Origin of the sequence: Helicobacter pylori Shi112, assembly GCF_000277405.1 — a bacterium.
GTDB lineage: Bacteria > Campylobacterota > Campylobacteria > Campylobacterales > Helicobacteraceae > Helicobacter > Helicobacter pylori_C.
On record NC_017741.1, the window covers coordinates 1,037,641 to 1,152,983 of the forward strand.

Below are 115,343 nucleotides of genomic sequence, written 5' to 3' on the forward strand. Positions count from 1 at the left end.
GTTCGCGCATGCGCATGCTAGGGCGTTTCCTGTGTAGCTGTGCGAATGCAAAAACGCTTTATTTTCTTCATAGGGAGCGTAAAATTGGTTATAGATTTCATTGCGGGTTAATAGCGCGCTTAAAGGCAAATACCCCCCACTAATCCCTTTAGACAAGCATAAAAAATCCGGCTCAATTTCGCATTGTTCAAAAGCGAACATGCTCCCTGTGCGCCCAAACCCGGTAGCGATTTCATCAAAAATAATGTGGATGTTTTTTTGCTTGCACAATAAAACGGCTTGTTTTAAATATTTTGCGCTATAAATATGCATATTCCCTGCGCATTGCAAAAGAGGCTCTGCAATGAAGGCGCAAATTTCTTCATGATGCTTGTCTAACAAACGCTTCAAAGCGTTCAAACTACTTTCTATTTCATTGTCGTTTTTAGGCACAGGCGTAGTGAGATTTTTGAGCAATAAAGGGGTGTAAGTGTCTTTATAAAGTTTCACATCGCCCGCGCTTAACGCTCCCAAAGTCTCGCCATGATAGGAATTAGAGAGCGATAAAAAAAGCTTTTTGCGGCTCGTTTGATTCTTTAAAAAATGGGCGTGATAGCTCATTTTCAAAGCGATTTCAATACAAGATGAGCCGTTATCCGCATAAAAGCATTTGTCCATATGAGTGAGCTGGCAAAGCCTTTGAGAGAGCGTGATGACGGGCTTATGGCTGAAAGAAGCCAAAAGGACATGTTCTAGATTATCAATTTGATTTTTAAGCTGCTGGCTGATATAGGCGTTATTATGCCCAAAAAGATTCACCCACCATGAGCTGATCAAATCCATGTAAGCGTTATCATTAAAATCATAGAGATAAATCCCTTGAGCCTTTTTAATGGGGATAATGGGGAAATTTTGATGCTCTTGCATTTGCGAGCAAGGGTGCCAAAGATACTCCAAATCCAAAGCGGCTAAATTTTCTTGAAAATTCATGTTAAAAACTCTCTATAATAAGGATAATTTTAATAACCTTTGGTTAAAATAAGGTTATTTGATTTTACTATAAGGTTGTTTAAACCTGAATTTCACATTTTTGATTTTTTAAAAGGGATTAGAGTTCTTATGATTGAATGGATGCAAAATCATAGAAAGTATTTAGTGGTTACAATATGGATAAGCACGATCGCTTTTATTGCCGCTGGGATGATAGGCTGGGGGCAATACAGCTTTTCTTTAGATAGCGATAGCGCTGCCAAAGTGGGACAGATTAAGATTTCTCAAGAAGAATTAGCCCAAGAATACCGCCGCCTTAAAGATGCATACGCTGAGTCTATCCCCAATTTTAAAGAACTCACTGAAGATCAAATCAAGGCCATGCATTTAGAAAAAAGCGCTTTAGATTCGCTCATCAATCAAGCCCTATTGAGAAATCTCGCTTTAGATTTAGGGCTTGGCGCTACAAAGCAAGAAGTGGCGAAAGAGATCCGAAAAACGAGCGTTTTTCAAAAAGATGGCGTTTTTGATGAAGAATTGTATAAAAATATCTTGAAGCAAAGCCATTACCGCCCCAAGCATTTTGAAGAAAGCGTTGAAAGGCTTTTAATCCTTCAAAAAATCAGCGCTCTATTCCCCAAAACCACTACTCCTTTGGAGCAATCCAGTTTATCGCTTTGGGCAAAATTGCAAGACAAATTAGACATTCTTATCCTAAACCCCAATGATGTTAAGATTTCTCTTAATGAAGAAGAGATGAAAAAATATTACGAGTCCCATAAAAAGGATTTCAAAAAGCCCACAAGCTTTAAAACACGCTCTTTATATTTTGACGCTAGTTTGGAAAAACCTAACTTGAAAGAGTTGGAGGAATACTACCATAAAAACAAGGTGTCCTATTTGGATAAAGAGGGGAAATTACAAGATTTTAAAAGCGTTCAAGAGCAAGTCAAGCATGATTTAAGCATGCAAAAAGCGAATGAAAAAGCTTTAAGGAGTTATATCGCTTTAAAAAAAGCGAACGCGCAAAACTACACCACGCAAGATTTTGAAGAAAACAACTCCCCCTATACTGCTGAAATCACGCAAAAACTCGCCGCTCTCAAGCCCCTTGAAATCCTAAAACCAGAGCCTTTTAAAGATGGTTTTATTGTGGTGCAGCTCATCTCTCAAGCCAAAGACGAATTGCAGAATTTTAATGAAGCTAAAAGCGCTCTTAAAACCCGCTTGACTCAAGAAAAAACCCTTACGGCGTTACAAACCTTAGCTAAAGAAAAGCTTAAGGATTTTAAAGGCAAAAGCGTGGGCTATGTGAGCCCTAATTTTGGAGGCACTATTAATGAGCTTAGCCAAGAAGAAAGCGCTAAGTTTATCAACGCCCTTTTTAACCGCCAGGAAAAAAAGGGGTTTATCGCTATTAATAATAAAATGGTGCTCTATCAAATCACAGAGCAAAATTTCAACCACTCATTTAGCGCAGAAGAAAGCCAGTATATGCAGCGTTTAGTCAATAACACTAAAACGGATTTTTTTGATAAAGCGTTGATAGAAGAATTGAAAAAACGCTATAAGATAGTCAAATACATTCAATAATGCAAGGGGAAATCATGGAACATAAAGAAATCGTTATAGGGGTTGATATAGGCTCTAGAAAGATTTGCGCGATAGTGGCTGAATTTAAAGAAGGGATTTTGCGCATCATTGGCACAGCCCATCAAGACTCCAAAGAAATCAATTCAAAAGCCATTAAAAGAGGGCGTATCAATAGCCTTGCTCACGCTTCTAACGCCATTAAAGAAGTGATTAATAGCGCTAAAAAAATGGCGGGTTTGAACGCTGATGAAGACAGGAATAACCCCATTTCCTCCTTTAGGGAATCGTATTACCCTAAAACTAAAGCGATTGTTTCTTTTTCGGGGGCTTATACTGAAAGCATTAGAGATGTTACCGGTGTAGCGAGCACCAAAGATAATGTGGTAACCATTGATGAAATCAATCGCGCTATCAATAACGCATGCGCTAAAGCAGGCTTGGATAACGACAAGCATATTTTGCATGCCCTCCCCTATCGCTTCACTTTAGACAAACAAGAAGTGAATGACCCTTTAGGGATGAGCGGGACTCGCTTGGAAGTCTTTATCCACATTGTCTATACAGAAAAAAACAACATTGAAAATTTAGAAAAAATCATGATCCAATCTGGGGTGGAGATTGAAAACATCGTGATCAATTCTTATGCCGCCTCCATTGCTACCTTGTCTAATGATGAAAGGGAATTGGGCGTGGCTTGCGTGGATATAGGCGGAGAGACATGCAACCTTACGATTTATAGCGGCAATTCCATACGCTATAACAAATACTTACCCATAGGCTCTCACCATTTAAGCACGGATTTGTCGTCCATGCTCAACACCCCATTCCCTTACGCTGAAGAAGTTAAGATCAAATATGGGGATCTTTCTTTTGAAAGCGGCGAAGAAACGCCCTCTCAAAGTGTCCAAATCCCTACCACCGGATCGGATGGCAATGAAAGCCATGTAGTGCCTCTTAGCAAAATCCAAAATATCATGAGAGACAGGGCTTTGGAAACTTTTCAAATCATCCACAGGAGCATTCAAGATAGCGGTTTAGAAGAGCATTTGGGTGGGGGCGTTGTTTTAACCGGCGGGATGGCTTTAATGAAAGGGATTAAAGAGCTGGCTAAAGCCCATTTCACTAATTACCCCGTGCGTTTGGCCGCCCCTATGGAAAAATACAATATCATGGGCATGTTTGAAGACTTGAAAGACCCTCGCTTTTCAGTCGTGGTCGGCTTGATTTTATACAAAGCAGGGGGGCATACCAACTATGAAAGAGACTCTAAAGGGATTATCCGCTACCATGAAATTGATGATTACACAAGAACAGCCCACCAATCAAGCCCTACCCCCCATATCCATTCATCGCCTACAGAAAGGAATTTGAGCGATTTAAAAGCCCCTAGCGCTCCTTCAAACACCGCTAAAAACGATGATTTTTTACCCGTAAAACCCACCGAGCAAAAAGGTTTTTTTAAAAGTTTTCTTGATAAGATTTCTAAAATCTTTTAAGATACAACAATTTCTTTATGCGATAAAGACGCCTTAATAAATAGTTATCAAAAGCTAGAAAACATGGTATAATCCTTTAACTATTTATCAAAGTTTAAGATTTGCAAAAATCGTATGTCAAGGGGAATGTGGCTATGGTTCATCAATCAGAGCAATCAGAGATGGAAAATTATAATATTGGTCAAGCAAGCATTGAAGAAGTAAGCGATCCAGCTTATAAAGGGGCTAAGATTGTCGTCATCGGTGTTGGAGGTGGGGGGTCTAACATGATTAAACACCTGGTTGAATACGGCGTGCATCAAGATGTTACCCCCATTGCTGTTAATACTGATGGCCAACACCTCAAAAACAATCCTGCTCCGGTTAAAATCCTTTTAGGCAAAGAATCTACTGGAGGTTTAGGCGCTGGGGGGATTCCTGATATTGGTAGAAAAGCCGCTGAAGAAAGCGCTAATGAAGTGAGAGAAGCGATTAAAGACGCTAAATTAGTCATTATCTCTACAGGACTTGGAGGAGGGACTGGGACTGGAGCCACCCCTACTATCGTTAAAATCGCAAAAGAAGTGGGAGCGCTCACGATTGCTGTCGTTACCAAGCCTTTCAAATACGAAGGGAATCAAAAAAGAAAGAGGGCTGAAGAGGGATTGAAAGAATTGGAGCAATCCAGCGATTCTATTTTGGTTATCCCTAATGACAAAATCCTTCTCACCATGAAGAAAAACGCTAGCATCACGGAATGTTATAGGGAAGTTGATGATGTTTTGGTTAGGGCTGTGAGCGGTATTTCTACCATCATCACTAAACCCGGTAATATCAATGTTGATTTTGCCGATTTAAAGAGCGCTCTTGGTTTTAAAGGCTTTGCGTTAATGGGTATTGGTGAAGCCACTGGCGAAGATTCTGCTAAAGCAGCGGTGGAAAATGCAATCCAATCGCCTCTTCTTGATGACGCTTCTATTGAAGGGGCTAAGAGCATTATTGTCTTTTTTGAGCACCACCCTGATTATCCTATGATGGCTTATTCCAACGCATGCGATTTTATTCAAGATCAAGCCCATCAAGATGTTGATGTTAAGTTTGGCCAACACACGAGCGAGAATATCCCCATTGATCATGTGCGCGTTACTATCATTGCAACCGGTGCTGAAAGAAACAGCGTTGGAGCGAGTTTGGAATCGATCGCCACGCCCTCTCAGCCTGTGATGAAACAAACAAGAAAAGTGGGTAATGGTGAGATCCCTACTGAAGAAGAGCTATCCATACCCACAACCATGAGAATCCAGCAAGATTAATTGTAAATCTCGCTTTTCTCCCCTATTTTTATAGGGCTGATAATAAAGCGGTTTGTTTGGGCTTTTTCTCATTCGTTTTTTAGAATAAAATTAAAAAGCTTTGATTTTAATGAGTGTGCTGACTTCTAGAGCGTTTGGGGGATTTTAAAGCGCTTAAAAAGGGGAAATTATCCCAAAAACACCCACTAGTTAATGAAGCGCTAGAAACTCATTTGGCAAAAACCAAGGGCTTTGTTTTTCATGCTTGCCACCCGTGAATTCATAAACTCCGTTATAGGTTTGAGAAGTCAATACATTTTTAATTTGATTGAGTTTTACATTCTTTAGGGCTGATTTAGGGACTTCAATGATTAGCTGGTTAATGCTTCATCGCTCAAAGGGTTATCAATGTCAAAGATCAATGTCAAAGATGAAATCATAGTGCTTATTTAAGCCGTTGCATGCAGTGTCTTTAACCAACGCATAAACTAGGCCCATGTTCTCTACCTGCCTTATCGCTAATGAGATGTCGTGAGATAATGCCGCTAACATTGATGAGCTGACTTAAAAGGTCTTGTTCGTTAATGAAGCAATGCCCAGCGTTAGTGTCAAATTGATTGGCTTTAATTGTTGGCTTCTTTTAATCCAAACTCTTTAAATGGCTTCATCGTTATATGTCCTACAACCAGAGATAACCGCTACTAGGTGCTTTAGCATTCGCTCGTTGGGTTACTCCTTTAAAATTCAAGTATTACTACAATGCGCCTCACACCAATCACTTAGAAGAGTCCTGATTTTTAATAGCAATATCTAGCTTGTTGAAAGGGATTTCAATGTGGTTAGCGTCTAGGGCGTTTTTGATGCGTTCAATGAGTTCGCTACGCACATTAAAGATCCCATCTTCAATTTTTGCCCAAACTCTAATGGTGAAATTCAATGAGCTGGATCCAAAATCCGTGATTCCAATAAAAGTGGGCATGTTTTTATCAATTTTTTCCATTGTATCAATAACATCTTTTATCGTCTTATGCACTAGTTCAATATCGCTCCCATACCCTACCCCACAAACCCATTCAATGCGCCGACATGCAGTGTTATTGCTATTGATAATATTAGAATTAGCGACACTTTTATTGGGCAAAACCGCCAAGCGCCCGTCATGCAAGCGTAAAGAGGTATTAAAAAAATTAAGCGCTTCTACTTTGCCCTCTAGGCCAGAGATTTCAATGATGTCTCCTTTTTTGAAAGGGTGTAAAATGATAAGGATTATCCCTCCAGCAATGCTTGAAAGATAATCTTTTAAAGCCAACGCCACAGCAATCCCCACTGTTCCTAAAACAGTGATAATAGAGGTGGTTTGCACGCCTAGCGTGCTGAGCGTAATGATTGTGGTGATGATAAGGGTTAAGATAAAAGTAACCTGCGCGACAAAATTCGCTAAAATCTCATCCTTTTTGGATAAAAGTTTCAAGGTTTTTTTTTGTAAGAAAAACGAAAAATAAAAACCTATACAAAAGACAATGACAGCCTTGATCAAGATTATCCCAAAATGCTTTGCTTGCGGGAAAAAATCCACTAACAGCGTTTTAATTTCATCCATAAATTTTTCCTTTTAAAATAAATTGATTAACTTTCCCATAAAGTTCCAATCTTTTCTGCGAATATTTAATAGTGAAGCTTTGAAACGCGCTATTGGATAGAATTTTGTCTTTTGAAATGGTTCCATTAAAAATGCACAGACAGGATTGATTAGAATCGTTGCGATCGGCAAGAATCCCTTTTAATGGTGGCATGAAGATCCTTTTTTAGAATAATTTTACAATAATTTTTGCCAAAAGTTTTTTGAGCGCTTCCTTGTTATAATAAAAACAACTCGTTTTCTTAAAACCCTAAAAACTTTGAATGAAGAATAAAACTCTATAAAAACCCAACCATCTAAACCAAACATTAAATATTAAAAATAAGATTAAAAAAAGATAAAAAAGCAAGATTAAAAAACATTTCCCTATCCCTGCACCGACCTACATTCCCACTCTTGAAAAGAGCAGTATTATCAGCGATGAAGAGCTTGACTTCCAGGTTCGGAATGGTTAACTGGGTAGTTCCTCTTCTCTAAAGGCACAAGGAAAAGGGAGCTAAAGATAAAACGCATTTACCCTTAACTCCCCTTTCTCTTTATAGGGAGCTTGTTTTTAGAAGATCGTTAATAGCCCTTAATTAAAACGAGTCAGATTTTATCCTAATTTCTCATTAAAGTTTATTATATAAAAGTCTTTATAAAACGCCAACTCTCTTACACTCAGTAAGGCAGTGGTAACTTATCCGCGCTTATTGCCGTTATACTTATACAAAAAGCAAAAAACAAGCCAAACGCTCTATTAGTAGTAGTCAGCTAAACGCATTACTGCGCTTACACATCTACCCTATCAAGCACATAGTCTTTGTGCGAGCTTCAGGGAAAGTTTATCTTGGAGTTGGCTTCCTGCTTAGATGCTTTCAGCAGTTATCACATCCGTGTGTAGCTACCCAGCGGTGCTCTTGGCAGAACAACTGGTGCACCAGTGACACGTCCATCCCGGTCCTCTCGTACTAGGGACAGCTCTCCTCAACTTTCCTACGCCCACGGCAGATAGGGACCGAACTGTCTCACGACGTTCTGAACCCAGCTCGCGTACCGCTTTAAATGGCGAACAGCCATACCCTTGGGACCTGCTCCAGCCCCAGGATGCGATGAGCCGACATCGAGGTGCCAAACCTCCCCGTCGATGTGAGCTCTTGGGGGAGATCAGCCTGTTATCCCCGGGGTACCTTTTATCCTTTGAGCGATGGCCCTTCCACACAGAACCACCGGATCACTATGACCGACTTTCGTCTCTGCTTGACTTGTATGTCTTACAGTCAGGCTGGCTTGTGCCATTACACTCAACTTGCGATTTCCAACCGCAATGAGCCAACCTTTGCAAGCCTCCGTTACTTTTTAGGAGGCGACCGCCCCAGTCAAACTACCCACCAAGCATTGTCCTGCCTGTGGATAACACAGACCAGTTAGCTAACAGAAACATCAAGGGTGGTATCTCAAGGATGGCTCCATAAGAGCCAAAGCCCTTACTTCAAAGCCTCCCACCTATCCTGCGCATGATATTCCCGTTAGCAGTACTAAGTTGTAGTAAAGGTCCACGGGGTCTTTCCGTCTTGCCGCGGGTAGGAGGAATTTTCACCTCCACTACAATTTCACTGAATCTCTGGTTGAGACAGCTCCCATCTCGTTACGCCATTCATGCAGGTCGGTATTTAACCGACAAGGAATTTCGCTACCTTAGGACCGTTATAGTTACGGCCGCCGTTTACTCGGGCTTCAATTCAACGCTTCATCTTGCGACTGACGCATCCTCTTAACCTTCGAGCACCGGGCAGGCGTCACACCTTATACTTCCTCTTACGAGTTGGCAAAGTGCTGTGTTTTTGGTAAACAGTCGGGAGGGACTCTTTGCTGAGACCGCATTGCTGCGGCACACCTTATCGCGAACTTACGGTGCTAGTTTGCAGAGTTCCTTAACCAGAGTTCTTTCACGCGCCTTAGAATACTCATCTCATCTACCTGTGTCGGTTTGCGGTACGGACGACTATGGATATGCTTAGAGGCTTTTCTTGGCACGACGGTATCAGCGATTCTCCCTTTGTCCTGAAAGGACTCAAAGAGCCTGTTTGGGTTTCAAATACAGAGGTGGATTTGCCTTCCCTCCAATCTACGCCCTTAGACTAGCTATTCCATCAGCTAGCTCGCTTAACCCTATGCGTCCCCCCATCACGCTCCACAGTCGGTATTGGAATATTAACCAATTTGCCATCACCTACCCCTTTCGGACTCGGCTTAGGACCCGACTAACCCTACGATGACGACCATCGCGTAGGAAACCTTAGATTTACGGCGGATACAATTCTCATATATCTTATCGTTACTCATTCCTGCATGCTCACTTCATACCGCTCCAGCACTCCTTACCGGTATACCTTCAACGCTGGTATGAACGCTCTTCTACCACTGTGTTTAACACAATCTACAAATTCGGTGTCTATCTTAGCCCCGTTATATTTTCAGCGCATGACCACTAGACCAGTGAGCTGTTACGCTTTCTTTAAAGGATGGCTGCTTCTAAGCCAACCTCCTGGTTGTTTGAGTAGCCACACATCTTTTTCCACTCAGAATAGAACTTAGGGACCTTATTTGGTAGTCTGGGTTGTTCCCCTTTTGACGATTGATTTTATCACCCACCGCCTGACTCCCAAGATACGATAAAAGGTATTCGAAGTTTGATAGGGTTTGGTACCGCGGCGAGCAGCCCTAGCCCAATCAGAGCTCTACCCCCTTTTATTATCACTTGAGGCTATACCTAAATATATTTCGAAGAGAACCAGCTATCACTAAGTTTGTTTGGCCTTTCACCCCTATCCACAGCTCATCCCAACCCGTTTCAATGGGTACGAGTTCAGTCCTCCACGCGCTATTACACGCGTTTCAACTTGGCCATGGATAGATCACTTAGCTTCGGGTCTGCAGCATCTGACTCAATCGCCCTATTAAGACTCGCTTTCGCTACGGCTTCGCATTCGCTTAACCTTGCCAGATACCACAACTCGCAGGATCATTATGCAAAAGGCAGTCCATCACCCTGATAAATCATAGGGCTCTGAATGATTGTAAGCAGATGGTTTCAGGTTCTATTTCACTCCGCTCACTGCGGTTCTTTTCACCTTTCCCTCACGGTACTTGTTCGCTATCGCTCAAAGAGTAGTATTTAGGGTTGGAGAGTGGTCTCCCCGGCTTCAACCTGGATTTCTCGTGTCCTGGCCTACTCTGGATCCTGCTACCTAAGAACGCCTTGTCGCATACAAGGCTATCACTTTCTATGGCTTACCTTTCCAGGTAACTCTGCTAAAGCGTTCTCTTGGATGTTGCAGTCCTCAACCCCGAATGCAAGCACTCGGTTTGCCCTTTTCCCCGTTCGCTCGCCACTACTTAGGGAATCTCGTTGATTTCTTTTCCTCTAGTTACTGAGATGTTTCACTTCACTAGGTTCGCTCTCTAAATTAGAGTAACTAATATCTCTATTAGTTGGGTTGCCCCATTCGGACATCTACGCATCAAAGCTCCTTGACAGCTCCGCATAGCTTATCGCAGTCTAGTACGTCCTTCATCGCCTCTCTTTGGCAAGGCATCCGCCATCTGCTCTTAAAAGCTTGTTTTAAATTTTAAAATATCCTTTAAAACCCGCCCTTTTATAATGAATAACGACAATTGCACGAATATTCTATTAGCGCTACCACTGCCTTAATGAATATAAGACAGAGTTATTGTAGTTTTACTTTACTTTTACATAGGCTATTAACAATGTTAAATCAAATAACTTCGTTTCTCTTTAAAAACTTGCTATAATCGCTCTTAATGTTAAACCCTTTAAAGAAGACTAAAAATGCTTGATCCCTAATCTTTTTTTAATCGCCAAGTTTTATCAGCTAATGAGCTTTTTATATTCAAAAGCTTTTTGACCTCTATAACTTAACTTGTTTAAAAGCTTTTTGGCTTTTATGACTTGTTTGAGTTGTTTCAAATTAAAGAACTTTTTAAAGCTTGTCTTTAAAAACGAAATGTAATTATAGACATGCAATGCTTAAAGTTTGCTTAAAGTTTTTAGAATTTGAAAGAAATGGATAAAAGCGGTTTGGAAATGATTGGAAGGGGGGTAGGAATAAAAAGCTTAAAATAAGATAAGCCTTAAATCAATAAAGCTTTGAATAAATAAATCCTTAACATTTAACATAAATAAAGCCTTAAATTTTAAATAAAGTCTTAAATTAAATAAAGATAAAACATTTCATAAGGTAAAACGAATAAAGCACATCGCAAGATAAAACGCATCATTAAAATAAAAAGATAAAAAGATAAAACATTACATAAGATAAAAAAATAAAAAGATAAAAAGATAAAACATTACATAAGATAAAAAGATAAAAAGATAAAAAGATAAAAAGATAATTAAATACCGCTAGATAGAATACTGCATGTCATCTTTAAAAAAGGGGTAGAAATGGCATCCAACCATCCAACCATCCAACCATCCAACCATCCAACCATCCAACCATCCAACCATCCAACCATCCAACCATCCAACCATCCAACCATCCAACCATCCAACCATCCAACCATCCAACCATCCAACCATCCAATCAAGCAATCAAGCAATCAAGCAATCAAGCAATCAAGCAATCAAGCAATCAAGCAATCAAGCAACGCTACCCTATTGTTATAACTTTTACCAAAACCTATTTAAAAATCCCCTACTCTTTATCATTCCCCCTTTCATTAACCCGCACAACATTTTTAAAAAATTTGATTCGATAAGCCCCATTTTTCAATCAGTGGGGCTTACAGAGTTAAATTTAAAGGAGAGATGATGGCTCAGTTAGAAAATTTGAAAGCGCATGAAAAATACAATTTGTTGTTGTGCATGGTTTCAGGTGCATACAAGGGAACCATTCCAGGAAATGAGGATTTTAAAGAGTGGTGCGATGAATGCACTTTGGGCTATTTTCGCTCACGACGAAACAAAGCGGCTCAGCACAAGCATTTTGAACTCATGCGTAAAGCGGATTATATCATTGGCATTGTGAATGAGGATTCAACGACTAGAGGGGCTGAAGTCCAACGGAGCGTTTTTGCCCTAAAGATTGACCATGACACTATCGGGATTGATGAAGAGGGAGCGCTAAAGGTTGAGGGCGTTTGCGCTCAAAAAGGGAGCCAGGAATACGAAGAATTGGTCAATAAAAACACTTGGCATTTCACGCACAGCACCCGACTTGGGCAACCAAAACTGATCGAGCGAAAAAATTAAGGGTTATGGATTTTTACCCATAAACCCATCATTTAAGAAAGGATTTTAATGGAATTGTTGGATTTAGACGGAGTGATTGAAAAAGGCGTATTTGAAATCCCCAGCTATCAAAGGGGGTATGCATGGCAAGAAAGGCAATTAAAGGATTTTTGGAACGATTTAGAGCATGTGTCCAAACTAGGAAACCAATTCCATTACATGCACAGCTTAACCTTAAGAGAGCTTGAAAATGATTTTGAAAATAGCGCTTTTGAAATCATAGACGGCCAGCAACGATTGGCTACAAGCCTGATCTTACTGGGCCTTTTAGCAAAAACCACCCAAAACAAAGACCCAAAGTATTCTTTAATCAACCTTGAACCCATTTTATCCTATAAGTATTATGGTTTGCGTGAAGCTTTTAGGGCGATCACTGAAGAGGAAAAAGATTTAAAAGCGTTCAAAACTTCTTTTTACGCTAAAAATCTTATTGAGGCTTATGCATTTTTTAAAGAAAAAATCAGCGATACGCCTATTGAAGCGCTTGAAAAAATGTTTGATGCCCTTATAAAGAAAATGCTTTTTAGCGTGGTGGGATTGAACGATAACAGGATCGATCCTTTCAGCTCTTTTGAAACGATTAACAATCGTGGTAAGGATCTATCCACTCTGGAATTGCTAAAAAACCGCTTGCATTTTGTGGCGCACAAGATTTGCGAGGGCAAAAAATTAGAAAAACTCCAACAAGAAATCAACGATACTTACACGCTCATTTATCACGATTTGAGGCAGTTTGAAGACGCTCATTTAGAGGGTTTTTTAAAGCATTTCGTGGCGTATTATTATGGCGAGAAAGGGGATTTTAAAAAGAGGTTATTGGAGATGGAGTTTAACGCTCATAAAAGATATACCGACAACACCAACTTTAATGAGAAATATGAAAAAATAGATGATTTGTTATTTTATCTTTCTTATTCGTCTAAAGTTTGGAATTTCTTGCACACGCTTGATGAAAAATCTATCACCCTTATTGTTGATGACAATAAAAAACTTGAGATTGAAATCACGCCTAAAATGCGCGATTTGCTAGAAAAGATGCGGCGCTTAAACGCTTTGAGCGATAGCGCTTTTTTGCCCTTATTGCTCTCTCTTTTAACCATACAGCGTGCTGGAAAAAGCGCTAATGAACAACCTTATACCACCAAAGAATTAGAGGGCTTATTAGAACATTTAGAGCGTTTCGGGTTTTTAATCTATAGGGTTGCTAGCAAGAACACGGCTAAAAACGAATGGATTGAATTAGCTTTTATGGCGTTCAAAGCGTATAGATATGGGGAAGAAAATATCGTCATTGAAAATCTTCCAACGCTAGAAAAGAATTTTTTCAACAGAAAGTATAGTGCTTTGGAATTGCTTGAAGAGTATATCCACTCTAAAAAGAATGCTGAGAAATGGTATAAATGGGGCAAGGCGCTGAATTACTTGCTTTATGAATACGAGTTGCACCATAACCCTGAAACGACTCTGAATTTTGATGGCAATACAGAAAGCATTGAGCATATCTTGCCCCAAAATCCCGATCAAGGCTATAGCGCTAAAGAAAAAAATTGGGCCAAAAACCCTAACATCGTGCATGCTCTAGGGAACTTGCTTTTAATCCCTAAAAACGCTAACAGCTCTTTAAGCAACAAACCTTTTGATGAAAAAAGAAAAGAATACATAAAAGGCTCTTATAGTGAAAAAGAAGTGGCCAAAAACGCTTCTTTTGGGGTCGATCAAATCAAAGAAAGGAGTGAAAAATTATTAAACTTTTTAATCGTGCATTATCGTATCGCTGCATTAGTGGGTGAAAGCGCCATTAAAGCTTTTAAAAACGCTCTTTTAAAAGACATTAAATGATGCGATCGCTCAAAAATAAAGGGTCTGTTTTTAGCGCTTCAAACCCCAACAAGGAGGAACAAGCCATGCTGAAAAGATAAAAAACATTGGATGGGTGATTATAGCGGATTTTTAAAATTTTTATCAAAGGAGTATTTTATGGGTTTTCAAAACGAAAATCAGTTAAAAGTAGGCGCGTTGGTCAAAGCCACAATCAACGACAAAGTGGTGGAGGCTAAAGCCATTAGTATTGGGTTTAATCGCGTAACCTTAAGGAGCCAAAAAGGCAACGAAGTTTCTTACGCTTTCAATAGCGAAAAATTCTTAAAATGGTTTAAGCACACTCCTTTGAGTGAAGTTGCGAAAAATCACGCCGAAAGCGGTAAGAAAGACATTTTAGAGGGTCTTAAAATCGTAACGAGTGGCGCTAGTGTTAAGGAAAGGACTTCTACTCCTAAAGAGAAAGAAAGCAAATATAAGTTGGACTTTGATTCCCTGATGTAGCAGAGGGTGGTTTTCTCACTATGGCAGACCTTTATGCTAACGAAAAAAGAAATATGCGACTTGGTGTGTTATTCGCTCCGATGAGTTATGGTGGGGCGTGGTTTTCAAGCGAGTTTAATCATTATCCATGCGCTCTCTTTTATGGCGGATTTAAAACACCATAGCGATGCGGAGTGGAATGCTATGATTGAAAACAGGGGAGAGGAAGAGGGTTTCTTTGACACCTTTGATGACATGCAAATGGGGGATGTTTGTTTATTCTGTAAGGCGATTGAAACTTACGCAAAAAATTTGGTAAGACCTGATGGTAAGAGATCTGGTGTAACTTTGGAAGAGTGGGCGAAACTTTTACCTAAAAATAAAGCGGATGCAAAATTCGTGGCGCAACTCTTATGCGATGGCGGTATCAATAAATACGGCTTAAGTTGTGCGGGTCTTACCGAAAATCTGTTAAAAGATATTTACAATAATTTTGGTTTGGCAAGCGTGGGCGAGGTTGATGAGTATCTTGCTAATTTAGAAAAAGAGGAGGGGGTTGAAAATTAAACCCCTTTGGGGAGGGGGCTCTCTTTTTCTCTCTTTTATTCTCTCTTATTTTTCTTTTATGGATTGATAGCGATTAAAGCCGTTTGAATCCATTTATAGCACTCTTTAAGAAATCGTGCGCAAATACCCGTTTTCGCTCAGCATGACATACAAGCGCCCCATGATTTCTTTCTTTTCTTCCATGTCTAGTTGGTTGTTGTCTTCAATTTTTTGTTTTAAAAGGCGCTCGATCTCTTTAGTGTCATAGTCTAAATCATCTAGCACATCTAAAATCGTTTGGGCTTCGCAAATATCTTCCACTTCATAATCGCCTTTTTCATCAAAAACCACGCTAAATTCCGTAGGGTGCGTGAATAAATTGTGTTTCATGCCTAAAACTTCTTGATACGCTCCCACTAAAAAGAACGCTAAAAAGTATTCTTCTTCATCCACATCTATATCGTGCAAAAACAAGGGCTTTGTGGAATCAAAAGCGATTTCTCCATCGCTATCGCAAGTAATATCCCACAAGCTCGCGCTCCTAGTGGGCTTTTCATCTAATTTATTCAAGGGCATGACCGGGAAATTCTGTCTTAAGCCCCAATAATCCGGCAAGCTTTGGAAAAACGAGCAATTCAATAAGTAGCGCTCTTGGACCTGCTCTTGAATGCGTAAAATATCGTTATGATCCTTAACATAAAGCAATTGCACCGCTTTTTTGACGATCAAATGGGCTAAAACTTCAGTATTGCTCCTGTCAATCAAATCAATATAACCCAAGTCAAAAAGCGTGAATAGCGACTCGGTGTGATCAAAACTATCATGCAAGTATTCAATGGCGTTTTTTTCATTGATATTAGCGAGCAAGTCTAGCATTTCATCAATCAATGGGGGGTTATTACTTTCTTTGATTTTTAGGGATTTTTCATTGTATTCATGCGAAAACAATTCTAACACTGGGGCCACTAAAACGGCATGGTTAGCGGAAATATAACGGCCTGATTCAATGAAAATATCCGGCTCTATTTCCTGCTTATTTTTCACAATTTCCCTCAATAAAAACACCACATCAGCGCTGAATTCCTCTAAAGTGTAGTTTTTGTCTTGGTGGTGCTTGTGTTGGGTGTATTCTACGGCTAACCCCCCTCCAATATTCACGCTGTTAAGATTTTTAGCGCCCATTTTACGCAATTCTGCATACAGGTTTCCCGCTTCTCTTAAAGCCTTTTTTAAGGGCGAAATATCGCTGATTTGAGAGCCTATATGGAAATGTATCATGTGGAAATGCTCTAACAAGTCGTTTTCTTCTAAAAGGCGCATCGCTTCTAAAACTTCAGTGCTGCTAAGGCCAAATTTAGAATTGATCCCCCCACTCTTTGCCCAAACGCCAGTTCCAGTGCTGTGCAAACGGATGCGGATACCAATTTTAGGGCAGGCTAAAAACTCGTTTTGTTTAGCCACGGCGATAATGGTTTTTAACTCGTTCAAACCCTCAATCGTTAAAGTGATTTCATGCTGCATGCTTTTAGCGATAAAGCCAAGCTCAATCATTTCTTTGTCTTTAAAGCCATTCACGGTGATAGGGGCTGTGGGGTTGGTGTAACTCATTGCGATGATGAGTTCAGACTTGCTCCCGGCTTCTAATCCGTAATTCAAACCTTTAGCCCCCTGCACTAAAGGTAAAACAAATGAGGGCATTTGATTGACTTTTAAAGGGAAAACCGCCTTAAAAGCCCCGCTGTATTGATACTCTTTAATCGCTGAAGAAAACGCATCAAACAGGCTTTTGATTTGTTTTTGCACCAAATGGGGGAATCGCACCAACAAAGGCCCTCTATAGCCCTTATCGCGCACGCTTTGAACGATTTCTAAAAGCGAGGGGTTTTTGCCATGGCAAACTTTAACCAAGCCTTTTTCTATCTTAAATTCGTTATTGCTCCAAAAATTAATCCCATAATCATGGACTTCTTGCATTTTTTATCCTTTTGTTACGATAAGGTTTTAAAGAGATGGGGGTTATTTTTAAAATCTTTGATCGCTTCTTCATAAACTTTTTCAATTTGAATGACTGAATTTTCTAAAGTGTAGTTTAAAGCGCTTTTAGCGTATTTATTTTGCATCCTTTCTCTTTCAAGCTTGTTTTCTAACCACCAGTCTATTTTAGCGCTCAAATCTTTAGCGTTATTAGGCTCAAATAGCGATCGTTCATCTAGCGCAAATTGCCTGGTCGCGCTTAAAGGGCTATTGGCGATAATAGGCACAATCCCCACGCTAATAGCCTCTAAACACGCAATCGCTTCGCTTTCCACATTGGCTGTGTGCGCATAAAGGGTGCAGGTTTTTAAAATCTCTAACAATTCATTGGAATTGACAAACCCAAACTCCGTTTTTACGCCTAGTTTTTGGGCTAAAAGTTTGATTTTTTTCTCATCAGGCCCTTTGCCTTTGAGCAATAATACAATATCTTGTTTGTATTTGCTTAAAGCAACCGCTTTGATTAAAACGCTTTGATTTTTTTCATTAGAATAGCGCCCTACCATAGCGATTTTAAAGGGTGTGGTGTCAAAAAGGCTTTTTTGCGGGTGTTCAAATCTAAACATGGGATCAAAGCCGTTAGAAATAGCGTATTTTTTCCCTCCATAGTTGTATTTTTCTAATTCTTCTACAATGAATTTTGACGGGCAATGGATATGGTGGATATAGCGGTAATGCGAAGATTTAAACCACGAAAAAAGCGTCATGTTAAACCAAGAAAACCACCCCAATTTCATGTTATAAGAAATATGTTCTGGCTGTAAATGGAAAGAGCCAACATAAGGCACTTGCATTTCTCGCGCGATTTTTACGGCTGTTTTTTCTAGCAAAAAAGGCAAATAAGTATGGATCATATCCGCTCCCTTAAAAGCCTTTCTTAAGATTTTTTCATCCGGTTTAGCAAAAAGAATGTGTTGTTTGTGTGAAATTTCTGTAACTAGGGGGATATAGCGCTCTTTAAGGTTGTAATACCCCTCTTCTTCACTCCCTAAATTATCCACATAAGGGGCAACCACCCTCATAACATGCCCTCTTTTTTTCAGCGTTTCAAAAAAACGAAACGCCGTCATAGAAGTACCATTACTAGTATCTTTAAAGCTATCCACGACTAAAACAATAACCATTTAACTACTCTTCTTTAAAATTGAATTTGAAAGGCTTTTTATCAAACACCACGATTTCTATCAGTCCCTCTAAAACCTGAATGTCTAACACAAACGCCTCTATTTTTATTTCAGCTTTTTTCACGCCATCTTGAACCACTTGCGCTTTAATGAGCGCTTCTTGATTCAATTCTAGGGGGGCATAAAAATTAATGTTATTAGAAACCACCACGCTGTGTCTTTTATTCAACGCGCACAAGGCCGCATAATTGCACGCAATAAGCACAAACCCGGCATGCACAAAATTTTCTTCATACACCATGCTTTCATTGCCCTTGAAACGCGCATGGGCTATATCTTTTTCTAAAACGACCAATTCAGTGCCAACGCTTGGTTTGAAATTCTTACAAGTTTCTAAAGAGTCATAATCCACACGAACGACTGATTCTTGCACTATTTTATCCTTATATTTAAAGCTTGCTTGGTTTAAGCATTTTAAAATACCCCCTTAAAGGAGCGTCATACCCCTCTAAAGTTTTAGAGGGATCTGTTTTATCCAAAAAATCTTCCAAACTCTGCCCCAAAATAAAATCCGTTTTACGCTGCTCTTTAGGCGTGGTCTTTAAAACGCTAAGAATTTCAAAATTTTCAAACCCTACCCTTTCGCACCACCCCTTTAGCGCGCTAACACTGGGGATAAAATAAACATTTTTCATTTTAGCATAAGTTTTTTTAGGGCAAAGGGCGATGTCTAGGGGCGAATCAATGATTAAAGTGTCCAACACCAACTCCCCATTTATCTTTAAAGCATGATACAAGGCTTTTAAAGCCTCTAGCGGGCTTTTTCTATGGTATAGCACCCCTAAGCAAAAAATGACATCAAAAGCGTTAGGGTATTTTTCATGCAAATCCTCTACCCCTAAAGACTCGTAAATGATTTTTTTTTCTTTATCAAAAAAAGGGGCTAAAAATTCAAATTGTTTTTTGACTAAAACGCCCGGATCAAACCCCACCAAACTTTTAGGCCCATGTTCTAGCATTTTAAACAAGTAATAGCCGTTATTGCACCCCACATCAGCCACAACCTTATCTTTTAAAGGAGTGGCGTTTTTGACTAGATCCCATTTAATAGAGCTATCCCATTCGCTGTCAATCTTGATTTGAGAAATTTCAAAAGGGCCTTTACGCCATGGCCTTAACGCCATGATTTCTTCTAAAAGGGTTTTTGGATTGGATTTATCGTTACAAATGAGCATGACTTACCATAGCGTGGGGGTTTTTTTAAAAAAGGGGGGGTTTAAAAGGGATTCTAAATGATGGGAGCTAATCCCATAAATAAAAGCGAAATTAAACGCTAAATTTTTTAATTGCTCTTTTAAGTTGTTTTGGGTGGTGTAAAAATAAGGGTTGGTTTTTTTAAAGAAAGCCGCGCTGTTTTTACGGCAAAACACGACAATTTTCCCCCACGATAGAGTCTCAAGGGCTTTTTGAAGCATCATTTCAAACAATTCTTTTGAAGTCTCAGCGACAATCACCCTCGCCGTTGCACCATAAGGGGATATTTCTAAATTCTTATTCACAAAAAAGGGTTTGCAATGATCTAAAGGGTATTCTTTTTTGCCCAAAAGATTCAAATCAAACTCAATTTGTAATTTCTCGCACAATTGAATGACCCTTTTTAAAGACTCTAAAAAGATGCATGGCATTTTTAATTCGTATTCTTGTTTTTCATAGACTAAAGCGCTGCAAAAAAACGATTGGTTGAGAACGATTAAACGGCTTTCTTTCAAATCTTCTTTCAAACGCTCTTGCTTATAAAACAAATGAAACCACTCCAATTTATCAAAAAAGGCTATTTTACACCCCTCTATAATGAATAAATCTTCAAGGCTCTCTTTCAAGCACCACACAAAATCGCTCACCATGATCTTAGAAGCGATCTCTAATTCTATAGGGCTTAACAGCGCTCCAACCACGCGCTCATTCAACAAGCAAAATTTAAACAAATGATTCAAAGAATGCTCTATATCTTTAAGCTTGATCCATGCCACATCCCTATCGCTTAAAGGGTATTCTCCTGCGTATAAAATCCCATAAGCCCCTAACTCTAAAGCTTTAGGAATGAGAGTGTGATCTTTAGCGACAAATAAAGAGCCTTTTTGGACTTTGTTTAAAGACAAAACAATAGAATTAAAATAGCTGATTGAGGGCGTGTTTTGCAATTCGCCCAAACTCAATTCTACGGCTTCATTCACCCCTAATCGCATTTAGCTAATCAAACTTCCTGCAATTTTTTCTCTGGTAGGGCTGATTAAGGCCAGATTATCGCTATCTCGCACCGCCAAAATCATGCCCTCACTCATTTCACCCATAAGCTTTGCGGGTTTTAAATTAGCCACCACGCACACCATTTGGTCCACCAAGCTTTCAGGCTCATAATCCAAAGCGATCCCTGAGATAATCTGCCTCAAACAACCTTCGCCTAAATCCACTTTCAAGCGCAGTAATTTATTGGATTTTTCAATCCTTTGAGCTTCTTTGATAAGCCCCACTTTAATCTCTACTTTTTTAAAATCCTCAATGCTGATATAATTTTCTTGTTTTAGTGGGGCTTTTTCTTTTTTTTCTTTTTTTTCTTTTTCTGGTGGGACTTCTCTCGCTTTTTCAGCCTTTTCAATTTTCTCAATTTTGGAAAATAAAGGCTCGGTGTCTTGTAAAATCATATCTTGTAATTTTTTAGCTTTAAAAAAGCGTTCGTAATTATGGGGCGTAATCTCTGCATGAAAAGCGCTCGCTAATTTAGCCGCGCTCTTTGGCATGAACGCATAGAGCAAAAAGCTTGATTGCAAAAGCGCGTTTGCGATCAAGCTCAATAAGGCTTCTAGTTTTTCTGATTCGTTGTTTTTGTGCAAAACCCATGGCTCTTCTTTAGCGATGAGTTTGTTTAAAAAATCATAAACATTAAACAATTCCTCTAAAGCTTTATGCAATTGCATTTTAGGCACAAAAGAATTAGCGTTATCTAAAATTTGATGCACTTTTTCTAGCTCTTTAGAATAATAAGCGGTGATTTTTGCGCTTTTTAGAGAATGATTGAAATATTTTTTAGCCATGCCTAGCAAGCGATTCAACAAATTCCCCAAATCGTTATTCAAATTCGCATTGATCCTTTCTATTAACGCTTTTTTAGAAAAATCCCCATCTTGCCCAAAAGGCACCTCACGCAATAAAAAATAACGCAATTCCTCAATCCCATACTCCATAGCGATTTTTTGAGCGTCTAAAACATTACCCAAGCTCTTACTCATTTTCACGCCCTCTATCGTCCACCACCCATGCACGCAAAGCTGCTTGAATAAAGGCAAATTCAAACTCATCAAAAAAGCTGGCCAATAAATGGCATGGAAGCGTAAAATATCCTTACCCACAATATGCCTAGCGCATGCAAAATGCGCCATTTTATTGTCTAAACCATTCAAATACCCTAACGCGCTCGCATAATTCAATAAAGCGTCCAGCCAAACATACACCACATGCTTAGGATCGTTCATTTTTTTAGGCAAAGGAATGCCCCATTCAAAGCTCGTGCGCGTGATAGACAGATCCAATAAACCCTGCTCAATGAAAGAAGTTACCTCATTTTTACGATAAACGGGCAAAATCGCTTCGGGGTTTTTAGCGTAAAAATCCAATAAAGGCTTCTCATACGCGCTCAATCTGAAAAAATAACTCTCTTCTTCTAAAAGCGTGGTTTCTCTCAAGCAATCAGGGCATAAGACTTTATCGTTCGTGTTGTCCGCTTTAGAGATCGCGCAATAACTCTCACAGCTCACGCAATAATACCCGCTATAAACGCCTTTATAAATATCCCCTTTTTCAAACATGATTTCAAAGGCGTTTTGCACGCATTTTTGATGCTCGCTGTCTGTGGTGCGGATAAAACCATCATAATCTAAATTGAAAAAATCCCACTGGTCTTTAAAAATCGCGCTAATGCTATCGGCGTAAGCTTTAGGGCTTTGATTCCTCAATCTCGCGCTTTGTTCGATCTTTTGCCCATGCTCATCGGTGCCGGTTAAAAAAAAGACTTCTTCGCCTTGAAGCGTGTAATACTTCTTTAGAGTATCCGCAATCAAAGTCGTATAAGCATGGCCAATATGGGGGACATCATTCACATAATAAATGGGGGTTGTGATCAGTGATTTTTGCATCTTTATAATCGTGTTACCTTAAAATTGTTTGAAATCTCTTAATTTTAACATGCTTTTAAAAATTTAGAGAATAGAGGTTGAATTTATGCGTATTCATGGGGCGTTTTTAGCTTAAAATTCATTATAATTAACGCTCAAAAAATTGAAAAATGAGTTAAGGAATAGACAGATGATTTCAAAATTTTTGCTCAAAAGCATGTTCAAGCAGTGGAAAAACGGCGATTATCAGGTCGTTTTTTGGGATGATAGCGTTTATAGGAATGGCGAACATTCGCCTAAATTCACCCTTAAGATCCACCGCCCCCTAAAATTTAGCGATATTAAAAAAGACATGTCTTTGACGATTGCTGAGGCTTATATGGACGGCGTGATTGATATTGAAGGCTCTATGGATGAGGTGATGCATTCTTTGTATTTGCAAACCAATTATGAGCATTTGCACAAACATGACAACGCTAAAGCTATCCAAAAACCAATCAGAGAAAGCTCCAACATTTCTAAACATTACGATCTAGGGAATGACTTTTATTCTATCTGGCTGGATGAAACCTTAAGCTATTCATGCGCTTATTTCAAAAAAGACGATGACACTCTCCACACCGCCCAACTCCAAAAATTAGATCACACTTTAAAAAAGCTCCATTTAAAGCCGGGCGAAAAACTGCTGGATATAGGCTGTGGCTGGGGCTATCTTTCTATAAAAGCCACGCAAGAATATGGGGCGCAAGTGATGGGGATCACCATTTCTAGCGAGCAATACAAACAGGCTAACAAACGAGTCCAAGAGCTAGGGTTAGAGGATAAAGTAACGATCAAGTTATTGAATTACCAGGATTTAGACGGGCGTTTGTATCGCTTTGATAAGGTGGTGAGCGTGGGCATGTTTGAGCATGTGGGTAAGGATAATTTGCCCTTTTATTTCAAAAAAGTTAAAGAAGTGTTAAAGAGAGGCGGGATGTTTTTGCTCCACTCCATTTTATGCTGTTTTGAAGGCAAGACTAACGCATGGGTGGATAAATACATCTTTCCGGGCGGCTACTTGCCCTCTTTAAGAGAAGTGATGAGCGTGATGAGCGAATGCGACTTCCACTTGCTCATGGCGGAAAGCTTACGCATCCATTACGCTAAGACTTTAGACATTTGGCGAGACAACTTCAACCACAATCTAGACCAAGTCAAAAGACTCGGCTATGACGAACGCTTTATCCGCATGTGGGATCTGTATTTAAGGACTTGCGCGTCCGCCTTTAGGGTGGGGAGCGCGGATTTATTCCAATTGCTTTTAACCAACAGCGTGGATAACACTTTCCCCTTAACCAAAGAATACATCTACCAATAATTTTAGATTTTAGCCCTTTCTTTTAGGCTAACTTCTGGCAAACTCTCCACATACAAGCTCTGTGATGGGAAAGCAAAACTCAAATGGTGCTTTTCTACAATCCCCATGATTTTTAACATCACATCTTCTTTGACTTCTAGCCACTCTTCCCAAACCACTGTTTTAGAAAAGCAATACACTAAAATATTGATAGAGCTGTCCGCAAACTGATCTAAAAAGACAAACAAATTGTTTTTATACCCTAAAAAATCATCAATAGAAACAATATCTTTTTTAAACATGTAGCGGTAATCGCTCGTATTTTGCAAAGCGCTATCGGCTCCATTAGCGATTTTAGGGTGGTTTTCTAACATTTCTCTAATGTCTTTGACGCAAAGCTGTAAAGCGCTTTGACTGGAGCTATAAGTTAAGCCTATTTCCATTTTAATACGCCTTCCCACTTTACGGCGGTTCCAATTCCTGATGGGTTTTCCGGCTAATTCTGAATTAGGCACGGACAAAAGAGCGTTATCAAAGGCTCTGATCGTGGTGCGTCTTAACCCCATTTCCACCACCGTGCCCTCCACTTCACCGCACACGATCCAATCCCCTTGAGAAAACGAATTGTCTAATAATAAAATGACAGAAGCAAAAAAATTCGCCAACACATCTTTAACCGCCAAAGCCACCGCTAACCCCCCAATCCCTAAAGAAGCGACGATGGCTGAAACATTAAACCCTAGTTGTTTCAAAACCCCTAAAAGCGCGACAATAAAAATCAAAAAATACACGACTTTTAAAATCAAGTTGATCACTTCTTTTCTAAAATTGTGCGTGCTTTTGGTAGCCATATTCGTAACTAACGCTTCCCCATAGCCTTTAAAAAGCGCTATCACTAACCATGCTAAAAGCATGATATACACCGCACCCACCCACATAGAAACTTTAGGGGGCGATGCGTTAGGGTAGTAGAAAATATCTAAAGCCACATCGCAACTAAACAGGGCTAAAAAGACAGAAACCGGCGAAACAATGCTTTTTTGCACATTGACATGCATTTTTTTATTGCGTTGCATGATTTCAAAAATCCAATCCAGCAATAAAGCTAAAAGCCAAGTGATCAACTTCCTTAAACCTAGCAATAGAGCTAAAATCATCAAAGCAAGCGCAATCTTACTCACTTGCAAGCTATGGGCTGTGAAAGGCAAGACCTTGCTGATTTTGTTTAACACAAAATCCATATTCACTTCCATGATCAAGTTTTTAGGAAGCACTTCTTTAGGGTGGTTTTTGATGTAACGCAAGACTTCGGTATAAGTGTTCAAACGCAATTCATAATCGCTAAACATACGCTCTAATTCATGCATTTTGACATTGTCTAAATTTTTAGGGAAAGTGTAGAGTTTGAATTGCCCTAAACGCAAAAGGAAAGCATCGGTGATGCTTTCTACATCTTTTTGTTCGCTAAAAATATCAATACTGCCCCTGATTTTATCTATAAAACGATACAAAATTTCATCTATCAACAAAATATCTAAAGACAATCTGTCTTTCATGAAAGTGTAGAAATCATCGCCCTTAATGCTTCTAGACAAACGCTTTTTGATTTTCTCTTGCTCTTTTAAATTTTGATTGATGTCAATGCCAATTTTATCCCTTTCATTCAACACTTTAGAAGTCAAACTTTTAATCAAGTCATTCTTTTGGGTGTTATACAGAGAGACTTCAGCACTTCTTTCAGGGTTTTTCTTGTAAGTTTCAATGACTTGATTGAGTTGGTTGATTTGATTGAAAATCAAAAACAAATCAATCGCATCTGTTTCATGCTCTTCAACCGCCCTCAAAGGATTTAAAAACAATAATAATACCAACACCCAATACAATAGCCAACGCATGCAAAACCCCACTAAAACAAGATAATCTTTCTCGTAATTTCTAGCGATTATACCAAAAATTAGAAACGCTTCACCCCATAAAGTTGCCTATGCAATTTGAAAGCGCTTTTTATTTATCCCTAAAAAGCGGGCTTTATCCCAATTGTGAGTCTCTTTTCAGATCGCTATATTGCTTGATGGCTTTGAGTATTTTTTAATTTTATGATTGAAGTTCAATTAAAAACAGAGCCTTAATTTTTAACAAATCTTGCTTTATTTAATATTTTTAATATTTTATTAATGTTTTCATGTAAGATCTGTGTTTTAGAGATTTCTACCTCTTGTCATTGGACTATTTTGATGATCAATCTTTAGAAGAAAAAACCATAAAGATGTAGTATCCTATGCCTATAAGAAAAACAAGAATTAAGAAAATGAGTAATCCCCACTCTAAAGAATCCATAACTCCTCTTTAAAGAATGTCAAAAGTGGTGCGCTTGGCAGGACTCGAACCTGCGACCTACGGCTTAGAAGGCTGTTGCTCTATCCAGCTGAGCTACAAGCGCATGATGCTGGCGTTAGGTGGTGCGCCCGAAGGGAGTCGAACCCCTAACCCCCAGATCCGAAGTCTGGTGCTCTATCCAATTGAGCTACGAACGCTTACAATTCAAATAAAGAAACGACTAATATAAACTTGGTAAAACGCTTATTTAATGAGATGGGGTGGAAGATGGGAATTGAACCCACGACCCTCAGGACCACAATCTGATGCTCTAACCGACTGAGCTACTCCCACCATTCAATGAAAGGAAGCGACATTCTACCAAAGAATTTTAAACAGAACAATAAATTATGCAAAAAAGTGGTCGGGGCGAAAGGATTCGAACCTTCGACCCCTTGGTCCCAAACCAAGTGCGCTAACCAGACTGCGCTACGCCCCGAAATTTTTCACATAAATTGTTATTATAACTGAATTTTTTGATTTTTGAGCGTAATTTTAAAAAATAACACTCAAAAAACTGCAACAGCAACAAAAACCACCCAAAATCAACCCCCCATTCTTTAAAAAACCATTTAAAGCGGCTCTAAAAACTACTTTCGTTTTTTCATTTCACTAGAAACTTTTTCATAACGTTCCATGTGTTTTTTGCTTAACTCTTTGGTGATACTCACCATCACTTTGTGATAGGCTTGATTCATGATTTTTTTAATGGCTTGGTCATGGTCGGTTTCTTTAATCTTATGCACAAAAGTTTTGGGGACAAAACCTCCAGAATTGGTGCGCCGCAATTCCACTCTTTCAATCACAGCCTTAATCTTTGAAACATCAATACCAAAACTATGGATAATATCTTCACTTTTTGGCTCAACAAAATTCAAGTTCAAATACCCTGAAGACATGTCTATAACTTTTTCTTCATTAAGCGCATCGCTCTCTTCTACAATATCTTCTAAGATAGCCACATTCCCATCCATGTGCAAAACGAGCAACGCTTTTTCTTTGATGTCTTGAGGGATTTCGCTAACATCTTTAAATTGCGAAACGCTGTAGCCTTTCCTCTCTAAAAAACTGCTCAATTGGAGGAATAAAGACTTCTCAAACTCTTTTTGATAATTTTCAGGGATAACTTTATTGGCCTCTATCTTAGGATCAATTAAGACAACTAAATGGTTATTTTTAGGCTCTTGTTTGCCTTTAATAGGATAGTGGAAATGCAACTCCACGGACTCGCCCGTATTATTGTGCTGTTGCTTTGCAGGCATTCCATCAGCTAGAGCCGTATAAAACGCCCCACTCACTAATAACGATCCTAAAACTACCGCTAAACTACCTTTTTTCATTAAATTCCTTTCTTTCTTTTTCTTTAAAATCAATTTCTAATCTTACCCAAAAAATCCCACTTTTTATCTCTATTTTTTGAGATAATCATTCCCATTCAATCGTTCCTGGTGGTTTAGAGGTAATATCATACACCACCCTATTGATACCGCTCACTTCATTAGTGATACGATTAGAAACCTTTTCTAAAAAAGAATGCTCCAAAAATGAAAAGCTCGCTGTCATGCCATCGCTCGCATTCACCGCTCTTAAACAAATAGCGTTTTCATAAGTGCGATTATCCCCCATAACCCCCACAGAATTGACATTCAACAGCACGCAAAAAGCCTGCCAAACCTTGTCATACAGATCCGCCTTTTTAAGCTCTTCTATAAAAATAAAATCCGCTTCTTGCAAGCATCTGATCTTACTCTCGCTGACTTCGCCTAAAATCCTTATCGCAAGTCCAGGCCCTGGAAAGGGGTGGCGCATTAAAAAATCCTGGCTCACACCCAATTCCTTACCCAACAAACGGACCTCATCTTTAAACAATTCCCTTAAAGGCTCTATGAGTTTAAAGTCCATCCATTCAGGCAATCCGCCCACATTATGGTGGGTTTTGATCACTTTTGAAGGCCCTTTAACGCTCACGGATTCAATCACATCAGGGTATAAAGTGCCTTGGGCTAAAAACTCAATTTTGCCTTTTAAATGGTGCTTCTTGGCTTCTTTTTCAAACACTTCAATAAAGGTTTCGCCGATGATTTTTCGCTTCCATTCAGGCTCGCTCACGCCCTTTAATTTAGACAAAAAGATTTCTTTAGCGTCTATCGTGTTTAAAGGGATTTGCAAGTCTTTAAACATCGCTTGCACTTTTTCTTTTTCATTTTTACGCAACAAGCCATGATCCACAAAAACAGCGATCAAATTATCCTTAATGGCTCTGTATAATAGCGTAGCGACCACCGTAGAATCCACGCCCCCACTCACCGCGCACAAAACCTTAGCGTTAGCAATTTTTTCTTTCAAGCGCGCCATTTCTCTTTGAGCGAAATGCTGCATCCCCCAAGTTTTTTCACAGCCGCAAACCAAAAGGGCAAAATTTTCTAAAATCTTACCCCCTTCTTCGCTTTGAATGACTTCTGGGTGGAATTGCAAACCAAAAATCTTAGCGCTTTCAATCGCGCAATGGGGGGAATTAGGGCTTTTTGCAAGGGTAGTGAAGCCTTTAGGCAATTCTATGACTTTATCCATATGGCTCATCCACACAAGGCTTTTAATTTTCACGCCTTCAAAAATCACAGAATCTTGAGTGATTTCTAAAACAGCCTTACCAAATTCTTGCTCGTTCGCGCAAGCCACTACCCCTCCAAAAAAATCCACCAAATACTGCATGCCGTAGCAAATCCCTAAAATCGGCAAATCCAAATCAAAGATTTTTTCACTAGGCTTGTAAGCGTCTTTAGCATACACGCTCGCTGGCCCCCCACTCAAAATCAAACCTTTAGGGGCTTTTTTTTGAATGTTTTCTATGCTTTCAAAAAAAGGGACTATTTCTGCATAAATCCCGCTCTCTCTCAATCTTCTAGCAATCAGCTGTGTGTATTGGCTCCCAAAATCTAATACTAAAATCATCGCTCATTCTTTATGTTTGTTTGTGTTTTATCATACTGGCTCTTATAATCCACTCTGTGGCTCTCAGCTAACTCAGGCACTTTTTGCACAAACCAGCACTCTAATCTTTCTAATTCGTGTCTGTAATTTCCACCTTTTGAGCAATATTGAGAATCAATCAGCGAAAACGCATAGAGCGTCTTACTTTCTTTAGACTGGAATAAAAACTCTTTATTGAATAGCGCTTTTTTAGGCATATCCCTCATCAAAGCCTCGGGCAATAAAAAAGCGTCAAAATCACAAAGCACTTTTTTACTCAATTTGTTGCTTTTGGTGATCACAAAAACGATCTCTTTTTTCATGTCTTGTTTAAAAGCCAATGAAAGCACATTCAAAAAGGGCGGGGTTAAACTTTTATCCACCCTAACCTTAAAGGCTTTAAAATCCCCTAATAAGACCCCCATAGACAAAACCAACCCCACGCAACATTTCAAACTCGTTTGAAAAATATTCATCTTTTATCATCCTTGACTTATCATCGGTTGCATCACTATAGGCTGCATGACGCAAAGTATTATAATATAAAAATTGAGAATTACGCTTTAGCTTGGCTAGCGCTCAAGTCTTTCTAAAACACTCTCATGTTAGTATTTTCACTCCTTTTAAGCCCCAATAATGCTTGGTGTTGAAATGGAATGATAGGGCTTGACTAATTCATACCTTCTGAGTTTTCTGATATTAACTAAGGCGGTATTGGCTGAAATGGCTTGTGTCATGCTGCTTGTGGGGCGTAAAGAAGTGAGCGTATTCACATGCCCTGCATTGCATCGTGGGTTTCTAACCCCCACATCTTCTGGGTCATACCACGCCCCTTTTTGGATACTCAAAACCCCTTGACGGATATTCTTAGTTACAAACGCCCCCGCTAACAACCTCCCCCTAGCGTTAAACACTTCTACAATTTCACCATGCCTAATGCCTAATTTATTAGCGTCTAGTTCGTTGATCATTACAGGCTCTCTGCCTTGAATTTTATACACATTCCTAACCCAAGTGTTATCAAGCTGTGAATTGACACGGTATTTTGGGTGCGGAGAGATTAAATGGAACGGGTAAATCTCAGCCATTTTAGAGCCTAGCCACTCAGCTGGCTCAAACCAAGTAGGATGCCCTTTAAAATCGGCCCGTTTAAAATCCGCGCATTTTTGAGAAAAAATTTGAATTTTCCCGCTCTCTGTGTCCAGCTTATTATTAATAGGGTCTTGCCTGAATTTCGCATGACGCACAAACTTTCTCGCATTTTCAGGGATTTCAAACTCCACAAAGCCATCCCTCCAAAACTGATCAAACGATTTCAAAGTAGGACCATCGCTTTTTTCATAAAGGCCCTTAATCCATTCCATGTAACTCTTAGATTCAGTGAATTTCTGCTCTGTTTCATTGCCCCCAATGCGTAAAGCAAGCTGTCTGAAAATCTCATAATCGTCTTTAGATTCATAAACAGGCTCTATCACCTTACGCATGGCATAAACCACATTTTTAGAATAACTCCCTCCAAAAGTAATATCATCTCTTTCCATAGTGCTAGTGGAAGCAAAGACAATATCAGCAAATTTTGCCGTAGGCGTCCACCAAGGCTCATGCACGATCACGCAATCTAAAGTCCTTAAAGCGCGAATCAGCTCGTTTGTATCAGCTTCATGCCCCAATAAATCCGCCCCACAATTATAAATCATTTTGATTTTAGGCAATTTGAGTTTTTTACCCATAAAATCAATTTCTTTATCCGGATTTAAAATCGCTTCAGAAATTCTAGATGCTGGAATAACGCTTTTTACAGAATTATGCCCTTGTGAAATCATCGGAACAATTCTTGCCCCTGAGCTTGCTTGAGCGTTTCCTCCATAATGCATAGAAAAGCCAAAGCCCCCACCAGATAAACCCACTTGACCAATCATGCAGGCTAAAACAATTAACGCCCAATCAGGTTGCTCGCCATACTGAGCTCTTTGCATGGCCCAATTACCCGCTAAAAAAGTGCGTTTAGAAACAAACAAATCCGCTAATTCTTTGATTTTTTCTGCGCTCACTCCAGTGATTTGAGACGCCCACTCTAAAGTCTTAGGCGCATTATCGCTCTCTCCTAGCAAATAGGGTAAGAATTTATCAAAGCCATCAGTGTATTTAGCGATAAACGCTTTATCGTATTGATCGCTCGTGTAAAGATAATGCATCATGCCTAGCATTAACGCTACATCAGTATTAGGGCGAATGGGTATCCATTCAGCGCTAAAGGCTTGAGCGGTTTCGGTATAAATGGGATCGATACTAATGAATTTGATACCAGCTCTTTTATACTTAGGGTAGTAGCTATCATTGACATGGTTTGGCACGAAATAATCAATGCGGTTGCACTTGAACAAATCCGCTCCCCACATGACATACACCTTGCAATTTTTAATCATCTCTTCATGCGTGGTTTGTTGCGAATAAACTTCCATATCCCCTACAATCATAGGGTTTATTCTTGCAGCCGCGCCATTGCCATATTCCCCATCAGTGCCAATAGCCCCCCCTAAAGTCGTGTTAAAAAAACGCCATGCCAAATGATGACAACGATGCAAACTACCCGCATGCCCCCAGCCACCATAACTGGCGTTATAGATGTTTTCTTTAGGGATTTCTTTAAGTTTTTTAGCCGCCAAATCCAACGCCACATCCCAACTCACGCGCACAAACTCTTCTCTCCCGCGCAATTCTTTGTGGTTTTTTTTGTTTTCTAAGAAGCTCTTACGCACGCAAGGATACTTCACCCTACTATCTGAATACACCCTATCAACCATCGCTTTTAACATCATGGTAGGGTTATAATCGCTCTTTTGGGGGATAATATCTTTAACCACTCCGTTTTGAACCTTTGCGATAAAGGGGCCAAAATGCGTTGCATGCGGAATGGATTCTACTTTTTCAAAAACACCAACAGCTTTTAAAACATTAGCGCTAGCGAGCGCGATTGGGATTTTTGTTAGGATACTTCTGCGTGAAATGGACATGGTTCTCCTTCAAGCTTGCATTCTGTTAAAATACCCCAAATTCTAACATATATTCACATAAATTACCGCTAATAAGCCCGCAAAGCCCGGGTGTTAATTTAAAACTACTTTTTATTCACGCTGCTCATGTCAGCGACTTTCCCCCACATCAAGCGGTATTTCCTCTTCATAAATTCAATTTCTTCTCTCGCCTGATGGAGTTCGTCTCGCAAAAGATCAATGGTTTTTTTATCTTCTTCATAAACTTCTTGCATAGAGATTAAAGCGTCTTTTAAAAACATGTTTTCATTTTTAAAGGCTGAAATCGTTTCATCTTTAGCGCCAATGACTTTATCATGCAAGTTTAAAATCGTGTTAATGGTCTTTTCCACAAACACAGGCTCTAAAGAACGCCCGTTCATATCCATAGAAATCAAATTATTTTCTACCTTTTTGATTAAAGCGTTTGTCCCGCTGCTCGCATCAATTAAAAGCTTGTTGTTGCTTATTTTGCTTTTAATTTTACCGATATTCACTAATTCTAAGATCCTTTCTTTAGGAAGCCCTGAAAGGCGGCTAAACTCTTCTAATTCAATCCATGCTAAAGCGCTCAAATCTTCTAAAACCACCGGCTCTTTAGACTCTCGCTCTTTATCCTCTACTTCTTGCTCATTTTGTTGCACCGCTTGCGCTTTGTTCAAATCTAAAATGTCCAAATTTTTCCTTAAAAATAGTTTTAGCTTAACGCAATTTTTTAACCGCTTTTTTCAAGCTGTCTAGCAAATAATCAATATCGTTTATGGAATGCGTGAAATGCAAGCTCACTCTAAGCCATCCGGGTTTAGCGTTAAAATCGCTTGACTTTTGAGCGTTAAGATTCAACAAATCATGCCCATAAGGCCCCGCGCAAGAGCAACCCGCCCGTGTTTCAATAGCGTATTCATAGCTCAAAACCCTCGCTAAATCATAGGGCGAAATCCCACCAATATTAAAAGCCACTACCCCCACACGACTCGCTGTTAAATTCCCATAGATATTGATAGCGGGCAAGTCTTTTAAGCCATGCATGAGCACTCTTAAAAGGTTGTTTTCTTTCTTGTGGATAAAATCCAAACCGCATTCATCTCTTAATTGATACGCTAGAGCGCTCCTGTAAAATTGCAACAACCCTGGCGTGCCAAACTCTTCCCTCAAAGGCAATTCATCAATAAATTCATGCCGTGTGCAATTAGCGTATTTAATCACGCCCCCTGCGCTAAAACTCGGGGCGATTTGCGTGTCAATCAAATCTTTAGAAATGCCTAAAAGACCGCACCCTCCAATGCCCCCTAAAAGCTTGTGAGGCGCATAAAAACCGGTTTGGTATTTGCAATCTTTAGGGTTAGCATGCGCACTAAAATTCGCCAAATCCAAAGCCAAAGCGGCCTTATATTTCTCACACAATGATGAAACTTCTTTTAAGGGCGTAAGCAGTCCGGTTACATTAGAAGCCGCGCTCATAGAAACCAAGCTGTTAGGAGATTTTTTTAAAGTTTGCTCTAAAATTTCTAAATCCAATAAGCCATGTTCATTTAAAGGGATACGCACCACTTCACACAAGCCTTCACGCCAGCTGATTTCATTAGAATGATGCTCATAAGGCCCTACAATCACACGCTTTAAAGCCATATCTTTCAAATACGGCTCTAAATTTTTCTTCGTTTTTGAAGGGATACACACCCCTAAAATTTCTTGAAATTTCTTAATCGCTGAGCTCGCCCCATACCCCGTGCTCAAGACGCAATGATCATCGCTCAAATTTAAAGAACGCTTTAACTTTTCTTGGCACTCTTTTAAAAGCATGCCCATTAAAATCGCATGCTTAGAAGCCACAGAATGAGCGTTCGCATAATAAGGCAGTAAAGATTTCACGCGCTTTTCCACTAAAGCACTCGCTAAACCTGAAGCCCCCCAGTCAAAATAAGACACCCCTTTTTTTAAAATAATACTGGATTTAACCTGCTCTAAAGGACTCTCATTAGGATTGAGCAAGGGAGCAAAACTCCTATTTAAAAACGCTTGCACGAAACACACCAACGCTTTTAATGTTTATCCCCGCTCAAAATATGAAAATGCAAATGCATCACCTCTTGCCCGGCGTTTTTACCCACATTGGTTAAAAGCTTGTAGCCCCTTTCTTTGATGCCTAATTTTTCCACCACTTCAAAAATAAAACTTGTCATTTGCGCCATAAGCTCTGGGGTGATGCCATTAAAATCCTGAATGCTTTGTTTGGGGATCACTAACGCATGCACCTTAGCTTTAGGGTTAATGTCATAAAAGGATAAAAAACGCTCGTTTTCTAAAATCTTAGAACAAGGGATTTCGCCTTGGATTATTTTTTCAAACACATTCATGCTTTTTTGCTCCCTTTTAAGGTTTTTCTTTTATTAAAGTTGTATTATAGCTTTTTAAAAATAAAATATAAGGATCGTTATTGCACACCTTAATAGAGCGATTAGAAAAGGTTACTAATAGCAAAGAGTTAGAAGAAGCGCGCTTGAGCGCTTTGGGTAAAAAAGGGGTTTTTGCGGATAAATTCAACCAGCTCAAAAATCTAAACGGCGAAGAAAAAAACGCCTTTGCTAAAGAAATCCACCATTATAAACAAGCGTTTGAAAAGGCCTTTGAGTTGAAAAAAAAGGCGATTTTAGAGCTTGAATTAGAAGAACGCTTGAAAAAAGAAAAAATTGATGTGAGTTTGTTTAACGCTATTAAAACAAGCTCTTCTCACCCTTTAAATCACACTAAAAATAAAATCATTGAATTTTTTACCCCATTAGGATACAAGCTTGAAATCGGCTCTTTGGTGGAAGATGATTTCCATAATTTCAGCGCTTTAAACTTGCCCCCTTACCATCCTGCAAGAGACATGCAAGACACTTTCTATTTTAAAGATCACAAGCTTTTAAGGACTCACACTTCGCCCGTTCAAATCCACACCATGCAAGAACAAACCCCACCCATTAAGATGATTTGTTTAGGCGAAACCTTTAGGCGCGATTATGACTTGACCCACACGCCCATGTTCCATCAAATTGAAGGGCTTGTCGTGGATCAAAAAGGGAATATCCGTTTCACGCACTTAAAGGGCGTGATTGAAGACTTTTTGCATTATTTCTTTGGCGGCGTGCAATTAAGGTGGCGCTCTAGCTTTTTCCCTTTCACAGAGCCAAGCGCTGAAGTGGATATTAGTTGCGTGTTTTGCAAGCAAGAAGGCTGTAGGGTTTGCTCGCACACAGGCTGGCTAGAAGTGTTAGGCTGTGGCATGGTCAATAATGCGGTGTTTGAAGCCGTAGGGTATGAGAATGTGAGCGGGTTTGCTTTTGGCATGGGGATTGAAAGGTTAGCCATGCTGACTTGCCAGATCAATGATTTGCGCAGTTTCTTTGAAACTGATTTGAGGGTGTTGGAGAGTTTTTAATGAAACTGAGCGTTAATGATTTGAGCGTTTTTGTAGATGCGCCTAAAGATATAGCCAAACTCTGTGAGGATTTGAGTCGCTTAGGTTTAGAAGTGGAGAGCTGTATCCCTTGTGTTGCTCCTAAAAATGTGGTTGTTGGTAAGGTTTTAGAAAAAGCCCCCCATAAAAACGCTGAAAAACTCAGCGTGTGTCAAGTGGGTGTGGGTAAGGAAGTGTTACAAATCGTGTGTGGGGCTAAAAATGTCGCGCCAAACCAATTCGTGCCAGTCGCTTTAAATGGGGCGCTAATCGGCTCAACAACCATCGCTAAAACTGAACTTAGGGGGGTTGAAAGCTGCGGCATGATTTGCTCTAGCAGCGAATTGGGATTCCCTAAAATCAATGATGGCATCTTGGAATTAGACGAGAGCGTTGGGGAGTTGGTTTTAGGGAAAGGATTAAACGAATACGCCCCTTTCAACACGCATGTTTTAGAAATTTCATTGACTCCTAATCGTGGGGATTGCTTGAGCGTTTTAGGGATTGCCAGAGAGATTAGCGCGTTTTATCACACGCCCCTAAAGCCCATTAAGGCTTTAAATTTTACACCAAAAAGCGATTTGATCACGCTTCATGCGGGCGAAAATATTGAATCGCATCTGGCTTATTATTTGATTTGCAATCATTCTTTAAAAACCCCTTTAAGCGTCAAACTTTCGCTCGCTCATAATAATGCCTTGAGCGAGAACGACCTAAACAATTTCATAGAATTTAGCACGCATTTTAGTGGGGTGGTGATGAACGCTTATAGCCTGGATGCAACCCCTATTGATTTGAGCGTGAAAAACGATGAAAACAACCTTGAAAGCGTTTATATCAACCATCAAAAACGCTCCACTATCGCTATCAAACATCAAGATCAAAAAGATTTGAGCGAGTGTTTGCTTTTAGAAGCGAGCTATACTGATCCTATAAGCCTGTCTTTAAAATTGCACGCCCTAAAAGATAAAACGCTTCAAAAAGACAACGCCCTTATTTATAGAAGCGCTAGGGGGAGCAACCCTAATTTATCAGACGGCTTGAATTTTTTAAGTGCCCATTTGAAAGCGGCAATTTTAGAAAGCAAACAAACTAAGCATGCCTTAAAAGATCGCACCCTTAAATTCAAACTTGAAGACATTACCGAAATTTTGGGGCTTGCCATAGAAGAAGAAAAAATTCAAGGCATTTTAAAAAATTTAGGCTTTAAAGTTGGCATAAAAGAGCCAAACTCAAAACCCCAAATTTTAGAGGTTGTTGCACCAAATTTCAGGCATGACATTAAAACGATCCAAGATATTGCTGAAGAAATCTTACGCTTTGTAGGGATTAATCATTTGATTTCAAAGCCCCTTGATAGCGTCAGTAACAAAAAATCAAACCCCCATTACGACACACACCGCTTTTTTGAAAACCTTAAACACAAGGCTCTCGCTTGCGGTTTTAAAGAAGTCATTCATTATGTGTTTTACTCTAAAGAAAAGCAGCAAAAACTAGGCTTTGAAGTTTTAGAAGATCCCCTAGAATTGCAAAACCCTATCACAACGGAGTTAAACACCCTAAGAACGAGCCTTGTTTGCGGGCTTTTAGACGCCAGTTTAAGGAATAAAAATTTAGGGTTTAAAAGCATAGCCCTTTATGAAAAAGGGAGCGTGTATAACTCTAAAAGAGAAGAAATCCAAAAACTGGGCTTTTTAGCGAGCGGCTTACAAAAAAAAGAAAGCTACCCTGATGCTAAAGGCAAGGCTTGGGATTTTTACTCTTTTGCCGAGTGCGTTTCAAAAGTTATAGGGGATTTTAGCTTGGAAAAACTGACCACTCAAGCCCCCATTAACCACCCCTACCAGAGCGCTAAAATCATTCAAAATCATGAAATCATAGGCGTGATTGCTAAAATCCACCCCAAAGTGATCCAAGAATTGGATTTGTTTGAAAGCTATTACGCTGAGATAGACGCTTCTAAACTCAAACGCCCTGCCATGCTATTAAAACCCTTCAGTATTTACCCTAGCAGCGTGAGGGATTTGACTCTAATCATTGATGAAAACACCGCTTTTAGTAGGATTAAAAAAGCCCTAAAAGACGCTCAAATCCCTAATTTAAGCGAGATTCTACCCCTTGATATTTTTAAAGAAAGCGATAATACCATAGCCTTAAGCGTGCGTTGCGTGATTCATTCTTTAGAAAAAACCCTAAATGATGAAGAAGTTAATTCAGCCGTGCAAAAAGCGCTTGAAATTTTAGAAAAAGAATTTAACGCCCGCCTTAAGGGATAATATAAGGATAATATAAGGATAAAATATGATAGAGCTTGACATTAACGCTAGCGATAAATCGCTCTCACACAGAGCCGTTATTTTTAGCCTGCTCGCTCAAAAGCCTTGTGTTGTGCGGAATTTTTTAATGGGAGAAGATTGTTTGAGCTCTTTAGAAATCGCTCAAAATTTAGGGGCTAAAGTGGAAAATATCGCCAAAAATTCTTTTAAAATCACGCCCCCAACGGCTTTAAAAGAACCTAACAAGATCTTAAATTGCAACAATTCTGGCACCAGTATGCGTTTATACAGCGGGCTTTTAAGCGCTCAAAAAGGCCTTTTTGTTTTAAGCGGGGACAATTCCTTAAACGCGCGCCCCATGAAAAGAATCATTGAGCCTTTGAAAACTTTTGGGGCAAAGATTTTAGGGAGAGAGGATAACCATTTCGCCCCCTTAGCGATCTTAGGGAGTCCTTTAAAAGCTTGCGATTATGAAAGCCCTATCGCTTCAGCTCAAGTCAAAAGCGCTTTTATTTTAAGCGCCTTACAAGCTCAAGGCTCAAGCGCCTATAAAGAAAGTGAGCTTAGCCGTAACCACACAGAAATCATGCTTAAAAGTTTGGGAGCTAATATCCAAAATCAAAACGGCGTTTTAACGATTTCACCCCTAGAAAAACCCCTAGAAGCCTTTGATTTTACCATAGCCAATGATCCGTCTAGCGCGTTTTTTTTCGCCCTTTCTTGCACGATTACGCCCAAAAGCCGCCTTCTTTTAAAAAATGTCTTGCTCAACCCCACCCGCATAGAAGCTTTTGAAGCGTTGAAAAAAATGGGCGCTTCCATAGAGTATGCGATCCAATCCAAAGATTTAGAAATGATTGGCGATATTTATATAGAGCATGCCCCTTTAAAAGCGATTAACATTGATCAAAATATCGCCAGCCTTATTGATGAAATCCCTGCTTTAAGTATCGCTATGCTTTTTGCAAAAGGCAAAAGCATGGTTAAAAACGCTAAAGATTTACGATCTAAAGAAAGCGATAGGATTAAAGCGGTTGTTTCTAATTTCAAAGCTTTAGGGATTGAGTGCGAAGAGTTTGAAGACGGGTTTTGCATAGAGGGATTAGAAGATATAAGCCAATTAAAACAGCGCTTTTCTCAAAAAAAACCCCCCCTTATCCAAAGCTTTAACGATCACAGGATTGCGATGAGTTTCGCTATTTTAACTTTAGCATTGCCTTTAGAAATTGACAATTTAGAATGCGCAAACATTTCTTTCCCGCAATTCAAACGCTTACTCAATCTATTCAAAAAAAGGAGTTTTAATGGAAATTAAAATGGCTAAGGATTATGGTTTTTGTTTTGGCGTCAAAAGAGCGATACAAATCGCTGAAAAAAATCAAAACAGCTTGATTTTTGGCTCGCTCATTCATAACGCTAAAGAAATCAATCGTTTGGAAAAAAACTTCAATGTGAAAATTGAAGAAGACCCTAAAAAAATCCCTAAAAATAAGAGCGTGATCATAAGAACCCACGGCATTCCTAAGCAGGATTTAGAATACTTGAAAAATAAGGGGGTCAAAATCACTGATGCGACTTGCCCGTATGTGATCAAACCCCAACAAATCGTGGAATCCATGAGTAAAGAAGGGTATCAAATCGTGCTTTTTGGGGATATTAACCACCCTGAAGTCAAGGGCGTGATCAGCTATGCCACTAACCAGGCTTTAGTCATCAATTCTTTAGAAGAATTGCAAGAAAAAAAGCTCCAACGAAAAGTGGCTTTAGTCTCCCAAACCACCAAACAAACCCCCAAACTCTTGCAAATCGCTTCTTACTTGGTGGAAAGATGCACTGAAGTGCGTATTTTTAACACGATTTGTAACGCAACTTCTTACAACCAAAAAGCCGCTTTGGATTTGAGTAAGGAAGTGGATATTATGATAGTCGTGGGCGGTAAAACTTCTTCAAACACCAAACAGCTCTTAAGCATCGCCAAACAGCATTGTGAAGACAGCTACTTGGTAGAAGATGAAAACGAATTAGAGTTAGCGTGGTTTAAGGATAAAAAATTGTGTGGGATTACCGCTGGGGCTTCCACGCCGGACTGGATTATAGAAAATGTCAAGCAAAAAATCAGCACGATTTAACACATTTTGAAAATTTTCTTTAAAAAAACCGCTAATTGTTAATTTTTAAACGATTTTGTAAGCCAAAAAAGGATACAATGTCCCTAAGGATTTTATATTTATTTTATAGTAAGGCAGTCAATGAGCAAGATACCAGATGATCAGAACTTTAATGACGAGGAGGAAAACTTCGCAGAACTCTTAAAAAAAGAAGAAACCCTAGAAAAAGGCACTATCAAAGAAGGGCTAATCGTTTCCATCAATGAGAATGATGGCTATGCCATGGTGAGCGTGGGCGGTAAGACAGAAGGCCGTTTGGCTTTGAGTGAGATCACCGATGAAAAGGGGCAGTTGCTGTATCAAAAAAATGACCCCATTATCGTGCATGTGTCCGAAAAAGGTGAACACCCTAGCGTTTCCTACAAAAAGGCCATTTCCCAACAAAAGATTCAAGCCAAAATTGAAGAATTAGGCGAAAACTATGAAAACGCCATTATTGAAGGCAAGATTGTAGGCAAGAATAAAGGGGGTTATATCGTGGAGTCTCAAGGCGTGGAGTATTTTCTCTCTCGCTCGCGCTCTTCTTTAAAGAATGACGCAAACCATATCGGCAAACGCATTAAAGCGTGCATCGTTCATGTGGATAAGGAAAACCATTCTATCAATATTTCTCGCAAACGATTCTTTGAAGTCAATGACAAACGACAGCTTGAAGTTTCTAAAGGATTGTTAGAAGCTACAGAGCCGGTGTTAGGGGTTGTGTGCCAGATCACCCCTTTTGGTATTTTTGTAGAAGTTAAGGGGGTTGAAGGATTAGTCCATTATTCTGAAATCAGCCATAAAGGACCGGTCAACCCTGAAAAATACTACAAAGAGGGCGATGAAGTCTATGTCAAAGCCATCGCTTATGATGAAGAAAAAAGACGCCTTTCACTCTCCATAAAAGCGACCATAGAAGACCCATGGGAAGAGATCCAAGACAAGCTAAAACCCGGATACGCCATTAAGGTGGTGGTGAGCAATATTGAAAATTATGGGGCGTTTGTGGATATTGGTAATGATATTGAAGGCTTTTTGCATGTTTCTGAAATCTCTTGGGATAAAAATGTCAGCCACCCTAGCAACTACTTGAGCGTGGGGCAAGAGATTGATGTGAAGATCATTGACATTGATCCAAAAAATCGCCGTTTAAGGGTTTCTTTAAAGCAACTCACTAACAGGCCTTTTGATGTTTTTGAATCCAAACACCAAGTGGGGGATGTTTTAGAAGGCAAAGTGGCGACTTTAACGGATTTTGGGGCGTTTTTGAATCTGGGTGGGGTGGATGGTTTGCTCCACAATCACGACGCTTTTTGGGATAAAGATAAAAAGTGCAAAGACCACTATAAAATTGGCGATGTGATCAAAGTGAAAATCCTTAAAATCAACAAAAAAGATAGAAAGATCTCTTTGAGCGCGAAGCATTTGGTTACTTCCCCTACAGAAGAATTCGCTCAAAAGCATAAAACAGACAGCGTGGTTCAAGGCAAAGTGGTGAGTATTAAGGATTTTGGCGTTTTCATTAACGCTGATGGCATTGATGTGCTCATCAAAAATGAAGACTTGAACCCCTTGAAAAAAGATGAAATCAAAATAGGGCAAGAAATCACATGCGTGGTGGTTGCGATTGAAAAATCTAATAACAAGGTGCGCGCTTCTGTGCATAGGTTAGAGCGCAAAAAAGAAAAAGAAGAGTTGCAAGCTTTTAACACGAGCGATGATAAAATGACTTTAGGGGATATTCTTAAAGAAAAGCTCTAAAGAGCGATTTTAAAAGCATGAGAATGGCATGAGATTTAAGAGTATTGTTGCTTTTATTTCCCTAGCTGTCGCTCTTGGCGTTTTAGCCTACTTGTTTTTAAGCGTTAAAAAAGAAATGCCCGCCATTTCTCATGCAGATAAAAACCTCTCTCAAACGGATGCAAAAAGCCATGACATCAACCTAGAAGACAATAACCCTAATGAAACCTCTCATAATGAAAAAGCCCCCCATAACCAAGAAGATCGCAATAACGCTCTTTCTCAAAACCTTGATGCGCAAGAAGTCATCAATTACCCTGTTATAGAGCATCATTTTGAAATCCCTTTTGAAGAAAAAAAAAGGGAGTATTCAAAGCTTATCATTAAGGATTTAAAGGGTTATCAATGGTGGTGTTTAAAAGAAATCCTTAAAAAAGAACAAATTGATTACGCTTACGATAACACCAAAAACCAACCTAACCTCATCATCTATTTAGACAAAAACAAAAAAGAACGCTTTTTAGCTGATTTAGACTATTATAAAATACGCTATCATGCCGTTTTTTAGATTCAAAGGATAAAAATGTATCAAGTAGCCATTTGCGACCCCATCCATGCTAAAGGCATTCAAATTTTAGAAGCTCAAAAAGACATTGTCTTGCATGATTATTCCAAATGCCCCAAAAATGAGCTTTCAGGAAAACTCACTCTTATGGATGCGCTCATCACGCGCAGCATGACCCCTATCACCAGCGATTTTTTAAAGCCCTTAACCCACTTAAAATCCATCGTGAGAGCGGGCGTGGGAGTGGATAATATTGATTTGGAAAGCTGTTCTCAAAAAGGGATTGTAGTGATGAATATCCCTACCGCTAACACGATTGCCGCTGTGGAATTAACCATGGCGCATTTGATCAATGCGGTGCGCTCATTCCCTTGCGCAAACGATCAAATCAAACACCAAAGGTTATGGAAAAGAGAAGATTGGTATGGCACGGAATTGAAAAATAAAAAGCTGGGCATCATTGGTTTTGGGAATATTGGCTCTAGGGTGGGCATTAGGGCTAAAGCTTTTGAAATGGAAGTCCTAGCCTATGATCCTTATATCCCTTCTTCAAAAGCCACTGATTTAGGGGTCATTTACACAAAAAATTTTGAAGATATTTTGCAGTGCGATGTGATCACTATCCACACCCCTAAAAATAAAGAAACCATTAACATGATAGGCGCTAAAGAGATCGAACGCATGAAAAAAGGGGTTATTTTGATCAATTGCGCTAGGGGTGGGCTTTATAATGAAGACGCTCTTTATGAAGCTTTAGAAACCAAAAAAGTGCGTTGGCTTGGTATCGATGTCTTTTCTAAAGAGCCTGGCATTCACAACAAGCTTTTAGACTTGCCTAATGTTTATGCGACCCCCCATATTGGCGCAAACACTTTAGAATCCCAAGAAGAAATTTCCAAACAAGCCGCTCAAGGGGTTATGGAATCTTTAAGGGGTTCAAGCCACCCGCATGCTTTGAATTTACCCATGCAAGCTTTTGATGCGAGTGCAAAAGCCTACTTGAATTTAGCGCAAAAACTGGGTTATTTTTCCAGTCAAATCCATAAGGGCGTGTGCCAAAAAATTGAGCTCAGTCTTTGTGGGGAGATCAACCAATTTAAAGACGCCCTTGTAGCCTTTGCGCTAGTGGGGGTGTTAAAACCTGTTGTAGGGGATAAAATCAATTACATTAACGCCCCCTTTGTGGCTAAAGAAAGAGACATTGAGATTAAGGTTAGCCTTAAAGAAAGCGCTTCGCCCTATAAAAACATGCTCTCTTTAACTCTAAATGCGGCTAATGGTTCAATCAGCGTGAGCGGCACGGTGTTTGAAGAAGATATTTTAAAACTCACTGAGATTGATGGGTTTCATATTGATATAGAGCCAAAGGGTAAAATGCTTTTATTCAGGAATACGGATATTCCAGGCGTTATTGGGAGTGTGGGGAATGCGTTCGCTAGGCATGGCATTAACATCGCTGATTTTCGTTTGGGGCGTAACACGCAAAAAGAAGCCCTAGCGCTCATTATTGTAGATGAAGAAGTTTCTTTGGAAGTTTTAGAAGAGCTTAAAAACATTCCTGCGTGCTTAAGCGTTCATTATGTGGTTATTTAAGGTAGTTGGATGCGAGATTTTTTAAAGCTTTTAAAAGAGCATGATGAATTAGAAGTCATTGACACCCCCCTTGAAGTGGATTTAGAAATCGCTCATCTGGCCTATATAGAAGCGAAAAAGCCTAATGGGGGCAAAGCCCTTTTATTCACGCAACCCATAAGAAAAGAGCATGACCAGATCAAAACCTTTGATATGCCTGTTTTAATGAACGCTTTTGGCTCTTTCAAACGCTTGGAGCTTTTATTAAAAACCCCCATAGAAAGTCTGCAACAACGCATGCAAGCGTTCTTGCACTTTAACGCTCCTAAAAATTTCACTGAGGGTTTGAAAGTCTTAAAAGATTTATGGGATTTAAGACACATTTTCCCTAAAAAAACCACTCGCCCTAAAGATCTCATTATCAAGCAAAATAAAGAAGTCAATTTGTTGGATCTACCCGTTTTAAAAACTTGGGAAAAAGATGGTGGGCCTTTTATCACTATGGGGCAAGTCTATACCCAAAGCCTGGATCATAAAAAAAAGAATTTAGGCATGTACCGCTTGCAAGTTTATGATAAAAACCATTTAGGCTTGCACTGGCAAATCCATAAAGACTCCCAACTCTTTTTCCACGAATACGCTAAGGCTAAAGTCAAAATGCCTGTCAGTATCGCTATTGGTGGGGATTTGCTCTACACATGGTGCGCGACAGCCCCCTTACCTTATGGGGTTTATGAACTCATGCTCTATGGGTTTATGAGAGGAAAAAAAGCGCAAGTAATGCCATGCTTGAGTAATTCTTTAAGCGTGCCAAGGGATTGTGATATTGTGATAGAAGGGTTTGTGGATTGCGAAAAGCTAGAGCTTGAAGGGCCTTTTGGGGATCACACGGGCTATTATACCCCCATTGAGTCTTACCCTGTTTTAGAAGTCAAAACCATTAGCTATAAAAAAGATTCCATTTACTTAGCCACTGTGGTGGGTAAGCCCCCTTTAGAAGACAAATACATGGGGTATTTGACTGAACGCTTGTTCTTGCCCTTGCTTCAAATGAACGCCCCCAATCTGATAGATTATTATATGCCAGAAAATGGGGTGTTTCATAATTTGATTTTAGCCAAAATACACACGCGCTATAACGCTCATGCCAAACAAGTCATGCATGCTTTTTGGGGTGTGGGGCAGATGAGTTTTGTCAAACATGCGATTTTTGTCAATGAAGACGCTCCCAATCTAAGAGACACCAACGCTATCATTGAGTATGTATTAGAAAATTTTTCTAAAGAAAAAATTCTCATCTCTCAAGGCATATGCGACGCTTTAGATCATGCAAGCCCTGAATACGCTATGGGGGGGAAACTCGGTATTGATGCGACCTCTAAAAGCAACACCCCCCACCCCACGCTTTTAAACGATAGCGCCTTATTAGCGCTTTTACAAGATAAAATGCCAAATATCGTTCTTTTGAAGCAATATTACCCGCACACCCGTAACCCCATTTGCGTAATCAGCGTGGAAAAGAAAGACAAAAGCGTCATTGAACTGGCTAAAAATTTGCTCGGTTTTGAAGAGTATTTACGCGTTGTCATCTTTGTAGAGCATACCAGCAACGATTTAAACAACCCTTACATGCTGTTATGGCGCATCGTTAATAACATTGACGCGCAACGCGATATTCTCACCTCTAAACATTGTTTTTTTATAGACGCTACCAATAAGGGCATTATGGATAAACATTTTAGAGAATGGCCTACAGAAACCAATTGCTCCATGGAAGTCATAGAGGGTTTGAAAAAGAAAGGGCTTTTAAAAGATTTTGAAACTTTAAATCAAAAATTCCACCTCACGCATTCTTTTAGCACGCATAAAGAAGATCTATAAAGAAGAGCTATGACAGATTATAGCCAAAGGATTGATACCCTCATCGCAAAAATAGAAAAGGCTCGCATCGCCTATTCAAGGCACCACATTGTAAAAATCGTGGCTGTTTCAAAAAACGCTTCCTTAGAAGCCATTCAAAATTACTATAACTGCTCTCAAAGGGCTTTTGGAGAAAATAAAGTCCAAGATTTAAAAATTAAAATGCATTCTTTAGAGCATTTACCCCTTGAATGGCACATGATAGGCTCTTTACAAGAGAATAAAATCAATGCACTTTTGAGTTTAAAACCCGCTCTTTTGCATTCTTTAGACTCCTTAAAACTCGCTTTGAAAATAGAAAAGCGTTGCGAAATATTGGGCGTCAATTTAAACGCTCTTTTACAGGTTAATAGCGCGTATGAGGAAAGTAAAAGCGGGGTGATGCCTGAAGAAACGCTAGAAATTTATTCTCAAATCAGTGAAACTTGCAAGCGCCTCAAGCTTAAGGGGCTTATGTGTATAGGGGCTCATGCTGATGATGAAAAGGAAATTGAAAAATCCTTTATTACCACCAAAAAGCTTTTTGACCGATTAAAGAATGCGAGCGTTCTTTCAATGGGCATGAGTGATGATTTTGAATTAGCGATTGCTTGCGGGGCGAATCTTTTAAGGATTGGCTCTTTTTTGTTCAAAGAGTAAGATGCTAGAATCTTATGCGCTTGAAAGTGGGGCTGTTTTTATCTCTGATGCGCATTTTTTGCCTAAAAGCCCTCATTTAATCAATACGCTTAAAGAACTTTTAAACGCCAAACCCCCACAAGTCTTTTTCATGGGCGATATTTTCCATGTTCTTGTGGGCTATTTACCCCTAGATAAAGAGCAGCAAAAAATCATTGATCTAATCCATGCTTTAAGCGAAATTTCACAAGTCTTTTATTTTGAAGGCAATCATGATTTTTCCATGCGTTTTGTATTCAATTCTAAAGTGGTGGTTTTTGAGCGCCAAAACCAGCCCGTATTATTCCAACATGATAACAAACGCTTTTTACTAGCCCATGGGGATTTATTCATCACTAAAGCGTATGAATTTTACATCACGCAACTCACTTCCACTTGGGCCAGATTTTTTTTAACTTTTTTAAATTTATTAAGTTTTAAAACCTTATACCCCCTTTTTAAAAAACTCATCTATCAAAAACCCATCCGCCTTTGGGAATTAGAGCCAAAAGAATTGCAATCTTTTATTGAAAAGCGCCTAAAAGCCTACCAAAACTACATTAAAAATCTTAACATTGGTAGCATTGACGGCATTATAGAGGGGCATTTTCATCTCAAAAGCGGCACAAAAATCCCCTTGAATGCGCCTATTTATTGCCCACTGCCTTCCTTTTATTACAAACAAAGCCTTTTTAAGGTATCATCAAGCGTTTTAGAACCATCTCAAAATAAGGACGCCTAAATCATGGCAGAAAAAACAGCTAACGATTTAAAATTGAGTGAGATAGAACTCGTGGATTTTCGTATTTATGGCATGCAAGAGGGCGTCCCTTATGAGGGGATTTATGGCATCAATGTGGCTAAAGTCCAAGAAATCATCCCCATGCCCACCCTTTTTGAATACCCTACGAATTTGGATTACATTATCGGCGTGTTTGATTTACGATCCACGATCATTCCGCTTATAGACTTGGCCAAATGGATAGGGATTGTCCCAGATAAAAGCAAGGAAAACGAAAAAATCGTCATTATCACTGAATTTAACAATGTTAAAATGGGCTTTTTAGTCCATTCCGCTAGGCGTATCAGGCGCATTAGCTGGAAAGATGTGGAGCCTGCATCCTTTAGCGCATCTAACAGCATCAATAAAGAAAATATCACCGGCACGACCCGCATTGAAAACGACAAAACCCTGCTCATTTTGGATTTAGAAAGCATTTTAGACGATTTAAAGCTTAATGAAGACGCTAAAAACGCTAAAGATACCCCTAAAGAGCGTTTTGAAGGCGAAGTGTTGTTTTTAGACGATAGCAAGACCGCAAGAAAAACCTTAAAGAATCATTTGAGTAAATTGGGTTTTAGCATCACTGAAGCTGTGGATGGGGAAGATGGGTTGGATAAATTAGAAATGTTATTCAAAAAATACGGGGATGATTTGAGGAAACATTTGAAATTCATTATTTCAGATGTTGAAATGCCTAAAATGGATGGCTATCATTTCTTATTCAAGCTCCAAAAAGACCCCAGGTTTGCCTATATTCCTGTGATTTTTAATTCTTCTATTTGCGATAATTATAGCGCTGAAAGGGCTAAAGAAATGGGGGCTGTAGCGTATTTAGTCAAGTTTGATGCAGAAAAATTCACCGAAGAAATTTCTAAGATTTTAGACAAGAATGCGTAATTCTTTTTATAAAATTGTAAAATACTCTTATCTCAAACGCTAAAAAGGGGTTTTAAATGGATGATTTGCAAGAAATAATGGAAGACTTCTTGATTGAAGCCTTTGAAATGAACGAGCAATTGGATCAGGATTTAGTGGAATTGGAGCATAACCCTGAGGATTTGGACTTGCTCAATCGCATTTTTAGAGTCGCTCACACCATTAAGGGCTCTAGCTCGTTTTTGAATCTCAACATTCTCACGCGTCTCACGCACAACATGGAAGATGTCTTGAATCGCGCCAGAAAGGGCGAAATCAAAATCACGCCTGATATTATGGATGTCGTGTTGCACTCCATTGATTTGATGAAAACCTTGCTCGTAACGATTAGAGATACCGGCTCTGATACCAATAACGGCAAGGAAAACGAGATTGAAGAAGCGGTCAAACAGCTTCAAGCCATTACGAGCCAAAATTTAGAGGGCGCTAAAGAAACTTCAGGAACTAAAGAAGCCCCCAAAAAAGAAGTGAAAAAAGAAGCGGAAAAAGAAAATACAGAAGAAAATCAAGAAAACAAGGCAAAAGCCCCTACTGCAAAAGATTTTGCAAGCGATAACCCTCTAGCCGATGAGCCGGATTTGGATTACTCTAACATGAGCGCTGAAGAAGTGGAAGCGGAGATTGAGCGGCTATTGAACAAACGCCAAGAGGCCGATAAAGAACGAAGAGCCCAAAAAAAGCAAGAAGCCAAACCTAAACAAGAAGTTGCCCCTAAAACAGAAACCCCCAAAGCCCCTAAAACCGAAACTAAAGCTAAGGCTAAAGCAGATACTGAAGAAAATAAAACCCCCTCTATTGGCGTGGAGCAAACCGTTAGGGTGGATGTGCGCCGCTTGGATCACTTAATGAATTTAATCGGTGAGCTTGTGTTAGGAAAAAATCGCTTGATTAGGATTTATGGCGATGTGGAAGAACGCTATGATGGGGAAAAGTTTCTAGAGGAATTAAACCAGGTGGTTTCTTCTATTTCAGCGGTAACGACAGACTTGCAGCTTGCGGTGATGAAAACCAGGATGCAACCAGTGGGCAAGGTGTTCAATAAATTCCCTCGCATGGTAAGGGATTTGAGCCGAGAATTAGGCAAAAGCATTGAATTAATCATTGAGGGCGAAGAAACCGAACTAGACAAATCCATTGTAGAAGAGATTGGCGATCCGCTCATTCACATTATCCGCAACTCATGCGATCATGGGATTGAGCCTTTAGAAGAAAGAAGAAGGCTTAACAAGCCTGAAACCGGTAAGGTGCAATTGAGCGCGTATAATGAGGGTAACCACATTGTGATTAAAATCTCTGATGATGGCAAAGGGTTAGACCCTGTGATGCTTAAAGAAAAAGCGATTGAAAAAGGGGTGATTAGCGAAAGAGACGCTGAAGGCATGAGCGATAGGGAAGCGTTTAACCTCATTTTCAAGCCAGGCTTTTCTACCGCAAAAGTCGTTTCCAATGTTTCAGGCAGAGGCGTGGGCATGGATGTGGTGAAAACCAATATTGAAAAGCTCAATGGGATCATTGAAATTGATTCAGAAGTGGGGGTAGGCACGACTCAAAAGCTTAAAATCCCTCTCACTCTGGCCATCATTCAAGCTTTACTCGTGGGCGTTCAAGAAGAATATTACGCTATCCCGCTTTCTTCAGTGTTAGAAACCGTGCGTATCAGCCAAGATGAAATCTACACCGTTGATGGCAAGAGCGTGTTGCGTTTGAGAGATGAGGTGCTTTCTTTGGTGCGCCTTTCTGATATTTTTAAAGTGGATGCTATTTTGGAATCCAACTCAGATGTGTATGTGGTTATCATTGGCTTGGCCGATCAAAAAATTGGCGTGATCGTGGATTATTTAATCGGTCAAGAAGAAGTGGTCATCAAATCTTTAGGCTACTATCTTAAAAACACTAGAGGCATCGCTGGCGCTACGGTGAGAGGCGATGGGAAAATCACTCTCATTGTAGATGTGGGGGCGATGATGGATATGGCAAAAAGCATCAAGGTCAATATCACTACCTTGATGAACGAATCCGAAAACACCAAGAGCAAAAATTCTCCTAGCGATTATATTGTCTTAGCGATTGATGACAGCAGCACGGACAGAGCGATTATCCGCAAATGTTTAAAACCATTAGGCATCACGCTTTTAGAGGCCTCTAACGGGTTAGAGGGTTTAGAAATGCTTAAAAATGGCGATAAAACCCCGGACGCTATTTTAGTGGATATTGAAATGCCTAAAATGGACGGCTACACTTTCGCTTCTGAAGTGCGTAAATACAATAAATTCAAAAACCTGCCTTTGATTGCAGTAACCAGTCGGGTAACTAAAACCGATAGGATGCGCGGCGTTGAATCCGGCATGACTGAATACATCACCAAGCCTTATAGCGGTGAGTATTTAACCACCGTAGTGAAACGCAGCATTAAATTAGAAGGAGACCAATCGTGAGCAATCAATTAAAAGATTTATTTGAAAGACAAAAAGAAGCTAGTGCGGGTTCTAAACAAGAAGATAATGAAGAAATTTTGCAATTCATTGGCTTTATTATTGGCGATGAAGAATACGCCATTCCCATTTTGAATATTTTAGAAATCGTCAAACCCATTGGTTACACGCGAGTCCCTGAAACCCCAAATTATGTGCTTGGCGTGTTCAATTTAAGGGGTAATGTCTTCCCTTTGATCAGTTTGCGTTTAAAATTTGGCTTGAAAGCCGAAAAACAAAACAAGGACACTCGTTATCTCGTGGTGCGCCATAACGATCAGATCGCTGGGTTTTTCATTGATCGCTTAACCGAAGCCATTCGCATCAAGCAAACAGATATTGATCCGGTGCCAGAGACTTTGAGCGATAACAATAATTTAACTTACGGCATTGGGAAGCAAAACGACAGACTCGTAACCATTTTAAGAGTGGAAGAAATCTTAAAAAAAGACTTCTAAAAATTTTAGTTTATCCATAAGCCCCTATGGGCTTTGAGAAAGATTTATCCCATTAAAAAGCTTGATTTTAATCAAGCGATAACCTTAGCGTTTGATTGAAAACAGAGTCTTTATGTTTTCTTTTAAACATAGCGTGAAACTTTTTTAAATGGGTTAAAGAGAACTTCTTATTTTGTTAGTCTTTACCACCCACACTTTTTAATCAGTGGGGCTTTTTGCATTGAGATTTGCTAGATTGTAGCCCCCTCCTTTTAAGGATTTCCTATTTCAACACTTTTAAAAGTGCTTCATAATTAGGCTCTTCTAAAATGTTTTGAACGATTTCTTTATAGATAACCACTCCCTTATCATCAAGAACAAACACCGATCGAGCGAGTAAGCCTTGCAAAGAGCCTTTGCCTAACAGCACGCCGTAATTTTCCCCAAAAGCCTTATACCTAAAATCGCTTAAAATTCTTAAGTCCTTAATGCCTTCAGCGCCACAAATTTGCCCTTGAGAAAAAGGTAAATCCATAGAAATAACGCTAAAACTCACAGAAGGCAGTTTGCCGGCTTGCTCGTTGAAGTGTTTGGCTTGGAGCAAGCAAACCGATCCGGTTAAGCTAGGGAGCGCGCTAATGACTTGAAAATGCACGCCTTGTTTCAATAAACTGACTTCTTGCAAGTCGCCATTTACCAATTTCACATCAGGAGCTTTATCGCCCACTTTTAAGGCTTTCCCTTCCAATTGGTATGTTTCTTCTTTAAAAGTAACTTTTTGCATTGTTAAATCCTTTCTAATTGAATTGCTATATTGCGTTAGAATAGTAGTCAATTAAGATTAACTTTTGAAAAATTTAAAAAGAATTTGTTTAAAAAATCGTTTTAATTTTAAAAAACCCCTTAAAATCCACAAAATTTGCATAACGATCAATTTTTAAGAAAAGATTTACCAAAAAGTATTAAAAAATGATTACAATACGGCTATCTAATCACAAGGAGAAAACATGTTTACATTACGAGAATTGCCTTTTGCTAAAGACAGCATGGGAGATTTTTTAAGCCCTGTAGCGTTTGATTTCCACCATGGGAAACACCATCAAACTTATGTGAATAATTTGAACAACCTCATCAAAGGCACGGATTTTGAGAAAAGTTCTTTGTTTGCTATTTTGACAAAATCTAGCGGAGGCGTGTTTAATAACGCCGCTCAAATTTATAACCACGATTTTTATTGGGATTGCCTAAGCCCCAAAGCGACTGCCTTAAGCGATGAATTAAAAGGGGCTTTAGAAAAAGATTTCGGCTCATTGGAAAAATTTAAAGAAGACTTCATTAAGAGCGCGACCACTTTGTTTGGCTCTGGATGGAATTGGGCGGCGTATAATTTAGACACTCAAAAAATTGAAATCATTCAAACGAGCAACGCTCAAACCCCAGTTACGGATAAAAAAGTGCCGCTTTTAGTGGTGGATGTGTGGGAGCATGCTTATTATATTGACCACAAAAACGCGCGCCCTGTGTATTTGGAAAAATTCTATGGGCATATCAATTGGCATTTTGTTTCTCAATGCTATGAATGGGCGAAAAAAGAAGGCTTAGGATCAGTGGATTACTACATCAACGAGTTGGTGCATAAAAAAGCTTAAGCGTTACTACGATTGTGGTTTAAAGATTTTTAAACCACGCTTCTTTTTTGAATGAAAGACACTCTGTTTAACCAATCTCTAAACAAACGCTTTTGTTTTGATGAGAAAGTCGCTCATGTTTTTGATGACATGCTAGAGCGCTCCATCCCCTATTACCATGAAATGTTGGATTTGGGGGCGTATTTTATCGCTCAAAACTTAAAAGAAAATACCAATGTTAAGCCCTTGATTTATGATTTGGGCTGTTCTACTGGGAACTTTTTTATCGCGCTTAACCAACAAATCCAACAAGATATTGAGCTTGTAGGGATTGACAATTCCATGCCCATGCTCAAAAAAGCGCAAGAAAAATTAAAAGATTTTAACAATGCCCGTTTTGAATGCATGGATTTTTTAGAGGTTGAGTTTAAAGAAGCGAGCGCGTTTTCATTGCTTTTTGTGTTGCAATTTGTCCGCCCCATGCAAAGAGAGGTGCTACTCAAAAAGATTTATAACAGCCTTGCGTTGAATGGGGTTTTATTGGTGGGCGAAAAGATCATGAGCGAAGATCGGATATTAGACAAGCAAATGATAGAGCTATACTACCTCTATAAACAAAATCAAGGCTATAGCCACAATGAAATCGCTTTCAAAAGGGAAGCGTTAGAAAATGTGCTTGTGCCTTATAGTTTAAAAGAAAATGTCGCTCTTTTAGAAAGCGTGGGGTTTAAGCATGTGGAAGCGCTGTTTAAATGGGTGAATTTCACGCTACTAGTCGCCAGAAAAACCTGAGTTTTTTGAAATAATATATAAAACTTAAGTTTTTTAAAAAATATCCACAGGATCCATATTCACGCTGCAAGGGATATTGGGGGCGGTTTTTAAAAACGCATGCACGCTTTTGATTAGGCTTAAAGGGTTTTTAGAACGCAATAAAATAAGGTAGCGGTAAGAAGAAGCGATTTTTTCAATGGGGGCTTTAAAGCTAGAGAGCGTTACGCCCTTTTCTAAACACGAAGAAAGGGTTTGAGAGGCTTTCAGGCTCAATTGTTGGGCTTTTTCTTCGTTTTTATGCTTAAACTCTAACAAACACAGCCTTGAAAAAGGCGGGTAGAGTTCGCACCTTTCTTGCAATTCGTATTGTAAAAAATCTTCATAATCTTCTAAGAAATTTTCTAATAGATCCGTTTCGGTGCTTTGAATGAACACTTGGCCAGAAATTTGCCTAGCGCTCCTCCCAGCGATTTGATAAAGTAACGACACGCCTTCTTCTAAAGCCCTGTAACTATTGGATTTAATGATATTGTCTATGCCTAAAACAACCGCTAAACTCACTTTAGCGTAATCATGCCCTTTGCTTATCATTTGAGTGCCGATTAAGATATTGGTTTTTTGAGCGTTGAAATCGTTTAAAATATTGTGGAGTTTTTTTGGCGTGCTGGTGTGATCTTTATCTAAAATGGCTATTTTAGCGCCTTTCAAAAGGCCTTCCAACTCGTTTAGCACTTGCATGGTGCCTATCCTTTTACCCACTAAAACTTCGCTTTGACACGCGCTGCAAATTTTAGGGATAGGGCTTGAAAAATGGCAATAATGGCACATGAGTTTGTTGGTTTTTAAATGCAAACTCATATTCACGCTGCAAAAGGGGCATTGAACGCTTTTGTAACAATTTTGACACAGCAAGGTTTTGAAATTAGCCCTTGTAGGCACAAAAATAATGGCTTGCTCGTTTTTGTCTATAACTTGTTTTAGCGCTTCTAGGAGTTTGGGCGTGATAAAACGCTCGGTTTTTTCAAAAATAATGTTTTTTTGTGTAGGCGTGTAGCGCCCCTTTAAGCGTACTAAAGCCTTATTTTTAAAGCGTTTGTAACTATTTAAACTTGGCGTAGCAGAGCCTAAAATCACTTGAATAGGGAATTTATGGGATAAATACAAGCACAAATCCCTAGCGTTATACATAGGGCTTTGATGAGATTTATAAGAAAAGTCATGCTCTTCATCTACAATGATTAAACCCAACTCCTTAAGGGGTAAAAACAACGCGCTTCGTGTGCCTACCACTAATTTGATTTCTTGCGAATAAAGCTTTTCTAAAAATTGTTTTTTTTGGGTTTGAGAGAGTTTGCTATGCCACAAGCCCAAATTTTCTTTAAAAACCTTTTTAAGGCGTTGTTGCATTTGAGGGGTGAGGGCGATTTCTGGCACTAACAATAATGCGCTTTTTTTTTGCTCTAAAGTTTGAGCGATTGAATGCATATAAATCTCGGTTTTCCCGCTACCCGTATCGCCAAAGAGCAAGCTTGCTGAATGTTTTTGCAATTCTTTTAAAGCGTTTGTTTGCGTTTGGCTTAACGCATTAAGAACGGGCTCAATTTTTTCTAACCCCACCAAATCGCATTCTTTAAAAGGGGTAAAAAGATTTAAGACTGAAGAAAGATTAGCCGAGTAATATTGAGCGATAAATATAGCGAGCTCTATTTGAAAGGGGAGTAAAAAATAAGGGGTTTTTTCTAGTTCTAGGCATTCAAAAGAGGGTTTTGAAACTTCTCCAAGAACGACGCCCAAAAGCATTTTATTCCTCAAATGGATATTGACTAACGCTCCTTTTTGGTGCCGCTCCTTAGAAAAGTAAGTTAAAGGGGGGGTTTTATTTTTTAAAGGAGCGATCAAGTGATAGAACATGATGAGATTTTTTCTAAAAGCTTTTTGAGTTCATTGTGCAAATACTCGTTTTGACAACTTTCATGCAAATAATCCTTTAAAAGCTCTAAGGCGTTTAATTCTTGGTTATGGAAACGCTCCTTTAGGGTGCGTTTCATCTCATCGCTAAAGGTGTTATTGAGAGAGATTTTATAGCGTTTGCCTAAATAAGTGATTTCTAAGCTATCGTTTTCTGAATGCATGTTTTTAATGGTTTATGACAATAAATCAGAGATTTTGTCATAAAGACCTTGAATGCCCTTATCTTTAGCGCTCAATTCATCGTATAAAATAGCGATTTGAATGTCTTTTTCTTCATTTTGCGCATTCAGAGTGGTGTTTGCTTGGCGTAAAGCGTTCAACTCTTCTTCTTGTTTTTTGATTTTTTCAATCAATTCATCAATTTTAGCGCCCAATTGGTTTAACAAACTTAAAGATTGCATAGTAAGCCTTTCATGGTTTTTAAAAGTTATTATATCAAAGCTATTTAATTATCGCAAAATACCCCTATCCCCTTAAGGTAATGACTTTTAGCATAAAATAAAGTAACTAAAACCCCATGTTTTAAACAATTCTTATGGCGGTATTTGGTATTTTTGATTACCATAAAGCAACAGGATAGAAAGCTTGACATGGGAGTGATAAATGCAAAAAAGTATATTAAAAATGACTCTATTGTTGGTTTTCCTCTTTTTAAAAAACGCTGTTGGTTTAGAGGACAAAAAAGCAGATCCTAAAAGCGTTCAAAATACACCCAAAAATTTACCCCCTATCCAATTAAGGCTCAATCAAGTCCATGAAGAACTTATAGAAATACTAGATAATATGGGGAAAGGCACGCAGTATGAGTTCCCTAAAATCAAAGAAATCCTAGAGCAAAGCGAAGAAGAATGGCTCAAAGTCGCCCATGAAGAATGCGTGGCGTTGGTTATGCTAATAAGCCCCAAGGCTTCTATTAAAAATAGCCCGATTTATAAGAATTGCTATGAAGCTTATGTGAAGCAAAGAATCCATGATTTATACGATTTTTATATAGAAAGCAAAAAGGTGAAAAGAAAAATCAAGAAAGCCCATAAGCATGCACTTATCCAAAATGAATCCAAGCCCCAAACAAAAGAGCCGCCTAAAAACGAAAATAAAAAAAGCTTGATAAAACCTAGCCTAAAAGATGCGAGTATCCCTAAAGGGTATTACTTGCAAATTGGGGCTTTTTTGAACGCGCCCAGTAAGGATTTTTTGCAAACGCTCAAAACTTTCCCTTACCAAATAAAGAAAAAAGACTCCCTCACGCATTATTTTATTGGCCCTTATCAAACGAAAGAAGAAGCCCTAAAACAGCTTGAAAATGTGGCTAAAAATTTTAAAAATAAGCCTGTGTTGGTGGAAAAGTAATTTTTACTCAGTTTGATCGGATCTTATAAAGCCACATGGCTATTAGCGCGACAAACAAACTCGCACCCAAAAACACATAGCCTATCATTTTATAAAGGGGGATAAAATTTTTTTGAATCTCTTCTTCTGCAATAATGATTTTAGAAACCCCTAAGCGGTTAGTTGGGGTGCTGTCTGTGAGGTAAAAACCTTGTTTTTTAAACGCAAAATAAGGGGTTTTGATTGCGTCATTTTTAAAAGAGGCTACAAACGCCCCGATATTAGAAAACTTGACTTTATTGTCCCCATCCAATAAAACAAAGGGGGTGTTTTTGAATCGTTCTTCTAAGATTTTTAAAGGCTCTAAAGAAGAGGCATTATCCAATTCTAAAAGGCTTTTAGCGATCGCATCAGCGGTGTATTGCATGCGTATTTGGGTGTTTTCTAAGAGGTTATTTTTCGCATAAAAGAAAAATAACGCTAACAAAACCCCCACTAAAAGCAAGGTAGAAAGGGCGTAAATGATTAAAAAACGCTTTTTAAAAGAATGGGGCATGACGAACCTTTATAGCAAGTTGGATAACACAGCTTTTTACGATTGGATTAAAAACGCTCAAAAACAGCCCTTCTTTTTACCATATTTATTTAATTTTATGGTAAATTTTTGAAAAATTGTTATAATTCCTACACTTTTATTGGTAAATTGATTGAGAAAGGAGTTTAGAACATGCTTGACATATGGATAGATATGATAATTTGTATTTTTTATTTGCTCTTTTTTACGACTCCTTACATTGTAGGCGATATTTTGCAATTGAAATTTATCCGTCAAAAGCTCTGCGAGAAGCCTGTTTTACTCCCACAAAAGGATTATGAAGAAGCGGGAAATTATGCCATTAGGAAAATGCAATTATCCATTATTTCTCAAATTTTAGACGGGATAATCTTTGCTGGTTGGGTCTTTTTTGGTTTGACGCATTTAGAAGATTTGATGCATTATTTAAACCTTTCTGAAACGCTAGGTTACTTGGTGTTTGCCTTGTTGTTTTTAGCGATTCAAAGCGTTTTATCCTTACCCATTAGCTACTACACCACCATGCATTTGGATAAGGAATTTGGCTTTTCTAAAGTGAGCTTGTCGTTGTTTTTTAAGGATTTTTTCAAAGGGTTATTGCTCACTTTAAGCGTGGGGTTGTTGTTGATTTACACTCTTATTATGATCATTGAACATGTGGAACATTGGGAGATTAGCTCGTTTTTTGTCGTGTTTGTTTTTATGATCTTGGCTAATCTTTTTTACCCTAAAATCGCCCAGCTTTTCAACCAATTCACCCCCTTGAATAATAGGGATTTGGAGAGTCAAATTGAGAGCATGATGGATAAGGTGGGTTTTAAATCCGAAGGTATCTTTGTGATGGACGCTAGCAAGAGGGATGGGCGTTTGAATGCGTATTTTGGGGGCTTGGGTAAAAACAAGCGGGTGGTGTTGTTTGACACTTTGATTTCTAAAGTTGGGACAGAAGGGCTTTTAGCCATTTTAGGGCATGAATTAGGACATTTTAAAAATAAGGATTTGTTGAAAAGTTTAGGGATTATGGGAGGCTTGCTCGCTCTTGTTTTTGCTTTGATCGCTCATTTGCCACCGATCGTTTTTGAAGGCTTTAATGTTTCACAAACGCCAGCGAGTTTGATTGCGATCTTACTCTTGTTTTTGCCGGTATTTTCTTTTTACGCTATGCCTTTGATCGGGTTTTTTAGCCGAAAGAATGAATACAATGCGGACAAATTTGGGGCGAGTTTAAGCTCTAAAGAGGTTTTAGCCAAAGCGTTAGTGTCTATTGTGAGCGAGAATAAAGCGTTCCCCCATTCGCACCCTTTTTATGTTTTCTTGCATTTCACGCACCCGCCCTTATTAGAGCGCTTGAAAGCTTTGGATTATGAAATTGAATGACCCTTTCACAAGCCCTAAACAAAGCCAAAAAAGAATTATCGCAAAAAGGTTTTAGGGGGGGCTTAGAGTCTGAAATTTTATTAGGCTTTGTCTTGCAAAAAGAAAGGGTTTTTTTGCACACGCATGCTTATTTAGAGTTAAACCACGAAGAAGAGGCGCGCTTTTTTGAATTGGTAGAAAAGCGTTTGAATGACTGCCCCATAGAGTATTTATTGGAAAGCTGTGATTTTTATGGGCACTCTTTTTTCGTGAATGAGCATGTTTTAATCCCACGGCCTGAAACGGAGATTTTAGTCAAAAAAGCCCTTGATATTATTTCTCAATACCATTTAAAAGAAATAGGCGAAATAGGCATAGGGAGCGCTTGCGTGTCCGTTAGTTTGGCTTTAGAAAACCCCAAAATTTCCATTCATGCGAGCGATATTTCATTAAAAGCTTTAGAAGTGGCGTCCAAAAATATTGAACGCTTTAATTTAAAAGAGCGTGTTTTTTTAAAAAAAACGCACCTTTGGGATCGCATGCCAACGATACAAATGCTTGTCTCTAACCCGCCCTATATCGCTAGAGGTTATCCTTTGGAAAAATCCGTTCTCAAAGAACCGCATGAAGCCCTTTTTGGGGGGGTTAAAGGCGATGAAATCTTAAAAGAAATCGTTTTTTTAGCCGCTGCATTAAAAATCCCTTTTTTGGCTTGTGAAATGGGGTATGATCAGTTAAAAAGCTTGAAAGAATGCTTGGAATTTTGCGGTTATGATGCGGAATTTTACAAGGATTTGAGCGGCTTTGATAGAGGGTTTATAGGCGTTTTAAAAAGTTTTTTAAGATAAAGTTAAAACTTAATTACCCTTTTAGTGTTACAATAAAAACACTTAAAACCATAAAGGATGCCGCTTATGTATATTGAAAAAATCCTCCAATCTTTACAGAAAAAATACCCCTATCAAAAAGAGTTCCATCAAGCCGTCTATGAAGCTATCACTTCTTTAAAACCCCTTTTAGACAGCGATAAAAGTTATGAAAAGCATGCCATTTTAGAGCGTTTGATTGAGCCTGAAAGGGAGATTTTTTTTAGGGTGTGTTGGCTAGATGATAACAACCAGATTCAGGTCAATCGGGGGTGTAGGGTTGAATTCAATTCAGCGATTGGCCCTTATAAGGGAGGTTTGAGATTCCACCCTAGCGTGAATGAAAGCGTGATCAAGTTTTTAGGCTTTGAGCAAGTGTTGAAAAATTCGCTCACCACTTTGGCTATGGGGGGCGCTAAGGGGGGGAGCGATTTTGACCCTAAAGGAAAGAGCGAGCATGAGATCATGCGTTTTTGCCAGGCGTTCATGAATGAATTATACCGCCATATTGGGGCCACGACTGATGTGCCAGCCGGGGATATTGGAGTGGGCGAAAGAGAGATTGGCTATCTGTTTGGGCAATACAAAAAATTAGTCAATCGTTTTGAGGGCGTATTGACCGGTAAAGGGCTAACTTATGGGGGGAGCTTGTGCCGAAAAGAAGCTACCGGTTATGGGTGCGTGTATTTTGCTGAAGAAATGTTGCAAGAAAGGAACAGCTCTTTAGAAGGTAAGGTTTGTAGCGTTTCTGGGAGCGGTAATGTCGCTATTTATACCATTGAAAAATTGCTTCAAATAGGAGCCAAACCGGTAACGGCGAGCGATTCTAATGGCATGATTTATGATAAAGACGGCATTGATTTAGAGCTTTTAAAAGAGATTAAAGAAGCGCGTCGTGGGAGGATCAAAGAATACACCCTACAAAAACCAAGCGCGAAATACACCTCTACAGAAAATTACCCCAAAGGGGGGAATGCTATATGGCATGTGCCTTGTTTTGCGGCTTTTCCTAGCGCGACCGAGAATGAATTGAGCGTTTTAGACGCTAAAACCCTCCTTTCTAACGGGTGCAAATGCGTGGCTGAAGGGGCGAACATGCCCTCAAGCAATGAAGCGATTGGATTGTTTTTACAGGCTAAGATTTCTTATGGCATAGGCAAGGCGGCTAATGCTGGGGGGTGAGCGTGAGCGGCTTGGAAATGGCGCAAAATGCGAGCATGCACCCTTGGAGTTTTGAAGTGGTGGATGCGAAATTGCACCACATCATGAAAGAGATTTATAAGAATGTTTCTCAAACCGCTAAAGAATTTAAAGACCCTACTAATTTTGTTTTAGGGGCTAATATCGCTGGTTTTAGAAAAGTAGCGTCGGCGATGATAGCGCAAGGGGTTTGACTGGTTTTACAAACCTATTTTTTAACCCATCTCCTTATGGTGCATAGCAAGGGTAAGGATTTTTGATAAGCTTTGCGATAGATTTTAAAAGAGGTGTTCTGGGATAGCTCCAAAAGAGGGGTAGCCTTTGATAAGAGGCGTTCGTAATCTCTTCTCAAATCATCATAATTAACCCTCAAATCATCATAATTAACCCTCAAATCATCATAATTAACCCTCAAATCATCATAATTAACCCTCAAATCATCATAATTAACCCTCAAATCATCAACAGACACTAACGGCTCATTCAAATCACGACAAAGAGCGGAAGGGTTGCGATAAATCGTATCGTTCTCTAAAATCGTTTTAAAAAAATCTAAGATCTTTTCAAAACTCAAATCTTGGTAAAAACCAGCTTTCCCATCAATGGTGTTTAAAGGGTTTTCATAGAGCATGTCTAAATAAGCGTTTTGGTGCGCGTGCAAGTATTTGATATAATCAATCGCTTCATCAAAGTTGTTGAAATCATGGACATTCACAAAACTTTTAGGGTTAAAATCTTTCGCCACGCTAGGACTCCCCCAATAAATAGGGATGGTATGGCTAAAATACGAATCAAGGATTTTTTCGGTTACATAGCCATAGCCTTGTGAGTTTTCAAAACAGAGGTTGAACTTGTATTGGCTTAAAAATTCGTTTTTGTTTTTGACATTATAGCCCAGAGTGTTTTTCACGGCTCCTCCCCCAGCCACTGGCTCAATAGAATTTAAAGCCTCATAGAAAGCGTTCCTAACAGGAGCGTTAGCGTTGCTCGCTACAAAACTGGCAAACCCTCTTTTCAAAGGATCGCTTTCATTTTTGATTAGCGCGCATAAATGTGGGTGGTTTTCTTTAAATTGATGGGAGGGTTTTTTTAAAGCATAAAGGCTGTCAGCTTTGAGTTTATAGGGTGAAGTGGTGTCATTAACAATCTCGGCTTTATAATGCAAAGAAGCGTAATACAAAGGCATTCTCAAATAACGATCGTTGAAATTTAATTCATCAAAGCCTATAGCGTAATCAAAAAGGTTGAAATTAGGCGCTTCATTCTCGCCGGTGTAAAACACTCTTTTGGTGTTTTGATAGGATAAGATTTTTCTAGCCTGTCCCAAAGGACTGCCAAAGACTAGATCTGAGGGTTCGTTGGGGTTGCTGTGGAGAATGATTTTATAGCGTTGTTTTAGGATGACATGCAAAATGAAATCTCTGAATCCTTTTTTTTCGCTATTCTTTAAAGGCCACCAATTGGCTAGGGCTATATTAATTGGGGGCTTATGGGTTGTTTCATCTAAATGGGTGCTGTCTGTATAAGCATCTAATAGGGGTTGGAACATTCTTATCCTTTAAACTAATTTAGGCAAACTCAAATGGCGTTTGAAAGACGCCAAGATCACAAGAGCAAAAGGTATCGCTACCAAAAAGTATAAGAAAGTGGGGATAGGCAAGGGATCGCCTGCGGCATAGCTGTGCAAGCCAGAAAGGTAGTAATTCACGCCAAAATAAGTCATTAAAACCGAATAAAACCCTAGAACGCTACTGCTCGCTAAAATAAAGGGCCAATTTTGAGAGCCTAGAAAACGCAAATGCAAGATTAAAGCATAGACGCAAATAGAAATCAACGCCCAAGTTTCTTTAGGGTCCCACCCCCAATAGCGCCCCCAAGATTCATTCGCCCACACCCCGCCTAAGAAATTCCCGGCTGTGAGCATGAACAGGCCTAAAATCATGCTCATTTCATTGATAGTGCTAATGGAGAGAATGGTTTTGTCCAAATTGAAACGCCCTTGTTTGCGCAAAATAAACAAAACCAAACTCAAAATCCCTAGCACAAAACACAAGCCCAAAAAGCCATAACTAGCGGTGATGACAGAAACATGGATATTGAGCCAATAGGATTTTAACACCGGCACTAAATGGCCAATTTGAGGGTCCATAAAGCCTAAATGGGCCACAAAAAGCGCGATACCGGCTAAAAAGCTAGAGGCCGATAGCGCGAGTTTGGAGCGTAAAACAAACCCTGCGATAACAGAAGCCCATGCGATATAAAGCATGGACTCATAAGCGTTGCTCCAAGGCGAATGCCCGCTCACATACCAACGTAAAACAAGCCCCATAGAATGAGCGATCGCGCAAAGCAAAATAGCAATATAAAGGATTTTAGTGAGCCAAATATTTGGAATCGTGTTTTTAACAAGAGAGCCGACCACAACGATAAAAAGCAATAACCCTAGAAGGATATAAGGCAAAGTCAGGCTGTTAAAAAAATTGGTGTGGTTTAAAAAAATTTCAGAATCCACTTTAGAAGAGGGTAAATAGAGGTTTTTGGCATGCTCTTGTTGGTAAATGCTTAAATCTTTTAGGGTTTTTTCTACTTTATCCCACTGATTGGTTTTTAAAGCGTCATCAAACCCGCTAAAAATATTTTTTAAAAACTCCGTTGCCACGCTTGAAATTTCTTTATTAGGGCTGTTAATCGCTTCAATGGGCGAGAGCCAAGCAGTGGTTTTATCGCTAGGGAAAATGCGTAAAAATTGAGCGCTAAAAAGCGTATAGACTAAGTTGATTCGTTCATCTACTTTTAAGACATCTTTATCCAACTCGTTGCGCGCATTGGGGGATTTTTGATTGACTTCTTCAACAAGATTTTTTAATTTATACCCACGGCTATCAAACACATCTCTAAAAGCGATACGGCTCTCATCTAAAGGCGTACCGATAAGCTTTCTTAAGGCTTTATTAGAAGTGTGAATCATCTTAATACTGCGCCAATCATTGGGGAAAAACATGATCCCTAAAAGCACCTGCATGGCGTTTAGCCCTTGAAAATCATCTTTCCTTAAAATCTTATGGATATATTCAATGCTAATGGTGTCAAGGGGTTTGATACGCCCGTCAAAATCCTGGACTTGAAGCCTTTGAAAGGCTTTTAAGTGGTCTTTGGAATACTCTCTTAAATGCTTCAAACGCTCTAAAATCGCGCTTTTAGAATCCTCTTTATTAGCGGGATTTTCTACATTTTGTCGTTCTATTTGAGCGCTTTTGCCCCCATGCATGTCAATTGGAGTCTCACTAGCGAACGAAGAAGTGAAAGGGCTGATTAAAATTAAAGCGAGCAAGAAACTAGCGATTTGTTGGGATTTTAAAAAGCGTGAAAGCTTTAAAAAACGCCCGTTCTTATCCAAAAGCAACCACAAAGCCCCCAAAATAAGCATCGCATACCCTAAATAAGTGGGGATTTTACCCGGGTCTTTATTGACAGAAAGGATCGTGCCTTTTTCATCCGTGTCATAGGAAGATTGGAAAAAGCGATAGCCTTCATAATCTAAAACATGGTTCATAAAGATCCTATAAGGTTTGATCAAAGTGTTATCCAATTTCAAAACTTCCACTTCTGAAGCGTAAGATGAAGGGCTCATAGAGCCAGCGTAGCGTTCTAATTCAAAACGCTTCAGTTTGATTTGAAAAGGCAATTCAATGTAAGCGGATCCAAAACTTAAAGAAAGCTTGTCGTCTTTAAACATTTCGCTTTCTTCTATGCCTTCATTCCTGTTGGTTTTAATGAGGTTGAATTTGTGGCTCACGCCGTTATAAGTCGCTTTTAACACTAAAATAGCAGCGTCATCTTTTTTAATGGCGTTTTGCTTGTAAATTTCTAAGGGTTCTAAAATTAAAGGCTTGTGATCTAAAGTGGCATGAATGGGCCTTAATCGTTTGGAATAATAAAAGGTAAAAGGCGTTTTTAAAGAAAGTTTAGTGGTGTCATTAAGAGTGATATTAAGGTAAGTGTCCGCGCTTTCAAAAGAGCTTTGCGCGCTATTTTCTCGCACATGCATAAGCCCTTCTGCGCCAAAAAATCGTGTGATGGCTGCCCCTAAAATGATTAAAATCAAGGAGCTGTGGAAAAAAAGGCTTGCGTATCTTTTGCGCTCTAAGGCTTTGGAATTGATGAATGTGCCTATTAAAACCACCAACAAATACGCATGCAAGAAATTAAACCAAGGGGTGTTATACACAATCGCCTTACTCGCGCTCGTTCCGTAATCGTTTTCTATAAAAGTGGCTATCGCGCACGCTAAGGCATAGAGTGCTATTAAAGGGATAGCGACCCAAAAAGAACCGAACAAAAAATAAACCAAGTTCTTAAGGCTTTTCATGCGTTTCCCTAGCTGGATTTGTTTTTAGAAAGGTTGGTTTTATACTTGATGTAAGCCTTTAATTTTTTGGTGAAATCCTCATCGTTTTTTGTGTCTTGATACTTCCCATCGCCGATAAATTCCAGTACCGCTAAAAATTGCGTAGAGGGCATATAGCCGGGCAATTCATAGATGGTTTTGCCAGTTTTATCGGATAAAATAATCGTAGGGGTGGATTGGACGGCATAAATTTGCGCTAATTCTTCTGTGGACATTTTGATTTCTTTTTCATCATTTTTATCCTTATCGCCGACTTTAAAATTATGCTCTTTGGAGTAGCTGATATTGACATAGTAAGCGCTAAAATGCTCTTTAACATAGTCGCTCAATTCTTTGACATTTTTGAGATCTTTTTTAAGCCTTTCACAATAGTGGCAACCATTACGGCCAAACACTAAAAGCATGTATTTATCGTTAGGGCTAATGGACTTATTGTCTGAAAAAATATCTTCTAAACCGGCATAGCTCTTTTTGTCTATGTTGTCTCGCTCATCATTTAATTCTTTGGAGCTTTGAGAACCGGAGCTTAAAAGATTTTCATCTAATTTGTCCTTATTATTGGATTTGCAAGCGCTTAAAAACAGCGAAATCAATAGCAAAACGCTTAAAAATTTCTTGGAAACATAAGAAAGTGAAAACATGTAATAACCTTTATTTTTTAATAGATTTGAAAACTTGGTATTTTACTATAATCATCGCTTTTTATGCAAATTTCACTCACTTTTAAGGTTATTCACTAATTCAATGATAAATTTTGCAAACTCTATGGAATCGTTTAAGCATGGGCAAACCAAATACTCTTTAACCGCCAAGCGCTCTGCCATCAAGCGGTATTGCATGTCTAATTCATAGATCGTTTCAGAATTATCAATCGTGAAAGCCAAAGGATAGATGATAATATGAGATTTGCGGTGCTTTTCTATCAATTCTTCAGTGCTTGGCTCTAGCCATTTCATAGGCCCTAGCTTGGATTGGTAAGAGAGTAAGACTTCTTTAAAAGAAATATTTTTTTGTTGCACCAACTCTTTTAACAAATTCACATGGTGTTCGCATTCTTGCTGGTAAGTATCGCCGGCATCAATAACGCTTTTAGGTAAGCCATGGACGGAAAAAATTAAGACAAAATCCTGGCTTTTGCGGTTGTTTAGGGTGCTTAAAATCGTGTTTAAAATGATTTCATTAAGCTTTTTACTGGCATAAAAACGCTCTATTACCCGCACTTTAGGGCGGAAAGTTTCTAAAGCTTTTAGGGCGTTAAAAGCGTCATTGAAACTAGAAAGGGTGGTGGTGCTAGAATATTGCGGATACATGGAAAAAAACACCAAGCTTTCTACCTCTTTTAAGGCTAAATCTTGCAAGACCATAGACGCATAAGGGGGGGTATAACGCATCGCATAAGCGTAAAAGCGAGAAGGATCTAATTTGTTCAAACGCTCTGTAAGGGCGAATGTGATAGGCGTTAAAGGGGATTTGCCTCCTAATTTTTCATAGATTTTTTTGGATTTTTCTATGCGGCTATTGACGATCATTTTACCCACCATTTTACGCATAAAATTATTTTTAATGGTAAGGATAAAGGGGTCATCAAACATGTTTTTTAAAAACACCCCCACTTCATAAAGGCTGTTAGGCCCTCCCATATTCAAAAGAATGACCGCTTCTTTAGGGAATTTTGTGGCGTTATTTTCTAAATTATTAAGCTTTTCATTGATTAAACTCATTAGGGCATGCTAAAATAAAACAATTAATAAAAAACAAATCGTTAGAAAGAAGTTAATGTTAGAGATAAGTTTGCAAGCATTAAATACACAAGATTCTTCTGTGATGGCTCAATCCTTGCTTATCCATGCCTTTTTTGCTGCCTTGCTTGCCCTAGCCTTTATGATCAATCTTTACACCCTTTTTAAAGAAAAGAATTTTATCCAATTAAACCGAAAAATCTATCTTGTCATGCCAGCGATTTACATTCTTTTAAGCATCGCTCTTTTGAGCGGGATTTTTATTTGGGCGATGCAACAATTTGAATTTTCTTTTAGGGCTGTTGTCATGCTTTTAGGGCTGTTGTTGATGCTTATAGCAGAAATCAAACGCCATAAAAGCGTGAAATTCGCTATCACTAAAAAAGAAAGGATGGAGGCGTATATTAAAAAAGCTAAAATCCTGTATTTTTTAGAAACGATTCTTATTGTTGTGTTAATGAGCCTTTGAATGCGTTTTGTCTATCACCCTTTAGCCAAAGAGCCTGTTTTAAAAATAGAAGGCGAGAGTTATACGCATTTATACCGCTCAAGACGCGTCAAAAGCGCGAGTCGTTTGGATTTAAGAAATTTAAAAGACGGCTTTTTATACACCTATGAGCATGCAGAAATCACTAAAAAACACGCCCTTTTAAGGCTGGTGGGCGCGCAAGCGTTAGAGGTTATGGCTAGTAAAAAAACGCATTTGATTTTAAGCGTGATTGAAATCAAAAGCATTGAAAAAATTCTACCCTTTTTAAACCAGTTAGGCGTGAGCAAGTTGAGTTTATTCTATGCGGATTTTAGCCAACGCAATGAAAAAATAGACAGCGCCAAATTAGAACGCTTTCAAAAAATTTTGATTCATTCTTGCGAGCAATGCGGTAGGAGCGCTTTAATGGAATTGGAAGTGTTTCCAAACACTAAAGAGATGTTAAAAGCTTACCCAAAGGCGAGCGTTTTGGATTTTAAGGGCGAAACCTTACCCGCAAGCGTGGGTTTTGAAAAGGGCGTTATCATAGGGCCTGAAGGGGGCTTTAGCGAACAAGAAAGAGGGTATTTTAAAGAGCGCGAAATTTATCGCATCCCGTTGGATATGGTGCTAAAATCTGAGAGTGCATGCGTGTTCGTGGCGAGTGTCGCGCAAGTTTAGGGGGTTATTGGGGGTTTTAAATCCTAGAAAATCCACCCGTAATTAAAAAACACTTTAAAATGACTGCCCCCTTCATTCAAAACAACAGAGTCCGCATAGATGCCATTATTAGAAGCGATTTTAATATCGCTTTGGATTAAAGGAACGCTAATGCCTACAGAATATTTAGAATGCTTGTAGCGGTAATTAAACCCGGTAACTATATCTAAATTACCGCTTCCTTTGACTTGGTTGAAAACATAGTAGCTATTGTATAAGCCCCTTAACCCTCCAAACACCCCAAAAGAGGAAGCAAAAACTTTTTTAGTGGGATTGCCTTGCTTTTTATGGGTATAAGTGGTGATGAAATCAAACAACACATCCATTCCCCCACCATAGCTTAATTGTTGGATTTTTTCATCGTTAGCTTGAGCGTAGTTGTATTTGATGATGCCATAATAGGCTAACCCTATGTAGTCGTTGAAATAATGTTGGTAGCCTATCTTAACATTAACCCCTAAAATAGGGCTTCTAAAAGATTGTGAGACGCTAGAAGTTGGAAAGCTTTGATTGAACGCATTAAACACAGAGCCAACAAAAGCTCCTGCGTTCAAACTGGCGTCTAAATAGTTGGCTTGGCTGCTCAAATTAGCGAAATTAATGGGCAGGGCGTTTTGATTGATGAGCTGTTGCCAGACAGCGGTGGTAACCCCTATAAGCCCAGCGGGGACTTGAGCGCAATTCGTATAGATGGAATTGGGGTAATTGCTAGGGAAAGCGGGCTGATTTTTGCCGCCAAAACGAGAGCAAACATTATAGTCGTAACCATCATGATCTCGCACTTCATGCCCGTTACTAAATTCTAGCTCTTCTTTCCCGTTTTTCTCCACTTCATGCCCGCCTTCACACCGCACTTCTGGCCCGTTTCCTTCTTGGCACAAGCGCACCCTTTGATAAGTCATGTTCCCATTATGGGTATAACCTAAAGTATGGCCGTATTCATGGATAATATCTCTTAATGCCAAAATGACAACTTTATTCAAATTTTTGCCAAACAATTTTTCAGGGTTTAAGGCAAAAGGCGCTATCCCTAAAACACCTTGATTGAAGCCATTATCACCGGGAGCGTTTGTGCTACCTAGTTGGGATCCTAGCCCTAAAAACCCCTTGGCCGCATTCAAGAGATTCACCGTAAGCTCATTAGCGACTCTATAACTATTGATAACTTCTTCTGGGGTTAGCACATATTTTTCATCTTTAGGATCAACAAGCCCGTTATTAAAAGGATTCACGCATTTAGGGTAATCAATACCGCACTCTGATGGGCTGTTAGCGAATTGGAAAGGGGCGTTTAAAACGGCTTCTTCCCAAGATTTGGAGTCAAACACCGCAATCATATCTAACATTAAATTGGTCAATTCTTCTGCGGTTTGTGGGGTGAAAGACACCGAAGCGACTTGACAACTCTTTTTATAACCAGGGCATTCATAATGAGGTTTAGGAGAAGCAAGAGGGCCACTAGGATCATTGTTGCCGCTAGAAAATGGGTCTGTATTCTCATAAGTCATTTGAAGATTGGTCGTGATTTGACTGAGCTTTTCAAACAAACTCTGCGTGTTAGCGTCAGAAAAGGGGGTGGTAGTGGTTTGGAGTTGTTGGAGGCCATCAGAGTTGAATGGCGAATCGTTTGAAAAATTATTAAACAGGCTTGCCGGCAGAATGATTTGAGAATCTTTAGGGATAGTTTCTATCACGCCTAAATTGACTACCTTGCCTTGAGCGTCTGTATAACTCAGCTCAATATTGTTTAAATTGTAGGGCAGAAAGTTTTGTATCACAACCACGCTGTTATTGCCATAGCCTTCAAACTCGGCATTATCCTTATTGTATGCCATCACATACACAGGGTTTTGAGAATAAAAAGTTAAGCCGTTGCCGTTGATATTAGCCGCCGTGAATAACTCAGTCGCTTTTTCTAAAATGGTGCTTTGGAGGATGTAGTATCTCCCATAAACGCTTTGTGGGGTGGCTGTATCGCTTTTGTTTTGTTCTTTAGGTTGTTCGTTAGTTTGTGGGTGGGTTAGGGGGTTTTTTTGGATTTTTTGGGTGTTTTGAGCTGTCGCTTCTTCTTTAGTTTGCGCGCCTTCTAATAACCCGGTTTCAAACCCGGCTTCTATAAAAAAGCCGTCTTTTTGGTGTTTTTGAAAGGCTTCTAAAGGGTTGAACAAGCCGATTAAAGACAAGCAAATCGTTTTACTAACGAATCTTAGCATGGTAATTTCCTAAATGGTTTAGCGTTTTGTTTTCAAAGAGTTTGTGACTCAATCAAACTGAAGTTTCGTATTATAATACATTTTTGAGAAATTGCGGTATTGCTTGTATTAAAAAATAAACAACACCCAAAAGATAAGCGCTTTTATCTTCCTTCAAATCACTTTAAAATTTTAGGCAAAGTGATTCCCACTTGCCCTTGATACTTACCGCCTCTGTCTTTATAACTTTGCTCACACACTTCATCGCCTTGCAAAAACACCACTTGCGCGATCCCCTCATTGGCATAGACTTTAGCCGGTAGATTGGTGGTGTTAGAAATTTCAATCGTGATATAGCCTTCAAATTCCGGCTCAAAAGGCGTAACATTCACAATAATCCCGCACCTGGCGTAAGTGCTTTTGCCCAAACAAATCGCTAAGGTGTCTTTAGGCATTTTAAAATACTCTATCGTATGGGCTAGGGCGAACGCGTTAGCGGGTAAGATAAAAAAACCCTCTTGGCTCGCATCAATTTTAGTCGCGTTGTTGGGGTCAAAGTTTTTAGGGTCAATTAAAGCGTTTTTGTTATCAAAGAGCATGAACTCGCTCCCCACTCTAATATCATACCCATAACTACTCAAACCATAGCTGATCACATTCTTACCGACTTGTTTTTCGCAAAAAGGGCTAATCATGCCATGCTCTAAACTCATTTTTTTAATCCAAGAATCCGCTTTCAATCCCATACGCACAAAGCCTTTAAAGTTTGTTAATAATTATGTTATTATAACAATAATTTTTTGCTAAAAACGCTTATGGTTAGTAAGATTATGTGTTTGTGGCATATTTTAAAACAATATAAGGAATAAATCGTTATGAACCTTTCTGAAATTGAAGAGTTGATCAAAGAATTTAAAGCTTCTGATTTAGGGCATTTGAAATTAAAGCACGAGCATTTTGAGTTGGTTTTGGATAAAGAATCCGCTTATACGAAAAAAAATGCGTTAAATCCTGCCCATTCTCCAGCCCCCATTATGGTAGAAGCGAGCATGCCAAGCGTTCAAACCCCTGTGCCTATGGTATGCACCCCTATTGTGGATAAAAAAGAAGATTTCGTGCTTTCGCCTATGGTAGGCACTTTTTATCATGCGCCTTCACCTGGGGCTGAGCCTTATGTCAAAGCGGGCGATACGCTTAAAAAAGGGCAAATCGTGGGCATTGTAGAAGCGATGAAAATCATGAATGAAATTGAAGTGGAATACCCTTGCAAGGTGGTTTCTGTTGAAGTGGGGGACGCCCAGCCGGTAGAATACGGCACGAAACTCATCAAAGTTGAAAAGCTTTAAAACCCATGAATAAAGAAAATAAAAAGGTAGAAAAAAAAGAGCTTTCGCGCATTTTGATCGCTAATAGAGGCGAGATCGCTTTAAGAGCGATCCAAACCATTCAAGAAATGGGTAAAGAATCCATAGCCATTTATTCTATCGCTGACAAGGACGCCCACTACCTCAATACAGCTAACGCAAAAGTGTGTATAGGAGGGGCAAAATCCAGCGAGAGTTACTTGAATATCCCTGCGATCATTAGTGCGGCGGAATTGTTTGAAGCGGATGCGATTTTCCCCGGGTATGGGTTTTTGAGCGAGAATCAGAATTTTGTAGAGATTTGCTCGCACCATTCTTTAGAATTTATTGGCCCAAGCGCAAAAGTCATGGCTTTAATGAGCGACAAATCCAAAGCCAAAAGCGTGATGAAAGAAGCCGGCATGCCTGTGATTGAGGGCAGTGATGGGTTGCTTAAAAGCTATCAAGAAGCTGAAGAAATCGCTGATAAAATCGGCTACCCTGTCATCATTAAAGCGGCCGCTGGTGGGGGCGGGAGAGGCATGCGCGTCGTAGAAGATAAATCCAAGCTTAAAAATCTTTATCTAGCCGCAGAAACGGAAGCTTTGAGCGCGTTTGGCGATGGGAGCGTGTATTTAGAAAAATTCATCAACAAGCCTAAACACATTGAAGTCCAAATTCTAGCCGATAAGCATGGCAATGTCATTCATGTGGGCGAAAGGGATTGTTCGGTGCAAAGACGCCAGCAAAAGCTCATTGAAGAAACCCCGGCAGTGGTTTTAGAAGAGGGCGTTCGTAAGCGTTTGCTAGAAACAGCGATCAAGGCCGCTAAATATATCGGTTATGTGGGGGCTGGGACTTTTGAATTTTTGCTCGATTCTAACATGGAAGATTTTTACTTCATGGAGATGAACACTCGTTTGCAAGTGGAACACACCATTAGCGAAATGGTGAGCGGGTTAAACCTCATTGAATGGATGATTAAAATCGCTCAAGGCGAGGAATTGCCCAAGCAAGAAAGCTTTTCTCTCAAAGGGCATGCGATAGAATGCAGAATCACTGCAGAAGATCCTAAAAAATTCTACCCAAGCCCGGGTAAAATCACCGAATGGATCGCCCCTGGTGGGGTGAATGTGCGCCTTGATTCGCACGCGCATGCTAATTATGTCGTGCCTACGCACTATGATTCTATGATTGGCAAGCTCATTGTGTGGGGGGAAAACAGAGAAAGAGCGATCGCTAAGATGAAAAGGGCTTTAAAGGAATTTAAGGTAGAAGGCATTAAAACGACCATTCCTTTCCACCTTGAAATGCTTGAAAATGCGGATTTCAGGCAAGCAAAAATCCACACGAAGTATTTAGAAGAAAATTTTTAAGTTTTAAGGATTTTCTTAAGCATGATTTAAGGATTTTAAACGATCAAATTGGTTATAATGTTTTTAGGAATAGAGTTTGCTTATCTTGTCTTTAAGAAAAACCGATGAAGTGGAGGATAGGATGTCTAAGATTTCAAATAATTATAACCCGTCTTTGATGATGAGGGATTACCACACCCAAAGGGTTAGTTCGCGCACAAGAAAAGAAGAAAATAAGGAAATTCAAAATCTTTCAGAGAGTGATGAAAAAATCAAATTAGCCAAACAAGCCAAGCAGGATAACCTAGCCATAGGGGATTTAGAAAGCCGTCTTAAAAGCTTAAAGGGCATGGATAAAGACGCTAAAGAATTGGTGGGGATTTCTAAAGCTTACGCTCATAATAATGAAAAAGATCGAAGCGATTTTGAGCATTTTAAAAGCCGTTTGAATAAAGCGATTGATTCTTTCAATCAAAAATCAGGCAATGATAGTTTGAAACTCCCTAATAATATTGACATTGACGACACGAAGGCTTTGGAAAAATTTTCCAAATCATTAGAAAGTGAGAAAGAAAACATTCAAAACTCTTTGCACCAGTGGAAAAAACAGCTCGCTGAAACGAATCATTTAAACAAGGAATACAACACCTTAGATAAAACAAGACTGAACGCTCAAAAATTCCAAGATGTCCATGACACAAGCAAGATCACCCCATCTCGCTTGCAAGACTTGCTCGCTTGAAAGAGTTTGCTTATAGCGAGCCTTGTTTAGATGAAGAAGATAAAAAGGCTGTTTTAGAGGTTTTAAATTCCAAACAGCTCACGCAAGGCAAACGCTCTCTTTTGTTTGAAGAAGCTTTGTGCGAGTTTTTAGGCGTTAAGCATGCGTTAGTGTTTAACAGCGCGACTTCAGCCCTTTTAACGCTCTATAGGAATTTTAGCGATTTTAACGCTGATTGCAATGAAATAATCACCACCCCTATAAGCTTTGTAGCGACGGCTAACATGCTTTTAGAAAGCGGTTACAAACCCGTATTTGCTGAAATTAAAAACGATGGCAATATAGATGAATTAGCCCTAGAAAAGCTCATTAACGAAAAAACCAAAGCCATAGTGAGCGTGGATTATGCCGGTAAAAGCGTGGAAGTAGGAAGCATTCAAAAGCTTTGCAAAAGGCATTCTTTGAGTTTTCTTTCTGACAGCTCGCATGCTCTAGGGAGCGAGTATCAAAACAAAAAAGTGGGAGACTTTGCGTTAGCGAGCGTGTTTAGTTTCCATGCCATTAAGCCTATCACTACGGCTGAAGGGGGAGCGGTCGTTACTAACGATAGCGAATTGTATGAAAAAATGAAATTGTTTCGCTCTCATGGCATGCTCAAAAAAGATTTTTTTGAAGGCGAAGTCAAAAGCATAGGGCATAACTTCCGCTTGAATGAAATCCAAAGCGCTTTGGGTTTGAGCCAGCTTAAAAAAGCCCCCCTTTTAATGCAAAAAAGAGAAGAAATCGCTCTAGTTTATGATAGGATTTTTAAAGATAACCCCTATTTCACCCCTTTACACCCCTTGTTAAAAGATAAAAGCTCTAACCACCTTTATCCTATTTTAATGCGCCAAAAATTTTTTACATGCAAAAAACTCATTTTAGAAAATTTGCACAAGCGTGGCATTTTAGCCCAAGTGCATTACAAGCCCATTTACCAATACCAATTGTATCAACAGCTCTTTAACACAGCCCCCTTAAAAAGTGCAGAGGATTTTTATCGCACTGAAATTTCCTTACCTTGTCATGCGAATTTAGATTTAGAGAGCGTTCAAAACATCGCTCATGGCGTTTTAAAAACTTTTGAGGATCTTAAGATAGAATGAGTTCCATTTAGGGCTTCAAATTTTAATCATTAAGAATGGTGCGGAAGAAAGGAATCGAACCTTCATGCCTTGCGGCGCTAGATCCTAAGTCTAGTGCGTCTACCAATTTCGCCACTTCCGCACACCGCACGCAATCGCGCACATAAATAAGAAGTAGAAAACAAAGAAGCAGTATTTTAGCTGTTTAATCCTTTAAAAATACTGAAAAATTGAAGCTTCTTAAAATTTGGAGTTTTTTCTGGCTTTAGGGAGTTTTAAATTCTTTTAAGGTATTCTAACAAGGCTATATCATTAGATAGTTTTAAGGAAATTAAGGAACAAAATGGAAGTTTCACGCAAGAAAATTTACAACCCCAATTCTACAGAAAGTGTGAATGAAAGAAAGATTTTTGGGGGCAATCCTACAAGCATGTTTGATTTGAATAAGATCAAGTATCAATGGGCGGATCATTTGTGGAAAACGATGCTCGCTAACACCTGGTTTGCTGAAGAAGTGAGCATGAATGATGACAAAAGGGATTATTTGAAATTAAGCGCAGAAGAAAAGATCGGCTATGACAGAGCTTTAGCGCAACTCATTTTTATGGACAGCTTGCAAACCAATAATTTAATTGATAATGTCAATCCCTTTATCACTAGCCCTGAAATCAATTTGTGTTTGGTGCGTCAAGCTTATGAAGAAGCCTTACACAGCCATGCGTATGCGGTGATGGTAGAAAGCATAAGCGCGAATACTGAAGAAATTTATGATATGTGGCGTAACGACATGCAATTAAAAAGCAAGAATGACTATATCGCGCAAGTGTATATGGAATTAGCCAAAAACCCTACAGAAGAAAACATTCTCAAAGCGCTTTTTGCGAACCAGATTTTAGAGGGGATTTATTTTTATAGCGGGTTTAGCTATTTTTACACTTTGGCTAGAAGCGGTAAGATGCTAGGATCAGCGCAAATGATTCGTTTTATCCAAAGAGATGAGGTAACGCATTTGATTTTATTCCAAAACATGATCAACGCTTTAAGGAATGAAAGAGCGGATCTCTTCACGCCGCAATTGATTAATGAAGTCATAGGAATGTTTAAAAAAGCGGTAGAAATTGAAGCTTCATGGGGGGATTATATCACGCAAGGCAAGATTTTAGGGCTCACTTCAAGCTTGATTGAGCAATACATCCAGTTTTTAGCGGATAGCCGTTTGAGTAAGGTGGGTATCGCTAAGGTTTATGGCGTCCAACACCCCATTAAATGGGTAGAGAGCTTTTCAAGTTTCAACGAGCAGCGCTCTAATTTCTTTGAAGCTAGGGTGAGTAATTACGCTAAAGGGAGCGTGAGTTTTGATGATTTTTAAGGGGTTTGTTTGAACAGTATTAAAAACCATTTGATGTGTGAAGAAATCAATAAGCGTTTCAATTTGCACCCCAAAGTGAGAGAGGCCATGGAGAGCATTGAAAGGGAAGTTTTTGTGCCAGCCCCTTTTAAACATTTTGCTTACACTTTAAACGCGCTTTCTATGCAAGCGCAACAATACATTTCTTCGCCCCTAACCGTGGCCAAAATGACGCAATATTTAGAAATTGATCATGTGGATAGCGTGCTAGAAATTGGCTGCGGGAGCGGCTATCAAGCGGCGGTGCTTTCTCAAATTTTCAGGCGCGTTTTTAGCATTGAAAGGATTGAAAGCCTGTATATAGAAGCGCGTTTGCGCCTTAAAACTCTCGGTTTAAACAATGTTCATGTTAAATTCGCTGATGGGAATAAAGGCTGGGATCAATACGCCCCCTATGATAGGATTTTGTTCTCTGCTTGCGCTAAAAATATCCCTCAAGCCCTGATTGATCAGCTTGAAGAAGGCGGGATATTAGTCGCGCCCATTCAAGAAAATAACGAGCAAGTGATCAAACGCTTTGTGAAGCAAAATAACGCCTTGCGCGTCCAAAAAGTGTTAGAAAAATGCTTGTTTGTGCCTGTTGTAGATGGGGTGCAATAAAGATTAAGGCATGATTAAACACTATCTTTTCATGGCGGTTTCGCAAGTCTTTTTCTCTTTCTTTTTAGTGCTGTTTTTCATCTCCTCTATCGTGCTATTAATCAGTATTGCAAGCGTAACGCTCGTGATTAAAGTGAGCTTTTTGGATCTGGTGCAACTCTTTTTGTATTCCTTGCCTGGAACCATTTTTTTTATTTTGCCGATCACTTTTTTTGCGGCTTGCGCTTTAGGGCTTTCAAGGCTTAGCTATGACCATGAATTGTTGGTGTTTTTCTCTTTAGGGGTTTCGCCTAAAAAAATGACTAAAGCGTTTGTGCCTTTAAGTTTGTTAGTGAGCGCGATTTTATTGGTGTTTTCGCTTATTTTAATCCCCACTTCTAAGAGCGCTTATTACGGGTTTTTGCGTCAAAAAAAAGACAAGATTGATATTAACATCAGAGCGGGTGAGTTTGGGCAAAAATTAGGCGATTGGCTCGTGTATGTGGATAAAGCTGAGAACAATTCCTATGATAATTTAGTGCTTTTTTCCAATAAAAGCCTCTCTCAAGAAAGCTTCATTCTGGCTCAAAAAGGCAATATCAACAACCAAAACGGCGTGTTTGAATTGAATTTATACAGCGGGCATGCGTATTTCACTCAAGGCGATAAAATGCGTAAAGTGGATTTTGAAGAATTGCATTTGCGCAACAAGCTCAAGTCTTTCAATTCTAATGATGCGGCCTATTTGCAAGGCACGGATTATTTGGGTTATTGGAAAAAAGCCTTTGGTAAAAACGCTAATAAAAATCAAAAACGCCGTTTTTCTCAAGCGATTTTAGTTTCATTGTTCCCTTTAGCGAGCGTGTTTTTAATCCCCTTATTTGGCATCGCCAACCCACGATTCAAAACGAATTGGAGTTATTTTTATGTCCTTGGAGCGGTTGGGGTTTATTTTTTAATGGTGCATGTGATTTCTACGGATTTGTTTTTAATGACCTTTTTCTTCCCCTTTATTTGGGCGTTTGTCTCTTATTTGTTGTTTAGAAAATTCATTTTAAAGCGTTATTGAATGCGTTGTTTTAAGGCTACTATCGCTTATGATGGGGCGTATTTTTTAGGCTATGCCAAACAGCCCAACAAACTCGGCGTTCAAGATAAGATAGAGAGCGCTTTAAATGCGCTAGGGATTAAAAGCACAGTCATAGCGGCTGGGCGCACGGATAAAGGCGTGCATGCCAACAACCAGGTTTTGTCTTTTTACACTCAAAAACACTGGAATGCCGCTAAATTATTTTATCATCTAGCCCCTAAACTCGCCCCGCATGTTGTCTTAAAAAGGCTAGAAGAAAAAAACTTCCATGCGCGTTTTGACGCTCAAAAAAGAGCGTATCGTTACCTTTTGACGAAGAATTTAAAAACGCCTTTTTTAGCGCCTTATATCGCTTGTGGGGATTATGGCTCACTGGATGCATTAAACACCGCTTTAAAGCAATTCACAGGCAAGCATGATTTTTCCATGTTTAAAAAAGAAGGCGGGGCGATAACCAATCCTAAACGCGCTATTTTTAACGCTTTTGCTTATAAAACCTTTATCATAGGGCATGAGTGCGTGGTGTTTAAAATCATTGGCGATGCGTTTTTGCGCTCTAGCGTGCGTTTGATCGTTCAAGCGTGCGTCCAATACTCCTTAGAAAAAATCACGCTCGCTGAAATTCAAGCGCAAATCCACAACATCAAAGCCACTATAAGAACGCCCATAATGGCTAATGGCTTGTATTTGCACAGGGTGTATTATTGAAATCTCAAGAGATGCTCTTCCCAATCTAGAGCGCTTTTGATAATGGTGTCTAGGTTGTTATAAAGGGGTTTGAAGGTGGTATTTTGTAAGATTTTAGCGTTATTGGCAATAAGGCTTGCTGGATCGCCCTGTCGTTTGTCTAAAATTTCCACTAAAAAATCGTTGTTTGAGATTTCTTTAACCTTTTCTATCACTTCTTTCACGCTATGGCCTTGATTGTAGCCGACATTATAGATCTCGCTCTTATTTTTTTCTAAAAGGGTTTGATAGCTCGCTAAATGCGCACTAGCCAAATCATCTACATGGATATAATCCCTAATGCAAGTGCCATCTCTTGTGGGGTAGTTAGTGCCAAAAATCCCCATTTTTTTCCTTTTCCCCACCGCGCATTCGCATGCGATTTTGATCAAATGCGTGGCGTTGAGCGTGCGTTGGCCCAGCGTGTAAGGGGTGGAATAATCATTGTGCATGCATGCTCCAGCCACATTGAAATAGCGCAAAATAACGCATTTAAAATCCGCTATTTTAGAAGTGTCTGACAAAATCCTTTCGCTCATCATTTTAGACGCTCCATAAGGATTAATGGGGTTTAAGGGGCTTTCTTCATTCAAGCTAAAATCAGACTCGCCATAAACCACGGCCGTAGAAGAAAAAATAAAACGCTTGATCGCATGTTTTAAACAAAGTTTGACAAGCTCTAAAGTGTTGAGCGTGTTGTTGGTGTAGTATTCTAAAGGCAAGCGCATGGATTCTTCTACTGAGATTTTAGCCCCAAAGTGCAAGATAGCTTCAATGGGGTCTTTTAGCTGCTGTTTATTCAAAAATGCGTCCATTTTTTGCGTTTCATTCAAATTGGCTTGAACAAACACAACCCTATTAGGGTAGTAATGTTCTAACGCTTTGAGGTGCTCTAAAAAACCGGTGCTGAGATCATCTACAATAACGATGTTTTCTTTGGTCTTTTCTAAAAACGCCCTTGCGGTATGCGAGCCTATATACCCGCACGCCCCTGTGAATAATAATGCCATAAAAACCCCTTTTGAAATGAAAAAATAACGAGTATTATAACATCTTAATCCCATTTATTATTTAAGGATTTTTTAAGAAAGTTTAACCTATAATTTCATCTTTATTGGCTTTAAAGGGCTTATAGCTCAGGTGGTTAGAGCGCACCCCTGATAAGGGTGAGGTCGGAGGTTCAACTCCTCCTAAGCCCACCATTTTTACAACCTTTGGGGAATTAGCTCAGCTGGGAGAGCGCCTGCTTTGCACGCAGGAGGTCAGCGGTTCGATCCCGCTATTCTCCACCATTTTTTTCTCCTTGAATTTTTTCTTTTTATCAATCATGTTTAGTTGAGAAACCTAAACGATTAAATCGTCCTTGTTTAACACCACAAGTCTTTTAACTTAAAACTCTTTGATAAAAGATTAAGTTAAATTGAGATTTTTGGTTATAAAAATTCTTATTGCCACTCGTTAAGGCTTTATAGAAAATGTTAGAAACCCTTACAAAACAAGCTAATATATTCTATTCAATTTGCCTCAAGGACAAACAAACATGAAAAAACTTCTTTATACCATACTCGCGCTTCTTTTAATCGGCCTTTTAACAACCTACCTCATCCTTTTTACAGAATGGGGGAATAAAATCATCGCTTCGTATATAGAGAAAAAAATCAACCCAAACGAGCGCTACTTGAGCGTTAAAACCTTTAAGTTGAGGTTCAACTCTTTGGATTTTAAAGCTCAAGCCAACGATGATTCTGTTCTCATTCTTAAGGGGGATTTTTCACTTTTAAAGCAAAGCGTGGATTTGAATTACCATATAGATATTAAAAATTTACGCTCTTTCAAAGAATGGATACCCTACCCTTTAAGGGGGTCTGTTATCACTTCTGGGAATATCAAAGGGCATAGAAAAGCCCTCTTAATTCAAGGCATCTCTAATATCGCTCAATCCCACACTGCCTACAACGCCCTTTTAGATGATTTCAAGCTTTCTCACTTAAGTTTGAACGCAAAAGACGCCAATTTAGAAGATTTGCTTTATTTGTTCAACCGCCCCGCTTATGCGAACGCAAAAGTGTCCTTACAAGCGGATTTTAACTCTCTAAAGCCTTTAGAAGGGCATTTGATTCTAACAGCCAATAACGCTTTAATCAATAACGTCCTAATCAATCAAATCTTTCATTTAAACCTTAAAGACGCGCTTATCTTCAACCTCTCGCACTCAAGCGACTTTAAAGAGAACAAAGCCATCAGCGATACCACCCTAACTGGCCCTTTAGCCAATTTTACAGCCCTAAAAAGCGAATATCTTTTCTCTGCTTTAAAACTCAACGCCCCCTACACTTTAGAAATACCCAATCTAGCCAAACTCCCAAACATTACCAACCACCCCTTAAAAGGGAGTTTGACTTTAAAAGGCGCTATAGAGCAAAGCCCCAAACTCTTAAAAGTCAGCGGCCATTCAAATTTACTGGACGGCGCACTGGATTTCACGCTTTTAAATAAAGATTTGAAAGCCCGTTTTTCCAATATTTCCACTTTAAAAGCCTTAGATTTATTCAATTACCCTAAGTTTTTCCAATCCATTGCAGACGCTAATTTGGATTATGACCTTAGCGTTAAGCAAGGCGTATTGAAAGCCCGCCTAAAAAACGCAAGATTCCTTAAAAATTCATTCAGCGATTTCCTCTACTCCATTTCTAAATTTGATATTACTAAAGAAATTTATAACGATGCCAATCTAGTAAGCCAAATCAACCAGCAACGCCTGCTCTCCAATCTCAGCTTAAAAAGCCCCAAAACCCAATTGAAAATCCATAACGGCTTATTGGATTTAAACGCCAAGCAAATGGACATGCTCATGGATGCGGAAATTTTAAAATTCATTTTTAAAATGAAACTTCAAGGCAACATGCACCAGCCAAAATTTTCCCTTATTTTAAACGAAAAAGCCATCCAACAAAACCTGCAACAAGGCTTGAAAGAAATCCTAAAAAACGACACCATAAAAAAAGGTTTAGATCATTTGCTTAAAGATGATAAGCTCAAAGAAAAGCTTGAAAAAGGGCTTAAGGGGCTTTTTTAACCCTATTTTATAAGGATAGAAATGGTGCACATTTTAGTTAGCGGAGCGACTTCAGGATTTGGACTAGAAATCGCTAAGGCGTTTTTACAAAAAAACCATGTGGTTTTTGGCATAGGGAGACGAAAAGAGAATTTGCAAAAATTGCAACTCGCTTATCCCAAGCATTTCATTCCCCTGTGTTTTGATCTTAAAAACAAGCTTGAAACTAAGCGGGCGGTAGAAACTATTTTTTCCATGACGGATCATATTGATGCTTTAATCAATAACGCCGGCTTAGCGCTAGGCTTAAACAAGGCTTATGAATGCGAGCTAGACGATTGGGAAATCATGATAGACACGAATATCAAGGGGTTGTTATATCTCACTCGTTTGATCTTACCCTCTATGATAGAGCATAACCAAGGGACTATCATCAATCTTGGCTCTATCGCTGGCACTTACGCCTATCCTGGAGGGAATGTCTATGGAGCGAGCAAGGCGTTTGTGAAACAATTTTCTTTAAATTTGCGAGCGGATTTGGCTGGCACCAACATTAGAGTGAGCAATGTTGAACCCGGCTTGTGCGGCGAAACCGAATTCAGTATGGTGCGCTTTAAGGGCGATAAAATAAAAGCCCAATCTGTCTATGAAAACACCATTTACCTCAAACCACAAGATATTGCCAACATCGTGTTATGGATTTACGAACAACCCTTGCATGTCAATATCAACCGCATAGAAATCATGCCCATAAGCCAAACTTTCGCTCCCCTACCCACCCATAAAAACCCTTAAGGGGTTTTAAATAAATTTAAACTTTAACAACTTTTAATTTATCTTCAAAAAAAGGATTTTGGTTACTCTATTTTAAACTCATGATCTTAAGAGGATAGGAAGTGTTTTGAAACAATTCTCTCTAAATCCCCCCGATCCCCCAAAAGACCGCTTTTGAAAGCCGTTTGATCAAGCCTTATTCAAATTAAGCTTTGATCTTAAGCTGCTTGAGAAGATCGCATGCCCCTTTAGCGCCTAATTTACAGCCTTTTTTAAAGTTTTCTATGGCTTGCTTTTCATTCCTTGTTACGCCTTCGCCATTGTATTGCATGGCCCCTAAATTGAAACACCCTCCGCCGTTTTGCATCTCGCATGCTTTAGAATAACGATCGAGTGCCTCTTTAAAATTCTTCGCCACGCCATCGCCATGATGATACATATTCCCTGCGTTAAAGCACCCCTGGCTGTCTTTTAACCCGCAAGCTTTGTCATACGAAGCGAGCGCTTTTTTCAAATCTTTAGGTGCGCCTCTGCCTGCATCATACAAGCTCCCTAGTATTGTGCAACCGTCGCCATCGTTTAAATCGCAAGCTTTAGTAAAATATTCCACCGCTTTTTTAAAATCCCTAGTTACCACTTTACCATCATGATAAATCCCCCCTAAGCTCGCGCACCCTTCAGCGTATTTCAAATCGCACGCTTTAGAATAGTATTGTAGGGCTTTATTGGTGTTTTGGGACACGCCTTGCCCGCTGTAATATAAATTCCCTAGCAAATGACACCCATTGCTGTAATCTAAATCGCAAGCTTTAGCGTAAAATGAAGCGGCTTTTTTCAAGTTCTTTTCCACCCCTTGGCCTTGATAATAAAGCACCCCTAAATTAAAACACCCGCTATTTTCTTTCAAATCGCAAGCTTTTTCAAAATATTTCTTAGCTTGAGTGAAATTTTGCTCTTTGTAGCTCTTTGCCCCCAAACCTACAAGCTCTTTAGGGTCTTGCTCTGCCATTAGCCCCCCTAAACACAACGCACCCAAACACAAAACCCTAAAAAGGGATTTTTTGAAATTTTCCAACATGATGTATCTCCTTATTAAAAATTTTATTATAGTGTTATTAAGCAAATACAAAATGCCATGATCTCTTTGTTATCTTAAAGCTAACGATCGCTTACAAATTTCTGTGATTTTATCCCACTCTTTGTTTTGGATCAAATTTTTAGGGGTAAGCCAGCTCCCTCCCACGCACAAAACATTTTCTAAATTTAAATAAGAACGCATGTTATCTGCGCTAATCCCCCCAGTGGGGCAAAATTTCACCCCTTTAAAAGGGCCATTAAAAGCGTTTAAAAGCTTAACGCCCCCGCAATACTCTGCCGGGAAAAATTTTAAAGCGCTATAGCCCAATTCTAAGGCTTGCATGACTTCACTACTGCTAGAAACCCCGGGTATTAGGGGCATGTCTTTTTTCTTTGCGTGTTCTAAAAGCTCTATCGTAAGACCCGGGCTAATCAAAAACTCTGCCCCCCTATTTTGAGCTTGCTCTAATTGGGTGGGATTTAAAATCGTGCCAGCGCCCACGCGCATTTTTGGCACATTCTTAGCGATAAGCTCTATGGCCTCTAAAGCGCAACTGGAGCGCAAAGTAACTTCTATGATTTGAATACCCCCCTCTACTAGGCTTTGCGCTAAAGACACAGCGTCTTTTATATCCTCAATCACTACCACAGGGACAATGGGGCTAATTTGTAAAACCTCTATTATTTTATCTTGCATTTTATCTCCTTTATATTTTTATGCCTTTATGCCAAAACTCATGCCACCCTCTTCAGCCGTATTGACATTCAATCTCAAACTCGTAAATAATTCCCTACCCAACCCAAAACTCGGCTTTTCTAAATTTTCTAAGGTTTCTAAAAACAAGGGGTTGATGCCTCTATTGTCAAAATCCTTTTCAAGCACATTCAAAGCGTTATTAGGAGCGTCTAATTCTATCAAATCGCCATCTTTAATCTTAATGATCGCCCCGTTTAACGCTCCCTCAGGGCTTAAATGGATCGCACTAGGCACTTTCCCGCTCGCCCCGCTCATGCGCCCATCCGTAACCAGCGCGACCTTATAGCCCATATCCTGCAAAGCCCCTAAATTCGTGGTGAGTTTGTGCAATTCTGGCATGCCGTTAGACTTAGGCCCTTGGAAAGGCAAAACAGCCACAAAGTCCCTTTCTAATTCTTTATTTTTAAAGCGTTCTAAAAATTCGCTTTGGGTTTTAAAAACAATCGCTCTGGCTTTGACTTTCCTGTGCTCATCTTTAATGGCTGAGATTTTAATCACGGCCCGCCCTAAATTACCCTTTAAGATTTTAAGCCCCCCATTAGCGGCAAAAGGCTCGCTAACAGGGCGTAAAATGTCCGTATTCAAGCTATGATTGACAGCGTCTTTATACACCAATTGGTCGTTTTCTAAAAAGGGGGTTTTGGTGTAATTTTGCATGCCTTTTTGCGTTTTTGTATCCATAATGGTATGCACATCTTCAAATAAAAGCCCCTCTTTTAGCAATTCTTTGATCACAAACGCTAAGCCCCCACACGCTTCAAAAGCATTCACATCCGCTGATCCGTTAGGATAGACTTTAGCTAAAAGGGGTATGAGATTAGAGACGGCGTCAAAATCGTCCCAATTGAGAATCACCCCACAAGATCTAGCGATAGCGATCAAATGCAAAGTGTGGTTAGTAGAACCTCCGGTTGCCATTAAGCCTATAAGAGCGTTAAGAATGCTTTTTTCATCAATGAGTTTGGCTAAAGGCAGGACTTTCCCGCTCGCTAATCTTTTCGCGCTCTCTTCTACTAAAACCTTCCGTAAGGGGTTGTTAGGGTTGATAAAGCTAGAATTAGCCACATGCAACCCCATAAACTCCATCATCATTTGATTAGAATTGGCCGTGCCATAAAAAGTGCAAGTGCCCACATCATGATAGCTTTGCATTTCCACTTTTAAAAGCTCTTCTCTGTTGATCTTTGCCATTGCAAAATCCTGGCGCGCTTTGGCTTTTTTATAATTTTCTATCCCGCTCACCATAGGCCCGCTTGGCACAAACACGCTCGCTAAATTCCCAAAGCTTAACGCTCCTATGAGCAAGCCTGGCACGATTTTATCGCACACGCCCAAAAAAAACGCCCCGTCAAAAACATTATGGCTTAACCCCACGGCGGTGCTTAAGGCGATCACATCTCTGCTGAATAAGCTCAATTCCATGCCATCATAACCTTGCGTGATACCATCACACATCGCTGGCACCCCACTAGCGACGCTCGCATAAGCGTTATGCTCTTGCAATTCTTTTTTAATCCAATCAGGGTAATTTTTAAAAGGTTGGTGGGCTGAAAGCATGTCATTATAAGCCGTGATAATCGCAAAATGCTTTCTTTTATGCGAACCTAAAGGCATTTTCAAATGCTCTGGCATGCTCGCTGTAACATGCGCAATATTCGCGCAACCCAAGCTCTCAATCTTGGGCTGGTTTTTAGGGTTAAAGATATTTTCTAAATAAAGCTCTCTGGTTTTTTTGCTACGCTCTGTAATTTTTTCTTTGATTTGTTCTAAAGAATGCTTAGGCATGAACACCCCTTTAATTAAGATTTAATATATAATAATAACTCAAAAACACTCTAAAAGGGTTATTGATGTTAGATTTTGATTTGGTTCTTTTTGGCGCGACTGGGGATTTAGCCATGCGAAAGCTCTTTGTTTCGCTCTATGAAATTTATACCCATTATGGTTTTAAAAAAGATTCTAAGATTATCGCATCTGGGCGTAAGGAGCTATCCAATGAAGAATTTTTAGCGCTCCTTTGCGAAAAGACGCAACTGCATTCAAGAAAAAAGGGTAGGGAATTTTTAGCCCATATCAGTTATTTTTGCGTTCGTTTGGATAACCCTAAAGACTTTGAAGGATTGAGTAAAATCGCTACAAAAAATAAACCCTTGATTTTCTACTTTTCTATCTCCCCTAGTTTTTTTGCAACGACCGCTCAACATCTCGCCAAAAACGCGCTCAATCACGCCAATGCGCGCTTGATTTTAGAAAAGCCTTTAGGGCATGATTTAAAGACTTGTAAGGAGATTTTCCAAAGCATTAGCGCTTTTTTTAAAGAAGAACAGATCTTTAGAATCGATCATTATTTAGGGAAAAAGGGCGTTCAAAATATCCTTGAATTGCGCTTGAATAACCCTATCTTAAACATTTTATGGGATCAAATCAGCGCGGTTGAAATCTGCGTGTATGAGACTTTAGGGGTGGAAGAAAGAGGCGAATTTTACGATAAAATCGGGGCTTTAAGGGATATGGTTCAAAACCATCTCTTGCAAGTTTTATCCCTTATCGCTACAGATTTACCCAACGATTTAAAGGATTTGAGGAAAGAAAAAATCAAAGTTTTAAAAACCTTACAACCCCCAAAAGATTTTAAAAAACAAGTGATTCGGGCCCAATATCAAGGCTATAGAGATGAAAATAAGGTCCATAAAGAGAGCCAGACAGAAACTTTTATCGCTATTAAAGCCTTTTTGGATACGCCTAAATTTAAAGGCGTGCCTTTCTACCTTAAACACGCTAAAAAAATGCCCCACAACCAAGCGAGCGTGAAAATCCATTTTAATGCAGTCAATACGCTAGAATTTTTCCTCTCTCAAGATAAAATCACTCTCACCCTACAAGATCATCAAAACCCCCTTATTTTAGAAACCCACCACAAACAAGAATTTTTGCAGCCCTACGCTAAATTGCTCTATGATGCGATACAAAATAACCACAATAATTTCGCCCACCAGTTGGAATTGGAAGCGTCATGGGTTTTTATTGACACGCTCATAGAAGGTTTTATGAATAACGCCACGCCCTTACATTCCTATGAAAGCCACAATCTAAACGAATCCGAATTTTTAAAACCACTCTATCAATGAAAGGGATTTCATGGGTTATCAATTGTTTGAATTTGAAAATTTGAAAGATTGCCACAAGGCTTTAACAGAGCGTTTTAAAGAATTTTTTAACACCGCCTTAAAAAAGCACCATCAAGTTTCTATCGCTTTTTCTGGAGGCCGTTCGCCCATTGGTTTGTTGCAAAAATTGAGCGTTTTAGATCTCAAATGGCATGCGTGTTTAGTCAGTTTGGTGGATGAGCGCATTATAGACACAAATCATGATGATAGCAACACCAAATTATTGCACGACTACTTGTTGCAAAATAACGCCTTAAAAGCTTCTTTCATCCCGCTTTTGCCTGAAAAGATTTCTAACGATACAAACGCGCTTTTTAATTTTGCTAACCAGCATTTCAAACAGCCCCATTTAGCCATTTTGGGCATGGGGACTGACGGGCATACGGCTAGCCTTTTTCCTGAAACGAGCGCTTTTTTAAACGAAGAAAAAGAAAATATCGTCTTAGTTAAGCCAGCTAACGCTCCTTATGAGCGCTTGAGCATGTCTATTAACGCCTTAGAAAATTGCGAAAAACTTTTTTTAAGCATTAGCGGAGCGCAAAAAAGGGGAGTTTTAGAAAACGCTTTAAAAGAAAACGCTCCCTATTCTCTGCCGATTGCTCGGATTTTACATTCTCAAAAAGTTACCACGGAGGTGTTTTATGCCAAAAACTGAAACTTACCCAAGACTATTAGCCGATATTGGTGGCACGAACGCGCGCTTTGGTTTAGAAGTCGCCCCACGACAGATTGAATGCATTGAAGTCTTGCCATGCAAAGATTTTGAAAGCTTGAGCGATGCGGTGCGATTTTATCTTTCTAAATGCAAAGAAAGCCTTAAACTGCACCCTATTTATGGCTCTTTTGCGGTGGCTACGCCCATTATGGGGGATTTTGTCCAAATGACTAACAACCATTGGACTTTTTCTATTGAAACGACACGGCAATGTTTGGATTTAAAAAAATTGCTTGTCATCAACGATTTTGTCGCGCAAGCCTATGCCATTAGCGCGATGCAAGAAAACGATCTGGCTCAAATAGGCGGGATTAAATGTGAAATCAACGCTCCTAAAGCGATTTTAGGGCCAGGAACTGGGCTTGGGGTAAGCACTCTTATCCAAAACAGCGATGGCTCTTTAAAAGTCTTGCCCGGTGAAGGGGGGCATGTGAGCTTCGCCCCTTTTGATGATTTAGAAATTTTAGTGTGGCAATACGCCCGCTCTAAATTCAATCATGTGAGCGCGGAAAGGTTTTTGAGCGGGAGCGGTTTGGTGTTGATTTATGAAGCCCTGTCTAAGCGCAAAGGCTTAGAAAAAATGGCGAAGTTAAGCAAGGCTGAATTAACCCCACAAATCATTAGCGAACGCGCTTTGAATGGGGATTACCCTATATGCCGATTGACTTTGGATACTTTTTGCTCCATGCTAGGCACGCTCGCTGCTGATGTGGCTCTCACTTTGGGGGCTAGAGGGGGCGTGTATTTGTGTGGGGGGATTATCCCGCGATTCATTGATTATTTTAAAACTTCGCCCTTTAGAGCGCGTTTTGAAACGAAAGGGCGCATGGGAGCGTTTCTCGCTTCTATCCCTGTGCATGTCGTGCTGAAAAAAACTCCGGGACTTGATGGGGCGGGCATTGCATTAGAGAATTATTTACTGCATGATAAGATATAGCAGTATTAAGAATAGGAGCGGCTTATACAAGGGGTGTGTTTAAGTGCACCAAACAACGATACCATATAACCAACAATTATAAAATTAGTTAAACCTATAAAAACATAAGCAAACCATAAAAACGATACAATAGCGACACTTTAATCAAACAAGGAGTTTTAATGAGAGTTCAATCTAAAGGTTTTGCTATTTTTTCTAAAGACGGGCATTTCAAACCCCATGATTTTAGCCGCCATGCTGTAGGCCCTAAAGATGTGTTGATTGACATTCTTTATGCAGGGATTTGCCATAGCGATATTCATAGCGCTTATAGCGAATGGAAAGAAGGCATTTATCCTATGATTCCTGGGCATGAAATTGCTGGGGTCATCAAAGAAGTGGGTAAGGAAGTTAAGAAATTTAAAATTGGCGATGCGGTGGGCGTGGGCTGTTTTGTCAATTCATGCAAAGCGTGTAAGCCTTGTAAAGAACACCAAGAGCAATTTTGCGCCAAAACGGTATTCACTTACGATTGTTTGGATTATTTCCATGACAACGAACCCCACATGGGCGGATACTCTAACAATATTGTCGTGGATGAAAACTATGTGATTAGCGTGGATAAAAACGCTCCTTTAGAAAAAGTAGCCCCCTTGCTTTGCGCGGGCATCACCACTTATTCGCCCTTAAAATTTTCTAAGGTTACTAAAGGCACAAAAGTTGGCGTCGCTGGGTTTGGTGGGCTAGGAAGCATGGCGGTTAAATACGCTGTGGCTATGGGGGCTGAAGTGAGCGTTTTTGCAAGAAATGAACACAAAAAACAAAACGCTTTAAGCATGGGGGTTAAACATTTCTACACTGACCCTAAACAATGCAAAGAAGAATTGGATTTTATCATTTCAACCATTCCTACCCATTATGATTTAAAAGACTACCTCAAGCTCTTAACTTATAATGGCGATCTAGCCCTTGTGGGGCTCCCCCCTGCAGAAGTCGCTCCAGTGCTTAGCGTTTTTGATTTTATCTTTTTAGGCAATCGCAAGGTTTATGGCTCATTGATTGGGGGCATTAAAGAAACCCAAGAGATGATGGATTTTTCTGTCAAACACAATATTTACCCTGAAATAGATTTGATTTTAGGCAAGGATATTGACACCGCCTATCATAACCTAACCCATGGGAAAGCGAAATTCCGCTATGTGATTGATATGAAAAAATCGTTTGATTAAAGGCTTTGGCTCTGGCTCTTTTTTAAGAGCTTGAGTAGGATTTTTTTAACAATCCCATGAAGCCCTAGGATTTTAAGGGTTTTACTAATAAGACTCTTAAGCGGTATGAGAATGCAGTATTTAAATAGTCTTCGCCTTGCGTTTTTGGGAGTCTCATGAATATGTAAAGAATAATGATTTAAAAATGTCTTAAAAGCGTCATGGGCGATCTGCTCTTCAGTCTTCCATAAAGGGAAGTAGTAATGGTAAGCGATAATGCTATGGTAGTAGTGCCATTTTTCGCTGCTTATCTCCCCACCTCCTGTAATCAAATAAGACCAATCGCTCATAAATGGGGTTTTAGCCAAAGCGTTCAGCCACAAATCCGCTTTTAAACCAAAAGGATATGTCCAAGGTTTTATTTGAAAATAAGGATGAGAGTCGTATTGTATAACGATAGGTTCTCTTAAGGCTTGTTTAATGGTGTTATGATAAATTGCATTGACCACACCCCTTAAATGCTCTTCAGAAAGACGATAATAGTGTGGGAAAATGCAATACTCTATTTTTAATGGTGCGATCTTTGATCGACAAAATTCTGTTAATTGCGGTTCTTTATCTATTTTTTGTGTGCGCATGGTTTCTAATATTTTTTTACAAAATTGATTTTTTCGCTGGTAAGTTAAGTTGCAATAAAAAAAGCCTTCATATGGGTATATTTTGTCATAAACCCCATAAAAATAATTCTCATCATCTTCTTTAATGTTTAAGAAATCAGCGCTAAATTCATTGCAAAAGATGACATCCACATCGCTCCACACCATTTTGGAATATTTGGGGAACAAATCCGCCAAAAAATACTTCACTAACACCATTTTAGAAAAACGCTTGGTGAAATCCTCATCAAAAGGGTTAGGGATAGTGTCTAAAAAAGGTTCAATGTCTTTCACTTCTAAAGCAGCAAATTCTTTAAAAGGCTCTGCGATTTGGTGGAGCTTTGCTTTATCTTCTCCATTCAAGCCTACCGCTAAAGCGTATAGGGTGTAACGAATTTTTTTATTGGCTTTAGCGATGCTTTCTAGCAAGGAATAAATGCATGTGCCCGCAGGAATGAGGTAATTCTTATCAAAAGCAAAAGCGATAGGGATATGAAAATCTTGTTCTTTAAGAGAATGGCTTGAATCTGAAGTCATAAAAATTAAACGCCCTTTTTTGAAGCTATTTTATCCAAAAAAACCAAACTTGAAAGGGTTCTGTTTTTAGTTTTTATGTTGTTTTTAATGAAAATTAATAAATTAATTAAAGAAAGGTTTTAACCCCTTTACTCTAGCTCTTTTTTAAGAGCTTGAGTAGGATTTTTTTAACAATCCCATGAAGCCCTAAAACTCTAAGGATCTTACTAACCACCCTTTTAGCTAACGCTTTAGGCATAAAAAACCCAAAGTAAATAAGCTTATTGAAAAATTTTTTCACCAAACCACAAGTTAATCCAAAAACTCTTGAATGGATTTTCCTTTCTTTAAACACAACAAGCAAATACGATTTGAAAAACAAATACGGAGCCTTAAAAAGAATTTCTTTTGAAGGCGCTGTTGAAGAAAAATAATGTTGTTGAGCCATTTTTGTGGTGTAAAAGCTCTCATTGGTGTGCATTTTTTTAGTGTAATCGCTCATAAATGGGGTTTTAGCCAAAGCGTTCAGCCACAAATCCGCTTTTAAACCAAAAGGGTAATCCCAAGGCTTCACCGCCCCCCACCAAGCGTCATAGTGGATAATGGTAGGGTTTTTGAGCGCCTCTAAAATGGTTTTCTTGTAATTCTCGTTTAAATACGCGTTAGAAAAATCTTTAATGGTGTAATAGAAAGGGAAAATGCAATACTCAATCCCTAAAGCTTGCATGTTAGGCCAACACCATTTCGTAAAATCCAACTCCTCTGTAGTCTCATTCCCCTTTAAAAGATCATGCATTCTTAAGGTGAAATTTTTCTTGCGCTGGTAATCTAAATTACAGAACAAAAACCCTTCCATCATGTGGTGCTTTTCAACTTCTAAAACCCCATAAAAATAATTCTCATCATCTTCTTTAATGTTTAAGAAATCAGCGCTAAATTCATTGCAAAAGATGACATCCACATCGCTCCACACCATTTTGGAATATTTGGGGAACAAATCCGCCAAAAAATACTTCACTAACACCATTTTAGAAAAACGCTTGGTGAAATCCTCATCAAAAGGGTTAGGGATAGTGTCTAAAAAAGGTTCAATGTCTTTCACTTCTAAAGCAGCAAATTCTTTAAAAGGCTCTGCGATTTGGTGGAGCTTTGCTTTATCTTCTCCATTCAAGCCTACCGCTAAAGCGTATAGGGTGTAACGAATTTTTTTATTGGCTTTAGCGATGCTTTCTAGCAAGGAATAAATGCATGTGCCCGCAGGAATGAGGTAATTCTTATCAAAAGCAAAAGCGATAGGGATATGAAAATCTTGTTCTTTAAGAGAATGGCTTGAATCTGAAGTCATAAAAATTAAACGCCCTTTTTTGAAGCTATTTTATCCAAAAAAACCAAACTTGAAAGGGTTCTGTTTTTAGTTTTTATGTTGTTTTTAATGAAAATTAATTTAAAATCGTATCTTGCCTTTAAGCGTTGCTATTTTAAATGCTGCAATTTTAAAAGATGATGAAAGGGGCTGTATTCTCATTTGATTTTCTTAAAAAAATCTCTTTGCGCGTTGTTATTTTCAGGTTTTTTAACACCACCCTTAATAAAAGCGGCCAGTTTTGTCTATGACTTGAAGTTTATGAGCTTTAATTTCAATTTAGTGGCCCCAGCCAACAACCCCTATTGGAATAGCCTAACCAAAATGCAAGGGCGTCTCATGCCTCAAATTGGCGTTCAATTAGACAAAAGACAGGCCTTGATGTTTGGAGCGTGGTTCATTCAAAATTTGCACACGCATTATAGTTATTTCCCTTATTCATGGGGGGTTACGATGTATTACCAATACATAGGGAAAAATTTGAGATTTTTTTTAGGCATTGTGCCACGAAGCTATCAAATAGGGCATTACCCTTTAAGCGCTTTTAAAAAACTTTTTTGGTTTATAGACCCTACTTTTAGGGGAGGAGCGTTCCAATTCAAACCGGCTTATGATCCTAATCGCTGGTGGAACGGGTGGTTTGAGGGCGTTGTTGATTGGTATGGGGGGCGTAATTGGAACAACCAACCCAAAAAGAAAAATTACGATTTTGATCAATTCTTGTATTTTGCTTCTTCAGAATTTCAGTTTCTTAAAGGGTATTTAGGTTTAGGGGGACAACTTGTCATTTTTCATAACGCTAACTCTCATAGCATGGGAGATAACTACCCTTATGGCGGAAATTCCTACTTAAAACCAGGCGATGCAACCCCACAATGGCCTAATGGCTACCCCTATTTCAGTCAAAAAAATAACCCACAAGGCGGAGAAATAGGGAAATACTCTAACCCCACTATTTTAGATAGAGTCTATTACCACGCTTATCTTAAAGCGGATTTTAAAAATCTCATGCCTTATATGGATAATATTTTTATGACTTTCGGCACGCAGTCGTCTCAAACCCATTATTGCGTGCGTTATGCTAGCGAGTGTAAAAACGCCCGATTTTATAACAGCTTTGGGGGGGAATTTTACGCTCAAGCGCAATACAAGGGCTTTGGGATTTTTAACAGATACTATTTTTCCAACAAACCCCAAATGCACTTTTATGCCACTTATGGCCAATCCCTTTATACCGGGTTGCCATGGTATAGAGCCCCTAATTTTGACATGATAGGGCTTTATTATGTTTATAAAAATAAATGGGTGAGCGTGCGAGCGGATGCGTTTTTTAACTTTTTAGGTGGGGGCGATGGGTATCATTTGTATGGGAAAGGGGGCAAGTGGATCACCACTTATCAGCAATTCTTAACCCTAACCATAGACACACGAGAGTTAATTGATTTTGTCAAATCTAAAACCTCTAAATAACCATATCTAAAAATTATAGATATAATTGAAATAGGCGACCGGTAAGCGGTGCCATAAAGTAGTCGCGCTCAAGCCATCAACGATTTCAGTTCTTTTGTTAGGAATGAAAGGGAATTTCAACCCAAAAGTGATTTCATTGTGGAAAAAGCCAAAACGAAAACCCACTTTCACAAGCAATTGGAAAAGCGAATTTTCTTTGCCTAAATTTTGAGCGATAACCCCATGCATAGCCCCTCCTGGCATGTAAGTCGCCCCGGCGATGCCTAAGCCAAACTCTAACCCTAAAAACATCTTTTGCGAATTGAAAGCGTCCCACAAACCGCTAAATTCTAAACCATAGGTAGAAATATAGGATTTGTGAGAAGAAAAGGTCTGATCATAAAACAACCCGTAACGAAAACCCACATGCTCTACAGCTTGCGTTTTAGCCACAAATTTCCCCCCTAACACCACACCAAAGCCATTGCCGGTCATAAAATACGATTTATCTACAGACTCGGTGCTAAAAGATGTGTTGATTGCGCTAAGTTGATACCCAACCCCTAAATAAAATGTGTTCCTGTCCGCTAATTTAGGTTTTTTTGATTTTTCATCAAGCTCTGCCTCTGTGGCTTGAAGCGATGATAATAACGCCATGCCCATCAATATTTTAACCATTGTTTTATTTGTTCCATTCATAACCCAATTCCTTATGTTATCCTGCCCCACACTTGCCCCATACAGACTAAAATCAAATCACACCTTAAATAATAACAAAGTTTAAAATAAATATTAGTGATTTTTATTAAGAACGCCTATCTTTTTAGAATAAATAGCCATAAAATAGCCATAATTCTTGTGGGTATGCCCCCATTTTTCTATAAAAATTCCTAAAAAGATATTGTTATAAGACACATTAATAGTTTTTTTTGTATAATTCTAGGCTAAATTCAATTTATTTTATACGATATTAAGGAGACATATTACCATGTTTCAAATTAGATGGCATGCACGAGCGGGTCAAGGCGCTATCACCGGCGCTAAAGGGCTGGCTGATGTGATTTCAAAAACAGGCAAAGAAGTGCAAGCGTTCGCTTCCTATGGTTCAGCTAAAAGGGGGGCTGCTATGATGGCTTATAACCGCATTGATAATGAGCCTATTTTAAACCATGAACGCTTCATGCAGCCTGATTATGTGCTGGTGATTGATCCGGGTTTGGTTTTCATTGAAAACATCTTCGCTAATGAAAAAGAAGACACGACCTATATCATCACTAGCTATCTTAACAAAGAAGAATTGTTTGAAAAAAAACCTGAATTAAAAACCCGTAAGGTGTTTTTAGTGGATTGTTTAAAAATCTCTATGGAAACCTTAAAACGCCCTATCCCTAACACGCCCATGCTAGGGGCGTTAATGAAAGTGTCTGGCATGCTTGAAATCGGGGCTTTTAAAGAAGCTTTTAAGAAAGTTTTAGGCAAAAAACTCACGCAAGAAGTCATTGACGCTAACATGCTCGCTATCCAAAGAGCTTATGAAGAAGTTCAATAATATTAAGGAACAAAGATGAAAGATTGGAATGAATTTGAAATGGGAGCGGTGCTCTTCCCTTTTGAAAAAAACGCACAAAGCGAAATGGAAAAACACAATGATGAGCGCCATTACACCGAGCAAAGCTACTTCACCACTTCAGTGGCTCATTGGCGCGTGTCTAAGCCTGTGCATAACAATAGCATTTGCATCAACTGCTTTAATTGTTGGGTTTATTGCCCAGATGCTGCTATTCTTTCAAGAGAGGGCAAGTTAAAAGGCGTGGATTATTCTCATTGTAAAGGCTGTGGCGTGTGTGTGGATGTCTGCCCCACCAACCCTAAATCGCTATGGATGTTTGAAGAACAAATTGATCCTGCTAGCGCTCTCACTCAATGGCCGCAAAAACAAGAAAAGAAAAAATCGTAAGGAAAAAATATGGCAAGAAGTATTGAATTACAAGAGATAGAGGTGTGGGATGGCAATACCGCTAGCTCTAACGCTTTAAGACAGGCTCAAATTGATGTCATCGCAGCCTATCCTATCACCCCATCAACGCCCATTGTGCAAAATTACGGCTCGTTTAAGGATAATGGCTATATTGATGGCGAATTTGTTTTAGTGGAATCTGAGCATGCCGCCATGAGCGCATGCGTGGGAGCTGCAGCAGCTGGTGGAAGAGTCAGCACTGCGACTAGCTCTCAAGGTTTGGCGTTAATGGTAGAGGTTTTATACCAGGCTTCTGGCATGCGTTTGCCTATCGTTTTGAATTTAGTCAATCGCGCTTTAGCAGCCCCTTTGAATATCCATGGCGATCATTCTGATATGTATTTGAGTAGGGATTCTGGCTGGATAAGTTTATGCACATGCAACCCCCAAGAAGCTTATGATTTCACTTTAATGGCGTTTAGAATCGCAGAGCATCAAAAGGTGCGCGTGCCCACTATTGTCAATCAAGATGGCTTTTTATGCTCGCACACCGTGCAAAATGTCCGCCCCTTGAGCGATGCAGTGGCTTACCAATTCGTAGGCGAATACCAAACCAAGCATTCCCTTTTGGATTTTGATAAGCCGGTAAGCTATGGCGCACAAGCTGAAGAAGAATGGCATTATGAACATAAAGCCCAACTCCACCATGCGATCATGAGCGCGTCTTCTGTGATTGAAGAAGTGTTCAATGATTTCGCTAAACTCACCGGCAGACAATACCATTTGACTAGAACTTTCCAGCTAGAAGACGCTGAAATCGCTATCTTTGCGTTAGGCACTACTTATGAATCAGCGATCGTAGCGGCTAAAGAAATGCGTAAAAAAGGCATTAAGGCCGGCGTGGCGACCATCCATTCCTTACGCCCCTTCCCTTATGAAAGATTAGGGCAGGATTTGAAAAACCTTAAAGCTTTAGCGATTTTAGACAAGAGCTCTCCAGCGGGTGCTATGGGAGCGATGTTTAATGAAGTAACGAGCGCGGTGTATCAAACGCAAGGGACTAAACACCCCGTGGTGTCTAACTATATCTATGGTTTAGGCGAAAGGGATATGACAATCGTGCATTTATGCGAAATTTTTGAAGAAATCAACGAAGACGCTCTTAAAGGCACGCTCACGCACCCTACCCAACAATTCGTAGGTTTGCGTGGCCCTAAAATGAGCTTTTTTTAAAAAGGAAATATCATGGTAAAAGAAGTCAAAACACTCAAAGGTTTTAGCCAAAGCGCTGAAAAATTCCAAGGCTCGCACTTGCTTTGTCCGGGTTGCGGGCATGGCATTATTGTGCGCGAAGTTTTAAACGCTGTAGATGGGCCTATTGTTTTAGGCAATTCTACCGGTTGTTTAGAGGTATGCTCGGCGGTGTATCCGCACACTTCATGGGATGTGCCTTGGATTCATATTGGTTTTGAAAATGGCTCTACGGCGATTTCAGGGGTGGAAGCGATGTATAAAGCGCTAGTGAATAAGGGCCGCTATCAAGGTCAAAAACCAAAATTTGTGGCGTTTGGGGGCGATGGGGCCAGTTATGATATTGGTTTGCAATTCATCAGCGGTTGCATGGAAAGAGGGCATGACATGACTTACATTTGCCTAGATAATGAAAACTACGCCAATACCGGCGGTCAAAGAAGCGGCTCTACGCCATTAGGGGCTAGCACTTCTACCACGCCATCAGGATCGGTTAGCTTTGGTAAAAAAGAAAAGAAAAAAGACATCGTCAATATCATGGCAAGCCATGGAGTCCCTTATGTGGCGCAGCTCTCGCCTAACAAATGGAAAGACATGAACAAAAAGATTAAAACCGCGCTAGACACTGAAGGGCCTTGCTTCATCAACGCTCTTAGCCCATGCACGACTGAATGGAAATTTGAATCCAATAAAACCATTGAATTAGCGGATATGGCTGTGGATAGCTTGATGTTCCCCCTATTTGAAATCTTTAATGGCAGGGAATTGAAAATCACTTACCGCCCAAGAAATATCATTCCTGTAAGGGATTATTTAGGGGCTCAAAAGCGCTTCAAACACCTTTTCAAAAAAGAAAACGAACACATTATTGAAGAATTGCAAAAAGATGTGAATGAGCGTTGGGAATACTTGCAACGCAGAGAAGAGGCTAAAGTATAACTCTCCTCTCAAATCAAGGCGCTTTTTGGCGTCTTGTGTGATTTTCCCCCTTGACTTTTTAAACCCCTTAAAGTAACATAAATCCCATTTTGATTGTAAGGATTGTCGGTGTTAGAACGCTATGCGAATGAAGAAATGAAAGCCCTATGGAATGAGCAAACCAAGTTTGAAACCTATTTAGAAGTGGAAAAAGCTGTCGTTAGGGCGTGGAACAAGCTTGGGCAAATCCAAGATAGCGATTGTGAAAAAATCTGCTCAAAGGCGGCATTCAACCTTGAGCGCATCAAAGAAATTGAAAAAACCACTAAGCATGACTTAATCGCTTTCACCACTTGCGTGGCTGAAAGCCTGGGCGAAGAATCGCGCTTTTTTCATTATGGGATCACTTCTAGCGATTGCATTGATACGGCTATGGCGCTATTGATGACAAAAAGCTTAAATCTCATTCAAAAAGGCGTTAAAAACCTCTATGAAACCCTTAAAAGTAGGGCTTTAGAGCATAAAGACACGCTGATGGTGGGCAGAAGCCATGGGGTGTTTGGCGAACCCATTACTTTTGGCTTAGTGTTAGCCCTTTTTGCTGATGAAATCAAACGGCATTTAAAAGCCTTAGATTTAACGATGGAATTTATTAGCGTGGGAGCGATCAGTGGGGCTATGGGGAATTTCGCGCACGCCCCCTTAGAATTAGAAGAATTAGCGTGCGAATTTTTAGGCTTAAAAACCGCCAACATCAATAATCAAGTCATTCAAAGGGATCGCTACGCTAGGCTTGCATGCGATCTGGCTCTTTTAGCGAGCAGTTGTGAAAAAATCGCTGTCAATATCCGCCATTTGCAACGCAGTGAAGTCTATGAAGTGGAAGAAGCTTTTTCAACAGGGCAAAAAGGAAGCTCGGCGATGCCTCATAAAAGAAACCCCATATTGAGCGAGAATATCACCGGGCTTTGTAGGGTGATTCGCTCTTTTACTACCCCTATGCTAGAAAATGTCGCCTTATGGCATGAAAGGGACATGAGCCATAGCTCTGTGGAGCGTTTTGCATTACCCGATCTGTTTGTTACTAGCGATTTTATGCTCAGCCGCTTGAATAGCGTGATTGAAAATTTGGTGGTTTATCCTAAAAACATGCTTAAAAATTTAGCTTTGAGTGGGGGGCTAGTCTTTTCGCAACGGGTGTTATTGGAATTGCCTAAAAAAGGTTTGAGTAGAGAAGAAAGCTATTCTATCGTGCAAGAAAATGCGATGAAAATATGGGAGGTTTTGCAACAAGGCGCTTTTAAAAATGCTGATGGAAATTTGTTTTTAAACGCCCTACTCAACGATGAACGCTTGAAAAAATATTTGAGCGAGGATGAAATCAAAGCATGTTTTGATTATAGTTATTACACTAAAAATGTGGGGGCGATTTTTAAAAGGGTGTTTGAATAAGGCACGTTTTCACAAAAACAAAACTATACAATAAGCAATAAAAATTAAATTAAGGGGTTTTTTGAAACGAGCGTTATGTTTGATTTTAGGGCTTTTTTGCGCACTTAATGCAAAGGGTTTTAAAGATGTTTTGACTAAAGGGGATTACACTTTTTTTAATAAAAAGGTGGTTTCGCCCATCAAACGCTATGCGGATAGATCGGCGTTTTATCTGGGGCTTGGGTATCAATTAGGGAGCATTCAGCGCAACTCTAGCAACTTGAATCTATTCCAAAACTTCACCAGAACCCAAATTATTTTCAGCGATGGCTTAAGCCCTGTTTTTAAAAATTCGTATGTGTCTAATGGTCTTGGCGTGCAAGTGGGCTATAAATGGGTGGGCAAGCATGAAGAAACGAAGTGGTTTGGCTTTAGGTGGGGGCTATTTTATGATTTGAGCGTCTCTCTTTATGGTCTAAAAGAATCGCAGTCTGTTATCATTTCCACTTATGGCACTTATATGGATTTATTATTTAACGCTTATAATGGGGATAAGTTTTTTGCCGGGTTCAATCTGGGGATTGCTTTTGCCGGGGTGTATGATAAATTAAGCGATGCATTATTGTATCAAACGCTTCTTCAAGACACTTTTGGCGGGAAAGTGGATCCAAATGGCTTCCAGTTTTTGGTGGATTTAGGGGTTCGTTTAGGGAATGAACGCAACCAATTTGGCTTTGGGATTAAAATCCCTACTTATTATTTTAACCACTATTATTCCATGAATAACATTAGCAATAATAGTGGAGATGTCCTAAAGGTTTTACGATTTTTGGAATACGGGATCAACAGCGTGTTGTATCGGGTTGATTTCAGGCGCAATTACTCGGTTTATTTCAACTACACTTATAGTTTTTAAAGCGTTCTTAATTTAGCGATTTCGTCTCTCAAACGCATCGCTTCTTCAAAATCCAAATTTTTCGCGCATTCTCGCATTTTTTTATCCAGTTCTTTAATGATCTTTTCCCTTTCGCTTTTAGGGATTTTGTCCTTTTTTAAGGCTTTAGCGATTTTAACCTCATCGTCTCTTAATTTCAATTCCTCTTCTAAAGCACGAGTAACGGTTTTGGGGGTGATATGATGAAGTTTATTAAATTCTTCTTGCTTAGCGCGCCTGTAGCTCGTAATTTCAAAGGCTTTTTGCATGCTTTGAGTGATTTTTTTAGCGTATAATAAAACCTTGCCATTAGCGTTTCTAGCGGCTCGCCCCATGGTTTGAATGAGGCTTGTTTCACTCCTTAAAAACCCTTCTTTATCCGCATCCATGATCGCTACTAAAGAGACTTCAGGCAAATCCAGCCCTTCTCTTAAAAGATTGATCCCTATTAAAATGTCAAATTCTTTAAGCCTTAAAGAGCGGATGATGTGATTCCTTTCAATCGCATCAATTTCACTATGCATGTAACGCGCCTTCAAGCCCCATTCAGCATAATATTTGCACAATTCTTCTGCCATTTTTTTAGTGAGCGTGGTGATGAGCACCCTTTCATCTCTAGCCACCACTAACTTGATTTCATCAAATAAATCCTGGACTTGCTTATCGCTGTCTCGCACTTCAAATTTAGGGTCTAAAAGCCCTGTAGGGCGAATGATTTGCTCAGCGACATTCTTTTGAGAAAGCTCTAATTCTAGCTTATTGGGCGTGGCGGACACAAAAAGGAACTGGCAATTTTTATGGATAAATTCATCAAATTTTAAAGGGCGATTGTCTAAAGCGCTAGGCAATCTAAAACCATATTCCACTAAAACGCTTTTCCTGCTCATATCCCCTGCATACATCCCCCCAAACTGCGGCAAACTCACATGGCTTTCATCCACAATGACTAAAAACTCCCGCTCAAATATCCCTAAATAATCAAACAAACAAAAAGGCGTTTCATTAGGGGCTTTGCCTGTAAAATGGCGCGCGTAATTTTCAATGCCCTTACACACACCGGTTGCACTAATCATTTCTAAATCATGCTCGGTGCGTTGTTTGAGGCGGTTGTATTCAAGCATTTTATCCTGCTCTTTAAAAAATTTCAATCTTAGAGCGAGTTCATCTTCAATGCTTTTAATGGCTAAATTCAACCTCTCACTCCCTACAGCAAACTGACTGGCCGCATAAAGCATGACAGAATCCAAGCGCTTGATTTCATTTTTTTCTAAAGCGTCAAAGACAGCAATCCTTTCTATCTCATCGCCAAAAAATTCAATCCTGATAAATTCAGCGTCATTATAAGCGGGGAAAATATCCACGCATTCTCCGGTCGCTCTAAAACTCCCCCTATCAAACACCACTTCATTACGGCTATAACCCATTTCTACTAGCTTGAGTAAAAAGCTCTTATAAGCGCGCTTCTCGCCCACTTTGATTTTTTCCATGACTTTTAAATATTCTTCAGGGTTACCCAAACCATAATTAGCCGAAACGCTCGCTATCACGATCACATCATCATAACCTAAAAGTGAGGTGGCCGCACTCAATCTCAAACGCTCTAAATCATCATTAATAGAGCTGTCTTTTTCAATGAATAAATCCCTTCTAGGGATATAGCTTTCAGGCTGGTAGTAGTCAAAGTGGGAGATAAAATACTCCACTCTATTATGCGGGAAAAACGCCTTAAACTCGCTATAGAGCTGTGCGCATAAGGTCTTATTATGGCTCATGATCAGAGTGGGTTTGTTGATATTAGCGATGATATTAGCCATCGTATAAGTTTTACCGCTCCCTGTAACCCCCACTAAAGTTTGATAATGGTTGTTATTTTTCAAGCTTTTCGTTAAGGCTTCTATGGCTTGAGGCTGATCGCCTGCTGGTGGGTAAGAGCTTTTTAAATCAAATAAAGGCATCTTTAAAACTCGCATTTTTTAGGGGTATTATAGTGGTTTTTTAACACGCTTTATTCAATCTCAAAAAAATCAATGTTTTGATAATGATCGGTTTTTTCGCTCCACTAATTTCATTTTTAGCTTGCTCGTTTTAGTTTGCCCTATCGCTTCAGGGCTTTCGGTTTTGTTTTGTGTGATTTGGCTTAAAGCTTGGGTTTGTTTTTCGGTGATTTGAGTGTTAGCGCTTTCTTTGGCGTTATTTAAAAAGATTTGATAGCTCGTTAAAAGCTTGGTAGCGGTATCTACGATCTGATTTTCTAGTTTTTTAATCTCGTTTTTGATGTTTTCGGTGTTAGCGTTTAAGGTAGCGCTCACTTCTTGCTCGTTAGATCGCATGCTCGTATTGAAATCGTTAAAAAAGCTCTCGTATTCTTTCATTTTGATTTTCAAACTCTCGCCGGCGTTAGTGAGCCATTCAATGGAGTTTCTCAAACTGCTATCAATCTCGTTGGCGTTTTTGAAAAAATCCAAACTCAAAAGCACTTCTAAAATCCTAACGATTCCTTTAAGGCTTAGTCCCACTTGATCCGTAAAAACGCTATTAGAATGTAGCGCGCTTTGTAATTGCTTTAAAAGCTCGTTAGTGATTTCTTTAACTTCTGGCTGGTTGGTGAAATCTAGCGCGCTATTAGGTAGGTTAGGGTATTGCATGGATATTTCCTTTTTATGCTATCATTACTAAAACAAAAACACTTAAAACCGGTTGCATGTGTGCCAAAAGTCCCTAACGGAAAAGATTTTTCTTTTTGACTGGGTGGGTGAGGCTTTCTTTTCATTTCTTACTCCTTGACTGATTAATCTTGTTTTATAAAGGCTCGTTCCTTAATCCCTTTTTGTGTCTTCTCTGCACTCTTTTTGCTTGCTTCTTTGGCGTTCTTGCTTTCTTTTTGCATGTCCTTTACGGCTTCAATCAAACGATTTAAGGCGGGATTAGTTTCATTAGGCTCTCTATTAACCATTAAAAGGTAATGCGTGAAATCGTAAATATCAATGTCCTTAAATTCCTTACTATTAGGATCAAACATGTCCTTTGCAACATCAGCGATCTTAAATTCTTTCAAACCTTTTTTAATGTTATCGCTTCTTAAGGCTTCAAATAACGCTTTAGAAGGATCATCAAACCTCGCAAACCTTGCGATCGCTCCTCCTAAAATCTCGCTGATATCGCTTATTCCTTGATCGCTCTTTTCAAACATTTCTAAACTATTCGTTTTATAGAATTTTTCGCTCAAGTCTTTCAGGCTCTCGCTCGTGCTTTGGTAGTTCTTTAAATTAGCAAAAGACCGATCCATTATGTCGCTTAAATAAGCGTTCAGGCTTACATTGGGGAAATTCATGTCATGGATTAGATTGTGAAAACTCCCGGCGTTATCTACAAACATTTTTTTTATTTTTTCATAGCTTTTAATGTCGTTAGAAAATTCTTTCTGCCAGCGGTTTAATAGCTCTATGCCTTGCGTTTTCGTCCTTGGCATGTTATACATCAAAAGACTCAAGTTGCTATCGGTTACATTAGGATGAGTAGCCTTATCAAAATTAAGATTTTTAGCAACGATATTTTTTAAAGAATAGACGCTATCAGCGTTTAATTGGCTTTCTAATTCTTTTAATTTGCTTTCATAGTGGCTTAAAACCGCTATTGCATGATCGCTCTCGCTATTAAAGCGTCCTTGATTGCTTGATGCTGCTAAATTGTTGATCTCGGTATTATTTAAGCGTTTAGAAGGCAAGCGCACTAACAACTCGTCCGGCTTTAAATCTATATGATAGTATTCCTTGATCGCTTTCTCGTAAGAAAAACGGCTTTTAGGCGTGAAATTTAGCATGCCTTGGATTCGGTGGTTTCCTGCGATCACTTGCCCGTCGTGTAAAATGATCGGTAAATCTTCAAAACCTCCGCTTCCAAATATCTTTTTTGGATCAAAATTCTCTGAAATGCTTTTAATCTGTTCTTCGTTCATGTCGGTGCGTTTCTGCGTTCCGCCTGTGGTAAAGCTTGGTTTTAGGTCTTTAGCTTTCACGATCGCATAATCTAGATCGTAAATCTCTCTTTCATTCAACCTCACTCGGCTTTTAGGGATTTGCGCTTGCGTGTGTGCTGGTATATCTTCTCCAACTTCTATTTTAGTCTGGCTTTCAATGTTGCCTGCATTGCCTCGCTCGTGTTCTAATTTCTTTTTTAAAGCGGCTTTTCGTGCTTGTTCTTGCTCTTTGGCTTTCAAAAACTCTTTTTCGCTCTCTATGCGATCGCTTTCTAATTTGGCAAGCTTTTCGGCTTTGGCAAGTTCTAGAGGGCTTAAATCTTGCGTGTTTTTTGGCGCGTTTTCTTGTGTTTTGAGTAAATCCTCTTGACTTGTTAGAGGTTTTTTAGTAGTATTCTCTCCATAGACCACTACGGCTTCTAAGTCGTCGCTATTTGCGGTTCTGTTCGGCTGAATGAAAGAGTGGATAATGTCAGCATTTCTTACATGATTTCTTACATATCTCTCAGGTGTATCTGGTATAAAAGTCCTTAAAATCGTATCGTTATCTTGTGTGATTAGCATATATAGGCGCGCTTGGTTTTCATCTTTAAACGCTTTGATATATTCTTTTTTATCTGTAGCGTTATTTTTATCTTTAGTGAAAATTTCAATGTGAGGCTCTCTAAGAGTTGGTTCTACTAAATTAAGCGCTTTTAACCTTTCATCGCTGTTTTCTCTTGTTTGTAAATGTTCTAAAAACCTTTCTTTGTTTTCAACGCTCTCTAAAGTTTGCTTAAATTCTTCAACGCTCATGCCTTTAGGCAAGGCGGTAGCGTTATCGTTTAGATTTTGGTTCAAGTCTTTAAAAAAAGCTTCTTTGTCTTTTATGACCTCAAAAGGGCGCGCATCTTGCTCTCTTATGCTTTTAACTAGATTACTCGGTTTTGTGGCTTCTTTGAGTTCATCGCTGGCTTGTTTAACGCCGTTATTAAGCTCTTCAATGATTTTAAGCGTGTTGTTGGTGAATTGGGAGTTTTTAGCGCTTAGTTCTAATTGCTTGCTAAAATCGCTTATAGTGTGGCTTCTTTCTAACGCTCTTTTAATGTGATACTTTAAAGCCGCTCCTGCGGTGGCTTCGTTTAAAGCTTTTGGTAACTTCACTCCTAAAATGCGATCGGGTGCGTTGCGGTATAAAGTCCCTAGCGTAAATTTAGTCCATTGATACTTTAACGCTCCGCTTAGAGTGGTAGCTAAACCTTGGCTTAAGTTCTTAGTGGTGGCTGGCTTTAGGCTTTCGGCGATCTTAGCGTCGTTTTTGAAAAGCTTATGAAAACCGCTCGCTATTGTTTGGAGTTTGTAAATTTAGGGATTTGTTAAGACAAGGGGAATATTTAGGCGAGACAAACAAAGCAAAGTTATAGCAAGCAATGTTTTTTAGCTAAAGTTTTTAATATAAAGCCACTTAGCCATGAAAAAATGCAATATCTTTAATCTATCGCTTCAAATCAATTGTTCAAAAAACACGCTACTTAATATAAAACAAAAAATCCTTGAATCAAGCCCAAGTTTGAGAGTTATCGGCTTGAAGTATTCTTTTTCTTACAATTTTTATCAATGTCAAAATCACACGCTTTTTGCATGTATTCTTCAGCTTTTTGCTTATCTTTTTCCACGCCTAACCCATACCGATAAGACTCTGATAACCCTTCATAAGCCCTAGAAGAACTCATATCAGCCGCCATTTTATAATAGACAATAGCCTTATCTTTGTCTGGCTCAATCCCCAATTGATCATTCCCACTATAATAAATATCCCCTAAAAGGATATAAGCTTCTACATTACCCTTATGCATCGCTTTTCTAAAGCACTCTGTCGCTTTCGCATAGTTGCTTGGAACGCCCCTACCCTCCATATACATGATGCCTAAGTTTATATAGGCGTTAGTATAGCCTTTCTCTGTAGCTATTCTAAAATATTCCACGGCTTTCTTTTCATCTTTAGGAACGCTCCTACCCTCTTTATACATCACGCCTAAATTGTTATACCCTCTAGGTATGTCGTTATCAACCGCTTTTTGAAAATATTCAACCGCTTTCTTGTAATCTTTAGGCACACCCCTACCATTTTCATACATGATTCCTAAAAGAACATAAGCAAGCGGCTCGCCATTTTTAATAGCGCTCTTATAAAAAGAAGCCGCTCGCTCGTATTCCTTATTATTATAGGCTTCCTCCCCTTTATAAATATAATTCCCTTTTTGTTCAAGGTGTTCTGCACCAAGAGAACTAAATAAACACAAACCTACCAAACAAATCTTCAAGGCTAATTTGCTTGCGTATCCCATTGTTGCTCCTCTGCTTTAATAAGATCAAAAATAATGTCAATGGCTACCAATCTTAAAAAAGAAACTGCATGCGTTCTAAAACCAGCAAACATTCTCAAACTCCATTCTGTATACACCCATTTAGATCTAGTATCGTCTCTTGTAATGAGAAATTTTACACTATTTTTATGAATTTTAAAACTAAATTTAAGATTTTCTCGCTTAAAAAGTCCCCCCCCCCCCCAAAAAAAATAAGGCTAAATGGGATTAAAAACCCGCATATGACAAAAAATTAAAATTCTTTCCTTGGATCCGTTGATCCATAGAAAACGCTCCCTTTAGTTTTAGGCAAAACTTGGATCGCATTCACATCACCCATGACTGGCTTAGTAACGATTTGATAGCCCATTTTAGTGAGGTTATTTTTCACATCAGCAGGCATGCCAAACTTTTCAATCCTTAATTCATCAGGTAACCATTGCATGTGGAATCTAGGGGCTGAGACCGCTTCAGAAATATTCATATTGTAATCAATGACATTGGAAATCACTTGCAACACTGTAGTGATAATCCTAGACCCTCCAGGGCTTCCTACCACCATGAAAACCTTATTGTTTTTCAACACGATCGTAGGCGACATAGAGCTTAAAGGGCGCTTATTGGCTTCAATCGCATTCGCATCGCCCCCTACTAAACCATAGAGATTAGGATTCCCAGGCTTTATGGAAAAATCATCCATTTCATTGTTCAATAAAAATCCTGCCCCATCAATACTAGCAGCGCTTCCATAAGAAGCGTTAATGGTGTAAGTAACGCTGACTGCATTCCCCCACCTGTCCGCTACAGAATAATGCGTGGTATTGCTCCCTTCATGCAACTGCCCCATTCCTGGTTTGATTTGAGAGCTTGGCGTAACCGTATCTGGCTGGATAGCGTCAAAAATCTTTTTGGCATACGCCTTATTAATCAATTTATCCACCGGCACTGAAACAAAATCAGCGTCTCCCATATAAACCGATCTGTCCGCATAAGCTTGACGCATCGCTTCTGCAGCGATATGGATATTCTTAGAAGCCCCATACCCAAGGGCGCTTAAATCCGCATTTTCCATGACATTTAAAATCTGGATCAAATGCGTGCCTCCTGAACTTGGCGGCGACATAGAAATGATCTTATACCCACGATAACTCCCCACTACGGGTTTGCGCCATTTCACATTGTAACTGGCTAAATCTTCTTTAGTGATAATCCCTCCATTTTTTTTCATGTCTTTCTCAATCAAATCAGCGACTTGCCCTTGGTAAAAACCTTTAGCGCCTAGCGTTTTGATTTGATTCAAAGTCTTGGCTAAATCTTTTTGGACAAACAAATCCCCTTCTTGATAATCAAGATGCCCTTTTTTAAAAAAATACTTTTTGCTAGAACTGTATTTTAAAAACCGCTCCCTTGCTTCTTTTAGGGTTTCTGCTTGTCTTTGTGAAATCACATAACCATTTTCAGCCAATTTAATGGCAGGATCAATGAGTTGCGATAGTTTTTTTGTGCCGTATTTTTTCAACATCGCTTCCATGCCCGCCACCGTTCCAGGAACCCCAACCGCCAAATAGCCATCTTCGCTGAGCTTAGGGACTACATTGCCTTGCTTGTCTAAAAACATGTTCTTAGTGGCTTTTAAGGGGGCTTTTTCTCTAAAATCTAAGGCAACATTTTCACCATTAGCCAAATGGATAACCGCAAAACCCCCACCACCAATATTGCCTGCTGCAGGATGGACGACCGCTAGAGCAAAACCTATCGCTACAGCCGCATCAATCGCATTACCTCCATCTTCTAAAACCTTTTGCCCGATCTCACTAGCTAGCGGGTGGCTAGAAAGGGCTAAGCCTACTTTAGTGTTTTTAATGGGGGGGTAACTCGCTGCACTCAAAGGGCTTAACAAACCCAAAGAGAGCGCTATCACACTCAAGCCAATCGTTTTCAAAAAACTCCGTCTCATCTGTTTTCCTTTCAATCAACAATAATCGTTATTATAGCATAAGCTTTACAAAGCACTCTCTCGCTTATAGTTATATGATGCTATTAGCCATTATCGTTTGAGTGTTGTGAGTGTTGATTATAAAAAAAGGCTCAAAAATGGGTTTTAAAATAAACAGAGTTTAAAAAATAAGTTAAATAAGGCCTATTTGATAAAAACGCTATTGGTAGAAAACTTATTGTTTAATCCCCAATAAAGTGTCTATCATCCGATCAATAGCGCTAATGACCTTAGCGTTAGCCGCATAGCCGCTTTGAAACTTGATTAAATTCACCATTTCTTCATCCACGCTCACTTGCGAAATGGAGAGTTGCTCTTTTTTAATGGTTTCTAACATGCTCTTTTTAGTGTCCAAAATACGCCCTGATTTTTCAGCGTCCGTGTTGATTTTACCGGTTAAAAATTGATAAAACTCGCTGATTTTCATTGGTTTAATGTCAAACTTGTCGTTATAAAAATCCACGCTATCGTATTGCAATTGCTGCATCATGTTCGCCACATCAAAATTCCCGTTAATGGGGGCAAGCCATGGGCGGATAGTGGTAGGCTCTTTTTTGTATTCTTTATTCAAGCTGATATTAGAAGCGTCATCGCCTTGAAAAAAAGGGTTGAGCTTTAACGCTCCCATAAAATTCGTGCCATTATCTTTCATAGAAACAAACAACCCTTGCGAAGCGTTTTTAGGCTGGATAACAAACTTTTTAGTCTCATTGTTAAAGCTCGCCGTGAAATAATCATCAAAATCGTTTTCGGTGTTATTATCCTGATTGTCATCAGTGTTAGCGTTAATGGCTTGGATAATATCGTTCATGGTTGTAATGGGCGTGATAGCAATAGTTTTTCTAGCGATTTCTTTACCATCGGTGTTGTAAGCGATTAAGTCAAACGAGCCGTTTTTGATATTGTAGTTAGTGTCTTTAAAGGCCTCATCGCTATTAAACTCCACCGGTTCGCCCTCAATATGATGACTCGCGCTTTGAGCGTAAATCGCATTAGTGGATTCTATCAAACCCCTAGCAAAAGAATCCAACAAATCAATATAATCTTGCAATTTGCCCTTCAAAGTCCCGTTAGAGCCGTCATTATACACATTCAATAACGCCCCCACTTTTCCCTGATTGAGCTTGTCAGTAATATTAGTAACCTTAAAATCATCGCTTTGAAAATAAACCTGGTTCAAACCTCCTTTATTTTCGGATTCTTTAACCACTAGAGGATGGAAAATAGAGCCATCAATGATATTGAATCCATGCCCAATATTAAGGTTATAGCTCTCATCAAAATCCGCTGAGTCTTTATCGGTGAGCGAACTAGTTTTAATGCTACTTTTAAAAACATTCCCCCCTAAAAGCTCTCGCAAATGGAATTCCAACTCATCTCGCTTATCCCTTAATTCATTCGCATGCTTTAAGCTTTTGTTATTTTCCACTTCTTTGATGCGTTTATTGATCTCAGCGATTTGAGAACCCAGACTATTGACTTCTTTAATCACGCTTTTTAATTCTTCACTCGCCTTGTGCTGTAAGGTCGTTAATCTTTCTCTGGTGTCTTTAATGTTGTGCGTTAAAGCTTCTGTTTTTTGCGCAAGGGCTTGTTTTTGAGCGGAGTCTTTGGCGTTTTTAGACAATTCTTTCCATGAATTAAAATAATCTTGCAAATCCGTAAAAAGGCTCGCTTCATCAATGTCCGGAAAATACGCACTCGCTTCTTTTAAATGCGAAAATTCTGTATCGTAATAAGTGTTTTCGTAATTAGCCTTCGTGTAACGAGAAAAAACAAACTCATCATGCACCCTTTCAATGGCTGTTACATCCACGCCCATATTCACATTTTTAGTGCCATACATGTAAGCCTCTTGAGGCTTTGCAATCACACGCTGACGGCTATAAAATTCATCGCTGGCGTTAGAAATATTATTCCCCGTAACATCCACCATGCTTTGATGGGCTTGTAGGCCCGTGTAAGAAGCGTTGAGTGAAGATAAAATCCCGCCCATTTTACGCCTGCACTCTTAAAAAATGGCTCCCCACATGCCTAGAGCCTTTATAGTCGCAAGTGTCATGGGGAATGATTTGTTGGATGAGCGAAGAATAAAACTCAGAAACCGCAAACGCCATGCGCGAATAAATCAGGTTTTTTTCTTTCAAAACAAGCAAGGACTCTCGCATTTGGTTTAAAAAATCGCTCGTTTTTTCGTCTAACAATTCACTCATTTCTTTATTGGGGAATTGGTTTTTTAAAGACAACATTTGCACATCTATATTTGCTTTTTCTTTTTCAAAAGCTTGAATCGCTAGCTGTTTTTGATGGTTTCTTTCAAAAATTTCGGCGTGTTTAGCGAGCTTGATGTCTATTATATCGCGCTCCGTTAAATCAATCAACGCTTTCAATTGGTTGAGCGCGTTTTCTAAATAAGAATGTAAAACGACCATAACAAATCCTTTAGCTCTTGTTTCAGCCGTATTCAAGCAAATACTATGCCATTTTATTTTATGATAAAACCCATTTTCTTAAGGGGATAGGGGGTATTTTGGAATCATTCTCCTCTTAAAGCTCCCTTATTAAATCGCCTTTAACATTTGTTTAGCGATTGCAGCAATCACATTCACGCTCATCGCATTCCCCGCTTGGGATAGCAAATGGCTTTCTTTAAAGTTAGGATTGTCTTTAATCTTAGCGATCAAATCCCTAGGAAATCCTTGTAAAAGCAGGCTTTCAATAGCGTTCAATCTTTTGATTTTGCCTTTTTGAATATAAAACAAGCCATGCCGAGAAGTCCTTAAAGTAGGGAAAACATTAAAATACAGCCTCAAATCAGATTGTCTTGTGTCTAAAACGGCGTTTTCTAAAGTTAAGATATTCTCTAAAAAAACCCGGTTATGGTTGTATGGGTTGCACAGGTATCTTTGAAAGGCAGCGTTATTAATATCCAAATAGCATTCATTGTCAGCGTCTAAAAAATCCTTGAAACAATAATTATTGGCTAAACCTAAAGGGAAATTAAACGGGTGTTTCAAATCCTTCCTAAACCCTACGATATAAAGGCGTTCCCTTTTTTGGGCTAATTGGAAATCAGCGCTGTTTAAAATCTGACAATAAGTTGTATAGCCCGCTTCTTGCAAGGCTTTGATAATGGTTTTAAAAGTTTCTTGTTGCTTATGGTTGATCAAGCCCTTAACATTTTCAAGCAAGAAACATTTAGGCTGTTTAACTTTTAAAATGCGAATAAGCCCATAAATAATAGTCCCTCTTTCATCTTCAAGCCCCCTCCTTTTGCCATTGATAGAAAAAGCTTGACAAGGAAACCCGCTAATGAGCGCATCAAAATCGGGTAAATCATTAGGGTTGATTCGCATCAAATCCCCAAAATTATGGGTATCTTTAAAAAATAATTCATAAGTTCTAAGGGCTTCATGATTGATTTCGGCATGCCCTACGCATTTTAAACGGCATTGCTCCAAGCCCAAACGGCCTCCACCAATACCAGAACAAAAATCCATAAAAGTCAAAATTCCCAATCAATCATTCCTAACACACAACAAAAACATGCCCTATTTAAGAGAGCGACAAACTCAAAAACATAAAGAAACTAAAATTTAATGGAAAACAAAACGACAGCAAGAATAAACCCCCCTAGAAACGAAGCCCATAAACCCCTTAGCCTATCCCCAATAAATCCTGTGCCATTTTATGAGAAGTCTCATGCAAGTTGATTTTATACTGGTTATTTTCAATAGCTTGCTTGATTTCAGCCACCCTATCAAGAGCGGTCTCGCTATTTTCAATTTTTTCATTCTTTTCCACACGCTTGTAATTCCCCAAAGATTGCACCGGAGTAAGAGAAGAAATGGCATTGATCATTGTAAAATCCTTTAATTTGATATTCATTTCATTACAGCAAGTATCGGCAAAAAAGAAAAAAAGTTAATGGATTTTTGAAATCTGTTTTTGCAATTCCTTACCAAATTTCTTGGTGGTGGTGATGGGTTTTTTCCCGGTTTCTGCCACAGAGCCAAAAGATTGCGATTGCAAACTTTTAAACATAAAAAACATCAAAAAAATTAAAATATAACAAAACAAAAAAAAGCAAATGGTAGGAAACAGCCAATTTTTGAGATTAGAACTATTCATGACCTTGCCTTTTAAATGCTCCTATACCCTACTACCCATGCGAGCATGAGCAACCACAACCCCCACCTTTCTTTCCGCCATGACCCCCACAGCAACCTGTCCCACCGCCATGGTGTGAAGCTAAAATTTCTTCTTCGCTCACTTCCCTAAAGCCTAAAACCTTGAAACGAAACGCTAAAGTTTTCCCGGCTAATGGGTGGTTATAATCCACCATCACATGCGTGTTGCTAAAGTCTTTGATAGTGGCTTGAATGGTTTGATGGTCTTCAGTTTGCCCAAAAACGCTCATGCCTTTTTCCAATTCAATGCCTTCAAATTGATCTCTAGGGACTTCTTGCAAATAGCTGCTTTCATAAACCCCATAAGCTTCTTCTGGAGCGATAACAACCTCTTCCCACTCGCCAATTTGAGCCTTTAATACCGCTTTTTCCAACCCCGCTATGATTTGATTAGCGCCTATAATAAACTCTAAAGGCTCTTTAGAAATATTACTGTCTAGCACAACGCTAGACCCCTGCTCCCTCACTTCATATTCAATCAAAGCAGCCTGTTTGACCGACTCTAAATCATGGTTTTGCATGATGGTGTTTCTCCTTGTTTTCTAAGATTTTTTTTGCCATTTTAGCTTGTTCGCTTGAAGGATACAAGTGTTGCAAAGTGTTTAAAAATTTATAATAGTTTTGATCGTCTTTGATTTTTTTAAACGACCATGCCGTATGCCACAAAAGCACAGGCATGTAAGACGCTTTTTTATTTAAAAGAGCGCTCTCTTTGTAATACTTGATCGCTTCTCTATACTTTTTTTCCCCATAAGCCACTTCTCCAAGTGCATAACGCACATAATAAAGGCGGTAACTATTGGCTTCTAACCACAACAAACGCTCTCTGGCTTCTGCATAGGATTTGTCTTTTAAAAAGGTCAGAGCTTCTTGAAAAATCTCTTTTTGCTTAGACAAATCTTTATCAAACTCAATTTTCGCCTTTTCTTGGGTTTTTCTCTCTTGATTTTTTAGGGATTCGGCTTTCAAAAGGGGGGTTTTATCAGCCGGAGCGTTTGATTTGAGCGGCTTTTCAGCTTTTTCCTCTTGTTCTTTGAGAGCTTTTTGGATCAAGGCGATTTGTGAAACCAAATCCTGGCTTAACTTGGTCAATAATTCACTCATCTCTTTATTTTGCTTGTCTAACTGCTGGATAGCTTGCTGGTTAGCGTGAATCTCATTCCTCAAATCCTCTAAAGTTTGCGATTGCTGCTTAAGCGTGTTAGCCTGCACTTCTTGCAAAGCTTTTAAGGCTCGCAAGGATTCTTCTTGGGAAAGGATAGCGTTATTGAGATCTTTAATCTTATTAGCCTGCCCTTCATAAACGCTCCTTAGACCCTCTTGAGCTTGAGTGTTAGCCTCTACTTGCGAATGGATTTTGGTCAAAACATTAGAAAAATTCTTACTATTGACTTGCAACTGCTTGAGTTCTTTTTTGGTAGCCCCGCTTTGCAAATCAAACGCTGAAGGCTCCCCATTGAGAAAAAAGGGAGCGATAAAAGGGATAAAAAAAAGCCTTTTCATCCTGGAATTACTTCACTAATTTGACATCCACTCTTCTGTTTTCTCTGTAGCATTCTCTAGTTTTTTGGGTGCATTTGGGTTTGGTTTCACCAAAACTGATGGTTTTGATCATATCTTTTTCTACCCCTTTAATGATTAAAGCGTTTTTCACGCTCAAAGTCCTTTTAACGCCAAGCGCTTGGTTGTATTCGCTAGAGCCAAATTCATCGGTATTGCCTTCCAAAAGCACTTGCATGTGGTTTTCTTTAGCTTTTTGCACGATCTCATCTAAAGTCTCTTGATCGGATTCCTTGATTTCATATTTGTCAAAATCAAAATAAATGGAAGCGATTATAGTCCCACTTTCAATAGCTGGCTTTTCTTCAACCACTGGAGCTGGCTCTTGTTTGGGCTCTTCTTTAGGCTCTTGCTTTTCTGTAGAAACAGGTGCGCTTTGAACCGTTTTAGCGCTCACATCACCAGCCACGGTTTCTTTATCCATGTTGTGCTTACAACCAGCTATGAATAAAAAAGCTGCC

The 115,343-nt window shown here is 39.3% G+C and carries 95 protein-coding genes, 7 tRNA genes, 2 rRNA genes and 3 pseudogenes (2 of these 107 only partly in view); 52 read left to right on the forward strand and 55 right to left on the reverse strand.

Annotated features, from left to right (window positions below):
- A protein-coding gene (locus HPSH112_RS04970) for an adenosylmethionine--8-amino-7-oxononanoate transaminase (protein WP_001010864.1) crosses the window boundary here: on the reverse strand, nt 1-969 show its 5' portion. 342 nt of this gene lie to the left of the window's left edge; the window shows 969 of its 1,311 coding nt (coding positions 1-969); the start codon lies at nt 967-969; its stop codon lies beyond the left edge, outside the window.
- A 129-nt stretch (nt 970-1,098) separates the two neighbouring features.
- On the opposite strand from HPSH112_RS04970, the gene HPSH112_RS04975 reads away from it, so the two are divergent.
- The 3 genes from HPSH112_RS04975 (at nt 1,099) to ftsZ (ending at nt 5,350) form a co-directional block, all read left to right on the forward strand.
- Complete coding sequence (locus HPSH112_RS04975) at nt 1,099-2,562, forward strand: peptidylprolyl isomerase (RefSeq protein ID WP_014534272.1); 1,464 nt, start codon at nt 1,099-1,101, stop codon at nt 2,560-2,562.
- Nucleotides 2,562-4,058 carry a cell division protein FtsA gene (gene ftsA, locus HPSH112_RS04980; protein WP_164471920.1) on the forward strand — a complete coding sequence of 499 codons (1,497 nt, stop codon included), beginning with the start codon at nt 2,562-2,564 and terminating at the stop codon, nt 4,056-4,058. Before HPSH112_RS04975 ends, ftsA begins: the two co-directional genes overlap by 1 nt.
- Nucleotides 4,059-4,192: 134 nt before the next feature.
- The gene (gene ftsZ / locus HPSH112_RS04985) at nt 4,193-5,350 is read left to right on the forward strand and encodes a cell division protein FtsZ (protein WP_000233682.1); all 1,158 of its coding nucleotides are present in this window, start codon (nt 4,193-4,195) and stop codon (nt 5,348-5,350) included.
- A gap of 754 nt (nt 5,351-6,104) precedes the next feature.
- Here ftsZ and mscS read toward each other — a convergent pair.
- From mscS to HPSH112_RS05005, 4 genes are all read right to left on the reverse strand, one after another.
- Nucleotides 6,105-6,929 carry a small-conductance mechanosensitive channel MscS gene (gene mscS, locus HPSH112_RS04990; protein WP_000343447.1) on the reverse strand — a complete coding sequence of 275 codons (825 nt, stop codon included), beginning with the start codon at nt 6,927-6,929 and terminating at the stop codon, nt 6,105-6,107.
- The gene (locus HPSH112_RS08960) at nt 6,922-7,122 is read right to left on the reverse strand and encodes a hypothetical protein (protein ID WP_001134838.1); all 201 of its coding nucleotides are present in this window, start codon (nt 7,120-7,122) and stop codon (nt 6,922-6,924) included. The genes mscS and HPSH112_RS08960 overlap by 8 nt, the downstream gene beginning before the upstream one ends.
- 215 nt (nt 7,123-7,337) lie before the next feature.
- A 5S ribosomal RNA gene (gene rrf / locus HPSH112_RS05000) occupies nt 7,338-7,455 on the reverse strand.
- 231 nt (nt 7,456-7,686) lie between these two features.
- Nucleotides 7,687-10,573, reverse strand: a 23S ribosomal RNA gene (locus tag HPSH112_RS05005).
- An 842-nt stretch (nt 10,574-11,415) separates the two neighbouring features.
- Between HPSH112_RS05005 and HPSH112_RS09000 the strand changes: the two genes are divergently transcribed.
- The 4 genes and pseudogenes from HPSH112_RS09000 (at nt 11,416) to HPSH112_RS08350 (ending at nt 15,129) form a co-directional block, all read left to right on the forward strand.
- The gene (locus HPSH112_RS09000; protein WP_154079362.1) at nt 11,416-11,637 is read left to right on the forward strand and encodes a PT domain-containing protein; all 222 of its coding nucleotides are present in this window, start codon (nt 11,416-11,418) and stop codon (nt 11,635-11,637) included.
- A 144-nt stretch (nt 11,638-11,781) separates the two neighbouring features.
- Nucleotides 11,782-12,222: a hypothetical protein gene (locus HPSH112_RS05015; RefSeq protein ID WP_000057846.1), complete on the forward strand. Its 441-nt coding sequence runs from the start codon at nt 11,782-11,784 to the stop codon at nt 12,220-12,222.
- A 48-nt stretch (nt 12,223-12,270) separates the two neighbouring features.
- Nucleotides 12,271-14,100 (forward strand): DUF262 domain-containing protein, encoded by a 1,830-nt coding sequence (locus HPSH112_RS05020; protein WP_000421351.1) that lies wholly within the window; start codon nt 12,271-12,273, stop codon nt 14,098-14,100.
- Between the two features lie 138 nt (nt 14,101-14,238).
- A pseudogene (locus HPSH112_RS08350) lies at nt 14,239-15,129 on the forward strand (hypothetical protein).
- A 105-nt stretch (nt 15,130-15,234) separates the two neighbouring features.
- Here HPSH112_RS08350 and speA read toward each other — a convergent pair.
- The 6 genes from speA to metG are packed head-to-tail and all read right to left on the reverse strand — an operon-like array spanning nt 15,235 to nt 22,456.
- Nucleotides 15,235-17,082, reverse strand: coding sequence for an arginine decarboxylase (gene speA, locus HPSH112_RS05030; RefSeq protein ID WP_001158612.1), 1,848 nt, complete (start codon nt 17,080-17,082; stop codon nt 15,235-15,237).
- Between the two features lie 14 nt (nt 17,083-17,096).
- The gene (locus HPSH112_RS05035; protein WP_000237350.1) at nt 17,097-18,266 is read right to left on the reverse strand and encodes a glycosyltransferase family 4 protein; all 1,170 of its coding nucleotides are present in this window, start codon (nt 18,264-18,266) and stop codon (nt 17,097-17,099) included.
- Nucleotides 18,267-18,270: 4 nt separating this feature from the next.
- Nucleotides 18,271-18,699: a hotdog domain-containing protein gene (locus tag HPSH112_RS05040; RefSeq protein WP_001158318.1), complete on the reverse strand. Its 429-nt coding sequence runs from the start codon at nt 18,697-18,699 to the stop codon at nt 18,271-18,273.
- Nucleotides 18,700-18,715: 16 nt separating this feature from the next.
- On the reverse strand, nt 18,716-19,501 hold the full coding sequence (gene cmoB / locus HPSH112_RS05045; RefSeq protein WP_000903916.1) for a tRNA 5-methoxyuridine(34)/uridine 5-oxyacetic acid(34) synthase CmoB: 786 nt from the start codon (nt 19,499-19,501) through the stop codon (nt 18,716-18,718).
- Between the two features lie 3 nt (nt 19,502-19,504).
- Nucleotides 19,505-20,512 carry a hypothetical protein gene (locus tag HPSH112_RS05050; protein WP_001236515.1) on the reverse strand — a complete coding sequence of 336 codons (1,008 nt, stop codon included), beginning with the start codon at nt 20,510-20,512 and terminating at the stop codon, nt 19,505-19,507.
- Nucleotides 20,513-22,456, reverse strand: a complete 1,944-nt coding sequence (gene metG / locus HPSH112_RS05055; protein WP_001172596.1) for a methionine--tRNA ligase — start codon at nt 22,454-22,456, stop codon at nt 20,513-20,515.
- Nucleotides 22,457-22,625: 169 nt separating this feature from the next.
- On the opposite strand from metG, the gene cfaS reads away from it, so the two are divergent.
- Nucleotides 22,626-23,795: a cyclopropane fatty acid synthase gene (gene cfaS, locus HPSH112_RS05060; protein ID WP_000623760.1), complete on the forward strand. Its 1,170-nt coding sequence runs from the start codon at nt 22,626-22,628 to the stop codon at nt 23,793-23,795.
- 2 nt (nt 23,796-23,797) lie between these two features.
- Here the strand turns inward: cfaS and HPSH112_RS05065 are convergent, their stop codons facing one another.
- The 12 genes from HPSH112_RS05065 to HPSH112_RS05125 all read right to left on the reverse strand — a co-directional run bounded on the left by HPSH112_RS05065 (nt 23,798) and on the right by HPSH112_RS05125 (nt 34,509).
- Nucleotides 23,798-25,669, reverse strand: a complete 1,872-nt coding sequence (locus HPSH112_RS05065; RefSeq protein WP_001267434.1) for a mechanosensitive ion channel family protein — start codon at nt 25,667-25,669, stop codon at nt 23,798-23,800.
- Between the two features lie 468 nt (nt 25,670-26,137).
- A tRNA-Arg gene (locus HPSH112_RS05075) sits at nt 26,138-26,214 on the reverse strand.
- A 17-nt stretch (nt 26,215-26,231) separates the two neighbouring features.
- A tRNA-Arg gene (locus HPSH112_RS05080) sits at nt 26,232-26,308 on the reverse strand.
- A gap of 59 nt (nt 26,309-26,367) precedes the next feature.
- A tRNA-His gene (locus HPSH112_RS05085) sits at nt 26,368-26,444 on the reverse strand.
- A 67-nt stretch (nt 26,445-26,511) separates the two neighbouring features.
- Nucleotides 26,512-26,589, reverse strand: a tRNA-Pro gene (locus HPSH112_RS05090).
- Nucleotides 26,590-26,740: 151 nt separating this feature from the next.
- Nucleotides 26,741-27,490: an HpaA2 protein gene (hpaA2, locus tag HPSH112_RS05095; protein ID WP_000715806.1), complete on the reverse strand. Its 750-nt coding sequence runs from the start codon at nt 27,488-27,490 to the stop codon at nt 26,741-26,743.
- 85 nt (nt 27,491-27,575) lie between these two features.
- Nucleotides 27,576-29,102, reverse strand: coding sequence for a glutamine-hydrolyzing GMP synthase (guaA, locus tag HPSH112_RS05100; protein ID WP_000604610.1), 1,527 nt, complete (start codon nt 29,100-29,102; stop codon nt 27,576-27,578).
- Nucleotides 29,099-29,596 carry a hypothetical protein gene (locus HPSH112_RS05105; RefSeq protein WP_001020246.1) on the reverse strand — a complete coding sequence of 166 codons (498 nt, stop codon included), beginning with the start codon at nt 29,594-29,596 and terminating at the stop codon, nt 29,099-29,101. Before HPSH112_RS05105 ends, guaA begins: the two co-directional genes overlap by 4 nt.
- 147 nt (nt 29,597-29,743) lie before the next feature.
- The gene (locus tag HPSH112_RS05110; RefSeq protein WP_000028312.1) at nt 29,744-32,134 is read right to left on the reverse strand and encodes a molybdopterin guanine dinucleotide-containing S/N-oxide reductase; all 2,391 of its coding nucleotides are present in this window, start codon (nt 32,132-32,134) and stop codon (nt 29,744-29,746) included.
- A gap of 104 nt (nt 32,135-32,238) precedes the next feature.
- Nucleotides 32,239-32,829, reverse strand: coding sequence for a DUF3972 domain-containing protein (locus tag HPSH112_RS05115; RefSeq protein ID WP_000352080.1), 591 nt, complete (start codon nt 32,827-32,829; stop codon nt 32,239-32,241).
- A gap of 25 nt (nt 32,830-32,854) precedes the next feature.
- Complete coding sequence (locus HPSH112_RS05120; protein ID WP_001147610.1) at nt 32,855-34,177, reverse strand: aminotransferase class V-fold PLP-dependent enzyme; 1,323 nt, start codon at nt 34,175-34,177, stop codon at nt 32,855-32,857.
- A gap of 17 nt (nt 34,178-34,194) precedes the next feature.
- Nucleotides 34,195-34,509 (reverse strand): histidine triad nucleotide-binding protein, encoded by a 315-nt coding sequence (locus HPSH112_RS05125; RefSeq protein WP_001100354.1) that lies wholly within the window; start codon nt 34,507-34,509, stop codon nt 34,195-34,197.
- A gap of 80 nt (nt 34,510-34,589) precedes the next feature.
- Here HPSH112_RS05125 and pheS point away from each other — a divergent pair, with 80 nt between their 5' ends.
- From pheS to cheW, 13 genes are all read left to right on the forward strand, one after another.
- Nucleotides 34,590-35,576: a phenylalanine--tRNA ligase subunit alpha gene (gene pheS, locus HPSH112_RS05130; protein ID WP_000557091.1), complete on the forward strand. Its 987-nt coding sequence runs from the start codon at nt 34,590-34,592 to the stop codon at nt 35,574-35,576.
- Complete coding sequence (pheT, locus tag HPSH112_RS05135) at nt 35,576-37,870, forward strand: phenylalanine--tRNA ligase subunit beta (protein ID WP_000778323.1); 2,295 nt, start codon at nt 35,576-35,578, stop codon at nt 37,868-37,870. Before pheS ends, pheT begins: the two co-directional genes overlap by 1 nt.
- 25 nt (nt 37,871-37,895) lie before the next feature.
- Nucleotides 37,896-39,185 (forward strand): 3-phosphoshikimate 1-carboxyvinyltransferase, encoded by a 1,290-nt coding sequence (gene aroA, locus HPSH112_RS05140; RefSeq protein ID WP_000570942.1) that lies wholly within the window; start codon nt 37,896-37,898, stop codon nt 39,183-39,185.
- Nucleotides 39,175-39,999 carry a 4-hydroxy-3-methylbut-2-enyl diphosphate reductase gene (locus HPSH112_RS05145; RefSeq protein ID WP_000403560.1) on the forward strand — a complete coding sequence of 275 codons (825 nt, stop codon included), beginning with the start codon at nt 39,175-39,177 and terminating at the stop codon, nt 39,997-39,999. Before aroA ends, HPSH112_RS05145 begins: the two co-directional genes overlap by 11 nt.
- Before the next feature lie 120 nt (nt 40,000-40,119).
- Nucleotides 40,120-41,778 carry a 30S ribosomal protein S1 gene (locus HPSH112_RS05150; protein WP_000036185.1) on the forward strand — a complete coding sequence of 553 codons (1,659 nt, stop codon included), beginning with the start codon at nt 40,120-40,122 and terminating at the stop codon, nt 41,776-41,778.
- Nucleotides 41,779-41,806: 28 nt separating this feature from the next.
- Nucleotides 41,807-42,325 (forward strand): hypothetical protein, encoded by a 519-nt coding sequence (locus tag HPSH112_RS05155; protein ID WP_001211317.1) that lies wholly within the window; start codon nt 41,807-41,809, stop codon nt 42,323-42,325.
- A 15-nt stretch (nt 42,326-42,340) separates the two neighbouring features.
- The gene (serA, locus tag HPSH112_RS05160) at nt 42,341-43,915 is read left to right on the forward strand and encodes a phosphoglycerate dehydrogenase (protein WP_000285157.1); all 1,575 of its coding nucleotides are present in this window, start codon (nt 42,341-42,343) and stop codon (nt 43,913-43,915) included.
- A gap of 9 nt (nt 43,916-43,924) precedes the next feature.
- Nucleotides 43,925-45,775 (forward strand): menaquinone biosynthesis decarboxylase, encoded by a 1,851-nt coding sequence (locus tag HPSH112_RS05165; protein WP_001204274.1) that lies wholly within the window; start codon nt 43,925-43,927, stop codon nt 45,773-45,775.
- Nucleotides 45,776-45,784: 9 nt separating this feature from the next.
- Complete coding sequence (locus HPSH112_RS05170; RefSeq protein WP_000133268.1) at nt 45,785-46,453, forward strand: YggS family pyridoxal phosphate-dependent enzyme; 669 nt, start codon at nt 45,785-45,787, stop codon at nt 46,451-46,453.
- A gap of 1 nt (nt 46,454) precedes the next feature.
- Complete coding sequence (locus tag HPSH112_RS05175; RefSeq protein ID WP_000894280.1) at nt 46,455-47,213, forward strand: UDP-2,3-diacylglucosamine diphosphatase; 759 nt, start codon at nt 46,455-46,457, stop codon at nt 47,211-47,213.
- A 3-nt stretch (nt 47,214-47,216) separates the two neighbouring features.
- Nucleotides 47,217-48,152, forward strand: coding sequence for a chemotaxis protein CheV3 (cheV3, locus tag HPSH112_RS05180; RefSeq protein ID WP_000818686.1), 936 nt, complete (start codon nt 47,217-47,219; stop codon nt 48,150-48,152).
- 56 nt (nt 48,153-48,208) lie between these two features.
- Nucleotides 48,209-50,626 (forward strand): chemotaxis histidine kinase/response regulator CheAY2, encoded by a 2,418-nt coding sequence (gene cheAY2 / locus HPSH112_RS05185; RefSeq protein ID WP_000342391.1) that lies wholly within the window; start codon nt 48,209-48,211, stop codon nt 50,624-50,626.
- Complete coding sequence (gene cheW / locus HPSH112_RS05190; RefSeq protein ID WP_000070766.1) at nt 50,623-51,120, forward strand: chemotaxis protein CheW; 498 nt, start codon at nt 50,623-50,625, stop codon at nt 51,118-51,120. Before cheAY2 ends, cheW begins: the two co-directional genes overlap by 4 nt.
- A gap of 262 nt (nt 51,121-51,382) precedes the next feature.
- Here cheW and tpx read toward each other — a convergent pair whose 3' ends face one another.
- On the reverse strand, nt 51,383-51,883 hold the full coding sequence (tpx, locus tag HPSH112_RS05195; RefSeq protein WP_001174667.1) for a thiol peroxidase: 501 nt from the start codon (nt 51,881-51,883) through the stop codon (nt 51,383-51,385).
- 223 nt (nt 51,884-52,106) lie between these two features.
- On the opposite strand from tpx, the gene sodB reads away from it, so the two are divergent.
- Nucleotides 52,107-52,748, forward strand: coding sequence for a superoxide dismutase [Fe] (gene sodB / locus HPSH112_RS05200; protein ID WP_000494623.1), 642 nt, complete (start codon nt 52,107-52,109; stop codon nt 52,746-52,748).
- A 51-nt stretch (nt 52,749-52,799) separates the two neighbouring features.
- Nucleotides 52,800-53,519, forward strand: coding sequence for a carboxy-S-adenosyl-L-methionine synthase CmoA (gene cmoA / locus HPSH112_RS05205; protein WP_000655604.1), 720 nt, complete (start codon nt 52,800-52,802; stop codon nt 53,517-53,519).
- Between the two features lie 33 nt (nt 53,520-53,552).
- Here cmoA and HPSH112_RS05210 read toward each other — a convergent pair whose 3' ends face one another.
- The 3 genes from HPSH112_RS05210 to HPSH112_RS05220 are packed head-to-tail and all read right to left on the reverse strand — an operon-like array spanning nt 53,553 to nt 55,873.
- Entirely contained in the window at nt 53,553-55,412 is a 1,860-nt protein-coding gene (locus tag HPSH112_RS05210) for a primosomal protein N' (protein ID WP_000499325.1), read from the reverse strand.
- The gene (locus tag HPSH112_RS05215; protein WP_000555362.1) at nt 55,397-55,633 is read right to left on the reverse strand and encodes a hypothetical protein; all 237 of its coding nucleotides are present in this window, start codon (nt 55,631-55,633) and stop codon (nt 55,397-55,399) included. The genes HPSH112_RS05210 and HPSH112_RS05215 overlap by 16 nt, the downstream gene beginning before the upstream one ends.
- Nucleotides 55,634-55,645: 12 nt before the next feature.
- A complete protein-coding gene (locus HPSH112_RS05220; RefSeq protein ID WP_001191188.1) occupies nt 55,646-55,873 on the reverse strand; it encodes a hypothetical protein in 228 nt (75 codons plus the stop codon).
- Between the two features lie 202 nt (nt 55,874-56,075).
- Here HPSH112_RS05220 and HPSH112_RS05225 point away from each other — a divergent pair, with 202 nt between their 5' ends.
- A complete protein-coding gene (locus tag HPSH112_RS05225) occupies nt 56,076-56,822 on the forward strand; it encodes an SPOR domain-containing protein (protein WP_001172447.1) in 747 nt (248 codons plus the stop codon).
- 7 nt (nt 56,823-56,829) lie between these two features.
- Here HPSH112_RS05225 and HPSH112_RS05230 read toward each other — a convergent pair whose 3' ends face one another.
- A complete protein-coding gene (locus HPSH112_RS05230; protein WP_001120624.1) occupies nt 56,830-57,357 on the reverse strand; it encodes a hypothetical protein in 528 nt (175 codons plus the stop codon).
- A gap of 171 nt (nt 57,358-57,528) precedes the next feature.
- On the opposite strand from HPSH112_RS05230, the gene HPSH112_RS05235 reads away from it, so the two are divergent.
- The 3 genes and pseudogenes from HPSH112_RS05235 (at nt 57,529) to gdhA (ending at nt 60,991) form a co-directional block, all read left to right on the forward strand.
- Nucleotides 57,529-58,752 (forward strand): M48 family metallopeptidase, encoded by a 1,224-nt coding sequence (locus tag HPSH112_RS05235; protein ID WP_000884409.1) that lies wholly within the window; start codon nt 57,529-57,531, stop codon nt 58,750-58,752.
- Nucleotides 58,749-59,579 (forward strand): peptide chain release factor N(5)-glutamine methyltransferase, encoded by an 831-nt coding sequence (locus HPSH112_RS05240; RefSeq protein WP_000176031.1) that lies wholly within the window; start codon nt 58,749-58,751, stop codon nt 59,577-59,579. The genes HPSH112_RS05235 and HPSH112_RS05240 overlap by 4 nt, the downstream gene beginning before the upstream one ends.
- 66 nt (nt 59,580-59,645) lie before the next feature.
- A pseudogene (gene gdhA / locus HPSH112_RS05245) lies at nt 59,646-60,991 on the forward strand (NADP-specific glutamate dehydrogenase).
- A 14-nt stretch (nt 60,992-61,005) separates the two neighbouring features.
- Here the strand turns inward: gdhA and HPSH112_RS05250 are convergent.
- From HPSH112_RS05250 to hemH, 4 genes are all read right to left on the reverse strand, one after another.
- Nucleotides 61,006-62,346, reverse strand: coding sequence for a glycosyltransferase family 10 domain-containing protein (locus HPSH112_RS05250; RefSeq protein ID WP_000487496.1), 1,341 nt, complete (start codon nt 62,344-62,346; stop codon nt 61,006-61,008).
- 9 nt (nt 62,347-62,355) lie between these two features.
- On the reverse strand, nt 62,356-65,166 hold the full coding sequence (locus tag HPSH112_RS05255) for a cytochrome c biogenesis protein (protein ID WP_000838572.1): 2,811 nt from the start codon (nt 65,164-65,166) through the stop codon (nt 62,356-62,358).
- 8 nt (nt 65,167-65,174) lie between these two features.
- On the reverse strand, nt 65,175-65,846 hold the full coding sequence (locus HPSH112_RS05260; protein WP_000492166.1) for a SoxW family protein: 672 nt from the start codon (nt 65,844-65,846) through the stop codon (nt 65,175-65,177).
- 72 nt (nt 65,847-65,918) lie between these two features.
- Nucleotides 65,919-66,926: a ferrochelatase gene (gene hemH / locus HPSH112_RS05265; protein ID WP_000052774.1), complete on the reverse strand. Its 1,008-nt coding sequence runs from the start codon at nt 66,924-66,926 to the stop codon at nt 65,919-65,921.
- Nucleotides 66,927-66,981: 55 nt separating this feature from the next.
- Here hemH and HPSH112_RS05270 point away from each other — a divergent pair, with 55 nt between their 5' ends.
- Together HPSH112_RS05270 and HPSH112_RS05275 are read left to right on the forward strand one after the other, a co-directional pair.
- The gene (locus HPSH112_RS05270) at nt 66,982-67,413 is read left to right on the forward strand and encodes a hypothetical protein (RefSeq protein WP_000890099.1); all 432 of its coding nucleotides are present in this window, start codon (nt 66,982-66,984) and stop codon (nt 67,411-67,413) included.
- A complete protein-coding gene (locus tag HPSH112_RS05275; RefSeq protein WP_001213207.1) occupies nt 67,414-68,094 on the forward strand; it encodes a 16S rRNA (uracil(1498)-N(3))-methyltransferase in 681 nt (226 codons plus the stop codon). It abuts the gene before it with no gap.
- Nucleotides 68,095-68,117: 23 nt separating this feature from the next.
- Here the strand turns inward: HPSH112_RS05275 and HPSH112_RS05280 are convergent, their stop codons facing one another.
- Complete coding sequence (locus HPSH112_RS05280; protein ID WP_000943636.1) at nt 68,118-70,346, reverse strand: porin family protein; 2,229 nt, start codon at nt 70,344-70,346, stop codon at nt 68,118-68,120.
- Between the two features lie 158 nt (nt 70,347-70,504).
- Entirely contained in the window at nt 70,505-71,071 is a 567-nt protein-coding gene (gene dcd, locus HPSH112_RS05285; protein ID WP_000523111.1) for a dCTP deaminase, read from the reverse strand.
- 129 nt (nt 71,072-71,200) lie between these two features.
- Between dcd and accB the strand changes: the two genes are divergently transcribed.
- From accB to pseC, 4 genes are all read left to right on the forward strand, one after another.
- Complete coding sequence (gene accB / locus HPSH112_RS05290) at nt 71,201-71,671, forward strand: acetyl-CoA carboxylase biotin carboxyl carrier protein (protein ID WP_001053827.1); 471 nt, start codon at nt 71,201-71,203, stop codon at nt 71,669-71,671.
- Nucleotides 71,672-71,676: 5 nt separating this feature from the next.
- On the forward strand, nt 71,677-73,044 hold the full coding sequence (locus tag HPSH112_RS05295) for an acetyl-CoA carboxylase biotin carboxylase subunit (protein WP_001031237.1): 1,368 nt from the start codon (nt 71,677-71,679) through the stop codon (nt 73,042-73,044).
- Nucleotides 73,045-73,165: 121 nt separating this feature from the next.
- A complete protein-coding gene (locus tag HPSH112_RS05300; RefSeq protein ID WP_014662268.1) occupies nt 73,166-73,765 on the forward strand; it encodes a hypothetical protein in 600 nt (199 codons plus the stop codon).
- On the forward strand, nt 73,762-74,889 hold the full coding sequence (gene pseC, locus HPSH112_RS05305; RefSeq protein WP_000657233.1) for a UDP-4-amino-4,6-dideoxy-N-acetyl-beta-L-altrosamine transaminase: 1,128 nt from the start codon (nt 73,762-73,764) through the stop codon (nt 74,887-74,889). The genes HPSH112_RS05300 and pseC overlap by 4 nt, the downstream gene beginning before the upstream one ends.
- 36 nt (nt 74,890-74,925) lie before the next feature.
- Here pseC and HPSH112_RS05310 read toward each other — a convergent pair.
- Nucleotides 74,926-75,010, reverse strand: a tRNA-Leu gene (locus tag HPSH112_RS05310).
- Nucleotides 75,011-75,211: 201 nt separating this feature from the next.
- Here HPSH112_RS05310 and HPSH112_RS05315 point away from each other — a divergent pair.
- Genes HPSH112_RS05315 through truA form a run of 4 tightly spaced genes read left to right on the forward strand, consistent with a single transcriptional unit; the run spans nt 75,212 to nt 78,653 of the window.
- Nucleotides 75,212-76,237, forward strand: coding sequence for a ribonucleotide-diphosphate reductase subunit beta (locus HPSH112_RS05315; RefSeq protein WP_000454022.1), 1,026 nt, complete (start codon nt 75,212-75,214; stop codon nt 76,235-76,237).
- A gap of 9 nt (nt 76,238-76,246) precedes the next feature.
- The gene (gene pcm, locus HPSH112_RS05320; protein ID WP_001084600.1) at nt 76,247-76,876 is read left to right on the forward strand and encodes a protein-L-isoaspartate O-methyltransferase; all 630 of its coding nucleotides are present in this window, start codon (nt 76,247-76,249) and stop codon (nt 76,874-76,876) included.
- A gap of 10 nt (nt 76,877-76,886) precedes the next feature.
- Nucleotides 76,887-77,924 carry an LptF/LptG family permease gene (locus tag HPSH112_RS05325; RefSeq protein WP_000589914.1) on the forward strand — a complete coding sequence of 346 codons (1,038 nt, stop codon included), beginning with the start codon at nt 76,887-76,889 and terminating at the stop codon, nt 77,922-77,924.
- Nucleotides 77,925-78,653, forward strand: a complete 729-nt coding sequence (gene truA / locus HPSH112_RS05330; protein ID WP_001203291.1) for a tRNA pseudouridine(38-40) synthase TruA — start codon at nt 77,925-77,927, stop codon at nt 78,651-78,653.
- Here the strand turns inward: truA and galE are convergent.
- Nucleotides 78,647-79,681: a UDP-glucose 4-epimerase GalE gene (gene galE, locus HPSH112_RS05335; protein WP_001196150.1), complete on the reverse strand. Its 1,035-nt coding sequence runs from the start codon at nt 79,679-79,681 to the stop codon at nt 78,647-78,649. The genes truA and galE overlap by 7 nt on opposite strands.
- A 115-nt stretch (nt 79,682-79,796) precedes the next feature.
- Between galE and HPSH112_RS05340 the strand changes: the two genes are divergently transcribed.
- From HPSH112_RS05340 to HPSH112_RS05355, 4 genes are all read left to right on the forward strand, one after another.
- Nucleotides 79,797-79,873, forward strand: a tRNA-Ile gene (locus HPSH112_RS05340).
- Between the two features lie 14 nt (nt 79,874-79,887).
- A tRNA-Ala gene (locus HPSH112_RS05345) sits at nt 79,888-79,963 on the forward strand.
- Between the two features lie 248 nt (nt 79,964-80,211).
- A complete protein-coding gene (locus tag HPSH112_RS05350) occupies nt 80,212-81,747 on the forward strand; it encodes a hypothetical protein (protein ID WP_000735677.1) in 1,536 nt (511 codons plus the stop codon).
- 21 nt (nt 81,748-81,768) lie between these two features.
- Entirely contained in the window at nt 81,769-82,521 is a 753-nt protein-coding gene (locus tag HPSH112_RS05355; RefSeq protein WP_000233397.1) for an SDR family oxidoreductase, read from the forward strand.
- A gap of 184 nt (nt 82,522-82,705) precedes the next feature.
- Here the strand turns inward: HPSH112_RS05355 and hcpC are convergent, their stop codons facing one another.
- The 3 genes from hcpC to edd form a co-directional block, all read right to left on the reverse strand.
- Complete coding sequence (gene hcpC / locus HPSH112_RS05360; protein WP_000892214.1) at nt 82,706-83,578, reverse strand: Sel1-like repeat protein HcpC; 873 nt, start codon at nt 83,576-83,578, stop codon at nt 82,706-82,708.
- Nucleotides 83,579-83,647: 69 nt separating this feature from the next.
- Nucleotides 83,648-84,274 (reverse strand): bifunctional 4-hydroxy-2-oxoglutarate aldolase/2-dehydro-3-deoxy-phosphogluconate aldolase, encoded by a 627-nt coding sequence (locus tag HPSH112_RS05365; protein ID WP_001152792.1) that lies wholly within the window; start codon nt 84,272-84,274, stop codon nt 83,648-83,650.
- 18 nt (nt 84,275-84,292) lie between these two features.
- Entirely contained in the window at nt 84,293-86,119 is a 1,827-nt protein-coding gene (gene edd / locus HPSH112_RS05370; RefSeq protein ID WP_001124058.1) for a phosphogluconate dehydratase, read from the reverse strand.
- Nucleotides 86,120-86,184: 65 nt separating this feature from the next.
- Between edd and HPSH112_RS05375 the strand changes: the two genes are divergently transcribed.
- From HPSH112_RS05375 to HPSH112_RS05390, 4 genes are all read left to right on the forward strand, one after another.
- Nucleotides 86,185-87,462, forward strand: a complete 1,278-nt coding sequence (locus tag HPSH112_RS05375) for a glucose-6-phosphate dehydrogenase (protein WP_000883585.1) — start codon at nt 86,185-86,187, stop codon at nt 87,460-87,462.
- 10 nt (nt 87,463-87,472) lie between these two features.
- On the forward strand, nt 87,473-88,156 hold the full coding sequence (gene pgl / locus HPSH112_RS05380; RefSeq protein ID WP_000542223.1) for a 6-phosphogluconolactonase: 684 nt from the start codon (nt 87,473-87,475) through the stop codon (nt 88,154-88,156).
- On the forward strand, nt 88,143-89,153 hold the full coding sequence (locus tag HPSH112_RS05385) for a glucokinase (protein ID WP_001126858.1): 1,011 nt from the start codon (nt 88,143-88,145) through the stop codon (nt 89,151-89,153). The genes pgl and HPSH112_RS05385 overlap by 14 nt, the downstream gene beginning before the upstream one ends.
- A gap of 161 nt (nt 89,154-89,314) precedes the next feature.
- Nucleotides 89,315-90,361, forward strand: a complete 1,047-nt coding sequence (locus HPSH112_RS05390) for an NAD(P)-dependent alcohol dehydrogenase (protein ID WP_001265957.1) — start codon at nt 89,315-89,317, stop codon at nt 90,359-90,361.
- On the opposite strand, the gene HPSH112_RS05395 is transcribed toward HPSH112_RS05390, so the two are convergent.
- Nucleotides 90,358-91,533 carry a glycosyltransferase gene (locus tag HPSH112_RS05395; RefSeq protein WP_000199936.1) on the reverse strand — a complete coding sequence of 392 codons (1,176 nt, stop codon included), beginning with the start codon at nt 91,531-91,533 and terminating at the stop codon, nt 90,358-90,360. The genes HPSH112_RS05390 and HPSH112_RS05395 overlap by 4 nt on opposite strands.
- 133 nt (nt 91,534-91,666) lie before the next feature.
- Nucleotides 91,667-92,857, reverse strand: a complete 1,191-nt coding sequence (locus tag HPSH112_RS05400; protein ID WP_000199935.1) for a glycosyltransferase family 8 protein — start codon at nt 92,855-92,857, stop codon at nt 91,667-91,669.
- Between the two features lie 180 nt (nt 92,858-93,037).
- Here HPSH112_RS05400 and HPSH112_RS05405 point away from each other — a divergent pair, with 180 nt between their 5' ends.
- Nucleotides 93,038-94,345, forward strand: a complete 1,308-nt coding sequence (locus HPSH112_RS05405) for a hypothetical protein (protein ID WP_000576545.1) — start codon at nt 93,038-93,040, stop codon at nt 94,343-94,345.
- A gap of 6 nt (nt 94,346-94,351) precedes the next feature.
- Here the strand turns inward: HPSH112_RS05405 and HPSH112_RS05410 are convergent, their stop codons facing one another.
- A complete protein-coding gene (locus HPSH112_RS05410) occupies nt 94,352-95,023 on the reverse strand; it encodes an outer membrane protein (RefSeq protein ID WP_014662269.1) in 672 nt (223 codons plus the stop codon).
- 289 nt (nt 95,024-95,312) lie between these two features.
- Here HPSH112_RS05410 and HPSH112_RS05415 point away from each other — a divergent pair, with 289 nt between their 5' ends.
- From HPSH112_RS05415 to HPSH112_RS05440, 6 genes are all read left to right on the forward strand, one after another.
- Entirely contained in the window at nt 95,313-95,873 is a 561-nt protein-coding gene (locus tag HPSH112_RS05415) for a pyruvate flavodoxin oxidoreductase subunit gamma (protein ID WP_000486462.1), read from the forward strand.
- 15 nt (nt 95,874-95,888) lie between these two features.
- On the forward strand, nt 95,889-96,281 hold the full coding sequence (locus tag HPSH112_RS05420) for a 4Fe-4S dicluster-binding protein (RefSeq protein WP_000656180.1): 393 nt from the start codon (nt 95,889-95,891) through the stop codon (nt 96,279-96,281).
- A gap of 9 nt (nt 96,282-96,290) precedes the next feature.
- Entirely contained in the window at nt 96,291-97,514 is a 1,224-nt protein-coding gene (locus HPSH112_RS05425; RefSeq protein WP_000124337.1) for a 2-oxoacid:ferredoxin oxidoreductase subunit alpha, read from the forward strand.
- Between the two features lie 12 nt (nt 97,515-97,526).
- A complete protein-coding gene (locus HPSH112_RS05430; protein ID WP_000238169.1) occupies nt 97,527-98,471 on the forward strand; it encodes a thiamine pyrophosphate-dependent enzyme in 945 nt (314 codons plus the stop codon).
- A 108-nt stretch (nt 98,472-98,579) separates the two neighbouring features.
- Complete coding sequence (gene purB / locus HPSH112_RS05435; RefSeq protein ID WP_000893909.1) at nt 98,580-99,902, forward strand: adenylosuccinate lyase; 1,323 nt, start codon at nt 98,580-98,582, stop codon at nt 99,900-99,902.
- Between the two features lie 61 nt (nt 99,903-99,963).
- Nucleotides 99,964-100,797 (forward strand): outer membrane protein, encoded by an 834-nt coding sequence (locus HPSH112_RS05440; RefSeq protein ID WP_000816656.1) that lies wholly within the window; start codon nt 99,964-99,966, stop codon nt 100,795-100,797.
- On the opposite strand, the gene uvrB is transcribed toward HPSH112_RS05440, so the two are convergent.
- The 13 genes and pseudogenes from uvrB to HPSH112_RS05510 all read right to left on the reverse strand — a co-directional run.
- Nucleotides 100,794-102,770: an excinuclease ABC subunit UvrB gene (gene uvrB, locus HPSH112_RS05445; protein WP_001127926.1), complete on the reverse strand. Its 1,977-nt coding sequence runs from the start codon at nt 102,768-102,770 to the stop codon at nt 100,794-100,796. The genes HPSH112_RS05440 and uvrB overlap by 4 nt on opposite strands.
- 40 nt (nt 102,771-102,810) lie before the next feature.
- Nucleotides 102,811-103,460: pseudogene (locus HPSH112_RS05450) on the reverse strand (DUF1542 domain-containing protein).
- A gap of 143 nt (nt 103,461-103,603) precedes the next feature.
- Nucleotides 103,604-105,934, reverse strand: a complete 2,331-nt coding sequence (locus HPSH112_RS05455; RefSeq protein ID WP_000775298.1) for a PBECR2 nuclease fold domain-containing protein — start codon at nt 105,932-105,934, stop codon at nt 103,604-103,606.
- 413 nt (nt 105,935-106,347) lie between these two features.
- Nucleotides 106,348-107,118, reverse strand: a complete 771-nt coding sequence (locus tag HPSH112_RS05460) for an HP1117 family Sel1-like repeat protein (protein WP_000540142.1) — start codon at nt 107,116-107,118, stop codon at nt 106,348-106,350.
- A gap of 271 nt (nt 107,119-107,389) precedes the next feature.
- Nucleotides 107,390-109,093, reverse strand: a complete 1,704-nt coding sequence (gene ggt, locus HPSH112_RS05470; protein ID WP_001254592.1) for a gamma-glutamyltransferase — start codon at nt 109,091-109,093, stop codon at nt 107,390-107,392.
- Between the two features lie 214 nt (nt 109,094-109,307).
- Complete coding sequence (flgK, locus tag HPSH112_RS05475) at nt 109,308-111,128, reverse strand: flagellar hook-associated protein FlgK (protein ID WP_000508835.1); 1,821 nt, start codon at nt 111,126-111,128, stop codon at nt 109,308-109,310.
- 1 nt (nt 111,129) lies between these two features.
- Complete coding sequence (locus HPSH112_RS05480) at nt 111,130-111,564, reverse strand: hypothetical protein (RefSeq protein WP_000260942.1); 435 nt, start codon at nt 111,562-111,564, stop codon at nt 111,130-111,132.
- Nucleotides 111,565-111,693: 129 nt separating this feature from the next.
- Nucleotides 111,694-112,650, reverse strand: coding sequence for a DNA cytosine methyltransferase (dcm, locus tag HPSH112_RS05485; protein WP_195727939.1), 957 nt, complete (start codon nt 112,648-112,650; stop codon nt 111,694-111,696).
- A gap of 139 nt (nt 112,651-112,789) precedes the next feature.
- Nucleotides 112,790-112,993 (reverse strand): flagellar biosynthesis anti-sigma factor FlgM, encoded by a 204-nt coding sequence (locus tag HPSH112_RS05490; protein ID WP_014662000.1) that lies wholly within the window; start codon nt 112,991-112,993, stop codon nt 112,790-112,792.
- A gap of 63 nt (nt 112,994-113,056) precedes the next feature.
- Nucleotides 113,057-113,263, reverse strand: coding sequence for a hypothetical protein (locus tag HPSH112_RS05495; RefSeq protein ID WP_001088955.1), 207 nt, complete (start codon nt 113,261-113,263; stop codon nt 113,057-113,059).
- A 31-nt stretch (nt 113,264-113,294) separates the two neighbouring features.
- Nucleotides 113,295-113,843: an FKBP-type peptidyl-prolyl cis-trans isomerase gene (locus HPSH112_RS05500; protein ID WP_001179361.1), complete on the reverse strand. Its 549-nt coding sequence runs from the start codon at nt 113,841-113,843 to the stop codon at nt 113,295-113,297.
- Complete coding sequence (locus HPSH112_RS05505) at nt 113,830-114,825, reverse strand: tetratricopeptide repeat protein (RefSeq protein ID WP_000825195.1); 996 nt, start codon at nt 114,823-114,825, stop codon at nt 113,830-113,832. Before HPSH112_RS05505 ends, HPSH112_RS05500 begins: the two co-directional genes overlap by 14 nt.
- Nucleotides 114,826-114,832: 7 nt before the next feature.
- A protein-coding gene (locus HPSH112_RS05510) for an outer membrane protein Omp18 (protein WP_000831118.1) crosses the window boundary here: on the reverse strand, nt 114,833-115,343 show its 3' portion. Its footprint extends 29 nt past the window's final position; 511 of the gene's 540 nt are visible here — the last part of the coding sequence; the start codon falls outside the window, past its right edge; it ends in the stop codon at nt 114,833-114,835.

Coding starts and splice junctions, on each gene's coding strand:
- HPSH112_RS05015 (WP_000057846.1), top strand. CDS start 11,782: ATGGCTCAGTTAGAAAATTTGAAAGCGCATGAAAAATACAATTTGTTG.
- accB (WP_001053827.1), top strand. CDS start 71,201: ATGAACCTTTCTGAAATTGAAGAGTTGATCAAAGAATTTAAAGCTTCT.
- HPSH112_RS05050 (WP_001236515.1), bottom strand. CDS start 20,512: ATGCGATTAGGGGTGAATGAAGCCGTAGAATTGAGTTTGGGCGAATTG.
- uvrB (WP_001127926.1), bottom strand. CDS start 102,770: ATGCCTTTATTTGATTTAAAAAGCTCTTACCCACCAGCAGGCGATCAG.
- serA (WP_000285157.1), top strand. CDS start 42,341: ATGTATCAAGTAGCCATTTGCGACCCCATCCATGCTAAAGGCATTCAA.
- HPSH112_RS05375 (WP_000883585.1), top strand. CDS start 86,185: ATGTTAGATTTTGATTTGGTTCTTTTTGGCGCGACTGGGGATTTAGCC.
- HPSH112_RS05240 (WP_000176031.1), top strand. CDS start 58,749: ATGACCCTTTCACAAGCCCTAAACAAAGCCAAAAAAGAATTATCGCAA.
- dcd (WP_000523111.1), bottom strand. CDS start 71,071: ATGGGATTGAAAGCGGATTCTTGGATTAAAAAAATGAGTTTAGAGCAT.
- HPSH112_RS05215 (WP_000555362.1), bottom strand. CDS start 55,633: ATGCATTCAGAAAACGATAGCTTAGAAATCACTTATTTAGGCAAACGC.
- HPSH112_RS05110 (WP_000028312.1), bottom strand. CDS start 32,134: ATGTCCATTTCACGCAGAAGTATCCTAACAAAAATCCCAATCGCGCTC.
- flgK (WP_000508835.1), bottom strand. CDS start 111,128: ATGGGCGGGATTTTATCTTCACTCAACGCTTCTTACACGGGCCTACAA.
- HPSH112_RS05295 (WP_001031237.1), top strand. CDS start 71,677: ATGAATAAAGAAAATAAAAAGGTAGAAAAAAAAGAGCTTTCGCGCATT.
- aroA (WP_000570942.1), top strand. CDS start 37,896: ATGATAGAGCTTGACATTAACGCTAGCGATAAATCGCTCTCACACAGA.
- HPSH112_RS05150 (WP_000036185.1), top strand. CDS start 40,120: ATGAGCAAGATACCAGATGATCAGAACTTTAATGACGAGGAGGAAAAC.
- HPSH112_RS05105 (WP_001020246.1), bottom strand. CDS start 29,596: ATGAATATTTTTCAAACGAGTTTGAAATGTTGCGTGGGGTTGGTTTTG.
- HPSH112_RS05500 (WP_001179361.1), bottom strand. CDS start 113,843: ATGCAAAACCATGATTTAGAGTCGGTCAAACAGGCTGCTTTGATTGAA.
- galE (WP_001196150.1), bottom strand. CDS start 79,681: ATGGCATTATTATTCACAGGGGCGTGCGGGTATATAGGCTCGCATACC.
- HPSH112_RS05220 (WP_001191188.1), bottom strand. CDS start 55,873: ATGCAATCTTTAAGTTTGTTAAACCAATTGGGCGCTAAAATTGATGAA.
- HPSH112_RS05315 (WP_000454022.1), top strand. CDS start 75,212: ATGGAAGTTTCACGCAAGAAAATTTACAACCCCAATTCTACAGAAAGT.
- HPSH112_RS04975 (WP_014534272.1), top strand. CDS start 1,099: ATGATTGAATGGATGCAAAATCATAGAAAGTATTTAGTGGTTACAATA.
- HPSH112_RS05395 (WP_000199936.1), bottom strand. CDS start 91,533: ATGACTTCAGATTCAAGCCATTCTCTTAAAGAACAAGATTTTCATATC.
- HPSH112_RS05230 (WP_001120624.1), bottom strand. CDS start 57,357: ATGCCCCATTCTTTTAAAAAGCGTTTTTTAATCATTTACGCCCTTTCT.
- HPSH112_RS05480 (WP_000260942.1), bottom strand. CDS start 111,564: ATGGTCGTTTTACATTCTTATTTAGAAAACGCGCTCAACCAATTGAAA.
- HPSH112_RS05505 (WP_000825195.1), bottom strand. CDS start 114,825: ATGAAAAGGCTTTTTTTTATCCCTTTTATCGCTCCCTTTTTTCTCAAT.
- HPSH112_RS05035 (WP_000237350.1), bottom strand. CDS start 18,266: ATGGTTATTGTTTTAGTCGTGGATAGCTTTAAAGATACTAGTAATGGT.
- pgl (WP_000542223.1), top strand. CDS start 87,473: ATGGGTTATCAATTGTTTGAATTTGAAAATTTGAAAGATTGCCACAAG.
- hemH (WP_000052774.1), bottom strand. CDS start 66,926: ATGAGTTTAATCAATGAAAAGCTTAATAATTTAGAAAATAACGCCACA.
- pheT (WP_000778323.1), top strand. CDS start 35,576: ATGAAACTGAGCGTTAATGATTTGAGCGTTTTTGTAGATGCGCCTAAA.
- HPSH112_RS05260 (WP_000492166.1), bottom strand. CDS start 65,846: ATGTTTTCACTTTCTTATGTTTCCAAGAAATTTTTAAGCGTTTTGCTA.
- HPSH112_RS05425 (WP_000124337.1), top strand. CDS start 96,291: ATGGCAAGAAGTATTGAATTACAAGAGATAGAGGTGTGGGATGGCAAT.
- HPSH112_RS05280 (WP_000943636.1), bottom strand. CDS start 70,346: ATGCTAAGATTCGTTAGTAAAACGATTTGCTTGTCTTTAATCGGCTTG.
- HPSH112_RS05460 (WP_000540142.1), bottom strand. CDS start 107,118: ATGGGATACGCAAGCAAATTAGCCTTGAAGATTTGTTTGGTAGGTTTG.
- HPSH112_RS05385 (WP_001126858.1), top strand. CDS start 88,143: ATGCCAAAAACTGAAACTTACCCAAGACTATTAGCCGATATTGGTGGC.
- HPSH112_RS05145 (WP_000403560.1), top strand. CDS start 39,175: ATGGAAATTAAAATGGCTAAGGATTATGGTTTTTGTTTTGGCGTCAAA.
- HPSH112_RS05355 (WP_000233397.1), top strand. CDS start 81,769: ATGGTGCACATTTTAGTTAGCGGAGCGACTTCAGGATTTGGACTAGAA.
- ftsZ (WP_000233682.1), top strand. CDS start 4,193: ATGGTTCATCAATCAGAGCAATCAGAGATGGAAAATTATAATATTGGT.
- HPSH112_RS05300 (WP_014662268.1), top strand. CDS start 73,166: ATGTCTAAGATTTCAAATAATTATAACCCGTCTTTGATGATGAGGGAT.
- HPSH112_RS05235 (WP_000884409.1), top strand. CDS start 57,529: ATGCTTGACATATGGATAGATATGATAATTTGTATTTTTTATTTGCTC.
- truA (WP_001203291.1), top strand. CDS start 77,925: ATGCGTTGTTTTAAGGCTACTATCGCTTATGATGGGGCGTATTTTTTA.
- hpaA2 (WP_000715806.1), bottom strand. CDS start 27,490: ATGAAAAAAGGTAGTTTAGCGGTAGTTTTAGGATCGTTATTAGTGAGT.
- metG (WP_001172596.1), bottom strand. CDS start 22,456: ATGCAAAAATCACTGATCACAACCCCCATTTATTATGTGAATGATGTC.
- cfaS (WP_000623760.1), top strand. CDS start 22,626: ATGATTTCAAAATTTTTGCTCAAAAGCATGTTCAAGCAGTGGAAAAAC.
- cmoB (WP_000903916.1), bottom strand. CDS start 19,501: ATGCTCATTTGTAACGATAAATCCAATCCAAAAACCCTTTTAGAAGAA.
- cheAY2 (WP_000342391.1), top strand. CDS start 48,209: ATGGATGATTTGCAAGAAATAATGGAAGACTTCTTGATTGAAGCCTTT.
- hcpC (WP_000892214.1), bottom strand. CDS start 83,578: ATGTTGGAAAATTTCAAAAAATCCCTTTTTAGGGTTTTGTGTTTGGGT.
- HPSH112_RS05125 (WP_001100354.1), bottom strand. CDS start 34,509: ATGAATGTGTTTGAAAAAATAATCCAAGGCGAAATCCCTTGTTCTAAG.
- cheV3 (WP_000818686.1), top strand. CDS start 47,217: ATGGCAGAAAAAACAGCTAACGATTTAAAATTGAGTGAGATAGAACTC.
- HPSH112_RS05170 (WP_000133268.1), top strand. CDS start 45,785: ATGACAGATTATAGCCAAAGGATTGATACCCTCATCGCAAAAATAGAA.
- HPSH112_RS09000 (WP_154079362.1), top strand. CDS start 11,416: ATGGCATCCAACCATCCAACCATCCAACCATCCAACCATCCAACCATC.
- HPSH112_RS05495 (WP_001088955.1), bottom strand. CDS start 113,263: ATGAATAGTTCTAATCTCAAAAATTGGCTGTTTCCTACCATTTGCTTT.
- HPSH112_RS05250 (WP_000487496.1), bottom strand. CDS start 62,346: ATGTTCCAACCCCTATTAGATGCTTATACAGACAGCACCCATTTAGAT.
- HPSH112_RS05225 (WP_001172447.1), top strand. CDS start 56,076: ATGCAAAAAAGTATATTAAAAATGACTCTATTGTTGGTTTTCCTCTTT.
- HPSH112_RS05390 (WP_001265957.1), top strand. CDS start 89,315: ATGAGAGTTCAATCTAAAGGTTTTGCTATTTTTTCTAAAGACGGGCAT.
- HPSH112_RS05165 (WP_001204274.1), top strand. CDS start 43,925: ATGCGAGATTTTTTAAAGCTTTTAAAAGAGCATGATGAATTAGAAGTC.
- speA (WP_001158612.1), bottom strand. CDS start 17,082: ATGCAAGAAGTCCATGATTATGGGATTAATTTTTGGAGCAATAACGAA.
- HPSH112_RS05400 (WP_000199935.1), bottom strand. CDS start 92,857: ATGACTTCAGATTCAAGCCATTCTCTTAAAGAACAAGATTTTCATATC.
- HPSH112_RS05270 (WP_000890099.1), top strand. CDS start 66,982: ATGTTAGAGATAAGTTTGCAAGCATTAAATACACAAGATTCTTCTGTG.
- HPSH112_RS08960 (WP_001134838.1), bottom strand. CDS start 7,122: ATGCCACCATTAAAAGGGATTCTTGCCGATCGCAACGATTCTAATCAA.
- HPSH112_RS05155 (WP_001211317.1), top strand. CDS start 41,807: ATGAGATTTAAGAGTATTGTTGCTTTTATTTCCCTAGCTGTCGCTCTT.
- edd (WP_001124058.1), bottom strand. CDS start 86,119: ATGCCTAAGCATTCTTTAGAACAAATCAAAGAAAAAATTACAGAGCGT.
- HPSH112_RS05365 (WP_001152792.1), bottom strand. CDS start 84,274: ATGCAAGATAAAATAATAGAGGTTTTACAAATTAGCCCCATTGTCCCT.
- HPSH112_RS05490 (WP_014662000.1), bottom strand. CDS start 112,993: ATGATCAATGCCATTTCTTCTCTTACTCCGGTGCAATCTTTGGGGAAT.
- ggt (WP_001254592.1), bottom strand. CDS start 109,093: ATGAGACGGAGTTTTTTGAAAACGATTGGCTTGAGTGTGATAGCGCTC.
- mscS (WP_000343447.1), bottom strand. CDS start 6,929: ATGGATGAAATTAAAACGCTGTTAGTGGATTTTTTCCCGCAAGCAAAG.
- ftsA (WP_164471920.1), top strand. CDS start 2,562: ATGCAAGGGGAAATCATGGAACATAAAGAAATCGTTATAGGGGTTGAT.
- HPSH112_RS05325 (WP_000589914.1), top strand. CDS start 76,887: ATGATTAAACACTATCTTTTCATGGCGGTTTCGCAAGTCTTTTTCTCT.
- cmoA (WP_000655604.1), top strand. CDS start 52,800: ATGAAAGACACTCTGTTTAACCAATCTCTAAACAAACGCTTTTGTTTT.
- HPSH112_RS05430 (WP_000238169.1), top strand. CDS start 97,527: ATGGTAAAAGAAGTCAAAACACTCAAAGGTTTTAGCCAAAGCGCTGAA.
- guaA (WP_000604610.1), bottom strand. CDS start 29,102: ATGATTTTAGTATTAGATTTTGGGAGCCAATACACACAGCTGATTGCT.
- sodB (WP_000494623.1), top strand. CDS start 52,107: ATGTTTACATTACGAGAATTGCCTTTTGCTAAAGACAGCATGGGAGAT.
- HPSH112_RS05275 (WP_001213207.1), top strand. CDS start 67,414: ATGCGTTTTGTCTATCACCCTTTAGCCAAAGAGCCTGTTTTAAAAATA.
- HPSH112_RS05020 (WP_000421351.1), top strand. CDS start 12,271: ATGGAATTGTTGGATTTAGACGGAGTGATTGAAAAAGGCGTATTTGAA.
- HPSH112_RS05410 (WP_014662269.1), bottom strand. CDS start 95,023: ATGAATGGAACAAATAAAACAATGGTTAAAATATTGATGGGCATGGCG.
- HPSH112_RS05420 (WP_000656180.1), top strand. CDS start 95,889: ATGAAAGATTGGAATGAATTTGAAATGGGAGCGGTGCTCTTCCCTTTT.
- HPSH112_RS05255 (WP_000838572.1), bottom strand. CDS start 65,166: ATGAAAAGCCTTAAGAACTTGGTTTATTTTTTGTTCGGTTCTTTTTGG.
- HPSH112_RS05175 (WP_000894280.1), top strand. CDS start 46,455: ATGCTAGAATCTTATGCGCTTGAAAGTGGGGCTGTTTTTATCTCTGAT.
- HPSH112_RS05210 (WP_000499325.1), bottom strand. CDS start 55,412: ATGTTCTATCACTTGATCGCTCCTTTAAAAAATAAAACCCCCCCTTTA.
- tpx (WP_001174667.1), bottom strand. CDS start 51,883: ATGCAAAAAGTTACTTTTAAAGAAGAAACATACCAATTGGAAGGGAAA.
- HPSH112_RS05065 (WP_001267434.1), bottom strand. CDS start 25,669: ATGCGTTGGCTATTGTATTGGGTGTTGGTATTATTATTGTTTTTAAAT.
- HPSH112_RS05350 (WP_000735677.1), top strand. CDS start 80,212: ATGAAAAAACTTCTTTATACCATACTCGCGCTTCTTTTAATCGGCCTT.
- HPSH112_RS05415 (WP_000486462.1), top strand. CDS start 95,313: ATGTTTCAAATTAGATGGCATGCACGAGCGGGTCAAGGCGCTATCACC.